Below are 115,343 nucleotides of genomic sequence, written 5' to 3'. Positions count from 1 at the left end.
TGCCAACGTCGCCTGGGTGGGTCTGCAGACCATCGCCAAGGCAGATCTATCCGACGGTCGCAACGCCGTGATTGTGACCACCGCGTTGGGCCTGGCCATGCTCGTCACGTTCAAACCCGAGATCGCAGAGGTGTTCCCGGCCTGGGCCCAGACCTTCGTCTCCTCAGGCATGTCTCTCGGGGCCATCACAGCAATTGCGCTTAATTTGTTGTTCTTCCACGTCGGCAAGCAGAGCGGGGCGCGTGTCTCACGGGCGACGGGCAAGGGAGTAACCCTGGCGGAGCTCAACACAATGGACCGCGACGAGTTCGTCGCAGCCCTTCGTCCCCTCTTCAATAACGAGGTTTTTCCCCTGGAAACCGCGTGGGAGGCCCGCCCCTTTAACGACGTCAACGAGTTGCGCGCGGCGATCCAGGTCGCGGTACTGACTGCCCCCGCAGAAAAGCGCGAGGCCCTCGTCCACGACTACCCGTCCATGGCTGAGCTTTTGCTTGTCGACGACTCGGAGTCGTCGTCTATCTCCGCCGATCGCGGTTCACTTGGGCTTACGGATCTGGACAGCGTTCAGACCGCCAAGTTGAAAGACATCTCCACCGCCTACCACGACAAGTTCAACATGCCGTTTGTCGCCTACCTAGACACCAACGACACCGTCGATCGCGTTATCGATGCGGGTGTGCGTCGCCTCGCCAACTCCCCGGAGCAGGAGCACCGCGCGATCCTTTCGGAAATCGTCGAGATCGCCAACGACCGCTTTGATCTCCTTCTTGCCGATGCTAACCCGGTCCGCTCTGCATGGGATCGTAAGTTCACCGAAGTGGAGTAATACGACCTTCTACCGCGAAACGGTTGGCTCCCGCCCAGCGGAATGCAACAGCGATTCCGACGAGCGGGGGCTTTTTCGATCCCGATGGGGGCGGATTCTAGAGGTTCTTTATTGCTTTACTCGTCGTGGCATCAGGCTACCGGTGCACCCCAGAAAAGCTATCCTTTCCATTCGGGAATGAGGAGGGCGCATGTGGTGAAACGTATCTCCCTTTCGGCTTCCCGCTGTCCACGGAGGTTTCACCAGCACCTAACCGGATCGTCCGGTCGCATGAGGCACTCCCGACAAGAGGATACTGGTTTGCCACCCCACCCCCGTTTTCCAGGCACCTGCACCATTGTTATATGCTTCCCTTTTGTTACCACCCCTATATGAGGGTTATTTAGCGAGTTCGTAGGACTTTTCCCGGCGTAGAGTCGAGGCATGAGTACGGCATTGATTGTAGGGGCGGGCCTCATTGGAATGTCGTTCGCACAGCGCTTTGTCAACTCCGGCTGGAATGTCCACATCGCCGATGTCGCAGCCGAGGTTGAGGAGAAGGTCACAGATACATTCGGCGACAGATTCGGGACGACGGTTACCTTTTCCACAGACATGAAAAAGGCAGCCGAGGGGGTGGACTTCGTCCAGGAGTCGGGGCCGGAAAAGATCGAGATCAAGCGACAGATGTTCGCCGATCTTGCCGCAGCCACAGACGACGGTGTGCCACTTGCATCGTCGAGTAGTGCCCTCCTTCCGTCGAAAATTGCCGAGGGCAACCCGGCAGCAGACCGGATCCTTATCGGTCACCCGTTCACCCCTCCGTCTCTAATGCCTGTGCTTGAGATCGTCCCCGGACCGGGAACCTCGCAGGAGATCGTCGATAAGGCCCTGGCGGTGTACAAAGAGATTGGCCTGGACCCCTCGCAACTGAAGAAAGAGATTCCGGGATTTGTGGGCAACCGCATCCAGAAGATCATCATGTGGGAGCTCATCGGCCTGGTGCAAGAGGGCGTCGTCGATGTCGAGGAAGCCGACCGCATCGTTCGCAACTCCCTTGGTTTGCGGTATGCCACCGTCGGCCCGTTCGAGGCGAACCAGCTCGGTGGGGGTAAACAGGGCATTCGTGGGCTTTTTGAAAATATTGCCTACGACTGGGATACGACCTTGAAGCCGCTCCAACCGGACCTGGGCCACATGGAGGATATTTTCACAGCTGTCGAGGAGGCCTTCGGCGACGACCCAGATGCCCGCATCGCCAAGCGCGACCATGACTTGCAGGGGTTTCTCGAGGTCAGAGGGGACAAAAAGTAAACCATCGTCCACAAAGGAGCGCACCGATATTTCCCAGTGCGCGCTTGTGCCCCTGACTGTCAGCCCACCTCGTTAATGCCCGCCGTGACCGGGGAAATCAGCGTCATGACCGGGAAAGTCGGGGTGGGTGTGCTCGTGGAGCGACATGTCTTGTCCATGCGCATGGGTATGGGAGTGCGCGTGGGCATGGGGGTGGGTGTGTACAAGGTCACCGTGTGAATGCTCGTGCGTGTGCACATGCACGTGCTCGTGGGTGTGCTGGATGCCGATCGTGTCCAGGGCAATGACGACGGTGGCCACGACCATGACCGCTGCCGCCAGGAAGAACTGCCCGGTCATGTGTTCTCTCAGCATGACAAAGCTAAAGAAAACGCCGATGAACGGGCCGACGGAGTAGAAAGCCGATGTCTTTGCAGCACCCAGATGTCTTTGCGCCACGATATACAACTTGATGGACAGGCCGAAGGCGAATGCGCCGATGACAAGTGCTGCGAAGATCCAGGGTATGGCGGGCACAGCGTCGCCAAGTGCGAGAGAGATCGTGAGGGAACCGGTACCTGACCCCAGGCCTTTAATGAGCACGATTTGAGTCGAGTCCTTGTCAGAAATCTTCCTCGTGCAGTTGTTTTCCACACCCCAACACACCGTCGCGGCGAGAGCAAGCAACGCACCACTGTTCAGGGAAAAACCTCCTGCGAGATCCCCAGCATCGGCGGTGAGCAGTATGGATGCGAACAACACGAGCCCAATACCGACCCACAGTCGCCGGGAGACTTTCTCGCCAAAGAACACGAGAGCGATAAGCGCCGTCGCGACGATCTCAAAGTTGTTGAGGAGGGAGACTGTCGCGGCCTGCGTCCGTGCGACACCTGCGAGAAGGAGGATGGGGGCTGCTATGTCTAAAACCACCATGGCGATGGTGTACGGCAGATCTGAGCGAACAAGTCGCGGCGGACGCGTCCATGAGCGGTCCGTTTGGGCGCGTCGTTTTTCTACAACCGCGATGACCACCATTGCGAACCCCGCGCCGAGGTAAAACATAGCGGCAGTCATGGTGGAGCTCATGTGCTCAAACAGAATCTTGGACAGTGGCACGCTGAGCGCGTACAGCGTCGCTGCCAAAAGCGCAATGAGGCTAGCCCACCAGCGAAGAGTCATCGCACTTCCTTCCAGAGCCAACCGTACAGCCAGCACCCCGCTGGCGGTGCGGACTCACCCAATCCATCACCTCGAACATTACGCCTATGGGGCAAGTGAAAACGAGTGTCCACGTAGAGTTGTTATCTCCCTTAGCGCACGGTTCCAGATGCCTGGCCTACCTCTTCCGGCTGCTTGATACGGTCCTGAGCCTTTTCGAGGTCAGTCTTCTTCGACTCTTCGAGCTCACGCATCTTCTCAGCTAAAGGTTCCAGCTCCTTCGCCTTTGTGCGGTACTTTGCTGCTTCGTCGCGCAGCTTCTTAACGTACTCCCGGTCGAAGGTTTCTTTTTCTTTCTCTCCGGAATTGTTCCCCTCGTTGGAGTTGTTCTGACTGTCGTTCTCGGGAGCGTCTGGCTCCTTGACGGCATCGTCTTGGTTGTTTGGACTGCCCCATCGTGATTCGCTTGTAGCCATAGCGCTTCATCGTCCGGGACGACCTCGGCATCCCCGGTCTCGGGCGCTGCGAACCATTCGATCCACAGCAGGGTTGCACGGCATCAAGAGGCTGGTAAACGAAAGAAAACCCCAGGCCGTTACCGGTCTGGGGTTTCCCTACTCGTGGAGCTGCCGGGAATCGAACCATCGGGTACGCCCACCAGCTTCTTTAATGGATTTGTTTCTTTCGTGGCCACATTGTGGCCGCTACGCCGCAGAGATCACCGGCTACAGGTCCTCTCTAATCTCAGGGGGAATCGGAATATCGGTACCGATTGCGCGGAGCTCTCTGATATGTCGCAGTGACACGGGGTATTTCACAATTGCCACCGGCCTCAGCTCCGCCACCTGGACGGCCAAATCTTGGACGGCGGCGCGCAGGCCCGCAACCTCCTCCACAGTCTCCTCAATAGCCACAGCGTGCGGCTTGTCACCATCACCGGTTTTCTTCATTTTGGAGGTCACCACCGAGGCTAAAAGCCCCACAAGGGCCACGGCGATGGTGCCCAATGTTGTGACGAGAACGTTCGGGTCAAGCCCGTTTGCCATAAGATACTGTCCCCCTCATCCTGATCTCCCCTGAACGGCCCTTCCAAATCGAATGCATCACAAGCAGTGCAATGCACGCGTGTGGTGCTCCGAACCGCTCAAAGGTTGGAAACGGCGTCAAGAGTGTGAACACACTCCAGGCAGCGCACCACCCCACAGCGATTGCCAGAGCCCACCTAGACCACCTCGAGGCCTGGGTGACAGCAGCCGCCACAAGCACCATCCCAATAGCCACCCACACAGTGGTGAGCAGCCACGGTGGCATGAGTTGCTCCAGAAGGTGCGTATGCGGAGGCAGTCTAATCTTCGACGCGTGTGCTACTGCACGTGTGAGGAAAAACCCCGCCAAAATCAGCATGATTCCGGCATCGGTGCGCAGCCAGTCCCGCAGTCTGCGGGCCGGTGGCCTCCACGCCGGTGGCAGGTGCTCAATCGGCATCGTGTATCACCTCTGAGAGGAATCAGATTCTGCAGCCTCAAGGCGTGGCGCCATCGACGGTGTCATCGCGTCCCGCGTGAATCGATTGAGGAGTGCGCTAGCTGCTGTGACCACCGCGACAAGCAACGTTCCCACAGTTGTCCCCTGCCAGTCAGGAGAATCGGCCAACTGTGACAGGATTGCCACCACTCCAGTAACGATGATCAGGATCGACCCTTTGTAGCGACGCCATGGCGATTCGCCCGCGATAACCTGCTCTGCAACCGCAGTTACACTGTGCTTTCCCATTATGCCTCACCTCCCTCGTGGGCATGAGCCTCGCCGGCCACACATTCTGCCTGCTGCTTGTCTGCCTCCACCTGGGCAGCCGAGGCTTTACCATGATATTCCCTGTGTAACTCCTCAACCTTCCTATCAGTGAGCTTGACGTAGTCGAGCAGATTGCCACGGTACTCGGACCCCTCCACTAGCGATCCGGTGGCTTGAGCCACAGTCCTATGCAAGTCGACAGTAAGGTCGCGGATTTGAATAACAGCGTCAAAAAGCTGTCGTTGTTCGTCAGAGCTGAGAGCGCTCATAATGGATTCTCCATTCTCATCAGTAGTGCCCTTTAGCAGGGCGAGATATGTGTTTACGGTGTCGGCAAGGACGTCCATTGGGAACCCCTCGCCGGGGTCGACGTGGTCAGTTCCTCCCCACACTTGGGTTGCCTTGTGGGTCGAAATGCCCGTGATTCCCTTGAGAAGCCCGGGGCCGTCGACGATGACCGTGGCAATGTGCATATCGTGACACCAGCGCGCTACCTCCCATGCCCCCCTGTAGAGCATGTCTTTCAGCTCGCCAAGCCATTGCTCACGAGTCTCATTTCCCCACGCCACCCACGAGATGTGCATTCCGTTATCATTGCCTTTATTCCCCGTGGACCAGGTCAGCCAGTCCGGTGTGTTCTCCCTCAGGAGCTTGTCCTTGTCCACAAGAGTGTGATAGCTGCCAGATTGCGAATTTATCTGGTAGGTCGCCACATTTTCAGCGGGGGTTCCCGGCGAGTTGACGGTGACGTGACAGAACACGTAGGCGACCTGGGCGAGTGGGCGGGGTCGGCCGAAGGTGAATCGGTGTGTCCAGTCGACGATGGGTGGCGGGTCGATGACGTCAACGATGTTCTTTGATGGGGTCGGCAGCTCGGGGATTGCGCGCCAGCCCCATTCATCATGGAGGGTGTCATTTTCATCCACTTGCACGCCAGCTGGGCCTGGAACGTTGTGGGTTTTCTGGTACAGGGTGGAGTAGGGAGCAAAGCCACGCGATCCCCAGGAACTTGTCACCCAGCCGAGGACCCGCCCCGGCGCGACTGTGGCCGCCACATTGTCTTCCATGGCCCAGTGGACGACGCGGGAGTGTCCGTAGATGCCGACGCGTTGCCTTCCGAGGACCTCACAGCACGCGCGGAGATATTCGACGGCCGTCGTGTTCCACTGCTCCAGTGTGATGTTGAAGTCGACGGCGAAATACACCGGGTGCCCTGCACAATCGACAGCGTTGAGGTAGTCACGTGCTGCCGACGCGTCAGCCACGCCGCCATCGTAGCCACGGAGGGCATCGGGAGCTGCGGCGCCGCCATATTGCCAGACGAAGCCGAAGCGGATTCCAGCGTTATCAAGTTCGTCGAGGTAAGTGCGTGGCGGTTGTTTTGCTGTCATCCACGGCTCGCGTGGAGGAGAACAGTACAGCATGACCCCGGTGGCATTGTGCTTGAGGAGGTCTGCCGCCGGCGGTAGTCCGGCCGAGAAATCGAGCACTGTCATCTCTAGACCTCCGGGGAGATCTCGGCGCGCCATAGTTCGGGCTGGTCGACGGGTTGGGTTCCGGGTGGGTCCATGATCATGCCGCAGCCTGTGGCGATCCAGGTGTCGCCCTGGTGGGTTACGCGGTCGCCTTTGAGGTAGGCATCAATGGCTGAGGTGGGTTTGGCCCAGGGTTCTGGTTTGTCAGCGCCACGGTGGGCGGGTTTGGACAGTGCCTTACGGATGGTGGTGACGGTTTTCTCATCGGAGTCCCACACCCAGGGTAGGGCGTTACGGCGTTCGCGTTCCTTATCGATGTCCATGGAGCGGTCCCAGCAGGCTTGCTGGTGGGTGCCGAGCTCTTGGTCTGTGAGTGTGGTGAGGTCGGTGTCGAGGGTGATTTTCTTGGAATCTGGCATGGGTTTTTCCTTTCCTGTATTGCCACGTGTTGTGTTGTGTGTTGTGTTGTGTGTTGTGTTGTGTGTTGTGTTGTGTTTACATGGCTCACCTCCGAATAAGAGAGTGTGAGGGATTTTGTGTGTGAGGCTCTGATTTGAAAGGAGCCTCACCGATAATGACTACGGTGTTCCCGAAGAAGAGCTACGACCCGAGCAGGGGCAACGAGATCAGTGAGATGCATGTCATTGTTATGGTTTCCGAGCGACGAGTGCTGTGAGCTCGTCGCTCACTGCTCGGATTTTGTTTTGAGAAGAAAGCAGCTGCTGTCGTAAAGAGATAAGGTTGCTTGGCTCCTCGAGTGAGAAGCGGGGGGAGAGAATGAGTGCCAGCTCATAAAGAGTTTTCCCACGTGGCTCCACTATGTACAGGTGATCCAGGTCGCCGGGGGCGAAGTTGCAGACAGATATAAACGGCGTTCCGCCTGTGAAGGTTCCGACGGCGACGGCAGTGCCTATAAATGTTTTTGAGCGGATACGGATCTGATTAAAATTATTGCCTTCGTATTCGAGCTTTAGGCCGGCGTTAGTAATTACCTTTGTCCAATCACCTGAACTAGGTGAGGCATTTATCAGCCGTGTTCTGGTGGCGTCAATGAGATTATCGCGGTAAATATTAGTCGCATGATCGAAGCTGCGCTGTAGTCGCAGGAACTCGCTAACAGCGGCCTGTAGCTCGATATTCTTCTTGTTAATAGCAATCTGAGCAGATTGGTTTGCGTCGATTTGCGCCTGGTCGATAACATCCAGGTCGAGGGTGAGACCGGCGAGATATTGGACAGTTTTTACACCGTTCGGATGACTCCAATAGAATTTGGCGAGTTTGACCCATTCAACCTCCGGATTAAACGCTATGGTGGATTCTATAAGGGTGGGAGTTGTTGGCACCTCCAAATTTTCCACCAGATATGATCCTCTAGCTGAGCCTGTGTAATCCCAGCGGGGTCCGGCCCATCCGCCCCAATTGCCGGTTTTCTTCTTCGGCGTGACGTAGCTAGAGACGGCACCGGATTTCACAGCATACGCCCCGTTCTTATCCCGCATTTCAATATAAAGGCGGGAGCCAGCGTCGAACGCCCATGTCCAAAAGCGGAGCCGGTATTTCTTGCCGGGCTGCACCTTCACTAAGCGCATAGGAGGGGCAGTGGTGCCGCCCTGCGAGTATTTGTATCGATTGCCTAATGGGGCTGCGTATTTCCCGGTCGCACCATCAACGACGGTGCCAAGGCCTGGCTGCTGCCACCAGATCGGCTCCGGTGCCGCCCACGACCTAGGTGGCTCGGAAACTATAAGCGAGGTGCCAATTGGAACTATTGTGCCAGCTCGAAGCTCCCTAACGGTGATGGAATCCGCTTTTATTTTTGACGCGTCAATAGTCTCGGCACCAATACGGCGCGCGTCGATAATACCGGAGGTGATTTTTCCCGCATCCAGGTTAGCTATCACCTGGTTACCAATGGTTTGTGTGACCCAGCTTGTGCCGGTCCACCGCCACTGGCCCACAATCGTGTTGCCGGAGTATCTAAACCATGTGTCGCCGGGGAGCGCACCACGAGCGGCGGGGTCGCGGGCTGCGTACCAGACTCGGTTTTTCGTGTTCGCAGCCTCTGCAGAAATAGCGGTAGCAGCAGACACGGATGCCTCCTCAGTCACAGGGGACCAGGTGGCGGTTCCATTAGAAAACAGGGTGCGGATTGTCACCCACAGTTTCTGACCCACCTGGTAGGCAGGCTGCGACGTGGACCAGCCCGATGGGTTACCAGTGCCCTGCGGTGTGCCCGGTTTCGACCCAGCCCACCGCCAAAAATGCGTCACCGATGTAGTCGACACACCCCGGGAACCCGTAGCACCACGAGGACCTTGCGGACCCTGGGGGCCTGTGGCGCCGGTATTGCCTTTCGCCCCCTGGGGTCCACGTGGCCCAGTGTCACCGATCTTGCCCACAGAGTACCCAGTCTCGGAGGTTCCATCCGAGTATGTCCACACGAACCGTGTCCACATGAACTGGCCCGGCGCGGCGGCCGGTGGCTGCACCTGCCACCCGGACGACGGGGCCCGGGTTCCGGAGGTGGACACAGCATAGGTCACGGTGGTGGAGGTGAGTTTCGTGCCGTCTTTACCCGGGCGGCCATCACTACCCGTAGCCCCCTTCGGGCCTTGGGCACCGGTTGCACCACGCGGACCCTGGGGGCCGGTTTCGCCGATCTTGCCGACTGTGTAAATGTCTTCGGTGGTGTTGTCGGTGTAGCGGAGGGTAGTTTTGGTCCAAACAAACTGGCCTGCCGGGACACTAGCCGGGGGTTGTATCCCCCACCCAGAGGTGGGGGCTTGGGTGCCAGAGGCAGACGCTGCATACGTGATGGTGGTGTCACGCACCCCCACCCCGTTCTTGCCCGGCACACCATCAGCACCCGGCTCCCCCTTAGGCCCCTGAGGGCCTGGTTGCCCCGGCGCGCCTGTTGTCACAACAGCGGGGCCACGCTCCACACGGCCATCACCAAAATAGGTGACCGACCGCTGCCACACCACACCAGCCTCATCCCCAGGATAGGCCTGCGACCACCCCGACACAGGTGCCTCCACACGAGACGCCCCCGCCGCGAACTCAAACACCTGCTCCGTCACAGCCCGCCCCGCTGCATCCTTCGCCGCCGCAGCATCAGACCTAGCCACCACACCATCCCGCCTAGCAGCAACAGCCTCACCATAAGCAGACTCGGCTTTTGCGTTAGCGTCACCAACGTCTTTGAGCCGTTCTCGACGCTCCTGGGCTATCGCCGCCTCAATCTCCCTGTTTGACCTTTGCCGGGCAGCACTATCCGCCAACAAAGACCCGCCAACATGCACCCGCCAATCAATGACCGCACCCTGCTCAGACACGTCTGTAATCGAGGTAACAGGGGCTGTGACGACCTTCCCCCAGATTTGGACAGGAATAAGGTCATCAACGTCGAAGTCACGGCGCGGGATAAGACCATTAAGCCCGGCGCGGGTTACCTCCCGCTCGAAAAAGACTTCGCCGGAGGTACGTTTTGTAGCGGCATCGAGGGATGTTTCCACGTCACTGGCCCCAGAGTATGGCAGGGGTTTCCCGTCGACGCCGTAGTCTGCGGCAGTGATGGACACGTCGGTGCGGACGAACCGGCGTCCCATACGGCCGGGCGTGGTTTTAAGCTGCGAGACGTATCCGAATTCCTGGTCATCCGGCAGTGTGGGGCGCTGGTCCTCGGGGACGGACTCCGGCCACGTTACTGACCATCGGCCATACGAGCAGGCAGCCAGGGAGCGGAGCACGGTGAGTTCTCCCCCATCAGCGATGAGCGGTTGCATTTTCCTATGCCTCCTTGAGCATGTTGATTCGTACAATCTGCACCGGGTGATCCCACTCCCGCAGTGCGAATTGGGTGGGTTCTCGACTGGTGCGTACACGTATTGGCGTGTCGCCTGGCCACCACAGGCGCACCTCCACACCAAGACCGGCAGCCCGTGCGGGTTCCGAAATGGTGCCCCAGATGGGGTCATCATTGACACGGACCAGTGTTTCCGGCGACGTGTCTTCCGTGGTGTCAAATTCGACGAAGGCGTGCGGGTCGGACCAGCCCATGAGAGTGTTGACGGCGTCGAAGGAATCCTGCACGAGCTCTCTCAATATTTTCCTAGCTGGGCCTTTCTTCGTGTAGCCGTCCGCCCGCGTGCTTAAGGGAACCTGCGCTAACACACGTGGCGTCGAATATGGTTCACCAGACGCGTCCGTCTTCCACGTGGTGAATTTGCCTGCCTGCCACTGGACGGGAATTGATGGGCACGGCCACCACGCCAGCCCGTCAAGAAGGTCGACACCATGAACCGTGACCAAGGTTGGCGCCAACCCGCCAGACACAACCGTGTGTGTCACCGTTGCCACGCGACGCTCACCACCGCGCACCAGGCAGATCAGCCGCGTGGGACCAGCTGCAGGCACCAGCCGGCCCTCACTATCCATCACGCCAAGCCCTTCACCGATGAGGTCATTCACCACCCGGTCACCGGGCGACACTCTCACGGTGATCTCGATGGAGGATGCGGACAGGCGCTGCTCCGGAAACGACACAGACACCAACTGTCCGAGCTCGTAGATGGGCAGACCGTTCTCATCGAGTACACCCACCCATTGGCCTTCATCGGCGACCACAGCATTAATGTGTTTGCGCCACTCACCTAAATCCATGGGTCAAAAACTCCAATCTTCCACTCGAGACGTACCGGCCCCTCGGTGCGGAATGTCCTCGTGGCACCGACGGGGACCATCTCGGCCACTGCATCAACGGGAACCCGTGAACCTGACACCACATTGACGGCGGTTCCAGCTCCACCACGTGACAGGTCGAGAACATGCTCACCCGTCACTGAAGGCAACGGGATAGTGGTGCCGGACGGCAAAGTCACCTTTCCGGCACCCGAGAACACGATTTTTGGCCATACTGGCACATCTCCCCAATTCGTCACTGTGACAGTCCCAGTGCCCTTCCCAGTGGACAGCCACACGCCACCGTCAGCAACAAGCGCCACCTCCAATGCTGTGCCTGCACTCGGCACAGTGGACGGTGCTGGAAGTGACGCCGACAAGCGGACCGGCAACTCAAACCGGCGCTCCCCAATAAGCACAAGGAGCCCCGGCTGCCGGGTGGAGAAATCCCGGCGCGCCTTAGCCCACTGCTCCCGAGTGAACACCACCAACTGAAAACCGCCCTCCATGGGTTTAACTACCCGGTCGCGGAAATCCACTCGGCCGCCGGGCGCTCCAATCACAGACACCGGCGTGTCCTCAAACACACCCACCAGGCCGGTCAAAGACTCCGCCGCAATGAACGGCTCACCATCGGAACCATCCAACAGGCGGTATTCTGCCCCGCTGGGGGCGATATAACGCAACTCCACGTACTAATTCCTTCCTATCGCAACAGTGCTGCCACCTGAGCACCAGACGGGCGAGGATTCTCCAACCGCTCCACACGAACCCCCAACTCTGTCAACGCAGCCTCCAGCTGATCACCAGAGAACCGGTCACCCTGTATCTGGACAACCTTGGCCGGTTCCCGCGCCATCGTCTTCAACTCCGTGGCGGCATCCGCCTGGAACTTCGCCAAATCAGCCAGCGACTTACGAATGTTCTCATCACCTGTGCGCCAATACTCAGCCCACGTCTTATGGGAATCCTGTTCACGCTTCAGGCCCTCAATTTCCGTCTCCAGCGGGTTGAGCTGCTCACGGTGCTTGAGCTCAGCCATAGACTTCTTGATCTTCGCCCGGTATGTGTCATTCTGCGCCTTAATGTCGATAAGGGAGTTCTCGAACTCCATCTCATCCAGGGCGCGTGCCGCGTCCCCAATCGACGAGTTCTTCACCATCGACTCCACCGAGCCACCCATGCCGAAGAAGCCCATCGCACCGGCCTTAGAGACCATGCGCCGGGTTTCGGCCACAAGGTTCGGGTCGAGCTTCTGGAACTCCTTACTAGCCTCCAGCTGCTTAAGCTGCGCGTTAATCTGCTCGATTCGGCGCTGATTCTCCGGCATCGTCGTAAACCACGCCACCGGATTCATCCATGTTTTTGCCGAGGCCTGGTCAGCTGTGAGCTTCGCCTTCTCAGACACAAGCTCCGCATAGCGTTGCCCCACTGTGGCGCCAACCTGATCCACACCAAACGCCTTCCCGGAGGCAACCGCCAGCTTCTTAGACGCAACCTGCAGGTTTGCGGTCACATCCTGTAAATCCAGCGCAGCCATCGTGTGCTTATAGGTGGCCTCCAGCGTCGCTTGCTGCGCTTTCTTCTCTACCAGCTGTTGGCCCACCTGGGCTGCCAACAGGTCAGAGTACAGGGCGTGGGATTTATCGGACCAGGCTGCCATCTGATCCAAAGCGTCCTTGTTCCCCGCCGCCAGGCCCCCTCGGAACCTGTCATAGGCCAGGGACAAATCCGTGTAATTAGCGGCGGCCAGTCGCATGTCTGCCCGGCGCTGCGCATCAAACGCAGCCTGCACCTCAGCTATCGTTTTCGCACCATCAAGATGGGCCTGCACACTGTCGAACTGTGCAATCCGCACACCGCGAACAGCAGCCGCCAACTGCACCTGGGCTAATGCTTGGTCGATAATGAGCCCGGTAACATTCTGCCTAAGTTCTGCAACAGCTTTCGCCACCTCACCCATGGCCTTGTACCCATCGGCAATGACACCCCAGGCCTTGCTCATCGCGCCAATGGTGTCGGTGACCTTGCCGGACACCCATTCGATCGCCTTCATGACAGACTCGGCGATCTGCAGAATCATCTCCACCTGGGCCTGCCCGGTCTTCTGTGCCGCCAGCTTAGCCGCACCGAGAGCCTTTGCCCGGTCGTCCTCAGCCTCAGACACGGCCTTCTGGGCAGCGATGAGATTATCAGAGGACTTCTCGCCACTCTTGCTCATCTCATCGGCGGCATCCTTACGAATTCGCGCCAGTTTCTTTTCAGCCTTAGCAACCTGGTCCGCGTTACCCGACTTGCGGGCCTTCGCCACAGCAGCCTCAGCATCCTCGATACGGCGCATCGTTTTCTTCGATGCCTCCGGTGTCTCGCCCAGCATTTTCGCGTATTCTTCGCGGGTCTCCGCCAGGTTCTTCTCCGCTTGTGTGACAGCATCGGCTGCATCAACTTGACCGATGGCCGCGTCCTCCATGGATTCGAAGCCCTCAGTGATACCGCCGAAGGTCTTGTTGATGCCGTCCACACCAAAGATGGAGCCGACGCGGTCAGCGAGCTTCACAGAGTCGGTTGCGTCGAGACCGGCGAAGTATTCTCGCATGGAGGTTCCGGCTGCCATGTCACGCACCTGGTCGCCGATGAACGCAAGCTTGGTGGTGACCTTTTCCGCCAGCTGCTCGCCGATGAGCGACGCCAACGCGCCGTAGCCATCATCGTCGCCTTGCACGGCGGAAATGAGCTCGTCTTGCAAAGACACGTAGTCCACGGCCACAAGCTTGTTCATCGCCTGTGCTAGACCCGGTGCGGCCGTGGCCAGCATATCCATGGCGCGGGCGAATTGTGGCGAGGTTTTCGCCATCTGCATCATCGCGTTGGTGGCTTCAGCAGGCCAAATGATCTCAGGCTTGCCAAGGTTCATTGCCAGGCCACCGGTCGGCAAGATGCCGCCGGTGTCGTACACGCGTGCCTTTTGCAGGTACTTCCGCAGTGCGGCGTCACGGTGTGCCTTCTTCTCCCACTCCGATGCCAGCGCTGACGCCGTGCCCCAGTCAATGCTCCGCTTCGATTTTGTTGCCCCACCGGAGACGGTCATACCGTCCACACTGGTGGACTCCACCGAATCAAACGAGGAACTGCCAGTCAGTCCGGTCCAGTAGCGGTTCGGGAACTGGGCATGGCGGGCACCCGCAGCACGGCCACCAATCTGACCATTACCACGACTGCCACCCATCTCCACATCGGTGCCCTGCCCATTCTGGTCGTACAGGGTGCCAGCGGTGTGGCCACCGTAGGGGCCACCATTAAAAAATCCGACCTCAAACGCATTCTTGCCGGGGGAGGTGCCACGCTTGAAGCCCATCTGGGACAGGACTGCGCCCTCATTCATGGTGGCGAACTTCCTGCCAGCAAGCGCCATCCCGGTGACGAAGGCAGCAATACCACTCATGGCACCAGAGCAGTCACCCCAGTTCGCAAGCAGCCCACCACCCCACACGTAGGGGGCACCCTCCAGAGAGCGTGGCGCTTTCTTCCCGTTAACAGAACCGCCACGAATAAACTTCATGACGTCATCGAACCCAACAACACCGCCATCGGCGTAGCCGGGCAGACCGAAATCACCCTTCTTGCCGAGGACCACACCGCTGTTGATTGCGGCCAAAAGGGGCAGGTTCTTCCTTGTGGCGTCACGGTTGACGATGAACTCGCCAGGCTCCACCCTGGCTACCGGCTGCTTCTTCTCCGTCGACCAGCCAAGAATCGGATCCCGTTGAGAGCGTGGCACACCTGGTACGGAGGGGAGAACCCCTCCACGAGCAAATGCCGGGATAATCCCGCCGAACTGTAAGCCTGGTACGAAGCGTTCCAGGGAATCCGGCACAACAGCACGGATCGCGTCGGCAATGTGGCCACCCATGGCACGGATACCATCACCCAGACCACGGATAATGGACTTGCCAGCATCCAAAAGCCAGTTTCCAGCATTGGCAAAAGCGGAGCGAATCTTTCCCGGGATCTGTTTGAATCCGTCAACGAGAGTATTCAACCGGCCCTTAATTGCCTCAATCGCGTTGTGAATTGCCACCTTGAACATGGTGAAGGCGACCTTCATGCCCTCTGTGTCACCGGAGAACACTGCACGAACCACACTGAACGCAGCCTTAAACGGTTCGAAAACCACCATATTGATGAAGTCCCACGCATTCTGAAACGCCTGCTTCACCATCTCCCACGCCAAAGACAAGCCGTTAGCCACGTTATCCCACGCGGTCTGCACCGCAGACACACTTGTCTCCCACAAGGAGAAAAACCCAGCCTTGAGCGCTTCCCACCCAGTGGCGAACACGGACTGAATGGAATCCCACGCGCTCGACAACGCGCCAGTCAGCTCACCCCACTTGGTTGAAACACCATCAACAGCAGCGCTCCACCCGGATGAAATCGACTCACCAAGACCTGAGAAAAACTGCTTGACCTCCTCCACCCTTTCCCCAATGGAGAAAAAAGTTTCCTGCATTTTTGCCCATCCATCAGAGAAAAATTGCTTAATCCCCTCCCAACACTGGCCCAAAAACTCAGTGAAGCTAGCCCACATCTGCCGGCCGGTCTCCGTCTTTGTGAAAAAGGCCCACAAAGCAGCACCCACAGCCACAACAGCAGTGGTCACCCACGCAATGGGGCCAAGGCCAACAAACCATGCGGCCGCCATCTTCGCAGCGCCAAGCATTGCCTGAGCGCCAGCCTTAATCCAGCCGGCACCCACAGCCGCGATAGACGCTACAAGAGACAAGCCCGCCTTACCCTTAGCGATAATCCATGCCGCGGCCATCTTCGCAGCGCCAAGCATCGCCTGAGCGCCAGCCTTAATCCAGCCAGCACCCGTCTTCCACAGGTTGAGCACCATGACAGCCCCGGCGCGCACGGCCTGCACCTGGGTTGATACCCATGCTGCGACCTGTTGGGCTGCGGACACGGTGGCTGCGATCCCGGCACGAGTCCACTGTGCTGCCAATGCCATCATGATGGGCACCACGACGGGTGAGATGGCGGCAGCTGCGATAAGGATGCGGTTTTTGTTGTCTTCTACCCAGCCGGCGAGATCGCCCATGATGGTGGGGATGTTTTGGACGAAACCAATGAAGTCCTTCGTGCCGTTGATTGCTGCTTCGAGGGCGTCGGTCATCATAGGGATCGCGGTTTCGGCGGCAGTTGTTAGACCATTAACAAACGTTTCAATATAAGGCTTGAGCTGGTTGAACGCCTCAGCAAGTCCGCCAGAGAGTGCGGCCTGGAGGTTACCAATCATGCCCTCGAATGTGGAGGTTGATTCTGCGGCCTCCACGGCAACCGGTTCCGAGCCGATCTTCATGACGGCATCGTTGAATTCGTCGGCGGTGATCTCGCCCTTTTGCATGGCGTCGCGGAAGTTTCCGGTGTAGGCGCCGGCCTCCTCCAAGGCTTTCTGCAACCGACCAGACGCACCGGGGATGGCGTCGGAAAGCTGGTTCCAGTTTTCGGTGGTGAGCTTGCCTTGGCCTGCGGTCTGGGACATGACCATGCCAACAGACTTGAACGTTTCCGCGTTACCACCGGCGACAGCGTTCAAGTTCCCGGCTGCTTCCGCCAGTCCGGTGTAGTCCTGGATGCCGTTAGCGGCGAGCTGCGCGGTCATGTTTTGAATGTCCGCGAGCTCGTAGACGGTCTGGTCGGCGTAGGTCTGTGCCGCACTTGTTGCCTTGTCAATGGCACCAGTGTCCAGGCCGGCGAAGTTGAGGGTCTGTTTGAACTTATCCGTCGCATCCGACGCGGCCACCGCTTCAGAGACCAGGTTGGACATGCCACCGGTGAGGGTCTGCACGGCCTGCATACCCACACCTGCGAGTGTCCCAAATCCTAGGCCCTTGAGAGCGCCGGTAAACCGCAACCCGAAGTTCTGCCCGGCTTTCTCAGCACCAGCACTGGCAGTCTTATCGAACTCTGTGGACACTTCCTTGCCAGCATTACTCCCGGCCCCCTTGACCGCTGCCTGCAGAGCAGTGTCGATGTCCTTGCCGAGCTCCTTACCCACCGGCTTACCGGAGCCCTTGACCCCACTAGCCAAGGTTTTATCAATGCCCGCCGAAAGATCCTTGCCAGCGGTTTCACCGAGTTTACCCATGTCCTTGAACGCGGCAGTAATGGACTTCTGCATGCCCTCCGTGCGGGGCACAATACGGATAAACGCGGTGGCCAAATCAACAGCCATGAGCACACTCCTTAAAACTATGTGGCGGAAATCGTCCACCCCAACCGGCGGGCCGTCTCCTCAACAGATGTCACCTCGGCCGTATACGCCCCCGAAGTATTGCGCTCTGCCAACTCGGCCAGGTCCTCAACCTGGTCGGCTGGAAGGTCGTGGCCGCCGTTGGCGAACCGTGACAGCAAAGGCGGCGGATCATCACCCTTACGCGCTGTCAACGCGTAGTGAATGATCGCCAACCGATCCGCCACAATGGCGAGCAAATCATCAGTCCGTGTCCACGTCTCGTCCTCGCCGAGGACTTCACGCACGAGGACGGAATCCTTACGGAGGCCTGAGATAAACGCGATCAAATCACCCCACTGATAGTCCGGGTTCCCCACCCCGAACCACCGCAGCCGTAGCCCGGCGCGGAGTAGGTCGGATTCGAGGGCGCGGCGTTTTGACGGATCATCAAGGAGCCTTAAGACTCCGTGGATTCCCCCATCTCAACACCGGAGTCCTTCTGCCACGCGGTCATGAGCTTGAGAACATCGGCCTGGGTCATTGTGTCAAAAAGGTCGAGCTGCTCCGGCTCATCCTTGAATAGGATTTCAAACGGCAGGAATAATTGTTCAAGTTCCGATTCGTTGCGCAGCTTCCGTATGATGCCGATCGGCAGATTGCCGAACTTCGGAAGGACCAGCTTCTTTTTGCCGACGGGCCAGTAGAACTTTTCAGTCATGGGAGACACCTTTCACTAGTGGGGGTAGAAAATTGGGGAGACATTGGGGGTAGGCCCTGCCGCGTCTCCCGGTACGGCAGGGCCATCTTTTAGGCGGCCTCAGACGGGGTGCCACCATGCTCGGCCGGTGCGGTACCGGCCGGGGCATCGTCAAACCAGGCGTAGAACTTCTTGCCTGCCTTATCGGCAAAGCACTCAATCTCCACCTCGTAGCGGACAACGTCATCCTTCTTAAACGTCAGGTCACTAACACTGGTGACCTGACCATCGGGGATGAAGATACGGCCGGCCTTACCTTCACCACAGTTGAGCTCACCATCAAGCGAGAAGTGGGGGAGCTCACCGGCAGAGTCGGTGATCTGGACGGAGCCCCCGGCCGCGGTGACGTTATCTTTGCCGTACACGGCCTTGAGAACGTCAGGGTTCTTGGTCTCAAGGAACGTCAGCTTCACCGTCACGTTGTGGTCGGTTTCCACAACAATGACGGTGTCCTTGTTCCAGTCCTTGATCTTCTCGGTGGAGCGGTCCACCGTCTTGGTGATGCCATCCTCCCCGATGAACCCGGCGGGTTTCAGCCCAAGCGCTGGGTTGAGCGCATCCTTGGCGTTCTTCGGGTAATTCGTGGTGTCCTTGGCCACCTCACCCAAAAGGAGACCACCGGAGGCCTTAGTGTTTGGTGCGCCAACGATCACATTGGCGCGATTACGTGCATCAGCCATAATCAATTTTTCCTTCCATGAAAAAAGCTCCCGCGTCATACGAGAGCGTGATAAACATTTCCGACGATTTGCCAGCGCGTGTGCGTCTCGGCAATGTCGGGGTCTGGGAATTCCACTGGCCCGGAGACCTCGGAATAGCCCACGATTGCTGGTACGTCGTGGTCGAGTTGGAACCGAAGGTAATCTCGACATGTTGCCACGATGTCTAGTACCTGTTCGAGCTGGGGGTGTTGCCCATAGACTTGGGCGATGATCATCACCCGGTCATGCGATGGGGAGAACGCCTGCGGCGCGGCCTGCTCCACACGCACGAACAACGGCGGAGGATGTCTTGGAACCAGCGAAAACACTGGCACCCCAACCACCCCACGAAGAGCGGAAATCACAAGCTCAAGCGCAGTAACCATCACATACTCCCAAGAATCTTCAGCAAAGTGTTGTGCTTCGCATTCGAGTTCTTCGCATGCGGCGTCGCAGGCTCCACAATCGCCGAAATGTTCGCACCCTTGCGCACCCTGTACCGCTTCGTTGATGCCGCCTGCGGATAACTATCCGCCCGGCCGCGAATCACCTCACCGGCTGCCACAGCCAGTTTCTGCCCCTCCTTGCGGAGCGCCGAGAACTGGCTCCAGTCGAACTCGATACTGTCAGTGTCGTTGAGTCGAACAGTTGACTTCATCCTGCCACCTTTCTCGCGTGAACGACGACCAGGCCGGGGTTCCACCACGGCCCGTTGCGGTAGTCTTCCGCGTTGCCTTGGACCTGCCACACACCCCCATCGGGGAGACGGATACTCGCCCCCGGCTCGAACGGGGTAGGCGTATAAACGTCGAGCTGGTCAACGGTGCGCAGCACAGACTCGCCTGTGGTTTCCTCCACCTTGGTGACAGCCCACCCCGCAACCTGCACGGGATGAAACGGCCCCGGGGTTGGACGCTCGTTCCCGAGACGGTCAGTAACGGTTTCCACCTGGGAAACCTCTACTGTGTGCGTCAACGGCACAAACCCCACGGTCACCACCACAAACCTTCACGGATCGTCTCACGACACACCTGGCACGGTGAATTGACCGACCCCACAAGATACGTGCAATCCCCGGCACACCGGTTCCTCGCCGCCGGCAACGTGTCCACTGCCCCCGGCCCACCCTTACGACTGCGGCACAGCCCCTCGAGCTCCTTAATCTCAGAGGGGAAAAACAGCGACCGGCGAGTTTGCCTATTGTCGAAGCTTGTCTGCACCGCAAACGGCCCCGCCGTCTTCGACTCACTGGTCACCCCACCGGGACCAGATTCCGCCCAACGAAGCACCGCACCACGAATGATCGCATTAGCAGCATCAGCGAACGGAAACTCCTCCTCGTCAATACACGGCGCGACCCGGCGCGCCATCGCCAACCCATCCTTAATAAGAATGCCGACGACCTTCTCATCAAGGTCGGGGTTGAACGCGAGAACATCGGAGATGGCAATCTTCACAGTCATGCGTGTCCCCTCCTACCCCTAGCTTGAAGAGCCAGCAGACGTTGTCAACTTCGGCTTGACCTCGTACTTGACGAAGGCACTAAGGTCCATGATTCCCCAACCGAAAATGACCTCGGTCATGTAGGCGATAGCGTTTCGACGCTGCAGGTCACCGTTGCCGAAGGGGTCACCGTACTCGATGCGCTTGAGTCCGATGTCGAGCGCGCGACCGAAGCGCAGGGCGTTCCAGTCACCGCCGAAGCCACGAATGTTGGTGTCCTTGGAAGCGTCGACCTGGCCGGATACCGCGCGGGATACGCGGACAGACTGGCCGGCGTAGGTTGCGACTGTGCCGCCCATCGGAATATCCGGGTTAATGCGGCGGCCTTCCTTGTCGCGGGCGTTGGCCACAAGACCAACCAGGCGTGGATCAAGGGCAAACCCCGTGAAGCCGACAGCCTTATCGCCGTCAACGACCTTGTTGTACCCCTCCCAGAGCTCGGCGTCGACCTTCGCAGCGTCATTGGAGATGGTGACCGTGTTCTTGGTCTGGGCAAGATACTCCGGATCGCCGGAGAGCTCAGCACCATCAGATGCCTGGCGACCGTGGAGTACCGCGAGGTCAATCTGGCGAGACAGCGCAGAGGAAAGCTCCGCCGCCATCAAGTCGAGAACACCCGCAGGATTCTTCTGAATCGTCTCGATCGTGAACTCCAGACCCACGACCGCCTTAATCGGCTTGATGGACTTGGCAGTCACTTCGAGTTCGGAGTCCCGCTTGCTCTTCCCCTCGCCGATGATGGACGCGGCCGGGCGCTTCGTCAGCACAGGAATCAGGTTTTCACCCAGAATCACCGGATGTGCCCTAGCCAGAGACGGCACAATCGCCTCTGCGGTGGCTTCCTTCCAGATTTCGTTAGACACACTCCGGGGAAGGAGTCCCTTGCCTCCATCACCCAGGAGGGTCTGTTCGGTAATAGTTGCCATGAGATATGGCTCCTTTCATGTTAGGGGGTTTAAATCCCGAGGATTTGCCGGGCAATCGCATCACGATCACTCACCTCGGCATTGCGACCCGCAGCATTAGACTCCGGGATTCGCTTCTTTTCGGGGGCCTGCTTTGTTGCCCACAACGTCAAGGCTTCAGCCGCCTTCGTCAAGGATTCCTCATCACCCTTATCTGGCAGGAAATCGACCGGCACCCCTGTGGATGCCGCTACCTGTGACCGCAGGGCCTGCATTTTTGCGGAGGCTTCAGCAGCCTCCAGCTCTGCGATACGTTCACGAGCTTTCTCAAGGTCCGACTTCTTCGACTCCTCAAGCTCACGCATCTTCTTCGCTAAAGGCTCCAGCTCTTTCGCCTGGTTACGGTACTTGGCTGCTTCCTTACGCAGTTTTTCCACATACGACCGGTCAAACGTGTCCTGCTGCTCCTCCGAGTTAGTGGTCTCGTCGGTGTGGTCCTGGGCCTGATCTGCAGACTCAGTGGCCGGGGTGGATTTGGAATCATCCATGGGCTATTTCCTCCTGGGAAAAACAAATGGGCATAGAAAAACCCCAACCCACCCACCAGGGGCAGTTGGGGGTCGTGCGCTCCCCGGCCTCGAACCGGGTGTGGCTACCAACAGCGCTAAAAATCACTCCTTACAAGGAAGGAGGCCAAAAAACGGGACAATACAATCACACGTTCGTACCCGGGTACAGCAAAAAGAAGCGGAACGAACTAGAGTCCACCGGGCGCCTTACACCTAAACATGCGCTTAGCAGCGAGTACTTACTACGCCTTCTAGACAAAATCGAACCACTAGAAGGTAAAGAAGTCTCCACAGAAAGGATCGTCACAATCCTTTTAGAGCAAGCATTCACCACGTACGAGATTCTTTATAACGCCGAGTTGCGACAAACGGGTCATCCCCAGTAGTAACACGATCAAGAATCTCATCAATTCGTCCCATAAGCCCACTGCTTGACGAATTATCGGCGGCGGACTTGTGGGCCGAAGCCAACTCCTCTGGTTGCGAATCATCTTTCACGATCACCATAGGAAATCTCCTCCTTCCATAACAAAGGCCGCCACCGTGGGTGGCGGCCTATAACGACCCCGAAATGCCCTGCTACTGATTCTCAAACATGCGCAACGCATCCAACATTTCAATAACCGGCCCATCAGTGTAAATGCTCTGAACGTAGTCAATGACTTCTTGAGACAAAGCATCGGAAGTGTAGGCCTCATCCAAAAGACCAGAAATAGCTGACTCGGGTTCCCCGGATTCAACAGATAATTCTGCTCCCTCACGATCAACAGAATCAGAAAGCAGCTCCGACACACGCTGATAGACTTCGAAGTCATCAATCATTTCGCATCGCCTTCTTCCTTTCATGAGAAACCGGATGAGCCGTGTTGAACTTAATTTTACCATCTGGCAATACATCGTATTGAACCATGATTAGTATGCCATCCACCTGTTTCCATACTTGACGCCGCACCGTGGTCGAATAAAAGCTATCCGGATCTTCTAGCGTATCTCGCACAGCATCGACAATCTTTTGGTCTGTCCAGTCCTTGGGGAACTTCGACGCACGCGGACGCTCTGAGTCCCACCTGTGACCCTCGGCCAGACTCTCATCATGAGGCCACCCTCGAACAGGTTTCCCCTCAGCTAAACGCTTCTTATCCCCCTCACTAAGATCCTTCCACCCATGCAACACATGGCCCGGCATCTTATCCAATGGCGGTAGCTTCTCACCAGGAAACACCCGGGACATTCCATCACCTCGGTAATGGGGAATGCGGCAGTACTGTAACCTCGGCCATTTAACATTCTGCCCCGCCTGCTGGCGGCGGGCTGTCATCACCTGCCGCCAATCATTAACCGTGACAGAATGGCCAAACTCCTTGTTAAGGGTATCGGACAAGTCCATCAAATCACGGTTAACCCGTGGCAGATCATTCTCAGTTTTTGACTCGATCGCCAAACACCTGCAATTATCGTGATACTGCTCCATCTCCTTAAAAACCGTGTCCTTGCTGTAGACAGCACCACGCGACCCCAGCATTAAACAAAACGCACACGCCCCAGGCTCCGGCACGCGGGCATACATTGTTCCAGCTTTCAGCGTTGCCAACCCAACTGTTTCACGGGCGGGTGCCGCTACTAGCCGGTTCGTAATACCCTGCAGTTTCTGCAATGCCAACGATCGAGCCGCAGTATCCTCAACGTTGTCAACCCACATTGCCGATTGGTAGGCGCCCTTGGCCTGTTCGAAGCCAACAGGGTTAGCAATCTCCGGGTATTCCAGCTCACGCAGTGTATCGTCCAAAGAGCGCTCCAAGAAAAGATAATCCGCTGCAGCGTACGCGGCCTGCTCACCGTACTGGGCAACAATCGAAGCGAACGGCTCCAACAGGAGACGCTTCTGCTCAATGAACCCTAAGCCTTCTGTTTCTTTCCACCACGCAAGCAAGTCACGCTGGGCAAGTGTGCGCAGCCCATCGAGAGACAATGCGTAGTCACTTCGGTAGGTCATTGCTCACCACCTAGGTCACGACTTGCACGTGCTGCAGAACGAGCAGCCTCATCAACCGCCACACCAGGGCTATTTCCGGCGATTCCGGCCATGATGGCTGCACGGTCAGCAGCTTGACGCTCCCGCAACTCCGTGGCCATGATGCGCTGCTCCGCCGGGGTGTACCCTAACCGGTCCCACACCACCTGCGAGTTCTGTGGCGTCACCCCCGCCTGCACCTGCTTAACCATCGCATCAGTCGTAGCCGCCACCGTCGGTGTGGCAGGATTACCCCACCTCGTACCCGACAGTCCAACCTCGCTTGCATCCACGCCTTCACGGCCCGCAACCACCAAACGGCCGACCTGTGACCAGGCACGCCCAAACGACTTCTGGCGCCGCTCAGCACGCTTCACCAAACGGGCCTCCATCGCACGAATCGCATCCGCCGAGGTTGCCTGATCACCACGAAGCCCAAAGTAATGCCCCGGCAGTCCCGCCTCCGCAGCCGCCAACTGCGCCAACCCCTCAATCTGCTGCAAAAACGGGCCAGCCGGTTGAGGTGAAAACTCACCCAACTTAGGTTCCTTCTCCAGCTCATCCACCGGCCCTGTTGTCCACACACGACCCGTGAGAATCTGCCATGGTGACATCGGGGCACCATCCGGACCCACAAAATCACTCGCATCCAACCCAATCGCATACCGTTGTGGCGCCGAGAAAAACTCCCGGTTGACATCCATCGAAATCAAGGTACGCACCGCCGCATCCGTGTAACGCCTCAGCGCCGCCGTAATATCCGACTTCCCACCGCGAGCACCTGTACGGGCACGGTTAACGAACGGCACCAACGGCACCATCCCCAAACTGTGAAACTGACGGTCCAGCACCACCCACGGGGCACCGTAGGCAGCCTCGAGAGTGACAATCTGGTCCGGTAGCCACAACTCAGCCACCGTCCGCTCATCCTTCACCTCAGTTACCGTCAACGCAGCATCCAGGCGACGAGTACGACCATTAAGAATCCCCGTCGTACTCTTCGCATCATGACCACGAATCAACAGCGGCGGCTCCCCAGCGCGACCTGCGGTCACAGACACAAAACCAATTCCGTAAATCATCGCGTCTAGATGGACCTGCGACGATTCCTCGTCGAGGGCGTTCTCATCGAAAATGTCGGTGAGTGTTTCGTCCGTGAATCCGAGGAAGTCGAGACGCTCCTCGAGAACATCCACAGCCGTGCCAGCCCAGCCACACACGGTTTGCAACATGCGCTGGATGTGCTTTGGGGTTGAGATGTTCAAAAGGTTGGCCGCGAAGGAACCGTCGTAGTAGGCTTCATGAACCTGGTTAGGCTTTTCGTGCGTCTTTAGCTGGTTTTCCAGCTTTTCCAGTAGCTTCTTCTCGTCGATAGAAAGCCCGCTTATCACCAAACCACCACCTTTCTACGCTCTCGTTTCAGTTTCACAGGCCGCTTCCGCTTGCTGTAGGTCCGGCCGGTTAAAGCCATTGTTGCCGCCACAAGTGGCGTGATGTCTGTATCTTCGTTCGAGCGGTTCCACGCCCAGGCGTCGCCGAGCTTGCGCTTACGAGCTCCGGCTGCCGCCAGATTCAGCGGAATCTGATCCACATGCCGAATCCTGTGCGTCATGACACCGTCATAAAGCTGCGCTGCTGCCCGGGCCATAATGTTGGAACCGATCTTCGATACTCGAATGCCTGCGGCTTCCAACGGGTCAATGAGCGACCCGGCGGGAGACAACACGTCGATAAGCACCGCACTTGCCTCCTGCGATTCAAGGATGGCTTTCAATCGTGGAATCACCCACTCGGTCGTGCCGCGTCGATTCTCAACGACATCCAGCCATGGAAGCCCATCCGTTGTCATGCCACACGCCGCAATAGATGCGCACGTGCGATCCGGCGAAATATCCACACCGAAGGTAACCGGCTCCCCATCATCGACGAGATTGGCATCGGCGCACGCCTGCCAATCCTCGAGTGGCAGCACGCGGGCTGTTCGCTCCTGTTCCCACAAGCCCAGGCGTTCGCGGCGGAACCCCGCTTCACTGAGTGCTGAACGCTCCGCCTGGACTGCACCCATTGTGATTCGCTTCCCGAGTGCCGGATTCGCTTGTAGCCATAGCGCTTCATCGTCCGGGTCAACCTCGGCATCCCCGGTCTCGGGCGCTGCCGACCATTCGATCCACAGCAGGGTCGGGTCAGAGCCCTCATGAGCCGTGTCATGGAGGCGTCGAAATACCTCGCCATAGGGATCGTTCGGGGCTGGCGGGGTGCCAGTGAAGATTTGCTGTGGTTCAGGCGACGAGGAGATGATCGGCAGAAGCGACTCGACCGTCTCGTCGGTAAGGTGCTGAGCCTCGTCGAATACCAAAGTGTCTCCGGAGAAGCCACGGCCGGAGTTCTTCGACCTCGAGATGAACTCGATGGAGCCACCGTTATCCAGGAAGATTGCTTCTTGGCCATTCGTTTGCCGAATGAGCCGGACGTGCGCCTTAAGCTCCTTCTTGTCGAAGTAAGCCTTGAGACGCCTGAACGCCTTCTGGTTCGTCTTAACCTCGTGGGCTGTATGGATAACCCGCCTGCCCATGAGCACCGCCTGGCCAAGCTCAATAATTTCAAGGATCGCGTTCTTGCCGTTCTGACGAGGAACCGACAACGCAACTTTGGGGGCAGCAAGCGCGCAGATTGCGGTCCTGCCCATGGCCGCCGTTACAACGCCTTCTTGCCACTCGTCTGCCTCCAGGCCGAAAGCAGCCGCTAAGTCGATGAAATCTTCACCGTCATAGTGGTCAGTCACTACCAGTGTCGGCTTCGCGATAAAGCTAGGTGTCTGCGACCCTACGACGCTACCCGGCGCGCTTGCGGCGTCGCTGTCTGAGCTCATCAAGTGCTGACCCCTCCTTTTCGACGTCGGTAAGCAGGTCTATCTTTTCGACGACATCGGCCAGCCGAGCGGAGAGGATAGCTACGTCACGTGGCTGGTCTGACTCGTCGATCTCGAGTGCTAGGCGATCACGAAGTGCCTGGTAGGTTGCGAGTGCTTCGTTCGTGGATGCGGCTTCAAAAACTGAGGCCAGGCCTCGCTTTCGTACCTGTACCCCACCAGTCCCGGGCTGCAATTCAGGGTATCGCTCGGGGTGGCGCTGAACACGTTTTTTGCATCGATCTGAGCACCACTTCGTCTGCCGGCCTCTGAGTGGAGTCCGGCAGGCGATGCAGAATCTCATTTCCGGTTCCTTTCTTGCCCTATCGTCCCTGGTAAAGGTCATTTACTCGGGGGGGTACGATGGCTATGCGGGCCCTCTCGTGACCTGCGGTTTTATAGGGGTTCCCTCCCCACCCACCCTTGTCACCACACCCTCACGTGCCGACGCTTTCGAGGTACTCGGCGGAATCCCTTAGCGCCGGCGGATTTGTTGCACCCAAGGTGCATAGGCTGCAGCGGGCCACGATTTGAACCGCCTGCTGCGACGGGAACAATGTGATCAGCCGAAGGACTCATGGGGTCAGGTGCCTTAATCGACTTGTCTATCGGCAAGCCACACCACGCACAGATGAGACCGTCACCTGCAAGCACCTTCGCCCGACGGCGACGGTAAACCGGATCAGCAGTTCTCCCCATAAAGCCTCCAATCAGGGACCTAAATCAATCCCTTCTTGTTGCTTGCGACCAGCATAGCGCATACTTCACAAAGGCATGTACAAATATACACTCCTGCCTGCAACAACACCTACTTATCTAATGCTCTATTCGATGCTTTTTAAGCAGCTTTTCCACCGGCGTCGCTTCCACCGCGTCGCGCAGCATTCGCACCGGCTCCACAAGCTCGTCGAGTGCTGTCGGTGCCCACTCGCGAGCACACAGCTCACTACGATGCCGAACCATCCACGCAGCACGAAGATCAAGCCGACGCGGAACACGAAGGGGCACGCCGAGATCATCGGCGAGACACGCCGCCCACCCAAACACCGGCGGCTCCAACGCTAGCTTCACATCCAGAGGATGCACAACCAATGGCGGACGTGAACCTGCCACGCGCACACGCGCTCCCGCATTCGACCCAGCCGCTGGAACAGTAGGCACCATCAGATCATCAAGCAAAGGCGCAAGCCTAACAACTGCCTTCAAGCAATCGACCAGAACAAAACAATCTGCCTTATCCACGATCCTTCCCTCCTCGCTTACCTCTTTTACCTCGCTTTCCTCGCCCTTTAGACTCAAACCCTTCCAATCCATGCCCGATCAGATCAGACCATGCCCGACCCGACCCGACCCGACCCGACCCGGGCAACCGACGATTGTCAGTTTGATGACCGGCGGTCGTTATTGGATATGGTTTTGATTTAGGGGTGTCGCTCTCCTCCGTTTGCGGCGCTGCTTGAGCTAGTCGCGCTTCCTCAGTGCCGTCCGGTGCTTCCTGCGTCGCGCTGTCCATCGCTGGCTGCGATGACTGCTGCGGTCGCGGCGCTGCCTGGTCGGCCGGGCCTGCTGCGGTACAAGGCTCAGCTGCTGCCTGCTCCTGGCGAAGTTCTTCTACCGATTTATGCATCCATGCTGGCTCTTCTTCTGACTGTCGTGGACCCGCTGGCTGCGGGGTCGCCTTGTGCGGCGCTGCTTGAGCTAGTCGCGCTTCCTCTGTGCCGTCCGGCGCTTCCTGCGTCGCGCTGTCCATCGCTGGCTGCGATGACTGCTGCGGTCGCGGCGCTGCCTGGTCGGCCGGGCCTGCTGCGGTACAAGGCTCAGCTGCTGCCTGCTTGTCAGATGGTTGAGCCCACGTGGGCATATCCTCTTCGGGACTGGAAAGACCTATAAGCTTCGCTTCCTTTTGCTGCTCGGTTTCAATGGATATTTCTTGTTGGCCGTTGTCAATATGGATTCCGTTGGCCACCGAATACGGGTGCGCGTTGATCCAGCGTATCGTGGAGTCGCGATACCACGGCATCTTCGGCTCCGGCAGAAGTTCGTATTTATCGGGTGACTGTTCGCGACCGGAATTACAGCCACGGCACGCGACAACCATCGTGTCAACGGTCGATCCCTCATGCTTAGTAAGACTGTCGATCGTTCCCTCACGACTGGACTTATGGTCATTGAAATTGACCGCATGGCCACACCAACGGCATTTATCCCCATCGCGTACACGAACAGGAATAGCAAATTCAGGGTTACGGTTTTCGTTCCTTCTCGTTCTTTCACGTTCAACTTCTTCCTTCGTCCTAGCATGGACGAACTCTGGATCGGACAGGTCAAGCACGATATGCCAACGGCCACTAGCGTCCTTCTCGCGCTTCGCCCACTCGGCAGCAACCATCAGATCGAGAATCTCTTTCTCCATGCCAGGCGCGACTTGGGCTAGTGCCCCCATTTCGAGGACTCCATCGAGTAGGTGTGCGGCGGAGATCGTCGCAAGGGAAACGAAGGCTGCCCAGACGGTGAGCTTCTTTTGGTGATCGAAGTCTGTGGCTTCGAGAAGCGACGCCATCTTGGGGTGCGTTGTCACGTTGTCCCCAATTCGCAGCCATGGCATTCCGATTCTCCTTGATCTGTCTATTCATCATTTGTGAGCCGTCTTCCGCAGCGCCTCGTAGCATTTTCTGCAGTACCCTGCTCGCCAGTGTCGTTTCACACCTGCGGGTGGCTTCTGCTTTGCTGTTACGAGCTTTACGCCACATCCACGACAATGCGTTGAGTATTCGAGTGGTATATCTCCTGCGACGACACCATCGATGGCAAACCCTGCCTCGGCAAGTGCGTCTCGGCGTCTTCGGCATTCATCAAGAGCGGGGCAGCGTCGGCACAATGAAGCAGCTTGCTCGAAGCGGGCGAGGCAGTCCTCGCGTTTCATTCGCCCTGGGGTTTCCCACAGGTTTGGTGTCTCCCGAAACGCAGGGCGCCGACATATCGCGCCGGTGAGTTTGAACTGGTCCTCGAATACCCGCCATGATGGCAGCTGCTTCTTGCTCACGCAATGCCACCTGTCGGCCGTGCAATCTCAAGGATGGGCCCCTGCCGTGATTCTTGGTGCGCTAGGGTGGGATTTCCCGCTTCCTTCTTTTCTTTACCTGCCTGTACGGTCAGAAGGAAGTTTTCACCTATGGCACGGGCTTTCGATACGCCAGGGCTTAATTGCTTGTAGCTGAGTCTAGCTGAGCTTTTAAGCGCGGTCAGTACCTTGGACAGAAGCGCCGCTTGTTCCTTGCAAAGAGGAAGAGCGTCCGGGTAGTCCATAGCGAGCGCACGATCTGATGCAAGGACGAGGTCTGCCACACTATCGGTGGTCATCTGCCGTCGTACAGAAATCTTCCGAATCCCCAATCCCAGACCGGTTTCATCCGTGAGTTCGATCTTGTCTTCGTAGAAGGCGATTCCTGCCATCGGGGCCTCGTCGTCAAGAGCTCGAATCGGCAGCGCTTTCACCGCCTTTGCATCTTGCACGGAGATTTCAGCAACGTCTACCTCATACGAAGTTTCCTTCATGAAATCGAGATCGACGAAAGCGACAAAGACACTCTGTGGAGACGCTGCCGCCACACCTAGCCTGCTGAGCTCCAGCTGTGGATATATCCGAATCATGTCGAACGGGTCCGATCCAGAAACAGCTAGGGCCGCGTTCAAAGCCTCTTTGAGCCTTCGGTAGTCACACGTCACCATCATGTGCATCTGTATCCTCCTTTGCTGCTAAAAGCATGAGCTGGCCTGGCGCGGAGACCATTCCTGGCGAGCGGTCGAGCCAGCCCATGATCTGCGTTTTCCTTTCTTCTGGTAGGGAGTCCCACCACTCGTCAGCGCTTGTGGCCACGGCGAGCCTCCTTCAACGCCTCCACCTGCCGGCGCACGCTTTCCGGCATTCGCGACGAGGTCGAGGACCTCTTCGCAGCCGGGCACGTTGCCGCATGCGCCAAGAAGAGGAGACTTCCTCTCTCCCGTTCAAGGGCTGCCTCCTGTGGTCCCAGGGCGACCGCGAAGCGGTCATCGAAAATGATGCTTCCCTTCGGGTCTGACGAATCCGACACCGCCATGCGCGCTCCATAACGTGTTGGCGCCCACCTGATCGGCGCGCCACAGTACTTGCAGCGGGAGAGGTTCTTCCCTCCCCTAGACATGATTGCCCTCGCTCTTGGCGACGAACTCGTTGAATTCTCGTAATTCACCGTCGCAATACCCGCGAACCATCGACTCCACGGCAGGTTCGGCCGCCTGGAGGCGGTACAAATGACGCGAGTAATTTACGCCAGCATCAGTCAGTGCAGCCACTAAGCCGACACACGCTGTGTGGGTGATCCCATGAATTCGCTCAGCGAGCTCTTCAGAGATCAACGTCTTGTCAGTCATAGTCGAATGTCCTTCCATCAATTTTCTGCAGTGTTTTTTCCGCAACGATTAGCTTCTTCAGTGCCGCCTCGTAGTCACCATCGCCGTATTTCTTTAGGCCTTCAGCCAGGCGTTTATGGGCGGTTACCACGCCAGTCGGCACATCATCGGAGATTCCGACCTCATGTCCGGCGCGCTCGAGCTCTTTCTCGAGGCCGCTATTGACCTTCTCGAACTGCGCGATTTGCTTAGCATGTTCCTGATCCAAGCCAGCTAGATCGTCTTCTAGTGCTGTTACTCGAGCCTCTGCTGCTATTGCGCGTTTGGCAGTGTTTCGGCATTGACTCTCGCGCTCTTCTAGCAGATTCGTCGCGTCAGCAAGCGCAGCCTCAAGCTCGCTGATCCGGTCCTGAACTTCGGTATCCCCACCGAGTTCAGCGATAGTGGTGGCCGTCGAGCCTGTGAAAGCGTAGACTTCACGAAGCTTCTCCGAGACGTCTACATCTCCATTTTCCAAGACAGCGAGCAATTCCATCGCAGCGATGGAGTGAGCTTCCAGCATCTTCAGTGCTTCACTCATGGCAGGTCATCCCCCACCATCGCGGTTGCTGCCTCCGAGACAGCCTCAGCGAATTCAAGGAATTCTTCTGGTCCAAGGTCAATTTCGAAAACCTTCGGCGGATGTTTGTATTTCTTCTCCCCCAGCACACGTGTGATTCGCACGCCATCACTGTGCCTGTCAACATGGGTCACAAAATTCGCACTCATAGCCACGCCACCAGAAACGCAATAGAAACCACAGCTATGGCCACACCGATGATTCCAGCAAGTGACAGCCATTCGGCGCGTTCGTCGGCACGCCTATCTTCTTCATGGCGAAAATATCTATCAGTCATTGAAAGTCTCCTTAGACGCGAGCCAGCAGCTCGCAGATGTAATAAACGAAATCGAAAATCGGGTGATCGCCTAGCCGGGTTGCCACGGCTACAAACGGCACGACGGGAACTTTTACAGGCATGAGCCCACCGCCTGCAGCTGGTCCAGCCACACTGGTGGCATTGCGATCCACGCATGGAAGATGAAACCGCCGATAAGGCCAGCGATCCCTGTTGCCCATGCGAGTCGAGTGCGGCCACGCACCTGGGCACGCAAAGCCTCATTCATTTTTCTGTCTCCTTGTTGCCTTGGGGTTCTTTGGAATGCATAGCGTCGTCGACGGTCTCACTGTCGCGATACTCGCGAACAGCATCGCGAAGATCACTGGCTGCCAGACGGAAATTGCTAACGAAACCGCTTGAGAAAGCGTCAATGTTGCTCGCGAAGCCAACAGCCTCGCAGAAGAAGCGAACGAGCTGGCTAAGGATACGAATGCGATCGGCAAGAGGGCGACCATCACAACCTCGGATAATCTGATCTACGCCTGGGGTATCAAGGCCGATGACCGCAACGAGTTGGCCATTGAAATGGATGCCAGCGCCTATGCAGCCCTTTATGTGACCGTCTTCGTCGAGGCACATTCCCGTGCTATAGCCAATAGGCCGGATCAGGGCATGGCCGGTTTCGGCGATATCAAGCTCGACCTTTCTAGCCTTAACCAGCATCACTTCAGCGATCGCCTGGGTTTCACGGCCCGCAGCGTCCTCTGCGACGCCAAAATCGCCTTCGTTCGCTGTCGGGGTAAACCTGCCACTGGCTTGTTTATGCTGATTCTCTGGCGCACGCCAGATGTCGCCAAAACGGCCACAGTAGCTGAGCATGAACTCCGCCACTCCGATGGCAACGGAACTATCCGTAGACGGGGTTAAGGCGTCACTCACTTCTTCTCCCCTGCCAGTACTTTCAGCCCACGGTCTGTTGGATCGATGGGAACCCACTTGGATTTGTCTTTCTTCACTCGAATAAGGCCCTGGCGATGCAACTCAATGACCAGCATTGGGCGAACGGGACTGCCGCAGGCAATCCTCTCCAGTGCGCGGCGCTCAACAAGGCTTAGCTTTGATTTGTTTCGGCTCGCTTCTGTGACAAGGTCGTGATACGTCCCGTAGTCGAGTTTGACGCTTGTTGGTATCTCACGGTTCGTCATGGATTAACCCCTCCTGGCTCTCCTCATAGCGAGCCATCGCCTCCGCCGCCTTACGGGTAATAGTCCACCGCATCCGGCAACGGTCGTAGCGGACGAGCTCTTGAAAGTGCTCCACCACAATCGGTGCCGCCGGGCACCAGCCTGCCTCGCGGCACAGGTATAAATCTCGGTACGCGTCACGGTCCAGTTCAATTCCCTTGGTCATTTTCATGCACCTAGCCTGTACAAATTGGCGTCGATGTAGGCCTTCACGGAACGCTCGGTAAAGCGCACGCGACGCCCATCCTTGAACCGTTCTAGATGCCCCTCGAGGTACAGCTTCCTCACCGTGTTCTTCGAACATGACAGGGTCTCCATCACCTCCGCATAAGTTAAAAGTTTTAATGCCATGGATTTTCCCCTGTTTCCTTTTCCTTCTCAGCGCCCAGAGCCTGCACACCGTTCCGCGTCTTTAGTTCCAAGCCCAGGGATTCATCAACTGGAGGTTTCAACCCGAGCTTTTCCGCGACCGCGATGGTGCGATTCTGTGGGCCACCTGCTGTCTCAAAGGTTTGGATTTCAAATCCGACCCTGCCGAACTCCTCGAAGTCTTCAAGGTTTTCACGCACTAGACGGAGCACGCTGGCATGCTGGTTCTCAGTGCCTTCTGCGATAATCAGGCTTGTGGTAATGGGCTCGTTGCCGTTCATTGCGACTAGCTTCATAGCTGACATTCCTTCTTCCAGCAGTCGACTGAGTTTTTCCGCATTTTCGCCTCGAGTCCCGGGCATTCCTTAACGACCTGCCCAATGATCGGTGCGATGCAGCGGAGCACATAGGCAAGCATGATTCCGGCAACTTCAGCGTTTTCCGTCACCTTTATGATGTTGGCTAGCCATTCGACGGCTTCGTCATCGTTGTGTGCGACTGCGATAAATTCGATTCCGAATTTCGCCGCCAAAACCTGCAGATCATCCGTGTTTGGGAAAGTGAGGAATCCCGCTGGCAAACCGTCACTGTCGAAACCTATGAAGGCATTTCCATGAGGGTCGAACGGGTGCTTTGCTAGGTATTCCTCACGCGCTTGTGCAATATCGTCGGTATGGCTCTCATGCGTACTCATGATGCCTCCTTCCTTCTGCTTCTTCTTGGTATGTGAGGTGAGACAGGTTGTCCTTGCCTATTCGGATAGGGGGCACCCTTGCACGGGGCGAACACGTTTCCCCGCTGCCTCACCAGCGCTTGTGGCCGGACTCGAACCGACGCGCCTAGGCTCTTGCCTCTGAGCTACACAAGCTGGCTTTCTACGAACGGTTCTGGCCCCTGCCCTCACACTCCTGAAGGTGCTTTGCCATTCGCCGGTCCAACTCGTCGCGGTACTCCCGGTAGACCGCCAAGTAGTGGTCGATCATCTGCTTGTTGTCCGGCTCGTCGACCATCACGTCGCAGGCACACATTGCGGTCTCCTTCATCACGACATGCAGTTCCTCGAGAGAGGTGTTTTCAAGACTCATGGCTATTTCCTTTCGCTTTTCGACGGTTGTGGGTTGCGGTTCCGCTACCCTCGACGGAGATTTCATGGGCACGGAGACCCAAGCCTTCAAGGGCTTCGATCAATTCGTCTTTGGTGAAGAAATTCCGTTTCGGAAGCGTGAGTGGCTTCTTTTTTATCCAAGCCATTAGCCGTTCACCCTTTCCTTGCCTTCAGAAGAGACTCACTGGTAGGGGGTTCATTCGCAGCTCTCGGGCGGTTTCTGGAAGCTAACCCCACACCCCTTCTGCGTCGGACACGCTTTCTGATATGAGAGAGAAAACCTTCACGCTTAACATCAACGGTTACAAATACGAGATGGGTTACTGGGCCTACCCCTGGATCTCTACTGCTGTCGGTGACCTCCGCGAGGGCGGTGTAGCGTTGAACCTTCGCGCCGATGACTCGATCGACCTGTGGATCCGCGCAGATGACGATGTGAGGTTCGAGTTCGACGACCCGCGAGACCCCGAGATTCCGCAGTACCTGACGGAATACCAACGTCACCAACTTATGGACATCTTCGACGGGGACACCAACTACGGTTACCGTGTCCTTGACCTTGGCGATGGTTGCGGTGACCCGATCTTCTTCGAATGGGACGACCCCAAATTCAACAAGCGGGGCACCACGCCACCTGAGTCGAAATAACTGCTGCATCGGTTCTTCCTTTCGCTTTTTCGACTGATGGATGCTTTTTAGATCCCGCACCTTCACAGTTCGTGGTTTACGGTCGTACATATGGATTGGAACTTGATTGTCGGTCTGGCCAGTCTCGGCTTCGCGCCGATAACGGTGTGGCTGGCAACGAAACAGCTTCAGCAAGAGCAGCGACTCAACTCCGCTTATTCGATTCAGATCGAGCGCGTTCATGGCCCTTTTCCTGAGCTGAAGATCGCCCATAAGGGCATCACTCCTCTTCACCAATTTGAGGTGTGGGCAACTGTTGGCGGGCAGTGGAATCGTCTTCATTCGACCCCTCGTTTTGAGCCCGGTGACTTGCTGGTAACAAGGATGAACCTGTCTGAGTTGGAGGAAGTGATGGTCGCATGGTTTGATGCAGTACCGTGCTGGCCGGGGCTTCGCGCGGAGGCTCTTCGGGTTCGATACCGCTCTGGCGCTCCCAATCCTGTCGAGATATGGCGTTACGGGTTATTAGCGCGCTTCCGCCTCTATTTTCGTAAGCATCTTTCTGAATCAGCACAGTTTCGACAAAGTAATCGTCCGACCCGGGTTCCCCTTGGCCGGTGGGCACGTCATAAGCGCCTGTTCTCGCGGGAAGGAGATCGACCAGGGTGGCCGACAACCTACACAGAAACCTAAGAATCCAGCTACCAATGATGTAGCACCACAAAACCAGTTCGATGGTCACCAACGCCTGGACCCATGGATCCAAATCCAAGCTATCTATGAACTCAAGCACCGTTGTTTCCTTTCGCTTTTCGACGATCCCGGCGCGCTATGATGCAAGCTTCTCTGCTCGCTGAATGATGGACGTTGCGGAAACATTCAGCGCTTGTGTCACTTTGAATACTTCGTCCACACCAAAGGGCCGACTCCCGTTAATGCTTCGACGTAGCGTCGAGATGGGCATGCCGATACATTCAGCAAGTGCATTAACTGATATTTTTTGGCGAGCCATCTCCGCTCTTATCTCCTCTGCAACCGTGGCAGAGCTGCTCTTTAGTTCGATTGGCATATTTCATACGCTAGTTCATTTGGCATATTGTGTCAAGTTCATTTGAACTATTCCGCCTGACCTGGCATAATCTGAAGCATGAGCCCAGAAAAGAAAGCCACGATCGAAGCCTTCGGGAAAGCTGTTGCAGCGCACTTGATGGCTATAAGGGAAGAAAGTGGCGTAACCCAGATGCAACTCGCAAAAGCAACCGGCATCTCACAATCTCAGCTTTCGAAACAACTTCGCGGACTCCGAGCGATCAACATCGACGAGCTTTCTGCCATTTGCGCCGGGCTCGGCATCTCTATGGTTTCAGTCATTGCATCAGCTGAAAATGATGTACGCCCTGCAGATGATCTCAAATCCCGGCGCGAGCGCGCTCTCCGTTTGGCCAAGGAGGGTAAGGCTGCTGCACAGAAGCGGACCCCCAGGCTTGAGGAACCGGAGTCGCCCTAGATGGTTGACGTTGATGACATTGCCCGGTCGATGGGTGTCACGGTGATTGAGACGCCTGAGTTGAGCGAAGACGTCAACGCCGTCTACATCGACGCGGAGTTCATGATCCTTGTTAGGCCGGGACTCGACCCGTGGACTAGGCGATGGTGCTTGGCCCATGAGCTCGCGCATGCGTGGTTCAGGGACGAGCGGAGCGAGCCGAGGATCGAGAGGAGAGCCAACCAATGGGCCGCACAGCTTTTGATTAGCCCGGCAGAGTATCGCGCGGCTGAAGCACTCGTCGGATCGTCGGTTGGGGCGCTCGCTTACGAGTTGGAGGTCACACCCGAGACGATCGAAGTGTGGCGGGAATGCTTTAAGGCGCGACGGTTTGACCGGCAGGCTACGACTCTAGCCATGTAACAGTTCGAGTGATATTATTACTACCGTGTGAAAATATCACACGGAATGTTACATAAAGGAGTAACGATGCCCCATCCCCGCCGAGACAACGCCTTATTAGTGCGCCGCATCCATAAGCAGCTAACAAAGCAGTACGACGAGCTACGCGAAGCAGTTGGTGTCGCGCTGGACTATCGCCGAAATCTGCCCTACGTCGATTACCTCGATGAGTACCCAGGGTTGGACCGTGAAGCCATGCTCGTGGCACTGCATCGGCAGTTCCGCGAGAGCGGACTCGGAGGCCTTAAGCTCTGCGAAGCATCAGGGTTTCCCACCCGTCTATGGTTCGAAAACGACGACGCCTTCCTGGTGGTGCGCCGCAAGAAAGGATTCCGCAACTCCCCCATAGAGACCCCGGACCAACCTTTAATCGAGAACAAACGCCGTATCGTATTGTTCTGGGAGTTCCCGAAGCCGGAGACAGACTCGATTACCAAGTTTTCGATACAACTCTTCGACGGTGAAGGCACCCTTGAAGAGGCAAGGAAACTATCGCAAGAATTCCAGCTACTTACTCCTAACGAGAAGATCACCGAAGACAAGTTTTACCCAACACGCGCCGACGAACAAGGGTTCAACTTCGGCACTTAGAAAGCACCAGCTACATGTCCACTGCAAGCACAAACCTCAGACACATCAGAATTCTGCTTGGCTACACGCAAGGAGCCTTCGCCGCAGAGCTCGGGGTTTCACAATCAACACTTAGCAGCGTCGAACGCCAACGACGCAACCTGTCACCACGGCTCCTGACCACCGCGCAGTTCGTCACCAAGGTTCCCCGCGAATTCTTCGAAGAACCCATCGACTACTACGACTCACCGGACCTCCTGTTCCGAACAGCACGACTAGGGCAACCAGAATCGGAGAAAATCGCCACCGCGTTCTCTATTACCGAGCACTACCTCAAACGCCGCTTCCCCAACCAAACCAGCAGCCTGCCAAAACTCGACCTGCCTGACCAACCACTAGACCAGCTCGTCATCGAGGAAGCCGCCGCCCGCACCCGCGAGCACCTGCAACTCGCACCCGATACCGCCATCGGCAACCTGACAGCAGCACTCCACCAATGCGGTGTGATCGTCACATCACTTCCCGACTACGTTGTCGACGGCACGAACTTCGACGGCGTTTCCACCCCCACAGCAGCACCTCTTCGCGTCATTGCCCTCAACCGGCAACGTAGCGGTGACCGCTACAGGTTCAGCCTTGCCCACGAACTCGGCCACCTCATCCTGCACACCGCAACAACCCGGCGCGACCTCCCTGTAATTGAGATTGAAGCCAGCCAATTTGCGGGGGCGTTGTTGATGCCCCGGCAGCTTGTCGCTGACAACGTCACGCCAGAGGCGACACTGGCAGAGTATGCACACCTGAAATCGCAGTGGGGCTGTTCTATTCAAGCGATTGTGCGGCGAGCCCATGAACTCGATCTGATTGACTACAAGCGTTACCGGAGCCTGCGCATGCAAATCTCCGGGCGCGGCTGGCAAGTTCACGAGCCTGTCGACGTGCTATTGGAAAACACCTTCGTCGAGCCTGTTGAACTCACCGAGTTGACTCGCCTTAGCGTTGAGGCTGCGTCCGTGGAGTCACAGATTGCGAGTGTGACGCAATTGCCAACCACACACCGCAAATAAGGAGATACCGTTGACGCCTGATTACATTGCACTTGGGCCTAGGCAGTTTAGGTTGCGTCACAGCTACCATACCCACTCTTGATGCTCTTTCTCGTTTCGTTTATCCTGACTTTGGACGCACGATAGTGCTCCACTTCCGAAGCCCATGCATACGCATGGGCTTTCGTGTTTAAAAGTTAGAGACATGCATATAGGGGCTACTTTGACGAGTTCGGACACAACGGGGCCTACATTTCACACAACGACCGCTGCTAGAACTGCCCTCATAGCCATAACTGTTACGCTTGCGATGCCCGGCGCGTTTTCTTCTCTTGTCGTTTCTCGTCGAGGTCTGCGACACCATTTGGGAGCCCGTTTAGACGGGTGTTGACGGCATCGAGGACCTCCCGTTTTCTGGTTTCGGTGGCGCGCATGTAGATCTCAGTGATGGTTTTCAGGTCGCGTTGGCCAAGGATCTCTCCGATAGCGGGGATGGGCATGCCTGCTTCGACAAGGGTGGTGATAAGCCAGACGCGGCCGTAGTGGGGGGTGATTTTCACAGCTTCGTAGCCTGCGCGTTTCTTGGCGCGATTCATGATGGAGCGGAAGGACGTGTCCATGATGATTTTTCCCGTGGGGCCGGTGAAGAGGAAAGACTCTTGGGCGGGGCCGGTGAAGTGGGTGAGGTGGTATTCAACGTCGTCGTTGTAATGGGCGAAAATTGGGACGTCGCGGTTGCCGGCCTCGGTCTTCGCGCGGTGCTGGTAAACCATGCCTACTTTCGGTTCGCGGAAGACGTTGGCGTGGATTCGGAAGAACCACGTGTCGCCCTGTTTGATGAAGTCTTTCCGGCGTGCGGCGAGCGCCTCACCTATCCGGACTCCGTGGGCCAGGGTGAGTATCGCGATGAGCTTGTGTTCGCCCGTCACTCTGGGGACTGTGTGGTCAAGCTGGTTGATGATTCCAGTGATCACTTCGTCTGCGGGAAGTTCTTTACGGGCAGGCTTCGGTTTCTTCGTTGAGGACGGGAGCCTGGCAGGGTTGGTATCAATCATGTCGCGTTCTACTGCGGCTTCGAGGGCAGCGTGGAGACGCTGAAAGGCATTGCGGTTGTAGGGGGCGGAGTCGAACTGAAGATTGATCGCATCCCACCAGTCGGCAATATCACGACGGGTAAGAGATGCCAGTGTGATCCCCCGCAAACGTGCGGCACGTCCCCCCACCTTCAGGACACGGCGGTTTAACGTCCGACGGTAATCCGCGAGTGTGGACTCCTTGAGAGGGTTCGTGCCACGCGTGCGGAGGTCCAGCCACTGATTTAGCCACTGGCCGACCGTTCTCATCTTGTCCTCCACTGCGAGAGTTCGCTCGTTCGGTGGGACCCAGTCACCCCGGTCGATTAGTCTGCGCTCCATAGCAAGCCACGCGTAGGCATCGGTGGCGTCGGCGAAGCTGTGGCCGGCGGTGTGGCGTCGCCCGTCTGGGCCCGTGTAGCGGGCGCGGACCCGGCCTGAGGGGAGCTTTGCCACACTCCCGAACGTGTTCTGTTTCTTCGTGGCCACGGGAACCTCTCTTGTTAGCGAGGAGGAGGAATTTCTAGGCCTCATTGTAGGCCACGCGTGGCCAATTCGTGGCCAATTCGTGGCCAATCAGGCGACTTTAGGCGACCCCTGGCGACCCTTAAAAGCGGTTCGAAATTCACTAAACCCGCTGGTAAACGAAAGAAAACCCCAGGCCGTTACCGGTCTGGGGTTTCCCTACTCGTGGAGCTGCCGGGAATCGAACCCGGGTCCTTCGTCATTTAGCCAGGGCTTCTCCGTGCGCAGTTCGCACTGGCATCTCTACTCGGCTCTCCGGCTCGGGCAAACACGTCCGGATGATGAGCCCAGTCGACGGTAAAATGTCGGTTCCTCCCCCGCCGACGCGGGAGAAACCCAAGCCTCTTAGTCGATGCCGGTAACCAGGTCAGAGGCAAACCTGAGCCGACAGACTAGGCAGTCGCTTTATGCAGCGAGTGCGTAGTCGCGCTGAGTATTCTCGGCGCTTAATAAGTTGCTACGACGCTCACGGTGGTCGTTGCCTGCACCGGCACGCTTCCCCTGGCTTAACAAACGAAGTCGAAACCAAAAGTCAGCCCCGTTTTAACTTGCAGCGGGATTGTGCATCTTCTGCAAGAAGTTCAACGATACCCGTTGACGGTTTATTCCTCAAGCCACTTCTTCAGCACCACCGCGTGGTTGATGTCGCGATCTTTCGCGGCAAACACGAGGGTGACATCACCATCGGAAACGAGTTTTTGAAGCTTGTCGACGTCCTCCTCCTCCGAAGCGTTCAATTCCTTGCGGTAGCGGGTGGAAAACTCCTCAAACTTTTCCTCGTCGTGGTTGAACCACTTCCGCAGCTCCGGGCTTGGGGCAACGTTTTTCAGCCAATAATCCAACCGGACGGAGTCCTTTTTCACCCCGCGCGGCCACAGGCGATCCACGAGCACGGTGGTGCCACGGGCTAGTTCTGGGTCTTTACGTAGGTCATGAATTTTGACGCAGGTGATCATCTGCTATGCCTTGATTCCCTTCACTCGACGGCCGAGTTCACGAACAACTTCGCGCTCTTCCGTACGCCGCTTGATGTCTTCACGCTTGTCGTAGTCCTGCTTGCCCTCTGCCAGGGCGAGTTCGGCCTTGAGCAGGCCGTCTTTGAAGTACAGCTTCAATGGCACGAGCGTCTTGTTGCCGTCGCGAACCTTGCCGGCAAGGGAGTCGATTTCCTTCCGGTGCAGCAACAACTTGCGGTGCCGCATGGGGCGATGGTTTGTCCATGTGCCCAGGCTGTATTCGGGAATGTTGAGGTTACGGAGCCACACTTCGCCGTGCTCAATGATGGCGAAGGCATCCGCGAGGTTAACGTGCCCCTCGCGGATCGCCTTGATCTCAGTGCCCACAAGCGAAATTCCACACTCGTAGGTCTCCAGGATGTTGTAATCGTGGCGGGCACGACGGTTGGTGGCGACGACGTTACCGCCAGCGTTCTTTTTCTTCTTCTTGCCCATAGTGGTTACCCATCTTACGCGTCGCTCAATGCCACTAGCCGTAGCCGTGTGCTGCTAACTGTTACTTCCTTACGTACAGCCGGAGTGCGACGTAGGCAGTCACGCCGGACGCAATGAGTCCGAGGAGGGTGACCAGTGGCCAGACGGTCCACAGGTCGGATGCGGTGATGGGCGCGATAAGGCGCGAATCGTACAGCGGCTGCAGTGCCGGGTCGACAACAAAGTTCTTCCCCAGGAACAGGCCACCGATGGCAACCACTGCGCCGATCAGCGTGGATAGGACAGCCTCGAGGACGAATGGTGCCTGCGTGTACCAGCGAGATGCACCCACCATGCGCATGATGGAGACCTCCTCACGGCGGTGGAAGGCGGCGATCTGCACCATGTTGCCGATGAGGAACAGTGCAGCAAGTGCTTGGACAGCAGCCACAACGAAGGTTGCGTTGCGCACCGCATCCAGGTTCTTCGTTGCTGCCTGCAGGTCATCTGCCTGGTCGACGACATCGGTGACCTGTTTCATATCGCGCACCGCATCGAGCGGCGCGGGGTTCAGCGGATCCGTCAGCCGCACATAGATCGTGGCCGGCAGCGCGTCAGGGGATGTCTCCTCCACCAGCACCGGGTCCGTCTTCTCAAACATCTCCTTGAAGCGCTCGAAGCTCTGGGCACGGTTGCGGAACGTCACCGAATCCACGCCGTCCTTGCTGTCCAGGGCGGAAAGTACCTCACGGCAGGCCGGGGTGGAACAGTTCTCATCGTTGGCAGATATCTCCTCGTCGAGAAGCACCATCACCTCAACGCGCTCCAGGTAAATGTCTTTCGTGTCACTGGTCACGTTGGTCACCAGGAAACCAGTGGCCAGAAGCGCCAGCGAGATGGCGGTGGTAATGATGAGGGCGAGGGTCATAGTGATGTTACGACCCAGGCCCTTGAGGCCCTCTTTAAGTACGTATCCCATTCCTATCGCCCCTGTCCGTACACGCCATGTGCATCGTCTCTGACCAAAACGCCGTTGTGCAGCTCGATGACGCGCCGCCGCATTGAATCCACAGCCTGCGCGTTGTGCGTACTCATGACCACTGTCGTACCCAGCTGGTTAATCCGATTCAACACCACCATGATGTCGTTGGCGGTGTCAGGATCGAGGTTGCCGGTCGGCTCGTCGGCGAGGAGGACAAGCGGACGATTCACAAAGGCACGGGCCACGGCCACGCGCTGCTGCTCGCCACCGGACAATTCTTGCGGGTAACGGTTGTCCTTGCCGGCAAGTCCCACGAGTTCCAGAGTCTCCTCCACCTTGTCTGGGATCGTAGATTTGCGCTTACCAATCACTTCGAGGGCGAACGCCACGTTCTCGAAAACGGTCTTGCCGGGTAGCAGACGGAAATCCTGGAACACGTAGCCCAGATGCTGGCGCAGCTGGTTAACGGCCTTTCCGCGCAGTGTATTGACGTGGTAGTCCCCCACATACACGTCACCTGAGGTGGGGTCTACTTCTTTCAGCATGAGCTCTAAGAAGGTCGACTTGCCCGATCCCGATGGGCCGATGAGGAAGACAAATTCCCCCTTGCCAATCTCCACGCTTACATTGTCCAGCGCAGGCCGAGTCGACGTCTTGTACGTTTTAGTAACAGCGTCAAATGTGATCACAGAAGTCACTCTAGTCCATGTTCGTCACGTCTTCCCCACCTATAGCTGTGGATTTGGTGGGAATCCCCGAACCGAGAGCTGCGCAACCGCCAACCGCAAGAGACGGAGCGTCGAAAAGCGTACTAGAAACAGGCGAGCTTGCAGCGCGGGCCATCGATGACCGTGATCGGCGTACCAAAGAGCTCGGACAACGTCGAATCCACCATGACCTCGTCCACACTACCCTGTGCAAAAACCTGGCCGTTCTTCACCGCGCAGATGCAATCGGCGTACTGGGCAGCAAAGTTGAGATCATGGAGAACGACGACGATCGTGCGGCCGAATTCATCAGCGGCGCGCCGCAGCATCCGCATCATCTGCACCGAATGGGCGATGTCCAAATTGTTCAGGGGCTCATCCAAGAGGACATACTCGGTTTCCTGGGTGAGAACCATCGCCACGTAGGCGCGCTGCCGCTGCCCACCAGAGAGCTCATCGAGGTAGCGATCCTCCAACTCCTCCAGCTCGAAGAAACGAATGTACCGGTCAATGATCTCTTCATCGGCCACGGTTGTGCGCCCCTTGTTATAGGGGAAGCGACCAAAGGCCACAAGCTGACGGACGGTGAGACGCGTGATGAAATGGTTTTCCTGCCGGAGAATGCTCAGAACCGTGGCCAAATCCGCAGACTTCGCGGAGGACACGTCCATGCCACCGACGGTGATCGTACCCTCATCCATTTTGAGAAGGCGACCGATCATGGTCAACAACGTGGACTTCCCCGCCCCATTCGGACCAACCAGTGCAGTCACGCCGTGGGCGGGAATATCGAGGGTAACGGGGCCGACCGAGGTGTCGGAGCCGTAGATCTTGTGTACATTTTCGAGGGTGATCATAGGCGTCCTTTCTTCATAATGACCCACAGGAATGCGAGCCCACCGACGAGCTCAATAACAACCGACACCACGCCCTGCGCATGGAAAACGTGATTCATAAAGAAGTACGCGCCAGTGAGGATCGCGTAACACATGAATACCGACAGCGGCAGAAGACGCCGGTGATCGTAGGTGTCGCAGGACTGGTAGGTGAGCGTAGCGACGAGGAACCCAAGGAACGTCATCGGCCCCACAAGGGACGTGGACACGGCCATAAGCACGGAAACGAGAGCTAGGACGGCGATTACCACTCGCTTGTGATTCACGCCGAGGTTAATGGCAATGTCCTCCCCCAGGCTGATGAGGTTCAGCTTCCCAGACAGGGCGAATAGGCCCGCAGCCGCCAGCACGACGAGGGGGATTGCGACAGGGAAGAGCGCCGCGTCGGCGTTATTGACGGAACCGAAAAGACGCGCCGCGAGGACATCGAACTCCGATGGATACAACATCCGCTGCATAAAGGTGGCCACAGAGCCCAGTCCTCCGCCGATGACGATGCCAACGAGCAGCATCAGGTGAAGGTTTTTCACCCCGCCGATAAACAGCCAGCCGTACAGCGCGAGCGAAAGCCCCACCATGAGCGCAACTTGGAGAAGGAATAGTCCAATCCCCTCAAAGTGCACGAGGGCCGCCGAGCCCAGGAAGAACACCGTCGCCGTCGCGATGAGCCGGTACAAAGACTCAAAACCCATGATCGACGGCGTGAGGATCCGGTTGGATGTGACCGTGTGGAAGCAGACCGTGGCGAGCGACTGGCACACGGCGACAATCGCCATCGCGACAAGAGACACCGCGCGGCGCTTCGCAATCAGCCAAAAACCTGGCGTCCCAAGTTCCATCGGATTCTTATACATGAGAAGACCCGAGGTAAACAACACGCAGCACGCAAGGACGACCACGAATGTAACGGCGTACACGCGCCTGCCGTGGGCTGTTCCGAACGGTCCCCGTCTCCTGTTTTTCCTTGTCGACGCTCCTTCGGTTGCGGTCGTCGACGCATCAACTGGTTTTGTCTTCACAATCTGAGTCATCTCTTCCTACCCTGCCTTCTTCGTCGTCCGTACAAGCAGTGCGATGAACACAGCAGCGCCGACGACACCGAGCACCACCGACACGGGAATCTCGAACGGCATGATGATCGTTCGACCGATGAGGTCACACGCAGTGACGGTGCCGATGCCGAGAAGTGCCACCCACGGCAGGTTCTTGCGCAAGTTGTCGCCCAACATGAGAGAAACAATGTTAGGCACGATCAGCCCGATGAATGGAAGGTTACCCACAACGACGGTAACCACCCCGGTGGCAACCGCGATCAGGAGCGTGCCTGTGAGCATCACGTGCTTGTAGTTAATCCCCAGGTTGGTGGCGACGTCCTCACCCAATCCGGCAGCCGTCAGCCGATCCGCAATGAACCACACAACGACAAGGACAATGGTGACGATCCACAAGACCTCGTATTGCCCCTTAATCACCGAGGTAAACGAGCCTGCGAACCAAACACCTAGGGCCTGGAGCATATCGAATTGCAGGGCAACAAACGTCGACAAGGCTCCAACAACCGCCCCGAGCATGATCCCCACGATGGGAACCACAAGAGAGCTGCGCAGCGACACCCGACGCAGGAAGAGAAAGAAGATTGTCGTGCCGATCGTCGCGGCCACAACCGCGGCGATCATGCGGACGATGATCGGCGCCGTCGGCCAGACAATCATGATCCCAATGAGACCGAGGCCCGCCCACTCCGTCGTGCCCGTCGTTGTCGGCTCAACGAAGCGGTTCTGTGTGATGAGCTGCATCACGAGACCGCTCATGGCCATAACTGCCCCCGCCAAAATAAGAGCCACGGTGCGCGGGACGCGCGTGGTGAAGAACATCTCCACACCGTCTTCGCCTGTAAGGTCGTAGACCCCCGTAAACAGCGAAGCAACGAGAAGCGCCACAACCACAACAACCGCCACCACGAGTTTCCAGGTCCTTTCCATTCTCGGTCTCCTGGTAGCTAGCGGTGTGCTCATCGAGTTGGCCTCCTCGTTACTTTGGTGAAGCCCCTTCCGCAGGCGCGAAAGGGTCAATTCTCAAATCGCGTAATTTACAACTTGCTGGCGAGCTCGTTCAGGAATTCGATGTAGGTCTGGATGGACTCGTTGGTGTACGTGTCAGCAGGCATGTACACGACGTGGCCGTTCTTGACAGCATCGACGTTCTTGAGAGCATCGTTATTTTCCAGGACCTCCTTGGCAGGAGTTGCGTTGTCATCGATTGCGGCGTCGCGGTCGAGCACGAGGATCCACTGCGGGTTGGCCGCGACGATCGCCTCGACGGAGATCTCGTCACCCTTGTGGTTATCGGAGGAGTTCTCCACCTGCAGAGCAGGCGTGAGCCCCAGAATCGGGTACAGCGGGCCGATCGCGCGTCCCTTCTCCGGCGCGATGAAACCAATCTTGCCACCGGAAACGTTGACGGCGAGAACCTTCTCCTCCGGCTTGTACGCCGCCTTCACCTTCTCGACGGCATCATCAAGCTGCGTGTTGAGGGCTTCTGCCTCCTTGCTCTTATCAAAGATTTTGCCCAGCTCCGTCGTCTGGCGCTTCAGCTCGGAATCAAGCGGCTGCCCTTCGCGCACGTTGAGGTCAACGAAGGCGGCATCGCCGGCCAGCTCCTTCAGATCATCGGCGTACTTGCTGAAGCGCTGCCCCTGAATAATAAGGTCCGGGTTGGCTGCCACGATGGCCTCGAGGTTCGGCTCTCGGTGGTTTCCGATGTCCACGATCGACTCATCATCCTTGTAAGAGATGGTGTGCGGCATGAGCTCCCGCGGCGCGGCCTTGAGCTTTACACCCCAATCGGACAGCGTCTCAAAGGTGCGGTTATCGAGGCTAACCACCGACTCCGGGTTGACCGGGACCTCCACGGGCCCGTTATCCGTGTCGACTGTGACGGTAGCAGCCTCAGCCGCCTGCGTCGTTGTCTCAGACGTGGTCGTGTTAGAGCAACCGGAAAGAACCAGACCAGTTGCCAGGAAGCCAGCGATCAGCCCGGCAATTTTCTTGTGAGCCATGAAGTCACCTTTCTACGCCGCGTGCCGCGGCAACGTGTGGTTTCCGTCCCGCCGAAAATCCACGTTTTCATCTTTTCGACCGACGGGGCATGGCGCAGCATTCACGCCCTCGAACGCGTCTTTTACGCAACATTTCCATTGCGTAATTAAGAACACCATAGCGATTTAACAAAAAGTAAGTCAACCCTAACATAGGGCGAGCTAACTCAAAACCAGCGTCTATCCCCACTCACAGGCATTTCACAGTGCGATCGCAAAATTCTGGTAACATTTTTGCAGATCAATATTCTCGTTGAAAGGACCCCATCGTGAGCCACTACCGCTTCACCGCCGCGCTTACCGCATCCATGCTCGCCACTGGCCTGGTCACGGCCTCCCCTGCACTTGCCGATCCAGACCCCACCACCGGTGTCGAACTTAACGTCCCCACCTCCCAATTCACGGCCACCCGCGTCACTGTCGACCTCTCCGACTCCCGCAACGAGGGCATCCCCGCGCTGAAGGAATACCGCGCCCGCGCCTGGGATATCAACCTCCCCTTCGATGGCTCATCGATCCGCCAGCAGGCTGCCAAGCACGGCCTGCGCACAAAGGAAGCCTACGTCAATGCCGTGCAGTCCGACGGTGGCCTCACACGTATTGCCGTCCAGCGCGCCGCCGAGAACTCCTACACCGGCAAGATTAAGCACGAGCGTCCCACAAGTTCTGAATGCCAAATTGGTGCCCCCGCCGCCTGCGCCTCCATCTGGTCCGCAAAATACAAGGGACAGCAAGGATGGTCTGAAAACCTTGCCAAGCACCCCAACAACGTCGGAATCAGATCCATGATCATTGACCAGTGGGGCAAGAGCGAGGAAGCCGGCCTCATCGCCGCGAACGGCGCCTACAGCGGCGGCGGACACCTGCACACCCTCATCAATCCTGCACACCGCTACTACGGTTTCGGCTACGTCAAGGGAACAGACGGGTGGTACACCGGAGCAAGCACGTCTTCTTCCTCCCCCATCGAGACGGACAACCTCCCCAGCGGCACGAAGACAATCAACCTCTATCGCGCCGCCACAGACAAGGAAAAGTCAACCGGCATCATCACCGACATCCCGACTAAGCCGAAGCCGCAGGACCCCAAGCCTCAGGATCCCAAGCCGACTGAGCCGAAGCCGCAGGATCCCAAGCCGGGCCAGCAGGGAACTGCGACCAGCGTGGACATCAACAACATCAGCTCGAACTCGGATGTCCTGTCCTCGGAGACTGCTACCGATGGGGAGAAAGCCATCGCGGGAATCTTCCTCGCCCTCGGTATCCTCGGGATTATTAGCGCGGTCGTCAGCGCTGCGCAGCAGGCCGGAATCCTCAACTTCTAGCCGCTCACCGCTTTTGCCGGCAGGTTCACGCCTGCCGGCTTTCTTCTGCCTAGTGGGGAAAAGTGACGGCGACGATATGGTCGTCGTGGTGGTGGGAACCGGTGCCATGGGTGACGTGGCGGGAGCGGGTTTCATTGATGAGCACACGCGCGTCGGAAAGCTCCGCAACCATCGCGGGGGTAAGACAATCAAAGCTTCCATGATGATGGACGAACAAGAGAACACCACCGGGGGCAAGGAGACGCCGCAGCTGGTCGCACGCCTCCTGCGTAGGCGGGAGCACAGGATACATGGCGGTGACGAGATCGTACGTGGGACTGTCCGGAAAATCTTCGATCCCACACACTCGCCACTCAACAGCGCCATCCGCATCGGCTGAGCGAGCGCGGGAAACTGCCACCGCCGAGGGGTCAAAGGCAGTCACCTGCCACCCCGCGTCGGATAGCCACAACGCATCGGCCCCCTCACCGCAGCCCACGTCCGCAGCCTTACCCGGCGAGAGCGCCAGCGCCTGGACGGCGTAGATGAGCGACTCGTTGGGGTTGCCGCTCCACATGCGGTCAACCTGACGGTAGCGCTCGTCCCACTCTTCCGCTGTTGACACCATCGCGTTATTTGTCGCTTTCAGCCATCCGCCAACGAATTCCCGCCTCAAGGAACCCGTCGATGTCGCCGTCGAGTACCTTCGACGGGTCGCCCACTTCGTAGTTGGTCCGCAAATCCTTCACCATCTGGTACGGGTGCAGCACGTAGGAGCGCATCTGATTGCCCCAGCTCGCCTCCCCACCGGCGCCGAGCGCGTCCATCTCCGCCTGCTCCTCCTGGCGCTTGCGCTCCAACAGGCGGGACTGGAGAACAGCCATCGCCGACGCGCGGTTCTGGATCTGCGACTTCTCGTTCTGACACGTCACCACGATGCCCGTCGGAATGTGCGTGATACGGACCGCTGAATCCGTCGTGTTCACCGACTGGCCGCCAGGTCCGGAGGAACGGTACACGTCCACGCGGACATCGGAATCGGGAATGTCGATGTGGTCCGTTTTCTCCACCACGGGAAGGACCTCGACCTCCGCAAAGGACGTTTGCCGGCGCGCTTGGTTGTCGAACGGGCTGATGCGCACGAGGCGGTGGGTGCCCTGCTCCACCGAGAGCGTTCCGTACATGTAGGGATCAGAAACCTGGAAGGTAGCGGACTTGATGCCCGCTTCCTCGGCGTAGGAGGTGTCAAAGACCTGCACCTTGTGGCCTTCCTTTTCCGCCCACCGGATGTACATGCGCATGAGCATTTCCGCCCAGTCCGCAGCATCCACACCGCCGGCCCCGGAACGGATGGTGACCACGGCATCGCGCTCGTCGTATTCGCCGGAGAGCATCGTCTGCACCTCCATCGATTCGATGGCCTGGCGAAGGTCGGCGCGCTCGTCGTCGGCAAGCTCTGTCCCCTCGCCCTCTTCCTCGGCGAGCTCGTACATGACGGGAAGGTCATCGACGCGCTGGCGCAGCGCACGCACTTTCTTCAGCGTCGACTGCGTGTGGCTCAGGTCCGAGGTAACCTTCTGTGCGTTCGTCGGATCGTCCCACAGCGTAGGGTCGGCAGCGGTGAGCTCGAGCTCGCGCGCGCGCTCAGCCAGAGCATCAAGGTCAAGCACCTTTTCAATGGTGGTTAACGTGTCGGACAGGGACTCAATATCAGAAGCTACATCGGGTTGCACAATGGATAAGCCTACCTATCTAGGGCACAATAGGGTGGTATGAGCACCTCTAATGAGAAGATCACCAAGAAAATGTTGCAGAGCATCGCCAAGACGTTCTGCGTAGCCCACCAGCATGACGACGACGCGCGGATCGCACAGTCGCTTGTCTATAACGCCGGACGCCTCGCCTGGAGGATGCGAGAAAACGGGGTGTCTACCCGCCAGAAAACGTCGGTGTCCGATGTTGTTACCGAGGCCGACGAAGCGGCGGAGTTCTTCGTCTCCCACGTGCTTAGAACCCTTCGCCCCGACGACGGCATCCTGGGAGAAGAGGGTGCCTCCCAGGCGTCGAAAAGCGGAAAGACGTGGGTAATCGACCCGGTGGACGGAACCTACAACTTCGCCTCCGGCTCCGACTACTGGTGCTCCGCCCTCGCGCTCGTCACCGGCGACCCATCTGCGCCCGAGACCGTGCACCTCGGCGCCGTTCACCGCCCCGCAATGGGCTACACGTGGTTCGGTGGCCCGGAAATTCCCACGACAAGAGACGGCCAGGAAGTCGCAGACATTGAGGATGCCGATGCCGCACATGTTTGCCTCGGCACGTACATCCACCCCACATGGATTAATGACGACACGCTCCTCGGCTGCTGGCGGCGCGTTGCCAGTACGTTCGCTACCGTCCGCATGCTCGGCGCCGGCTCCGTCGACCTAGCCAGCGTGGCCGACGGCACGCTCGGCTGCTGGATGCAACACTCCGTCAAAGACTGGGACTGGCTGCCCGGCAAAGCCCTGGTAGAGGCCGCAGGTGGTGTGACCGCAGAGGTTCCCGCCGGGGGCGTTGTGTGGAAGATCGCCGGCCCGAAAACCGCAGTCGCACAGATGACGGAGGCACTGACATGCTAAAACAAGACCTCGCCCTGGCCATCTCCCTCGCGGAGGCCGCCGATGCCATCACCCTCGACCGCTTCCAAGCCCAGGACCTCAACGTCGCCACCAAGCCCGACCTCACCCCCGTCTCCGACGCGGACCTCGCCGTGGAGAAAACACTGCGCGGCATCATCGAGCGAGAGCGCCCAGACGACGACATCCTCGGCGAAGAATACGGCGGCACGCCCGCCACCACCGGCCGCCAGTGGGTCATCGACCCCATCGACGGCACGAAGAGCTTCGTCCGCGGAGTGCCGATCTGGGCCACCCTTATTGCCCTCTGCGACGGCCACACCCCCGTCCTCGGCGTGGTCTCCGCCCCTGCACTCTCCCGCCGGTGGTGGGCGACGGACGGTGGTGGCGCATTCCTCAACGGATCGCCCCTCCACGTGTCCAAGGTCTCCACACTTGCCGACGCCTCCCTCGGCTTTTCCTCCCTCTCTGGATGGGCGGACCGCGGGCTCAGAGAAAAATTTGTCGACCTCACCGACGCCGTCTGGCGAATCCGCGGCTACGGCGACTTCTGGTCCTACTGCCTTGTCGCCGAGGGTGCCATCGACATCGCCACCGAACCTGAGGTAAACCTCTGGGACCTCGCGGCCCTCGACATCCTCGTCCGCGAAGCAGGCGGCACGTTTACCTCCCTCGACGGGGAGCCCGGTCCCTACGGCGGCAGCGCTGTTGCCACCAATGGGCTGCTACACGCCGACGTGCTACGCGCACTGCGTTAACACCCAAAAAGGCCGTGGCCCCTTCTATGGAACCACGGCCTTTTTCTGTTTTACGGCAAGCGGAGCCCGTAGCCGGGGTAATCCTCATGTTCGTTGAGATCAGCAAGGACCTGCTCGCTGGTTGTCACGATCGACGGGGAGTGAAGGAAACCCTGCAGTGGTGTACGACACGACGTGTCAATGCCAGGTGCAATATCCATGCCACCGGACATGAAGCCGACGAGCTGGTCGCCACGCAGGATTGGCGCGCCCGAATCGCCACGAGTAGCGCACACCTGGGAGAAGCTCACCGACTCTGACGTTATGAGGTTCAAACCACACGTCATGCCGGTGCCCACGCCTTTCTTGCAGATCCGCTCGCCATCATTGGCCCTGCCGGACAGGCTGTTTACGGTAACGCCGTCGTAAGTGCGGGACAGCTCCGCCTTCTTCGTGTCAAACACAATGACGGAGTAATCACGGGCTTTATTCCCACCGACAATGGTGCCCATGGGCGCGATGGACTGTGCATCCGCCGACGACACCTTCTGACCGAACTGGCCACAGTGAGCGGCTGTGATTCCTATACCGCGCCCCTTGGCATCGAAACCTACGATGCCAAGCGTGCACAAATTCTGCGGCGTGCCATCAAAAGCGTGCACGAAGATTGGGGTTCCGGGGCCGAACAGGGCCCTCCCACGTGCCTCCGCGTCCCTGGCTTCCTGCGGAATATCGGGGGCGTTGAAGAAAGAGTTGGGCGCGCGATGCAAGACGCCACCTTGCTTAAGGGCCATGATCTGAGAGCCAATATCGTATTTCCACTCGTAGTTAAGCAGGTTTTCTTCCTGCAGTGGCTCCGCAGTGGCGGTGGGGACGACGGCAAAAGCCGATGTGGCAATTAGGGAAACGGCTGCGAGACTCACTCGCGCCAGAGTGGAAACAAGGCGCATTCTTCCAACATAACAGCTTTCACATGAACCTCATGCGATAACACCAGGTGACGGTTTCCCGGAACCCAATTGTTACCAACATGTTGTAATTCCGTAACGGATATGGGCATGCCGAATGGCCCGAGTGTGTGCTCGGGCTTTTTGGTGTGGGGGGTTATCCGGGCGGTGAGGGGTCGATGGGCATGCCGAGTTGCATCCGGGCAAGACGCACGGCCCCGCCTTGGGCACACGGGTGCATGTTGAGTTGCAAGGGTCCGCCGAAGGCAGGCTTCCGATACTCCAACCCGTCTATTCGCACCATCCGGCCGTACATGGGTGTATCCGGATCATCATCATTGCGGCCGTTGAAGAACTTACACAACAACATCAGGTTGGAGGAGATTGTTTTCCCGCCCATTTTCACCGCTTTAATATGGTGCACCTGGCACTCACTCGCCGGAGTTGAACACCCCGGATGCGGACACACCGGATTACGAATCGACTGGTTAATAAACTCCAACACATCCGCAAACCGGGACTCCTCCGTCATCTCAAACGAATACAAACCAAAATTCTCCGGAGCCAGGGGGCTGACAAGAGCAATAATCCCCTCTTTTTCAAGCTCAGCCTCCACAATCTCCTTACCCGTAATAGTCGCACCATTGGTAAGCGAAAACACGAACTTGTTTCGTTCCTCCTCCGTGTACCCCATAAAGTCCATAGTGAACGGGAGCACAAACAAAGGCTTGCCAACAGTGGGAAGCGACCCATCGGATTCAGACAAAGCCAGCTTGACCAACCCATCAGCAGGACACGTCTTGTCCGTGGCTTTCGCACGATCATAAATCTGCTTCAACCGAGAGGATTCTGCTGTCAGCGTCAAGGTGGCGAACGTGGAATTCTTTATTGCCCGATAGGTGAGCTTCTTATCCGGGTTATCCGCCTGGTGGGTCGAAAGCTCCTGGATAAGGCGCGCGCCCTCGGCGTTAATGGTGGTGATATCCCGCCCGTAGGGAACAAGAGCCTCCCTAATCGTCCAGGCGTGCTTCTTCGGAAGCTTCACCACAAACCGCTCAATAGCCTTCAATGAAGCAAAACTACACCCGGCCACGGTGGCTTTCTCACGGGCTAGCTCCTGCTTACGTGGGGCGCTGGCGCGCCCGAAGTAGATACCAGCAAGATTCTTAATATCGTGGGCGGTTGTGGGGTCATACCCCAGGCGGACCAAAGCTTTTTTGGACATGCCAAACGCCTCCCCGGCGATCACCATCGCCTGCGACAGGAGGGAAGCACAATCCGTTAAAGCGGTCATGCCACACACAATAAAGCGGCGCAACGCACCGTTAAAGGGGAAGCAACAAAACTGTGGATAACCCGACCAGACCCACAAAAGTTATCCACAAGCGCAAAAATCCCCGTGGAAATTCCACGGGGATTGGTGCGTGTACTAGGCGAGTTCGACCAGCGTCTGACCACCCTGAACCGCGTCGCCTTGGGCAACGAGGATCTTGCCCACGGTGCCGTCGGCGGGAGCGGTGATTTCCGTCTCCATCTTCATGGCTTCGAGGACGATGACGACCTGGCCGGCCTTCACTTCGTCACCCTCGGCCACGAGAATCTTGAACACGGAGCCGGCCAGTGGTGCGGTGATACCGTCACCGGAGGCAGCCGGTGCTGCATCGGCGCTTGCGGCACCGGCACCTGCTGTGCTGGAGCCACCAATGTTGATGGAACCGAGCGTGCGGCGCTCCTCCTCTACTTCGACGTCGACATCGTAGGCGATGCCGTTGACTGTTACCTTCAGTTTCATGGGTTTCTTCTCTACCTTCTACGATGCTTAGACGTTGAGTGCGTGTCGTTGTTGGAACCTGCGCCCCTGGGAAGCCCAGGTGTCGGTGCGCGCGAAGCGAACAGCCTTGACTGTGCCCCTGTTGCCTAGGTAGGCAGACACAGCGGCGGCAATCGCCATGAGCGTGTCCTCCGGAATGTCGGCATTGAGGCGCTTTTCCATCTGCTCGAGGCGGCGCTCCGTCTGGCCGAGGCGGTGCTGGAGGTCACGCACCATCTCAAAAAGTTCAGCTTGTGTGGGCTCATTCATGTGTATTCACAGCCTTCTTACATCGGGGTAAGGCCGTGCTTCTTGAACGGCCTGGTTTCGCGCTTGTTTGCAAGGACCTCAAGAGCCATTGCAATTTCAGCGCGCGTATCGGCAGGATCAATGATGTCGTCCACAAGGCCACGGGAGGCGGCCATGAACGGCGTGGAGAAGGTGTCCTTGTACATCTGCGTCAGCTCCTCGCGACGAGTCGCAGGATCCTCGGCAGCGGCGATCTCCTTGCGGAAGACCACGTTGACGGCACCTTCTGCACCCATGACGGCGACCTCAGCGGTCGGCCATGCAAGCACACGATCAGCACCCAAGTCCTTCGAGCACATCGCGAGGTGGGAACCACCGTAGGACTTGCGCAGCTCAATGGTCACCAGCGGGACGGTGGCGTGGGAGTAGGCGTAAAGCATCTTCGCGCCGTGGCGAATGATGCCGCCGTGCTCCTGTGCGACACCGGGCAGGAAGCCGGGGACGTCGACAAGCGTCACGATCGGGATGTTGAAGGCGTTGCAGAAGCGAACGAACTCTGCGCCCTTATCGGAGGAATCGATGTCCAGTACACCGGACATGACCGAGGGGTTGTTCGCCACAAAACCAACGGTGCGGCCGGTGATGCGACCGAAGCCAACAACAAGGTTGCGGGCAAAGCCGGCCTTGACCTCAAGGAAGTCTCCCCAGTCGGCGATCTTCCTGATGATGTCGCGCACGTCGTAGCCCTTCTTGCCTTCCACCGGGACGATGTCGCGGAGCTCCGGGTCGGGCTCGACGTTGTAGTCCGGGTCAACGATCGGGGGCTCTTCGGTGTTGTTTTGCGGCAGGAAGCTCAGGAGCTTCTGCGCGATGAGGATCGCTTGCTCGTCGTCGTCGGCAACGAAGTGGATATTGCCGGACTTCGTCATGTGAGCGTCAGCGCCACCCAGTTCGTCCTGGGTAACTTCCTCACCGGTGACCTGCTTGATCACGCCCGGGCCCGTGATGAACATGTGAGCCTTGCGGGTCTGAATAATGAAGTCGGTCAGTGCCGGGGAGTACGCAGCACCACCGGCGCACGGGCCGGCGATGATGGAGATCTGCGGCACGAGGCCACTGAGCATGACGTTCTGGTAGAAAACCTTGCCGTAGCCGGACAGGGAGTCGATGCCCTCCTGCACGCGGGCTCCGCCGGAATCGTTGAAGAAGATGAACGGCGTGCCGGTGGTAGCCGAACTCTTCATGGTGTTAGCCACCTTGTTGGACTGCATCTCACCAGCGGAGCCACCCATGACGGTGAAGTCCTGGGAGGCGATGTGGACGGGGCGGCCGAGGACAGCTGCCGAGCCGGTGACCACGCCGTCGGCGGGTGCATCGGCCTTATCCATACCGAAGTGCGTCGTGCGGTGCTTGGCAAACATGCCGACTTCCGAGAAGGTGCCTTCGTCGACAAACTTTTCGATCCGCTCGCGGGCGGTCAGCTTGCCACGGTCATGCTGCTTCTGAATGCGCTTTTCGCCGCCGCCAAGGCGGACGCGCTCTTTTTCCTTTTCGAGGTGTTCGAGTCGCTCCTGCATTGAGCGTTCTTCAGCCATGTGTTTTCTTCCCCTCCTTTACGCCGGCTCGACCTTGACGGACTCTTCGCGGCCACCGACCGACACACGGTAGGTAATCGGCTCGCGGATCGCGTTGGCAGCACCGGAAGCGGCTTCTGCCTCGCGCTTGAGCTGCTCCTCGGTCTTGCCCACGTTCTTCGGGCCCTCGGGGCGCTCCTGGAAGAACTTGGGTGCGACGCCCGGGAACATAGCGTTGGTGAGGACATCCTCGTCAGTGCCGTCGAAGCCCTCGAGCTTCTTGGTCTCCTCGACGAGCTGATCCCACTCGGGTTCGAGCAGATCTGCCGGACGGCAGGTAATGGGCTCCTTCTTGGTCTGTTCCTGAGCCTGCTTGACAAGCTCGGGGTTACGCTCACCGGGGCACTCGCCGTAGTAGCCGAGCATGAGGTCGGCGAACTCGGCGGTGAGAACCTTGTAGCGACCCATGAGGACGTTGAACACGGCCTGCGTACCAACGATCTGGGAGGACGGGGTAACCAGCGGCGGGTAGCCTGCGTCCTTGCGGACGAGCGGAACTTCCTTCATCACTTCATCGATGCGGTCGCCCGCGCCCTGGGCCTTGAGCTGGCTTTCCATGTTGGAGAGCATGCCACCCGGGATCTGGGACTGGAAGATGTTGGTGTTGACCAGGGTCTTGGACTCAAATTCTGCGTACTTCGGGCGGACGGCCTTGAAGTGATCGCGGATCTTCAGCAGCTTGTCCATGTCCAGGCCGGTCTCGTAGCCGGTTCCTTCAAGCATTTCGACGAGAGATTCCGTCGGGTTGTGGCCAGGTCCGAGAGACATCGAGGAGATGGCGGTATCGACAACATCGGCACCAGCTTCGATGGCCTTCATGAGGGTAACCATGGTGACACCCGTGGTCGAGTGGCAGTGGACGTTGATCTGCGTATCCTCGCCGTACTTTTCCTTAATACCCTTGACTATGTCGTAGGCGGGCTGCGGCTTGAGCAGTGCTGCCATGTCCTTGAGGGCGATGGAATCAGCACCCATGTCGAGCAGGCGGCCGGCCAGGTCAATGTAGCCCTGGACATCGTGGAGCGGGGAGACCGTGTAGCAGATGGTGCCCTGTGCGTGGCCGCCGACCTTCTTCACGGCGTTCATTGCGTGCTCGAGGTTACGGGGATCGTTGAGGGCATCAAAGACGCGGAATACGTCCATGCCGTTTTCGCGGGACTTCTCCACGAACTTGTCCACCACCATATCTTCATAGTGGCGGTAGCCGAGGAGGTTTTGACCGCGAAGCAGCATCTGAAGACGGGAGTTGGGCATCAGTTTGCGGAAGGTCCGCAGCCTCTCCCAGGGATCTTCATTGAGGAAGCGGATGCAGGAGTCGTAGGTTGCCCCGCCCCAGCATTCCACGGACCAGTATCCCGCCTGGTCCATTTCCTCACAGATACCCACCATGTCTTCCATGGCCATTCGCGTTGCCATGAGAGACTGGTGCGCATCGCGCATTGCCAATTCTGTGACACCGATTTTCCTTGTGGCGTTAGAACTCATACTTACTAACCTAGGCGAGTGACTTCATTCCTGCATATCAGAATGGTGTGACGTAAGGCGCTTTTTGGGTTTGTTCCCACAAACGATTGATCAACAATGCCCGAATTGGATAAAACCCCAGTTCGTCAGACCAATTTCAAACAGCGTTTGCCATTTGTGAAGTTTATCACACACCCCTTTTATTGTGACTTAGCGAGACCCCTCTTTTCCCCCACCATCAAGACATCCGCCAGACGTAAAGCTACAGTTACAAGAAAACCGCCCGATAGTATTCAGAGGAGCATCTCCCCCGCCATGAAGAAAACGCTCTGCGCCGTCTTGACCATCTCCGCCATCATGTTCACGGGGTGTACGTCCCCAAACAAGAGCGCAGAAGTCACCGAGACAGCGATCACGACCCGAACCGCACAGGTTACAGCCTCGCCAGAGGCCTCTGAATCAGCAAGCTCGTCTGCTGCAGAAACGAAAAAAGAAAAGAAAGGACGGAAAAAGACCCCGCGCACACTCGTCGAAAGTGGATCTACTGTTGTCGTTACCGCCGACGAGGACGAGCCCGCTGACAGCGACCGCAAGGAGCCAACCGCACGCCGAAGCGCACAGCGTGAGCACGCAGCCCGACCAGAGAACGGTGCGCCCGTGGCGCCGGTCATTACCGACGACGATTTCAGCCAGCCGTCGAATAGCGAGAACGAAGCCCGCGCGGACAAAGAAAAGACAAGCAACGGCGTGACGTGCTACGCCGAGAACGGCTATGTTTTCATTTCCCGGAACAACGGGAAAAACGGTTTCTCCGCGCAGGTCACCGAAGGCGACTCCCCGGAGCTGGAAAGCCTCGGTGCGACCACCGACGGCGGATCTCTTGCCTACGATGCCTCCGTGGGCAACGGTGACGTGAAAGTAATAAAGGACGGATCCACCTATCGCTTCGTAGGGAACGCCTACCTCGACAGCGATAACGACGGAGATTCCTCTTTCGACTTCTCAGCCACGTGCCCGCAGTAACGAATGCCAGCGTACTGAGTACACGTTTCGGTGAGATTACGGTAGTCACCCAGGGCAACCGCGTGGTGAGGGTGGTTCTGCCCGGCCACGACGCACCACTGGCTGCCCCCAGCGACGCGAGCGAGCGCGCGGCAACGCACATCGCACAGTACCTCTCGCACTCTAGGACACAGTGGAACCTAGATATCGCTGTCCCCGCAGGAACTCCGTTCCAACTCGCCGTGTGGCGTGCATTGACCGCAATCCCCTTCGGGGAAACGCGCACGTACGGTCAGATTGCGGAAGCTATCGGGCATCCGCGCGCAGCGCGCGCCGTTGGCACAGCCTGTGCCCTCAACCCCGTGCCACTTCTCGTCCCATGCCACCGCGTCGTGCCTGCCGGCGGTGGCGTCGGCAACTACGCGGGAGGAACTGCGATGAAAGCAGCGCTTCTTGGCATGGAACGCGAGGTTATCGCACATGCAAGCTAGACCAAGGACACCGCGTTAGCGGACGTGCCCGCCCTGAGCGGCGATTTCTTCCAGTGCTTTGGCACCGTTATCCTCATTGACCGCGGCAACGAGCTCCTTGAGTACGCTCACATCGAAGCCTTCCTTCAGCCCGTCACGTGCGGTTGCGCGAACGCAGAAATCCGTGGCAATACCGCACACGTGCAGGTGAGTGATACCGCGGGCGTGAAGCCAATCCCCTAGGGATTCGCCGTCGCACGCTCCCTCGAATCCTGAGTATGCGGCGGAGTACTCGCCTTTAGTAAATGTGGCCTCGATGTACTTTTCCGCCGGCGCGAGGGCCGGGTGCAGGGCGGCACCTTCCGTCCCCTTCACACAGTGGACGGGCCAGGTATCCACATAATCGGGATGATCTGAAAAGTGTGTGCCCGGATCGATATGCCAGTCTTTTGTTGCCACAATCGCTCCGTAGTAGCTGCGGTGTCCAGCGACAAAAGAGGCGATGGCGGCAGCTACATCTGCGCCTCCTTCGGTAGCGAGGGAGCCACCGGGGCAGAAATCATTCTGCACGTCGACGATAATGAGGGCAGTATTTTCCCCAGCGGGCGCGTTGCCGGTGTGCGTGGCTGTTGTAGAGGCCTCAGCGGAACTCATCCTTTTTCTCCTTGTCCAGTAGTGAACGCTCGAAAGTGAACGCTGTAGAGTGTAGGTTTTGGACTCAACAGTAGTCTTTCATGTGTAACAATGGCATCGCGCATGCGCTAGCGAAATGACGAGTAATGACGAGTAATAACGCTGCTGAAACCGCCAACGCTGAAGCGACCATCACAGAAGCACCTAGCGCCCGAACAACAAACACCGACAAAAATATGAAAGGTACGCCAACCGTGCGACACTCTCTGACGTCATTCGCTGTGCTTGTAGCCCTCTGTTTTCCTGGAATTGGAGTGGCTCAGCAACTCCCGGGTGGAGTGAGCGTCCAAGAGGTGCAGGCAGCCATCTCTCAGCCCATTTCGGTTCCTGCCGGGCAAACGATCACGGTAGACCTGGGTGTTCCTGTTCAGGCACAGTACTCGGGCGACGGGTGGCAGGTGTCTACATCGGGGACACAGGTGACGGTTACCGCACCTGCAGGAGGCGGTTCCACGATCTCCGTTCCTGCACAGGCCGCAGGTTATTCGGCGACCATCACACTGGTATCCGACCCAGTTGTCGCAGCGCCAGTCCCGAACACCAACGATGAGAGTGGCAACGACTCGGGGACGAACGATGCGGAACAGCCAGACACCACATCCGACGTGGGCAACGGGACAGCCGACTCCACCCACCCTGCGCGCGAGCAGGCATCCCCCGTGAGCGATACGGACGCCCGGCGCATTGACCTCACTGCCACGGTGTCCGGCAATACCATTACCTCACAGCTCGGGCTCCTGGAGGCGGCACGCTTGTACAACGAATTCTCCGGCGTCGACCAGGAGGGACTCTCCATCCGCTACGTCGATTCGACGGGACAGATCATCAAGGGTGTCAAGAGAGCAATCGACAAGGAGTCCCGGACGCTGACGCTCACCTATCCGGAGGGCGAAACTCCGGATAATCCCTTCATCATCCAGGTCATCCGAGACAAGGACACAGCAATTGCCGTCGTGACACTGACGGACCCGGATGCCCCTTCCGGCGCGACAGTAGGCAACAACGAGGAGGATCCCACGGCGCCGAACAAAGATGCAGCGCCGGGAAAGGACAAGGAGAAGAACGGCGGCTCCTCCGTGACCTCTTTCATCGGCATCGCCGCACTCGCCGGCGTCGGTGTACTCGTTCTCCTCGCTATCATCCTGACTGTCGGGAGGAAGAGGAAGTAGGATGGCTTCGCTGTATTCACGGCTAACAGCCCTCGACGGCAAAGGCTACGGCGCCTACAAGTCGCTCGTTGGTCGTTATGACCTGGGGCGGATGACGCTTGCCATAGACCGCGTCCAGTCGGATCCGTACGCACCGCCGTCGAAAATGCATGTGGAGCTTCCCAACCCGGCACCTGATTTCCACCCGGTTCCGGTGTGTGACCAGGTGGCCCGCGCTGTGGCGCGCGCTTTCCGAGGTCACCGCGATATAAGCATCGACAGCCCGGGGCAGGAGGTTCTTCCGACGGCTAGCTGCGTCGACCGCAACGGGACGCTCCACATCCGGTTTTTTGTGCAGCTTCCGGCGCGTGGGCGTCGGATCCTCGGCCGTGCCGCAGCTCACCTCATCTGCGATGATCTTCCTGACGCTCTGGAGGACGCTTTCGAGGGCTTCGACCCAACCGCCGCAGTTCAGCTCTACAACCAGCAGGAGAGGATGCGCGCAGCGCTCGGCGAAAATGTCGCTTTTATCGCCGACGGGGCGATCCTCCCCCGCGCCACCGGCACTTCTCCCCTGCCACTTACCGGTGCCGTCCCGTTCCGCTCTCCGGAGTCTTTGCGTACGAACATTGCCGGCGTGACAGGGATGGGCATTCCACGAGGTGTCACCGTCATCGTTGGTGGAGGTTTTCACGGAAAATCAACGCTGCTCAACGCTCTTTCGCTGGGAGTGTACAACCACACGCTTGCCGACGGCCGCGAGTACGCAGTCACGAATCCAACCGCCGTGCACGTGCGCGCCGAGGACGGCCGTGCGGTGGCCGGGGTGGATATCTCCGAGTTCATCTCTTCGCTCCCCACCGGCGCAGATACGACTCACTTCACCACTGCAAACGCCTCCGGTTCAACCTCGCAGGCGGCCTCAGTCATGGAGGCGCTGGAGGCCTGCGCTGAGGTTTTGCTTATCGACGAGGACACGTCGGCCACCAATTTCATGATCCGCGATGCGCGGATGAAGAAGCTCGTCACCGCTGAGCCCATCACACCGCTGGTTGATCGTGTCCGGGCACTGTGGCGCGATCACGGCGTGTCCACTGTCATCGTCGCCGGTGGCTCCTCCGCATTTATCGATGTCGCGGACACCGTCATCGCGATGGAAAATTACGAGCCTCGTGATGCAACTGCTGCTGCGAAGGAGCTAGCCGAACCAGTCGACGAACAGGCCCCGTTTGTTCTGCCCAAGCCACGTATAGTCGCAGTGTTGAAAACACAGCACGGTAAGCGGAAAAAGCAACCACAAGCCAAGGATGCGGGGACGATCCGCCACGGCAAGGAAAACGTCGATATTTCCGCGGTGGAGCAGGTCGTGTCCCGCTCGCAGACAGCGGGTATCGCCCGCGCCCTCGGCTGGGTGGAGGATCACGTCGATGGGCGCACCCCCCTTACCCAGCTTGCCGAGGACGCCACCGCAGCCACCAGTGCCCTCATCCACGGCGATGATCACCCCGGAGCGCTTGTTATGCCCCGCCCTCTCGAGGTCGCGTTCGCCCTAAGCCGGCACCGAGGGCTCAAGGTCTAGCATCGTTCGAGGCCACAGACGTGTTCCCCTCCTGTGTTACGGTATGAGAAAAGCACTTCAACTCTGGGGGTTTTGACATGACAAACGCAAAGAAGCCATTCACTTCCGTCGAGATATGCGCCGGCGGTGGTGGCCAAGCGCTTGGCCTTGAACGTGCTGGATTCGAGCACCTCGCCGTTGTCGAGATTGATTCAAACGCATGCGAAACGTTGCGTCTTAATCGAGGCGAAGAGTGGAACATCGTCGAGCAGGATGTCCACACGTTCGACGGTGCACCATACAAGGGAGTTGACCTTTTCGCAGGCGGGGTACCATGTCCCCCTTTTTCGATTGCTGGAAAGCAGCGTGGTCCCGAAGATGAACGGGATCTTTTCCCGCGTGCGTTGGATCTAATCGATCAAATTAAGCCACGCGCCGTCCTCCTGGAAAACGTTAAAGGTCTTGGGCAGAAGCGATTTGATGACTATCGCGCCAAGATAATTGAACGGCTGAATCAAATGGGTTACGACGTCTTTTGGGAGCTCATTCAGTCTGCTGACTACGGCGTGCCCCAGTTGCGGCCCCGATTCATACTTGTAGCGCTGCGTAAAGAGTACTCGCCCTACTTCGAATTCCCAGAACCTATGCCACACCGTATCACGGTTGGAGAGGCTCTTCACGGCCTCATGGAGGAAAAAGGCTGGCCTGGCGCTGATCTGTGGGCTAAACGCGCCAATAATGTCGCACCAACGCTAGTAGGCGGTTCAAAGAAACACGGTGGACCCGATGTCGGACCGACACGTGCTCGAGCAGCATGGGCCAAATTAGGTGTAAGAGGTACCTCGATTGCAGAAGAAGCTCCCGGCGTGGACTTCACCACAGACGCTGATATCGACATGCCTCGACTTACGGTGCGTATGGGAGCTGTTATCCAGGGTTTTCCAGAAGATTGGAAATGGGCTGGTGGTAAGACGGCTCAGTGGCGCCAGGTTGGTAATGCCTTTCCCCCACCAGTAGCAGAGGCCATCGGCACTGCGATCAGCAAAGCTTTAAGACAAGTTGAGGTCTTCCCTTGCCAGGAGTCAATCGCGTTTTAATACTGGTTTTGATAGAAAGCTACGAGAATGAACACAAGCATCATTTCCCGAGCCCGCAAGCAGTTTCATGCCGATCTAACGTCAAGCGATGGTCCATTATGCTTGCTTAAAGATGGCGATCAATTTTGCATGGCGAGCAATGCGGATAGGTCGCAGACCACTTCTAAAGCCGTCTCTTTATCTATCGCAAAACAATTAGGGGCAGCTCCGCGGTTATCAAAACCACAAGGGCAAACGATGGGCAAACTATTTGAGCAGGCGGTAAGGGACTTTTTGCAAACGTGTCTACCGCATCTATATCACGTGCGTCCCGGCCCCTGGCGTGTTGCTAACGTGGGAGAAAATCGCAGAGAGGATCAACTAGCGAAGTACTACCCGTATCGACATCTCGATGATCTCGCACATGCTGTGGATGAAAATCCTGGCCTATTGGCTGTCCTTGGGAACCTGTACATGGTTAGTCCCGATGTCCTAGTAATTAGGGACGCACTCTCAGACGATGCCATCAACAAGACTGAAAATGTTGTTGACGGATTTTCAGCAACCTATTCTCCTGTGAGAGCAACAAACGTTCCTGCTTCGTCAAACTCCGAACCTGCTTTTATCCATGCAGTCATTTCATGTAAATGGACGATGCGGTCCGACCGAGCTCAAAATACTCGCTCTGAAGCCCTGAACCTTATCCGTAACAGGAAAGGACGGACACCCCATATTGTGGCGGTGACTGCGGAGCCCTCCATTTCCAGGATCGCCTCTATCGCGCTGGGAACTGGAGACATCGACACCACATACCACTTTGCTCTTCCTGAGCTCATCACTGCGGTCAAAGAGACCTGTAACGATGAGGCGCTACTCATGCTCGACACTCTCGTCACAGGCGACCGTTTGCGAGACATTTCCGATCTACCGATTGACCTCGCTATCTAAAGCCAATCTCAAGGGGCTACTGCAGCGGGCCCATACTCATAATCTGCTTCCACAGGTTCCACTGATCCTGCAACTGATGGGCAGTGTCCGGCGAATCTTCGTCGGCTGTCAGCGTGCCGTCTTTCAGGTGTGCATCGACGGTAATGACTTCCTGGTTGTCGTAGAAGAGCGCACGATGGCCCGCCGCGCCGTAGCGAATAACAGGCGTGAGGTTCATACCATCGACGGACAGGGGCGCGTTGGGCCGAGTATCCACGCCGGTAATCGCGGCAATGGTGGGCACAATGTCCAAGGTGGAGACGAGCTCGGTGCACACTGTGCCGGGTTTAGTCACCCCAGGCCAACGGACGACGAACGGGGTGGAGTAGTCATCGTCGACAGGGTTGGGACTGACAGCGACAATGACGGCTTCCGGATTGAGGTCCGAGACATCCATGTCGAACCGCCGGCACTCAATGAGCTGTAGTCCTCCTTCACCAAGATATTCGGTAGCTGTAAGCGGGATAATCTCTTCAATTCTTGTTTGTGGCTTGCGCTGTTGGTATTGGCCGGTCAGAAGTGCCAGCCTACTTTCCGCGAAGTCCGCTGAGGTGGTGTGCGCGTTGGTAAAACGGAGCCCACAATCAAGGGGCAGACCATCGTGTTCAGCGGCTGAAATCAAGATGACGTCCATACCCGTTACTTAACCACACTCACCATTCGACACCCGCACACTCCGGCCACATGCGCACCTACAATGGCGAAAAGAGACAACGCCGGACATTCCGTTATCAAGGTTCGTCCACCGAAGCACCGTTGACCATCAGTGCATCGACTACCTGTTTCGCCTACTAACCGTTGTGTTGATAACTAACCATTGTGTTAACCGACCGTTGTGTAGTTAACCGACCGTCGTGCTGACTGACCGTTGGGCTAGCTGGCCGTTGTATTGACCACCGTCGTCCTCTTAGGAAAGGAAGGAAAAGTCACGTGGCTGCGCTGAACTCCTCTCCCACTACAGACAGAGTCAAAGCACCTAAGGAATACCCGGATGCTGCGAAGACGAGGTCAACGGCTGCGAATCCACACGTCGAGGACTACGACGTCATCATTATCGGTGGCGGACAAGCAGGCCTTGCGACCGCCTACTACGTACGGAAAAAGACGAACAATTTCCTGATCCTCGACAACCAACAGAAACCCGGTGGTGCGTGGCTCCACGTGTGGGAGTCCATGACGCTGTTCTCTGCGGCAAGCTTCTCCAACCTCCCGGGTCTCCCCATGCCCCCAACACCGGGCTACCCCACCAAACACCATGTCATCTCATACCTCGAGGAATACGAGCGACGCTACCAGCTTCCCGTACTACGCCCCGTGGAAGTGACTGACATTTCCTACGACGGAGAACACTTCTCTATAAACGGCGCGTGGACGGCGAAGGAACTTATCGGCGCGACCGGCACGTGGTCCGCGCCCTTTATCCCCAGCTACCCTGGGTCCTTTAGCGGTCAGCAATGGCACTCCGCAAACTACCCGGGGCCCGAGCCGTTTGCAGGGCACTCTGTAGCCGTAGTCGGGGGTGGAAACTCTGCTGCACAGATCGCCGCAGAGCTATCGGATGTTTCCACGGTCACCTGGTATACCCGTCGGCCTCCTCGCTTCATGCCCGACGATGTTGATGGGGTCGCGCTGTTTCGCCGAAACAGACAACGGATGCTGGCTATTCTCCGTGGCGAAGACGACCCGGGGCCGGATTCAGATCTCGGCGATATCGTCGTGCTTCCCCGAGTTAAGGAGGCGCGAGATTCCGGCCTACTCACTGCGACACCGATGTTTTCCCACCTTGATGAGTTACACCACGATGACGTGATTTGGTGCACCGGTTTTCGCCCGGCGCTGGGACCGCTGCGTCAGCATCGGGATAATCCGCACCTTCACCTCGTGGGCTACGGCGACGTGGTCGGGCCCGGCGCGGCAACAATTACAGGTGTCGGCCCGTATGCAAAGCAGGCTGCGCGTGCCGCCACCCACGAGCTGTAACAGTCGTTTCGCATAAACAACGTTTTCACGGAAACGGTACGAAAACCGTACGAAAACGGTAAGGAAACGGTTGGGCAACTGGAAAACACACGAATCTGTATCAGGTTCCGCAGTTCGGCATGCCCACTTTCGGGTGTATGCACGGTGTGTCCAATGCCACTCATTCTGTAAGAGATTCTTATATACCTACGTTAATCAATATCCGCGCTGGCAGGTATCTACATTCCTTTTTATGAGCCCTGTACTGGCGTTTTATGAATCCAACAAACCCCTTCCCGCATGCTAGTGTTAGTTAAGTGATTTCTAAGAAAACTCTCGCCGCCGCCACCATCGTGGTGGGGCTCATCACCGGGGCTACCCCTGCGTTCGCACAGCCGTATTACTCCGTCAGCCAGGGAGACAAGGCCATCCTCCTGCCGCCCGGCTCAAATAACGGAAGTAAGTGCACCGTGGGCTATAACGGCAACGGGTTCAGCTACGTCTCCGCACACTGCGGCAAAGACGGTTACGCCGTCCACCTGCAACTCCCGAGCGGCTACACCAGCCCTCGAGTCGGCACTTTTCATCGCTCCCCCGCCGCATCCGTAGACAACGGCGCGGCCAACTTCAACGACTGGGGCGTCATCGAGTGGGATCGGTCTGTCACCATCGGACCAAACCGCTACTCCGGTGATGCGCTTATCGATCCAGATACTGTCACCTCCGGCGACACCGCCTGTGTCTATGGGGACACGACGAGGAAGATCTCCTGTGGCCCGTTTGTCGGAAACCTCGGCAAGACCTTCTTCGTCGATAACGTAACCACGAATCCGGGTGACTCCGGTGGCCCGATGTGGATTCCCGGACGCGGGCTCGTCGGTCTCATCTCGGGTCCAGATATGGCAAGTATGCAGAGCTGGAACGATTCTTGGTCTGTCAACGTCACTCGTGGCGCGCACCCGGGTATCAACGATTCCGGCCACACCGCTGACCAGCGCATACAAATGTTCTCCACATGGGTACACAATGGTTTTGTCCCCAAGGCCACTCCGGTCGTCTCCACCACCACGCCGGAGCCGACGCTGGCCCCCACTAGCGTAAGCCAGCCTGCCCCAGTGGAACCGACACGTGAGTGGCTGCAGCCAGCAACGACAACCGCTATACAGCCGCAGCCACAGCCGACGACAGTAGAGCCGACCCCGCAGCCGACGACGGAGTGGCCTACTCCGTCCGCGACCACGCGCCCGAGCGATCCGTGGACGCCCGAGCCACTCATGACTTTCCACCCAGGTGAGGATGCCCACTTCCGTCTCACGATTGGCCCTGACTACGACACCCTGGGCGTCACGCGCTTGGACCCCATCATGGACGAGTACGTGGACAACTCCCTCCTCAAGAAGAAGAAGGCGAAGGCCGTTTCCGAGGTTGAACCTGCGGATATCAGTGCCCCATCCAACTCCGTAACACCGGCGGAACCACCGCGCACGACTCTGCCTAGTACCCCGGGCAGGGGCTACGTTTCACGCATGCCAGACGACGGTCGTGGCCTGACCACCCCGGAGATTATTGGCATCGCCCTGGGTAACGGCGACTTCTTCGGTTCCATCTGGTCGTATATCCGCCACATTTTCTGGCGGTAGTTTCGATCAGGGGAGCAGAATATGCTCGCCTACGTAAGCGTGTGAGCGCTTCACGTGGGGGCATCCCATATTCCGGGTGCCCCCACACGCACACGCCCACACACAGGTTTTTTGCAGTGTTATGCTAGCTTCCGTGAAGCCATCACTCATCTCCCTTTCAAATGCGGTCGTCGTCGCGACGATCAAGGGAGGCGTGACCGCTTCCTCTGCGCCGGTCTTCACCGTAATACAAGGCGATCAAATCCTCACCGGGGCACCTGGTTCCTACCCGTCCGGCTCGTGCACTCTTGGCTTCAACGCCGAGGGTTTTAGCTAAACTTCAGCACACTGCGGAAACTCCGGGGACTATGTGTACATCCAGGATACCCAAGGCAGGGTGCAGGGACCTCTGGGGGTTCTCACGAATTCTCCTCGCTACAACGGCTCTAACAAGAACGTTGCAGTCGTCAACGACTGGGCCACGATCTCCTGGGCTGACTCGGTGCGGCTCGAACCAAACCGCTACTCCGGGGATACGATAGTGCCGATTTCCGACGTGCAGCTGGGCGAGACGGTGTGCGTATACGGAAACACCACGAAACGCGAAAGCTGCGGGAATTTCGCTGGTAGGAACGGCACCACCTTCTACGTCGAGCACGCTACGTCGGATCCCGGCGATTCAGGAGGACCGCTATGGATCCCCGGCAGGGGACTGATCGGAGTGCTTGCCGGGGCAGATGAGATCGAATATCTATCAACCTTCCTGTTCATCAGGTATCACCTTCAGCTGGATCTCATCCGGGCCACTGCACCGGGAGTCAACGGCGGAGCGGTTTCTGACGACGATATCTTTCACGTTGCACAGCGTTGGAATCGGCTGGGACGACCCGACCCGTCACAGTCTCGGAGAACTCGAATCTCAGCAGCGGAGATTCCCCGGCCGCAGGCTCTTCTGACCCGACAGAGGACGAAATCTGGGGTGTGGTCAGTGGAGTGATCGCGCTCATTAGCGTCCTCGTAGGGCTGGCTCACCAATTCGGATTCGTACGTTAAGCACCTATCCGCACGCCTTCGCGCGGGACGTTTGTCGCTCGATGCACTCTTACAGTGAGCACACCATACGCGCGCTACGCGCCGAGGGACTGTGCCAAAACTCGCCCTGTTGGCGTGTCCATCGCGGCAAGTCCCGCTGGCGTTGTATCAGCAATCACCGTGCCGCCATCGGTGCCAGCGCCGGGTCCCATCTCGATGACGCGATCGGTGGCTGCAATGGCGTGCAGGTTGTGCTCTGCCATGACGACGGTATCGCCACGCTCCACAATGCGCCGAAGCTCGGTGACAAGCAGCGTAGCGTCAGCGGGGTGGAGGCCGGTGGTGGGCTCGTCGAGAAGGTAAATCGTCGTTCCGCGTGGTGCTTTCTGCAGGTGTGTCGCCAGCTTGATGCGCTGCGCCTCCCCGCCGGATAGTTCTGGCGCACCCTGGCCGAGGCGCAGGTAGCCAAGCCCCACCGCCTGCAGGGCAGTGATGGATTTCATGACTGTCTTGTCACCGGTAAAGACTTCCGCCGCCGCGTCGACGGTGAGGTCCAGAACCTCGGCGATGGTGAGGCCGTTCCATGTCACCTCGAGGGTCTCGTCGTTGAAGCGCCCGCCGTGGCAGGTCGGGCATTGCGTATACGAACCGGGCAGGAATACGAGTTCCACCTCGATCTTCCCCTCCCCCTTGCATGTTGGGCACTGCCCCTTGGTCACGTTGAACGAGAAGTGAGAGACGTTCCATTTCCGTTTCTTCGCCGCATCGGTCTGCGCGAAAAGCTTCCGCACCCTGTCGAACAGCCCGGTGTAGGTGGCCAGGCACGACCGGGGTGTCCGGCCGATGGGTTTCTGTGTGATCTGGACGAGCTTGTCCACATCCTCGCTTTCCTCTGCCACGCGGGCGATCTCAGAAATGAGGGTGGATTTGCCCGAACCGGACACGCCGACGATGGAGGTGAACTGCCCGAGGCCGAGGTCGATGGTGACATGGTCAAGGTTGTGGGCGGTCAGATCGGTAAGCGGTACGGTTCCGGTCGCCTCTGTTTGTTGCTTGTCGACGAGCGTGACCTCCCTGTGCGCGAGTGCATCATGGGTAGGACTGTCCACAGCAAAGCCTGCGGTCGGCCCCGAGTATAGGACCTCACCGCCGCCCTCCCCGGCGCGCGGGCCGACATCGACGATCCAGTCGGCTTGGGCCACAAGGTCCATGTCGTGCTCGACGATGATGACGGAGTTCCCAGCGTCGATAAGCCTTCTGAGCAGCGGAACCAGAGCCTGGCGCTCCGATGCGTGCAAACCTGCCGACGGCTCGTCGAGAACGTAGAGCACACCGAAGAGTCCCGAGCGGAGCTGAGCGGACAGCCGTAGGCGCTGGAGCTCACCAGCAGACAGGGTCGTTGTTTGCCGGTCGAGAGACAGGTGTCCGAGGCCGAGCTCGAGGCAGGAGCGGAGGATGGGCAAGAGGGCACCGATGAGGATCCGTTCTGCCTCCTGCGTCGCCGGTTGCGCCTCGATGAGCGTTGTCAACTCTGCCAGAGGCAGGGCGTTGAACTCGTCGATACGCAGGCCCGCATAGGTCACACGCAACGCCTCCTGCTTCAACCGGCGCCCACCACATGTGGTGCACGGGTGGGACTCCATGAAGGACAAGGTGCGAGCGCGCAGCGTGTCCGACTGCGTGGTGGCCAATGTCTTGGTGAGGTAGGACTGTACCGAGTGCCACGTGCCCTCGTACGTGCGCTGTACCTGGTCAGCACCGCGAATGGGGTGGATTTCCACGACGGGCTCCTCGTCGGTGAACAGGATCCAATCCCGATCCTCCCGCGAGAGGTCACGCCACGGCGTGTCCATATCGAAGCCCAACGCTTCGAGGATGTCGTGGAAGTTTTTGCCTGCCCACGCACCCGGCCACGCGGTGATCGCACCCTCGTCGATGGTGAGGTTCGGGTCCTTCACCATCGATTCTTCCGTGGCCACGTGACGCACGCCGGTGCCTTGACAGTCCGGGCACATGCCCTCGGGGGTGTTCGGAGAAAAAGAATCAGAGTATAAAATACCCATTCCCTCTGGGTACGTACCCACGCGGGAAAACAGCAGCCGAACCGTGTTGCTCATCGTGGAGACAGTCCCCACCGTGGAGCGCGCCGAGCCTCCCGAGGTGGACTGCTGCAGTGCCACCGACGGCGGTAGTCCCTCAATGGAGGCCACCTGCGGATCGACGGCGGAGGCAATGAGCCGTCGGGCGAAGGGTGCTACGGATTCCAGGTAGCGGCTCTGCGCCTGCCCGTGAATCGTCCCGAATGCCAGCGAGGATTTCCCCGATCCACTCACTCCCGTGAAGGCGACGAGCTTCCCCCGCGGAACGTCGACATCCACATGGCGGAGGTTGTGGAGGTGTGCGTCGCGAACCCGGATCATTGAATCTGCTGCAGTACCCATATGCACCCGATTGTAGGGCACTGTGGTTTTTAATGCTGAGGAGTCAAGAAGGAAGCGAACCAGTGGCGAGGAAATACGGACTCATGGGCGTGTCCAGCCATAAGGAGGAAAAATAACCACTGGAGTGGAGGGCCTTCGGTCCCTGCCTCTCAAATTCACCCCAAGGGGGACGAGTCTCCGGCCTCAGCCCAGTTCACTATGATCACGCAGAGAGACCAGATCCCTATGATCACGCCGAGAGAATAGTGGTCGCGCTTCCTACACAGTGACACGCCAGAAGTGGCCCGTTCCCGGCCAGCCGATGAGCGGTTTGTCACCCACGATGTGCGGGGTGTGCACGTGCCCGAGCAACCAGGCAACGTAGTTTTTGGAGCGAAGTTCCGAGGGTGTGGTGGGCAGGCAGGGATTCTTGGAAAGCTCTCCTGTGAGGCTTGTATGCAAAATACCCACGTGTGCGACATCGGGCGAAGACTGCCGGTGTGCAATGGGGTACGCATCAATGACATGTCTGTAGTCATTGCGCTCCCCCACGTTTAGTGCATGAAAGATAACGGGAATCGAAGGGAAACGTACCGACTCAGCCTGGGAGGTGCTCCCCGGGCAGAAAATGTTTCGATGATCGTGGACCCATGCAAGTTCCAGGTCAAGGTTAAGCGCAGCATCATGGTTTCCCCACACTAAGACAAGGGGAAGGCCTAAACCATCGCTGATCGTCTTGAGAAGCGAAGACGCGCGAGCGACATCTTCCGCGGTTCCGCTCTTGCGATCTACGAGGTCACCGCCGAAAACAACGACATCAACGTCGACGGAATCAAGTACGCTTTCGATCCACGCTGATCCCGGTGACCATGCGGCCCCCAGGTGCAAGTCAGAGAAATATCCCATCGTTACTCCCAGCGCACAATCCGTGACGTGGGTAGAAATACTATCGGTAATCGTCACTACGCAGCCTCGCTGGCAATCCGGTTCTCACGTCGGCGTTGCAGAACCGTGACGACGATGAGCACCACAGTGGAACTCACCACACCAATCAACGTCATCGCCATGGCCTCAGGCCTATTGCCCTGGTCAAATTGGTTCATAATCCACGGAGACAACAAGTTGAGATCCGCGGGGCGGATGAGTGAAGACATAACCAACTCACGGATGCCGACGAGGAAAGAAAGAAGCCAGCCGGCAATTATTCCCGGCAAAAGCAGCGGAAGTATGATCCGGAAGAGTGTGACGGCACGGGTTGCTCCTGCAACATGTGCCGCATCGATGAGTGTCGGAGACACCGAAGCCATCGAAGCTTTCACGTTTTGGACTGCCATGGGCAGGAACATCACCGTATAACCAAGCACGAGAATCCATCGGGTCCCGTACGGCGTTACCGGAAGCCAGGGGGCGTTCCACAACAAGATGAAGCCCACCGCCATAACTATTCCAGGGACTGTGTCCGGCGCGACGGATAGAAAATCATTCACCCTTGCCAGCACGTATGCGCAGACTCGGTGAGCTGACAGTGCCACGGCGGTAGCGAGGACGATCGCTGCTGTCGCACCGATCAAACCGAGTCCCGCCGAATTAACCAGCGCTTCCTGTGCACTGCTCTTTTTCAGCACAATCTCAAAGTAATCAAAGGTGAGGTTCGTGGGAGTTGGTGGCTGCGAACGGAGAATAGTCATCGCTCCGAGCACGATGGAGATGTACGGGATGATGACACTCACCAAGAATACGGCGGTCGTATGCAGCCAGATCCCAGCCATGCTGAGCGTTGACGGCGCTAGTCGCACAGGCCGAGCGACGCGTCCTCCACTAGTCCCATCATTCCTTGACACGTACTGTTGGATGGCCCAAACGGTCACGCCGAGTGCGAACAGCACGCTGGAAGAAGCGGCCGCGCGGGAGAAACTGATGGGGTCCACCGTGATGTTCTGATGGATGGAGGATACAAGGACAGGGAACCCGATGGCGTTGCCAAGGGTGACAGGAGTACCAAACTCACCCGCAGCCCTGATGAAAACGATGAGAACACCCAGTGAGTACGGGCCGATCATGTTTGGCGCGATAATCCGGCAGACGATCTCCCACCACGTCGCGCCCTCGACCCGTGCAGCCTCGATGAGAGACGCCGGAACGGTGGAAAACGAGTTCCGCAAAAGGAGGTACAGGAAAGGAAACAGCTCGCAGGCCATGATGAGAGCCATCCCCCAGACCGAGTAGATGACATCATGAGCCACGGATCCTGCTATCTTTCCGAACAATTGCTCGGCTACTCCGCCCAACCTAGTGAAATCCATCCAGGCCATCGCAGCAGCAAACGGTGGTGTCATGAAGGGAACCATGACCACGACATCGATCCAGGAGTGACGTGACAGGGGTGTCCACGCCATGGAAACCGCCAATGGTGCCGCCATGACTGTGGCAAATAGGACAACAAGCACGGAGAGGAAAACGGTGTTTCCCATGACGGTGAGCATCTCACTATGGGCGAGAACCCCAAGAGCTGATGGCTCGTCGCGATAGCCTGTGAAAGCTGTGACCAATACCGATAGCAAAGGCGCAGCAATGAGGACCAACAGTATCGCAAGGATGATGTACGTCGCCGTTCGTTGCTGTACCGCTGGCCTTCCGGCCTCAGTTCCAGCATTCGTCCTGCGACGAGCAGTGTCAGAGTTAGCGTCTGAGGAGACGGGCGCTCTGCCTTCTCGATCTTCCACGGCAACAGCTCCAGTGCGCAATGCTGAACCTGTGCCTACCGTTTTCTCCGTGCTCCTTGCCATTACTTCAGGTAGCGCTCGACAAATTTATCGCGGATATCTGCAGAACTATCGACGATAGTGTCCCAATCATCGCTGAACTGCGTGATCTCACTGTAGTTCGGGCCCGCCTTGGCTTCTACGTCTTCACGCCCGGGAATCATGTTCTTGGATGCTGAGATTTCTTGTGCTTCCTTGGAGAACATGAAATCAGCGAAGGCCTCGGCGGCCTCCTTGTTATCAGAAGACTTCATGATCATGACCGGGCGCGGGGTAATCGTGGTACCGGACGCCGGGATAATGACTTCCAGCGGCTCGCCCTTCTGCTGGCCGGAGTAGGCAGAGTAGTCAACGCCACCAAAAACAACAGCCTTAGAGCCCGATTTAACTGCATCTAGGGCAGGACCGTTTGCGCCCTGTACGACCATGCCGTTAGCAAACAGGGAATCAAACAGCTCCCAGGTCTTGTCCTCGCCCCACTTGGAGACCATCGCAGCGATGAGGTCTGCTGCCGTACCGGATTCGCGTGGATCAGGCATGATGACCTGATCCTTGTACTGCTCATCGGCAAGATCCTTCCAGTCGGTCGGCTTCCCATCGGTTGCCTCGGTGTTAACCACGAGAGCAAGTGCGGAGCCATCACGCCCGATGAACTGGCCAGTAGGTGACACCCATTTGTCATGCACTGCGTCAGAGCCTTCCGGCGTGTACTCCTCCAGCGCACCGGATTCAGCCTGCTTGGAGGCTGCGGACCAGCTGGCGAGGTAGATGATATCTGCCTGTGGGTTGGCCTCCTCGGCCTTGATGCGGGCGGTGATCTTGCCGGTTGTGTCGGCGTAGACGTTGACCTTCACGCCGGTCTTCTGCTCGAATTCCTCGACGAGCGCATCGGTCAGTCCCTGCGGGTTTGCCGAGTAGTAGGAGATTTCTCCGGTAAGGCCCTCAGGTGCCTGCCATTCTGAGGAAGACGTCCCGGCTCCGCCTTCGCTTGCTGAGCTTGTTTCAGACGTTTCCACGGATCCACAGCCCGTGAGCACGAGCGCAGAGCTAGCGATACCTGCGATGAGGCCAACAATTTTATTCTTTTTCATAATCCTAATTCCTTTTTTCGGTTTTCTGGTCTCTGTTTCATTTCCTGCCCGAGGCGAATTTTCATTTTTCACCTGTGCAGACAGCTGCGCTGCACGAACAGTGGTGATAGCAACACCGCACGAATGGTTGCCAAAACATGCCCTTTCGGCGCCGTTCGATGATTAACCTGACGGCGTCGTGGTCACGAGGGTGAGGTTCTCAGAACGGCCAACCTCGCGATTGCTGTACACCAGCCACGGCTCATCAGCGCCCTGCACGTTAACGGTCACCTCGTAACGCCCGCCAACGTAGTGGCACTCCCGCACTCGGGCCGAGTACATTCGCTTCCCTGCCGGGGACTCCGCGTTTCGAGGTTCGGACATCTGCAGTGCATCGGTGCTGATAGAAATGTGTTCTGGCCGCCAGGTTCGTCCGGCCGAGTCTCTGTTCATATGTCCGACGAACGTGGCAACGAAGTCATTGGCTGGATGCGTGTAGATCTCCACGGGGCTCGTGAACTGTACGATTTCGCCCTGTTCCATGACTATGACGCGGTCGCTCATCGCCAGTGCCTCTGACTGGTCATGCGTGACGTAGAGAACCGTCACCCCAAGCTTCTTTGCTAAGGACGTGATCTCTCCACGAATTTGCTGCCTCAGCGCCGCATCTAGGGCTGATAACGGTTCGTCCATGAGGATGACGCGTGGTTGGGAGACGATTGCGCGAGCGATAGCCACGCGTTGCTGCTGACCACCGGAAAGTTGCTGCGGGCGTTGCTGGGCTTTGCTAGCGATCCCCACTTTCTCCAATGCTTCCTGCACGCGTCGCTGTCGCTCCCCCGCCGGCACTTTTCGCTTTCCGACGGTTAGTGGGAACTCAACATTCTTTTCCACCGTCATGTGAGGCCACAGCGCCAAATCTTGGAACACCATGGACAAGCCGCGGCGATTCGGAGGCACATTAATGCCCAGCTCCGCGTCAAAGACGTTGGTGGATCCGAAGGCGATTCGTCCCGCATCAGGCGTTTCCAGCCCTGCAATGCAGCGCAACATGGTTGACTTGCCACAACCGGATGGACCGAGAATCGACGCGAACTCCCCTGCATCGATACGAACTGAGGAGGGATGCAGTCCTGTGCCGTCAGAGAATTCTCGCGCCACCCCGTCTAGCTCTATGGATGTGCCTTGCGACGAACTCGAAACGTGACTCTTATCGGCTGCTGCTAGCTCATTCGCCTCTTTGTTTCGATTCGATGCAGCCAACTTCTCGTATGGATGACTCATTAATCCCACTTTCCGTCGAGGACCATAGACGTTTTGAACGCATCTTGTTCTCTAAGCAGCTCAAGCTGTTGCAGCCGATTTATGATTTTTTCTCGTTTTTCAACTGCGTCTTTTCTACTTGAGTCTTTCTCCGATAACTCAACAAAGTAAGAATTGTTCATCTCAGTTACTTCAAGATCTGACGTGTAACCAGCCACCTCTATGGGCCACGTACGTTGAATGACAACATTCGACATCGCTAGGTTACGAAGAATGTGAGAAGCTGCTTCTTCCCCACCGAGCTCTTTCTCGAGCTTGCCTGGCAGCAATTCGTTAACTTTTTGGAGCGCTTCTTTTTCCGTTGGAAAGGGAAGCGAACAACTGGTCTCTTTCTTATTCGAGAAATCCACAGTGGACGTGTAAAAGCTTGTGTTGATCTGAGCATCGTAATTTTTGTCGGAAGAATCAAAATTACGTTCCCGGGCTAGTCGCAGCACTTGGTTAACGCTCTCTTTGGCTAGCGCTTGCTCTCCGGATGCCGATAAAGGAAATCTCTTTTTGAAGGTCAGCTCGCAGGAATTCTCCTCTTGAGATCGCTTGACCCGAACTGTCCACCCATGGGCAGCCAAAGCTCGGTCCGGCGTATCCACATATGCCACGGCCTCGACCTTCTGTAGTGTTCCGGCTTGCAGTTGTTCCCTAGCAGACTCGGTCACACCACCGTCAGAATCAACGACAGATGAATCGAGTCGCAACTTGATCTGATAATCAGGGTCTGCGACCTCGGCTGCCATTGCCTGCGGAAGCATCCCTAGAGAAAACTCACCATCGCTACCAGTGGATTGCACGGGAATCAGGTGCATGCAGGCCACCAACGCAGTAGCTATGAACACACTCCCAGTCCTCTTAAAGCGCCCAACCGTAGTTCGAGAAAAACTCACCTAGGTGAATCTAGACTTACCACCATTTCAGTTCAAGGGTTTTAAGAAAGAATTAATAACCTATTCACCTTTGCGAAACTTCTCATGTCTGTTTCACTCATCGATGAAAACCAAGTCAGCACTGTGCGCTACCCCTCACAGGTTCTGAACCAGGTCTCGCTGCGCTTGTTCCGCCCAAAAGAAAAGCCAGGCTACTAATCTTGAGGGTTCACTACCCCTGGTAAGCCACCACAAGACACACGTGAATACCGTGGCGAAGGTGTACTAACCACCTAACAGACAAAGCCACAGGTTGCGTTTTCTGCCTACTTCCCTGGCGCGACGAGACAAACCTCAGCTCAATCCAGCCAATACTGTCGCCTTTGCAGTCGCAACGGCAGGCTATTAGAAGTGAGTTACCTGAGTGGTGGCAGTCTCGGCCACCGTGTTAGCCATCACCATCCCCCCCACACACACTTTTATCCGCTTGACCCCGACACGCTGTAAAGACACACGTTTTGGCGCTTAACCCCCGCTTCCCCTTAGCCCCTAAAGTCCACTCCAAAGTCCGGTCGATGAAAGTAGAACTAAAAATAACCCCTTACCTGCATCTTTGCGGGTAAGGGGTTTTATTAGTAGCGGGGGCTGGATTCGAACCAACGACCTCTGGGTTATGGACTCATTACTGGTTCATTAGGAATTATTTTTTTCGCCTAAAAGCTAGCTTTCTATTGTCATGTCTAAGGGCTTTTTGGACAAGGAGTCCAATGACTTTTTGGACAGGATGTCTGATGGCTTTTTGGACGCCTACGGCGGTGGAATAGCCGGATGGCTATTCCATTGCACAAGCGCAGAAAAGTCGCAGATTTCGATCCCGTTCGTGACGGCAAAACGATCACACAGTTTTGCAAAGAACTGGGCATCTCGCGGCAGACGTATCACAACATCAAAAACCGGATCGCACAGAAGGGACGATCTGGCATCATGCCGGATTCGACTGCCCCGAAGCACCCGGCAGGAAAATTCGAGGACTCCGCCAAGATCGCAGTCGTCCACGCCAGACAAACGTTAATGGAGCAGGGCTTGGATTATGGGCCTTGGTCGATCTACTACTTCTTGTTCGACTCCGTCGGTGCCGATCGCACCCCAGCACGCTCCACAATCGCCTTGTGGCTAAATGAACTGGGGTTTGTCGACGCTAATGCCCGCAAACGACCGCGAAGCTCCTATAAGCGCTTCGCCCGTGATCTCGTTGGCGAACTCTGGCAGATCGATGGACTGGTCTATCGCCTCTTCGACCATGCGCACACACTCGTGACGATCTACCAGGTCATCGACGACGCCAGCAGATTCGATGTCGGAACCAAAGCATTCGCTTCACCGGAAAACGGCACTGACGCCCGCTCCGTGCTGGCCGAAGCGTTCGCCACCTACGGCAAACCCCAAGAAATCCTTTCTGACAACGGCGATGCATTTGCCGCCTACCACCGTGGATACCTCTCGGCGACTGAAACCTGGCTCGCCAGCGAAGGCATCCTCGCCATTGCCGGGTTCGCTCCGACAACCCGGGGAAAGACGAGCGCTCCCACCGCACGCTGACCCAGTTCCTCGACGCACGCCACCCCGCAAGCCTTGCCGAGGTCAACACCTATCTCGCTGAGTACCGGCAGGTATACAACGAGCGACGACGGCACCAATCACTGCTGGTCGGCAAGATGCACATCACCCCACGCCAGGCCTTCGAGATCTTCCCCAAAGCACCCTCGCCCACGCAACCGCTTGATCCTGACGAGGTCTGGGCCCGTGTACTTGCCTACAACCGGGCACACAACCCGCAGGCAGCATCCGAAGTGAAAAACGGTCCCGGGGAAGCGGCAACTTCACCCGAGACCAGCACCGATGACATGGCAGCTCAACACGGCATACCTCCCACCGATACTCCCACACTAACGGTGCCGACGACACAACCAACAAACGATTGGGGCATCCCAGACCAACTCAGTGTGAGCAAAAACGGCGTCGTCCGCGTGTGTAGCTACGGACTCTACATCGGCTTGAGATTCAAAAACCGCAAGCTCTACGCCACGGTCACAGACGACGAAGTCGCAGAGTTCTTCACAGCCCACGACGGTGAGTTCCTCTTCAGCGTGCCACTGCCGGTCACACTTCATCACAGGCCACCAGGCGGGCAAATCAACATCAACCTCGTCGAAGGGATGAAGCACCGCCAACCGCCCCGGATGAACCCGAAACTGGCCAAGCCCCGACCGAAGCGCAGGCCGCAAAAATGATCCGCTAGAAAATGTCCAAGAACTCCATGGACTCCGTGTCCAATAAGTCATTAGACTCCGTGTCCAAAAACTCTATAGACATAACAAAGCTAGCTTTCTATCCTCCTATATCGCTAGCTTTATAGTTTGCTACCATGCCTGCTTGCTAGCTAGGAAAGCCGGTATCTCAAAACCAAGCTAGAGCTACCCCTAGATCCACCCCGGCGCCACCGCAGAACCGCCGTTGGTGGGATTGCACCACTGAGTGCCCGCCCGCGTGGCGACTATAAATTCGCTTGCACCTTTTGACTTTGCACCACAAGCGAACCAGACATGCAAGCACCGCCATCTTCCACACTCTTGCCTCACATGGCCTAGCTCGCGCTGCATCGTCTCGCCACAAAACACGCAGAGGGGCGTGCCAAAAAGCGAAAAGTCTCTCCCCCTAACCCAAGGAAATAATTTTCCGTACCTAAGGACACACTAGCGCCGAGGCGTACTTACACCTCCTGCCTTTTTCTGTGGCACACAGGTGACATTTAAATGGCCGAACTTCACAATACTTTCCATCCAGAAAATACACAGATGAAAAAAAGGAATTTGCTTATTGTTCCCTCACTGAATTCCCAGATAGGCGTGTTACAAATTGAAAGTCATTTTCACCACTCCACGTGTACTGCCACTTTTTATTGGGAGTGACTTCTATGGAGTAAGAGTAAAGGAGATTTCTGGGTGTCCGCACCTTCACGTATCGTGGGGCTCGACATAGCCCGTTCGCTGGCCATTATCGGCATGATCGTGGTCCACATGGCCTCCCTTCTTTGGAGTACCAAAGTTCTACTCTCGGGGATCCCTTCGTCCCTGTTCGCTATCATTGCCGGCGTCACGATGATGATCATCGGAAAAAATTTCACCACCACAACCTTTTTGCGGTTGCTTACCCGTGGCGGACTCGTCATGCTCATTGGCTTGGCGCTCCTGCCTGTCGGCGGCGAGATCCACATTGTGCTTGTAGCCATGGGGCTCACAATGATGCTTGTTTCTTGGGTGCCGCCGCTGGGAATATGGTGGAAATTGGCCCTATTTGGTTTAGCGACAATAGCGGCCACCGTACGATATGCTCCGCTAGCACTGATCCAGATCTACCCCCTATTGGCCTGGATCGCCTTTTTCCTAGGCGGGATGCTGCTCTTTGAGGTCTACCTCCGCCGGTACTTTGATGGCGCAGCGGAAGCCCCAGGGGCGTATGGAGTCAAGACGCGCTTGTCCGTAACTGCCCTCAGTGCTGTCATCACTGCCGTTGGCATGTATTACCGTTTTACTCCGAATATTCCTGGTTGGCTCCGCTTCACTGGCCACACCGGCGTCGCCGGAGAAATCCTTCTATCGGTGGCCTGTGCTGCGGTGGCTTTGCACGCGTGCCTCATCATTGGAGAGCGTCTCCCCCGGCTTTCTTACCCTTTCGCTGCGATGGGATCAATGTCTTTGACCATCTACATTCTGCATGTGCTCACGGCGAACTACTGGCAGCACCATATCGCGTTGCACTCCACCGCATCCGCCGCCGGATTCATCATCTTCTTCCTTATATTTGCCACAGCGTGGAAAAAAATTATCGGTCAAGGACCAGCAGAAAAGCTCGTGGCAACAGCCGTAAGAGCACTCATTCCAGCTAAGAAAGGGAAATAACAGTGGGAAATTTACGTCGTACAGCCGCAGCCATTACTGCCGGATCACTCATTTTCTTTACCGCCCCAGCACACGGGCTAGAAAATGGCGAACCAGCCCCGGCCAACTCAGAAAGTGGATCGGTGGCCTCATTGAAGATTGGCAAAGTGGGCAATTTCGGTGATTGCACCGGAACGCTTGTGGCGGACCAGTGGATCCTTACCGCCCGTCACTGTCTGGAGTCAGTAAATAACGAGGGCACTCAGGCACGCCTCGGCGACCAAATTTATGATGCCGACTCATGGGCGCTCTCACCCACCTCTGATGCGGGGCTCCTCCACCTCACGCGGAAAGTAACCACCGCCACTCCTGCTACCGTTTCCTCACAGGTTCCTACGAAAGGCCAGGTGGGAACTCTGTACGGCTGGAGCAGCAGCTCCTCCATGGCACGCAGAGGTCAACTCCCCATGACACGCATGGAGGTCAAGGAGCTCCTCGGTGGCGCACCGGAAGCCCCCGATATGGCAACACCCGATGCCACCCCTCAAGTCGATTCCACCGAATCTATCCCCGGCGACCTCGCTGTGCCTGCAAACCAGGTTCCTACTACAGCTGGTACGGGCAACTCCATGCCTGCAAACGGCGCAGTTTCGCCAGTATTGACCAGCCCGATATTGAACGCCTTCTCTACGTCAGGGGCGGGAATGCAAGGTGGCGATTCCGGCGGGCCATTCTTTATCGATGGTGAGCTCACCGGCCTAGCTACAGCCGGTACCGCCGATGGGGACCCGAATCTCCCCTCGCCTAGCGCAGCCATCACCACACTGGCAGGTACCGCAGACTGGATCGAAGGCGTGACCAGCGGCAAAGACACCGCCAGCGTCCTCACTGCTGATACAACTCCCGCCCCACCCAAGACTGTGCAAGCAGCAAGCGACCACACGTGGGTCTACCTGGGAATTGCACTAACAGGAATTGTTCTAGCCGCAGCGTGGTCTCGCATCCGCCGATAACCACGAAGGCTCCAGCGTGCGGGACGATGTTCCCGCCCCGTCTCATACGGCACTAATGTGGACCAGTTGGAACGTGGGGCCCGGGGCATACGCCCAGCCCCACGCGGAGTCTCTGACTCCCTGGTATTAGTCACTTTCGCGGTACCCGCGCCCCGACGAGAATCGGTGAAACCTGACCAGATATACCAAGCCGATGAGTCCAATGAGGGATCCCAGGTGTGTCATTGAACCGCACCTGTGTACAACATTCCTCGACCGATACCACGATTGACACCACCTGGCCACCATTCGATTCCAGAAAATTCTCGATTTTTTAAAGATCACCCACGAGTTCGTCCTTAGCTCTGCTTTCAACGGATCATCCAAGACTGGCTCATGATCCACCTTCGCATTACGCCCTGCAGGACATCCTCCACAGCGACACAATCACCCGGTCCAATCCAAGTGCAACCCATGTTGCACGTCATAATCTTCCATACTTGCTATTAGCCAAATCCCCAGCGCTTTCACTTCAGAGTGAGTCACAGGAAGAATTCCTTTAGTCACTCCAGCTGTGTGCCGGTTTTTTCAGGGAATTCCGCACAGACTAGATTCAGCTCAAGGGGTGTCTGGGGATCGACAACGTGCCTTTGGAGAGCGTCAGGGATTTTGTGTGTGAGGCTCTGATTTGAAAGGAGCTTCACCGATAATGACTATGGTGTCCTCGAAGAAGAACTTCGACCCGAGCAGGGTCAACGAGATCAGTGAGAAGCTGATGGAAAACCCGCAGCTTGCCAGTCTCATCGGCGAGTTGTCGACTTCGACTGACGATGCCAGCGAGCTTCCCGCGTGGCTTGCTGCAGGCCTCAGTCAACGCCGGGCTGCAAGCCGAAATAGATGCCCATTTAGGCTACGAGTACTCTGACCGCACGGCGAAAGCCAAGGTTGAAGGCGACCAAGGAAACAACTTTCGCAATGGGTCCTATACCAAAACCGTTGACTCCGGCTACGGTCCGCTTCAAGTAGTCATGCCCACAGACCGTGCCGGCACGTTTGTCCTGCGGATGGTGCCGAAAGGCGCACGCCGGTTGACCGGGCTCGACGACATGATCATCTCGCTGTACGCCGGTGGTATGACGGTGCGTGACATCCAGCATCACCTTGCATCCACCATCGGGGTGGATATGAGCCCAGATACGATCAGTACCGTCACCGACGCCGTATTAGACGAGGTGATGGTCTGGCAAAACCGCCAACTCGATGAGTTCTACCCGGTGATCTTCCTCGATGCGCTACGAGTGAAAATTAGTGATGGTCACCGCGTGGTCAACAAAGCCTGCTACATGGCCGTCGGCGTCGATATGGACGGCATTAAGCACATTCTTGGCCTGTGGATCGCTGACACTGAAAAAGCGAGCTTCTGGGCTGCTGTATGCGCAGATCTCGCTAACCGTGGTGTGCAGGACGTGTTCATTGTCTGCTGCGATGGGCTTAGAGGCTTGCCAGAAGCTGTCGAGGCGACCTGTCCGGATTCGATGGTGCAAACCTGCATCGTCCATGTGATCAGAGCAGCCAACAGGTGGGTGTCGTACCAAGACCGCAAACCAGTCTCGAGTGCGCTTCGCAAGGTCTACACCGCATCACATGCGGATACTGCCCGTGCTGCACTCGATGCGTTTGAGGCGTCAGAACTCGGGCGTAAATACCCGCAGTCGGTCAAGGTGTGGCGCGACGCGTGGGAAAGGTTCGTACCGTTTCTGCAGTTCCCGCCCGCTGCCAGAAAGGTGCTCTACACCACCAACTCGATCGAAAAACATGCGCCGTTTTGTTGATGTGCCATACTCCTGCGCGCTGCAGGATATAACACCTAAAGCGACTTCTGCACTTTTCGCCATAGCATAAAGAAGCCCCCTACCAGCATTCGCGCTGGTAGGGGGCTTAAATTAGTAGCGGGGGCTGGATTCGAACCAACGACCTCTGGGTTATGAGCCCAGCGAGCTACCGAGCTGCTCCACCCCGCGCCGTATATCCTTTTCGGATATCGTGCCTTGCGGCAACGTGTTATTACTATAACGACAGTCACCCCACTTGCCAAATCCCCTGGGCAACTACGGTAAAGTTAATTCTTTATGGCCCCTGTTCCACAGCAGTCTTCCATCCCCGCTGACTCTGTTGGTTCCTCTCTACTCATTCAGGGGTCTCTCCGCTCCTTCAGGGGGCCTCTCCGCTCCTCCACTCTCATTGCCACTATTCTGCGCATATTCCGCGCACATGCTCCGCCTATGAATCACCGCTGTAACGAGTGTTGCCTCTTAGTCAGTGGAGGTGGAACAGTTGCTTACCGCGAAGCTCCAAGCCCCATAAATGTAGCCTGGTGCCTGTGAAGGCTCAATCGCGAGCGCGGGTTACCGTGCGTAGTCAGGTTGGCTCGTAAAATTGTTGTGCATGAATGATGTAGTATCGCGACTCCAACCGTTCGGGGAAACCATTTTTGCCACCATGTCCGCCAAGGCTGCAGCCGCCGGGGCGATTAATCTTGGGCAGGGCTTCCCCGACGAGGACGGGCCAAAGGCCATGTTGGAGCGCGCGGTGGCGGAAATCCGCAGCGGAAATAATCAGTACGCACCGGGGCCAGGGTTCCCTGTTCTCCGCGAAGCCGTGGCGAGGGAGCGTCAACTCCGGTACGGCCAGCACGTTGATCCCAAAACAGAAGTGTTCATTACCGTTGGCGCGACGGAAGCCATCGCTGCCACGGTACTGGGGCTTGTTGAGCCGGGATCGGACGTTATTGTTTTAGAGCCCTACTACGATTCCTACGCTGCAGCGATTGCGCTTGCAGGCGCCAGCCGCGTCGCTGTTCCCCTCGTTTCTCGCGGTGGTTCGTGGGATATCGATGAGGTAGCCCTCGATGCGGCGGTTACTGAGCGCACGCGGATGATCATCGTCAACAGCCCGCACAACCCCACCGGTTCGTTCCTCGATGTTGCGGCGGTTGCTCGCGTCGCCGTTCGCCATGATCTGCTTGTGCTTGCCGACGATGTATATGAGCACCTTATTTTCGACGGTGGTGACCACACCCCGATTGCCACCCTCCCCGGAATGTGGGAGCGCACAGTCACAGTTTCTAGCGCCGCCAAGACGTTCAACGCCACTGGCTGGAAAACGGGGTGGGCTGTGGCTCCTGCCAACCTCATCGAGGCGGTTGCCCGCGCCAAGCAGTTCATGACCTTCGTTGGGGCATCCCCATTCCAGCCGGCCGTCGCCTACGCTCTGGATAACGAGCAGGAGTGGGTAGCATCCATGGTCGGAGAACTCCAGCGCAAGCGGGACTTCCTCGCCGCACGCTTGGCTGATGCTGGCTTCACTGTCCACGACACGGCTGGCACCTATTACATCGTCGCGGAGGTTGATCGCCCGGGCGTGGAGTTTTCCAACTGGCTTATCGACGCTGCTGGTGTCGCCTGCATCCCCGTCGAGGTCTTCACCGATCACCCCGAGCAGTGGAGAAATCTCGTGCGCTTTGCGTTTTGCAAGAAATGGGACGTGCTGGAGGAGGCAGGTACGCGTCTCACCCGCCTGGCGTAGGCGAGTACGAGCACGAACGACCACCCAGCACATGGCTCGGTGGTTGTTTTTCCGGGCATTTTTCTGGCCCCTGCCCAGCGACACGCTCGACACCGGGTGTGACTAAAGGCCCCTACGTGCGTAGGTAAATGGAAAACAAGCCGACGCCCCACCCACGGTGAGTGAAAAGAGAACCGTGGGAGGGGCGTCGACAAGCAAAGAAGAGACTGAATCTACAGACGTAAACAGCGCTCTAGTTCATGATGTCCTAGATCTCCGTCATATCCATATCGCGGGACTCACGCATGAGCGCGATGGCAACGAGGGAAACGATGGACACACCGACAAGGTAGTACCCCACCGAGGAAACACCGTAGGTGACGTTCAGCCATGTGGCGATGAACGGGGCGATCGCAGCACCAAGGATGGAAGAAACGTTGTAGCTCAGTCCAGATCCCGTGTAGCGCACGTTCGTAGGGAACAATTCAGGCAGCACTGCGGACATGGGGCCGAAGATGAGGCCCATGAGGAACATTCCCAGGGTGAGGAACACGAGGGAGCTGAACAGCGTCGCCGATTCCGGAGCCAGGAACAGCTTGAAGGTCAGGCCGAAGACGATGATGGCAACCGTCGTCCAGAACAGCGAGGGCTTGCGGCCGAAGCGGTCCGCCCAGTAGCCGGACAGCGGGATGGACACCATGAAGGCGAAGATCGAGATCAGCTGGATGACCAGGAACTGCTGGTATTCGAAGCCGAGGCCGAGCCCCTTCTCCCGGTTCGCGATTCCGTAGGAGAGGATCCACGTGGTGACAAGGTAGAACAGGGCGTACGTGCCGACCATGATGAACGTACCTGCGAACAGCGGGCCGAGGGCTACCTTGAACACCTCACTGAACGGCGCCTTGGCTTTCTTCCCCTGCTTGACGGCGGTGGTGAACACCGGCGTCTCATCGAGGTGGATGCGGACCCACAGACCTACAGCGACCATGACGGCGCTGAGGATGAAGGGGATGCGCCAGCCCCAGACCATAAACGGGGAATCCAGGTGCGCGGTGTCATGCCCCAGGACCTTCACGATGACCAGGAACAGTCCGTTGGCGAGGAAGAACCCAAACGGCGCACCCAGCTGCGGCCACATCGCCGCGCGGGCGCGCTTGCCCTCCTCGGCGCTTTCCGTGGCGAGCAGCGCCGCGCCCGACCACTCACCGCCAAGGCCCAGGCCCTGGCAGAAGCGCATGAGCGCGAGGAGCGCCGGTGCGAGGAGGCCCACCTGTGCATAGGTGGGCAGCAGGCCGATGATGAAGGTTGCGATCCCCATTGTCAGCAGCGCGCCAACGAGCGTTGCTTTACGGCCGACACGATCGCCGAAGTGGCCGAACACGACTGAGCCCAGCGGGCGGGCGATAAAGGCCAAGCCGAAGGTAGCAAATGACTGCAGCAGCGCCACAGTGGGATTATCAGTTTCCGCAAAGAAGAGGTGCGGGAACACTGCCACAGCTGCGGTGGCATAGACGTAGAAATCGTAGAACTCGATTGTCGTTCCGATTGTGGAGCCAATAATGACGCGACGTCGATTCTGTTTCGCGTGCTTCTCGGCTTCCTGTTTTACTTGGACGGCAGTACTCACGTGGCACCTCATTTCAAAAGTGTTGAAGGTTTTCTCAAGGCTTGTGCCTTGGGTTTTGTTGGCCTCCCAAGAAACTCTTCTTAGGGGGTTGAAAAAATATTAAATCCCACCTAACAAAACTTCAATTCCACATTGTGAGACACATCATATTTACGACTGCCCTCTCCCCCGTTGCCGAACATCTGCTACCAGCACCGCACCCCTCCCCACCCTCCAACCACCCCCCGCACACACAGTTAGCCAAACAAAACAAAATCAACCAATCAGAAATGTTGCAAAATTTTTCGCCCGAAAGCGGATTCACCTGCGTGGCGTGCCCTGGCACTCCCCTCCCAAAGGACTCCCCTCCCGCCGACACAACGTTCACGGCCGGGAGCCCGGTGAAGGATCAGCGCGTGCAGATACAACAACGCCGCCACCCGAGTGGGTAGCGGCGTTGTTGGTGTTGTGTTGTTGCTGCAACGCTGCGGGTGCCATGAGCAGAAGCAGCGCGGCAGAAGCCGCGCTGTTAGTGTGGAACTGTTGCCACCTGCGAATTCCGGCTGTTACTGGAAATTCTTCTGGTAATCGGCGACAGCGCGGTCGAGCTCGTCGAGGGCACGGCCGTACTCCTCGTGCGAGCCGTCGCGAGCCGCGCGGACCCCGTTGAGTGCTTTGTTGATGCGCTCAATAGCAGCCGTCGGATCACCCGCCGGAGCAGGGGTGGACGTGCCGTCATTCTTGTCTTCAACCGGCTTCTTCTCGTCCTTCGTCGGCTGATCGGCGCTCACATCCGACTCTTCCAAGTCGCTGGCCTCACGCGGGTTGATGCCCACCTGAGAAAGTGCCTCGGCGACAGTCGGGGCATACCCGATCTTGCCGTCGTAGCTGACAAGCACACGCAGGAGCTTGGGGAACGCGGACTGCTGCCCTTTCCTCTTGGTGTACATGGGCTCAACGTAAAGGATCTTGCCACCCCCGACAGGGAGGGTAAGCAGGTTACCGTTCATCACCTCGTTGGTGTTTTGCCACAGCGAGCGGTCACGCGCCACCTGGTCAGAGGAGTCCATCGTGTCCTGTGCCTGCTTCGGTCCCAACGTCTGGGAGTTCGTGGGCAGGACACGGACGGTGATCTTGCCGTAATTGTCCGGATCAGATGTCACCGTCATGTGGGCGGAGAGGAACTCGCGTTCCAGGCCACGGAACGGGGTGATGAGCTGGAAGGTCGGTTTGTCTGTCTCCGGATCTGCGGCCACAACGTAGTACGGCGGCTGGCGGAGGTTCTTGCGATCCTCGGATGCCGACGGATCGTTCGGGACGGACCAGAAGGCCTCGTTCTTGAAGAACGTGCCCGGATCGTCCACGTGGTAGCGGGCGATCAGTTCGCGCTGTACCTTGAACAGATCCTCCGGGTAGCGGAGGTGAACATTGAGTTCTTCGGGGATCTCGGACTTCGGCTTCACCGTGCCGGGGAAGGTTTCCTCCCAGGCCTTCAGCACCGGGTCTTGATCGTCGAACTCGTAGAGGGTGACAGAACCATCGTAGGCGTCGACCACTGCCTTGACGGAGTTGCGGATGTAGGAAACCTGATCGTAGAGCAGGCGCTGGTCCGTGCCCGTCGGGTTAAGGGCATCCTGGGTGGTCTGTGTCAGCGAAGTGCGCTGAGCGTACGGAAGATTCGTCAGCGTGGTGTAGCCGTCGACAATCCACTTGATGGAGCCATCAATGACAGCCGGGTAGGCCTTGGAATCGGTGGTCAGCCACGGGGCAACCTTTTCCACGCGCTCGCGCGGATCACGGTTGTAGAGAATCCTCGATTCGCTATTTACGCGGTCGGAGAGGAGGAAATTGAGCTCCTGGAACTGCAGGGTGTAAGCAATGCGGTTGAAGAAGTTACCGATCGGCACGCCACCCTTGCCGTCGTAGGTGGACATGGTGGAGTCCGTGTCGTACTCCCACGACTGGCCATCACCGCTACCGACGATAGCGTAGTCCACAATGTCCGGCACCTTGGAAATAACCGTGCCGTAGTAGATGCGCGGTTGCTTGAGATCGAGGTTCAGCTTGTCCCGGTGCCCACCCGCAGTGTCCTTTTCCACGGTAGACAGGTCTGCCACGGTGAACACCGGGTAGCCACCACGGGTGGAGGACGCGTCGCGCGCGACCTCATCAACCCTGTTGGCGGGGGCGGCAACGAAGCCGTTGCCGTGGGTGTACACGGTATGGCGGTTGAGCCAGTCGTTCTGGTTATCGGCCAGCGAGTTGGGGTTCATCTCACGGGCAGCGACAACATAGTCGCGCACCTGCCCATCCTGTTCATAGCGGTCGATGGACAGCGGATCCTGGAACCCGTAGAAGTTCTTCAGCTGCTGCATCTGCGTGAACGTATCCGGCAGAACCTCGGGATCGAGGATGCGGATGTTGGACACGGTGGAGCTGTCGGAGGCTACCTCCTCGTCGCTCGTGGAATCTGCGCCCCAGTTGTCGAGGTAGGTGACCTTGTCATCACCGATGCCGTAGGCGTAGCGCGTCGCCTCGATATTGCGGGCGATGTACGGGGACTCCGCCTCCTGGCCGTTCGGCTTCACCTTGAACTGCTGCACGACTGCGGGCCATGCGGTGCCCACCACGAGGGAGGACAGCACCATGAGCACGGTGGCGATGGCGGGGATCCGCAGATCCTTGAGGAAGACGGCGGAGAAGAATGCCACGGCCACGACGAGGCCGATGACCATGAGGATGATCTTGGCTGGCAGCTGCGCGTTGATATCGGTGTAATTACCGCCGGTGAAGGTCGGGTACTGGTTGTCCAGCAGCGTGTAGCGCTGCAGCCAGTAGTTCACCACCATGAGGAGCATCCACAGCCCGGCCGTGACGGCGAGCTGGATGCGGGCGGGCCGGGAAACGAACGCCGTCTGACCAGTGGCTCGGTTACCCGGGCGCAACCCGCCAAGGAGGTAGTGCCCGACCAGCGCGATGAAGAACGCGACGGCCAGCAGAACGAGGAGAGAGCCCACAATGAGCTGGATGACCGGCAGGCTGAAGGCGTAGAAGCCCAGATCCTTGTTGAACTGTGGGTCGGTCACGCCGAATTCCTGGCGATTGAGGAAGAACAGCACGGTGCGCCAGGAAGCCTGGCCCATGAGACCGCCGAGAATGCCGATGATCAGTGGCAGGCCGATGAGGAGGCGGTTGAGCGATTTCTCAATGACCTTGCGGTATTCATGGATCGTGGGTGACATATCCGCGCCGTCGAGTTCGCCCGGCCTGTATTTGAAGGCCAGGAACCCGGCGATCCAGGTCACTCCGGCGGCGACGACGCCGAAAACGAGGAACAGAATGAGCCTCGTCACCAGCGTCTTCACAAAGACGGAGTCGTAATTGATGTGTCTAAACCACAGCCAGTCTGTGTAGTACCCCACCACCCACGGAACGAGAACGGCGAGGGCAACCACAACGGTAATCGCAGTGAGGAGCCCCCGGTTCGGTTTCCGGGCAGGTGGTCTCAGTCCGGTAGCCACGTGCTACTCCTTTTCATTGATAGATCAAGTTAACGCTAGTCTAATAAATGTTTCGTAGACCCTACGATGGAGGTTCGTCTCAACCATGGAATTTAGTCAACAACACCTGAACAGGGCTGTTTTGGAGGCCATAGATTTCGTCCACGCTGAGGGCTGGGGTGCGCCCCCGACGCTTTTCGCTCTGGTTCCTAGTCGGTTGCTTATCGACGCCCTCCCGGACCCCGATTTGGAAGAGGCACTGTCTCTTGTGGTTCAGGAGCTTCCCGAGAACCTTCCCGCCGGTTCCCCCGAGCTTGGCGAGTACCTCACCCGGATCGTCTGGCCTGAGCAGGTGGCGGGCGCTGTCCTTGCGCAGGAGATCACGTTCCGCGATACGTCCTCGGAGGACCCCACCCCGCGCCCGGCGCGCTTGTTCTCCGCCGCGATGCGCGACGAGGAGCTGACTCAGACAATTTTGCAGATGAAGAGCGCCGAAGACGGGCCCTTCTCTGACGACGACTACGAGCTGCGTGGCGGGCCGGACATCGCCCCGGAGCTCATCGCTGCGCTGCAGTACAGCTTCACACTCACCCTGGACGATTAAACAGACACTGGACGATTCATTTTGCCCGCTACACTGGAAACCATGAAACGCGCGCTAGCAGCACTCGTACTCGCCAGCTGCGCCGGGCTCAGTGCCGGGTGTGGTTCCCAACTGGGCGAGGATCCGTTATCTACTGCCGTCACACCACCGGCCGTCACATCGTCGGCTGCACCCGCTGATGATGCCTCTCCGTCGGCCACGGCGGCGGGAACGGCAGATGCATCGACCGCAGACACGTCGGCGACTGGTTCATCCACCGCAGCGACGCGGACGACAGAGTCACCATCTTCTTCGACGACAAAGCGTTCGACGAGTTCGTCCACCGAGGCCGAGGATGCAGTGGAAACGGTAGCTACCACGTTCGCCTCGCTTGCCCCCGCGTCGTTTTTTGCCGATCTGGAGAACTGCCACCCCAATGGAATCCCTGATTCGTATTCCTGCGATGGCCCGAAGGTTGGCCAGTTCCAGTTCTTCGCCTCCGATGTGAAGGCCACGTCTACCGCCCAGGTGCTGCGTGAGCTGTCGAGTTCCCGCGTTGTGGAAGAGCAGGCTCCGCGGATCGTCGGCTGGTCCGTACTCGGCTCCACGGCGATCATCACCGTCGTCGACGAGAAAAAGGGACTGACCATGCAGCAGATGATCTCTTCCGACAAGGTGGATCCCTCCACCCGCATCAAGGAACTGGGACTCGTCGAGTCCGACTAAGTCCGCTCGCAGGGGCTCCCTGCCCGCACGGAGCCACACAAGACTGCACTGCGCTACCGGCACCCCTAGGTCACTTGTGCCCGAAATAGGAGGCCAACTGGCGCTTCCACTGAGCCGGCGATGCCCCCAGAGATGGCCTCAGGCGGTGCCCCAAAGATAGGCACAAGTGGTGCCCCCAAAGATGGGGCCAGGAAGACTTTCCGGGTAAGCGCTTGAGCTTTGAAAAGCCCCTGGCTAGAAGACTATCTAGTCCGCTGAGCAGCTTGCCACCGGTTGTCCGGCCGCATAGGCATCGATGGCCGCGATCGCCTCATCGAGGGTTGCCACCTTTGCCACCGTCATTTGCCCGGGATCCTTTTCCACGACCTCATCGCAGTTATCAGCCGGGGCCAAGAAAAGCTGCGCGCCAGCTTCTTCGGCTGCGGTCATCTTGTGTTTGATGCCACCGATCGGGCCAACCTCACCATCCGGGTCAATCGTTCCGGTCCCGGCGATGTTGATGCCTTTCGTGGTGTCGCCCGGATCCAACTTGTCGATGACACCAAGCGCGAACATCATGCCGGCCGAGGAACCGCCGATATCCGAGAGCCTGTAGTCCACGGACAGATTCCCCGACGGATCAGCCTTCATGAGCAAACCAACGTAGGGCTTCCCATCCTTTTCCCCTACCGTGACGGGGATCTTCTTTTCCTCACTGCCGCGACGAACCGTGAAGGTTACCGTGTCTCCCACCGCCTTCGTGGCAATGTAATCCGAGACTGTCGAGGGGACGGTGACCGACTGGTCGTCGACAAGCGTGAGAACATCCTCAACCTCAAACAGACCGTCGGCAGGCGCACCCTCCATCACCTCGGCGACGATCGTTTCCAGCGGAATGCCCAAATGGTTCAGCGCGGCGAGGGTAGCTGCAGACTCACTGTTGTTAAAGGCCTGCTTGTTGGCCTCCTCCATATCTTCCTGGCTTACATCCGGCGGAATGACAGAGCTCAGCGGGACCAGCTCACGATCCTTGCTAAACCACATCGCGATGGCATCGCCAAGACCCAGGTCCGTGTACACACTCACCGTAAGCATCCGCAGCTGACCATCCGTCTCATCCACCGGCGCACCGTCGATCTGGACGACATCCTCGCCACCGTCAGTCTTTCCCAGCACGTCGAAACTCGGACCAGGCCCCATCGCGGCGAACGGGACACCGACACGCAGACCCGTGGCGCTAGTCACGCCGGGGACGCTCGTGGCAACAACGAGGACAAGCAGGACGAGAACCGTCACGGTTCCCCACATCACATGGGAGGGCAACTTTTTCACGAACATAACCCTACATGTTCGCTTACAGCACACTGCAAGAATATGGCATCCGTGCGGTCTGCCACGGTAGGTTAGAACTATGAGCAATAGATTCGGATTTACCTCTGGCAACGACGATGACGACCCTGACAAGGACCGCGACAATAACCAGAACAACGGCTCCGGTGACGGCGCTAGCGGTAACGGCAACGAAGGGAACACCCCTTTCGGTGGCATGCCCGGATTCTTTAGCTGGAGCTCCGACGGGGGCTTCCAACAAGGCAATTTAAACGACCTGTTCCAGCAATTTAGCTCCATGTTCGGCGGCGAGGACGCACAATCGGGTGCAACCCCCGGCTTCGGTATGTTCGGTGGGCAAACTCCTCCCCCGGAAGCAGGAGCCGATGATGATAGCCCAACCCTCGACCGCTCCATTGTGTCCAAGGCGGGAATCGAGGAAATCGGTTCGGAGCGCCGGCCCTCCGACGCTGAGACGAAGGCTGTGACCGAGGCAGCGCGGTTAAGTGATCTCTGGCTCGACGGTGTCACCGATATCCCGGCAGCAGGCGGCCCCGTCGAGGCATGGAACGCTGCCGCATGGCTTGACGCAACCATAGACACGTGGATTCGTCTCACTACCCCCGTGGTGGAAAACAAAGATGCAGCTAGCGAAGCCGGCCTCCCCGAGGAGGCGAAGCAGATCATCGGCCCCATTAAGCACATGATGAATCACTTCGGGCACATGCAGGCTGCCACACAACTCGGCGGCGACCTCGGTGAACTAGCCACGCAGGTACTCACCGGCTGCGACTTCGGCATGCCCGTAGCACCGCGAGGCACCATCGCCGTGCTGGCATCCCATGTCAGTGCAGCAGTCAAGAGCCTCGATATCCCCGAGGAAGAGGCACTCATGTACATCACCGCGCGCGAAGCTGCACGCCAGCGCCTGTTCATGCACGCCTCCTGGCTGCCTGAATCTATTGTCGGCGCGGTTGAGGAATTTGCTCTCGGCCTGGAGATTGACAATAGCGAGATGGAGGAGACAATCCGGGATCTCCAATCCGGTGGGATCGATCCACAGCAGTTGCTCGAGCACATCACTAACTCTGACATCGAGCCACGCCTATTCACCCGCAACGAGAAGTCGGCGGAACTGCTTGAGACCCAGCTCGCGCTCGTCGAAGGCTGGGTGGAGCTCGTAGTTCACGAGGCACTTGCCGATCGCATCCCCTCTGCACTCAAGATGGAGGAGGCCTGGTCGCGTCGCTTCGCCTCCGGCGGGTCTGCCGACACCGTCCTCGAAGAGATCGTCGGCATCACGATCAAAACCCCCAAGGTCGCCGCAGCCTACGACCTGTGGCGCCGTGTGGGAGAGGCCGTAGGCCAGGAGCGCCGCGACAGCCTGTGGAACCACCAGGACTTCCTTCCCCGCGCCGAGCACCTGGACAACTCCGCCGCCTTCATCGATGAGCTGCTCACCGACGACTTCGACCCGATCGCCGAGATCACCAAGCTGGAAGAAAGCGGTAACTTTGGCAAGGGCCACGAAGCCCACGACGGCGACGAGGGCAGCGACGGCGGTGACGGCAACGACTCTGCCGGTGACTCCACCAACGGCGACACCGACATCTAGGAGAAAACGTCACCGGCTGAGGCCGGTGGCGGGTGTCAGGTGCCGGGTACAACCCTATGCTCATCAGCGACAACAGATGGTGCACCCCGCAGGGGTTCACTTTCGGCGCGGGGGCTTAGCTCGCGTTGCAACGCGTCTGTTTAGTCTTCATCAGAACCGTCGTTGTCTTCTTCTTCGCCGGCACCACCACCGTTGCCACCCCACCGGCCATAAGCCTCCAGGTAGCCCTGCGCCCGCTCGGCGTGGGGCACTTTATTTGCCCATGCATAAAAATCCGGCCCATGATTGGGCACGAACGTGTGCACCAGCTCATGCACGATCACGGAGTCAAGAACGTATTGGGGCACCTTCTGCAGGCGGTGGGAGATGCGGATCGTACCTCGCGCAGGTGTACAGGAACCCCACCGCGAGTTTTGGTTTGTTACCCAGCTGATACTCGTCCACTCGGCCTTCCCCTGCAGCACTGTCCGGTTAAGACGGCGAGCAGCCTCCTCGAGGTCCACAACCGGTGCCGATTTTGCTTGCACCTTTTCCAACAGCTCCTGAGCGATCGCCTGGGCTGCCTTTTCCGTCATCCGGGCAGGAACACGGACCTCGAACACGTCCCCCTTGAGTCTCCCCTGGACGCTCTTCTTACGACGAGGAGAGCGGATAATCCTGATTTTTGGCACGGTTACCCAGTCTACGGCGTAAGGATTGCCCCGGCCTACTGAAGGGGCTACGCGCTTCACGGGGAGTAGCTGCTCCGCAGGTCCCCTAATCTCCAGCGCAATGAGTTGTTTTCGTCGTGCAGAGGTAAGCGGTGTCCGGTAACCTGACACCCGTGGGGGGCACGACTCGATGACATTGGGGGTTCAATGGATAATCAACCAGCACACACGCTCACGCAAGCACAATCGCCAGCACCGGTACACGCTCTCTCACAAGCGCATGCACCATCATGGGAAGCGTCCCTGCGACGTACAGAGACGGCACCTATCGCACGAAATGCTCGTGCTCTCTCCGCTCGTAAATCTGCACAGGCCTCGTCCGAACCGCTCCTACGCCTCAATCCGTCTGCCTCTCTTGTCTTCCGCTCGCGCCGCAACGTGCAATTCGGTCTCGAGACTTTCCGCACGGCGGTAGTGACATTTCCGACCCACCTGTGCGCCACACGAACCGTGACCTTTCTTAACTCCACACACGATCCGCTCTCCAGAGAGGACACCATTGCAGGCCTGGTGAAGTGCGGAAACCAACCCGGAAATGCACGCGCGCTAGTGGAGGATCTCATTGCTTTTCGCGTTCTCGTCCCCGCACACCCGCCTGTCGAGATGGCAATTGTGGGCACCGGTGCCCTTGCCACGGCGGTAAGGGAACTCATGCCCGCAGATTGCATAAATGTGCGCTACTCAGCGCCCTCCGAAACAGAATCTCGTTTCCTTGCCCGCATGCCCGCTGGAACACCGATTATTTTGGTCGATTCCCTCATTGAGGCCCCTTCTTACAGCACAGCTTTGAGAGGGAAAACCGACACAATCGTCCAGGGATATATCCTCGACGGTCGGGGGTACGCCGGCCCCACGATGGTTGCAGGGGACGGCCCGTGTCCCCTGTGCCTGGAACTGTATCGCCTCGATCTCGACCCGCGGTGGCGGATGCTTGTATCGCAGTCGCTTGTGCGTAAGGGGGCAAGGGACCCCCTGCTCGTTAGCGCCACGGCCGCACATATTGTGGCGCTTTGCCTGCGGACTGCTGGCTTTCACTGCGTCCAGCCCGGCGTAGGCAACTATTTCCATGACCCGGTCTCCCCTGCCATCCCAGGTGAACTCGTCGTCGTCGACCCGTATACGCTATCCCTCACCCACAAGGTGATGAAGCCACACCCGCATTGCCCGGAGTGCTTCGAACGGCTTAACGGTACTCGTCCAGGACTTCCCGCAGTTCCCCGCCAAACTTTTCCAGCTTGACAGGCCCAACACCGGCGACGGAAAGGAACTCGGCATCGGTCTCCGGCATCGCCTCTGCAATCGCCATGAGCGTGGCGTCGGTAAAGATCATGTACGGAGGCTTACCTCGCTCCTTCGCCTCAGCGGTCCGCCACGCGCGAAGTGCAGCGAAGAGAGCCTGATCAGCTTCCTCCGGGCAGGTAACACAACGCCCAAGAACCTTTTCCTCCGGCGAGCGCAGTGGTTTACCGCAGACACGACAGCGGGTACTCCGCTGCATCTTTTTCACCGGTTTGTTGTCCTCTTCCTTGGGCACAATTCCGTCGAGGAAACGGGTGCGCTCACGGGTCGCACGTCCGCCCTCCGACCGCGCCTTAGACCACGACATGTGGAGGAAGGTACGGGCGCGGGTGATTCCCACGTAGAAGAGGCGACGTTCCTCCTCAATCTGTCGCTCCCCTTCCTTCAAAGCCTGTTTGATCGGCAGCGATCCCTCTTGCAGGCCAGTTAGGAATACAGCGTCCCACTCCAGTCCTTTGGCAGAGTGGAGAGAGGCCAGCGTCACCCCGTTTACATTCGGGGGCTGCTTTGCGTCCTTTCTCCTGTCCAGTTCCTGCAGCACACCGTGCAAGGTAAGTGTGGAATCAGTACGCACCAAGTCCGCGACGAGCGCAAGGAACGCGTTTTGCATCTGCCACCGCTCCCGGGCTCCCTGCCCCTCCGGTTCCTCGGGGGTCATCCCTTGGCGGCGTAGTACAGCCGTGACAGCCTCTACAGGATCTATGTCCCCTGATCGCTGATTGTTCGCCAGCCGGGTCACGCCGGACATCGCCTGCCTAATTTCTGGGCGAAGGAAAAACCCTTCACCGCCACGCACCTGGTAGACAATTCCTGCATCAGACAACGCCTCTTCGAACACCGCCGACTGGGCGTTGATTCGATAGAGCACCGCAATCTCAGCCGGTGGTGTCCCGGTTTCGATGAGCCGCTGGATCTTCTTCGCGATCGCGTGCGCCTCGTCGGGTTCACTCTCGTACGTGGCGAATTGCGGTGGCTGCCCCGGAGGCTTCATACCCTGCAGCTGAAGCCTCGTTCCGGCAATGCGTCCCCGAGCCTTGCTAATAACGGCGTTGGCGACATCGGTGATCTGAGGGGTGGAGCGGTAGTCCCGCTGCAGGCGAACAGTTACCGCTTCCGGGTAATCCCGGGTGAAGTCCAGCAGGAAACTAGGCGAAGCCCCCGTAAAGGAATAAATGGTCTGATTCGCATCGCCCACCACTGTGAGATCATCGCGATCTCCGAGCCAGGCGCGGACGAGACGCTGCTGCGCAGGGGTCACGTCCTGGTACTCGTCGATCACGAAAGTGCGATACTGCTGCCGGAATTCGTCGGCAACGCCCTGCACCTTCTCTATCCCCGTGGCCAGTTGGTTGATGACATCATCAAAATCCAGAAGCACCATTCCATGCCGGTATTTCAACTCCTCATACGCGGCATAGACCTGGCCTACCTCTTTTCCGCTCACCGGCGGGGTGCGGTGGAAGGTCTCTACCTGCTCCGGATAGTTATCCGGGGAGATAAGCGTTGCTTTCGCCCACTCGATTTCCCCTGTGAGATCCCGCAGAGTTTCCGTGTCCGTGGAAACGCCACAGGACCTCGCGGCCTGCGCAACAAGGGGAAGCCGCTTATCTAGAAGCGAGTACGAGAGGTCACCTGCGAAACGAGGCCAAAAATAAGCCAATTGACGCATTGCTGCGGAATGGAAGGTGCGCGCTTGGACCCGGGGGATCCCCATATTCGCGAGACGATCCCGCATCTCCCCTGCTGCTCGCTTTGTGAAGGTCACAGCGAGAACCCGCTGCGGACTCACTGCACCTGTGTTGATAAGGTGCGCGATGCGGTAGGTGATTGTCCTTGTTTTACCAGTACCGGCGCCGGCGAGAATGCAGACGGGCCCACGAGGCGCGGTAGCAGCGACCCGCTGATCTGGATCAAGATCTTCGAGGCTAAAGCTTTCCACGGGCACACCACCGATCAATGAGTGTGCGGGCGAGGGAGCCACGACCAGTAAGAGGAATATCTCCAGAAAGAATCTCTTCTCTCGAAGCCCAGCGCGTTTCTTCAAGCTCACCATCGGTGGGTGCGTGGGCTTCTCTGTCAGTGGTCTCCGCCCGCATGCCGAGCATGAGGCTCCCGGTTGCCGCCCACGGCGCGGACATCACGTACCTGGAATGCGTCACCCTACGCCCTGTTTCTTCCAGGACTTCGCGGGAGAACGCATCCTCGATCGTCTCTCCCGGTTCCACGTATCCTGCGACGAGCGAAAAGTACCTGCGCTGTGGCTTGCGTGTCAGAAGCAGCTCGTCCCCCAATGTCACCAAACCGATGACTGCAGGATCGAGACGCGGAAACACCTCGCGCCCACCGTCGTCGTAGCCGAAGCGTCCATCTGCCACATAGCGGATCTGGTCACCGTTCACGGGGCTGAAGCGGAACATCGCCTGGTTTCGCAACCGCATGAACGTCTGGGCAAGGTCGCTTACAGCCGGTTGATCTTGGATATGAACAATTGCCAACGATTCCGGATCGCCAGCGATCATTGCCTCTAGCTGCTCGTGACTTACAAGAACGCCAAAGCCATGCCCCTCCGGAAGTTCGATTTGAATATCCGCGTTCTCGCCGAGAACCGGGTCTGCAAAACCTGCGATGGGTTGCACCCCGAGGGGTGTGGAAGAACCGGATAGTGTGGCGTACTCGCCCTGCAGGGTGAACGGATAGTAGCACCCGCGATTCGGCTCCGTGTTGGCCAAAAAAATTCCCCCTAGCACGCTCTATCTTCCCCTTCCTTGTCTTTTCTAAAGCTTCGGCGGCATCTCATCCACAATGACCAGGCTTGTACGATAACCGGGCTCACATACGCACGTGCTCGCACATGGACGGGCTCGCACGATGTTGGACTCGCACGATGTCGGACTCGCACGATGTCGGACTCGCTACCTATTCTCACGGTAATCGACGGATCTGAGTCGCGCTTATCCACGTGATCTCACCCAGGTCACGTCGTTTCTCTGGCTACTTTCCGGAGTCCACGATACGGCGCACGTACAGGAGACGGTCTCCTGGTTCACAGGTCTCAGCCTCGGGAGAATCGATGCGGTACAGCTCACCGGAGCGAACCACGCCGAGGACGATGTCTGCCAAGTGGCGGGGGTTGGCGCCTACTTCGTCTTCGCCAATCTGCCGCTCGGCGATAGAGAAGCCCTCATCTGGGCTGAGAAGGTCTTCCATCATCTCCACCACGGACGGTGTCACTGTGGCAAGGCCCAACATGCGGCCGGCTGTTTCGGAAGAAATAACCACCGAATCTGCACCGGACTGCTCCACCAGGTGCTGGTTTTCGGCCTCACGAACGCTGGAGACGATCATCGCGCTAGGGGCTAGTTCGCGTACGGACAGGGTGACAAGAACTGCGGTGTCATCCATGCTCGGGGCGACCACGACGGCGCGTGCCCGCTGCACGCCAGCCAGTTTCAGGACATCGGCCTTTGTCGCACTTCCGTGAACGGTGACGAGGCCTTGGGAGGAGGCCATCTCCAGCGCCTGGCGATCTGTATCGACTATGACAATCTCACTGGGTGGAGTGCCATCGGCAAGCAGTGCTGATACTGCAGAGCGTCCCTTTGTGCCGTATCCGACAACGACCGTGTGATTGCGCATAGTCCTTCTCCATCGTTGGATTTGCAGGGTTTTCCGCGATTCCTCCGTCAACACGCTCAGCGTGGTACCGACCAAAAGGATAAGGAAGAGGACGCGAAGTGGTGTGATCAGGAGGATATTAATAAGCCTGGAATGCTGTGTCACCGGGGCGATGTCACCATAGCCAGTGGTGGAGAGTGAAACAGCAGAGTAGTACAAAGAGTCTACGAAGGTCAGAGGCTCTGAGTAGCCGTTCTTGTCAAAGTACACAACGAGCGAGGTGGCAATCATGATGACGGTGGCATAGGCCACACGCCGTGCAATGAGAACCCACGGGCTGGATTTTGCTTCTCCAGGAATGTTGATGATTTTGAGCAGGGCGTGCTCTGGAAGCTCGTCGAGCTCCGCTTGCGCACCAATCCGAAAGTTCAGGTTGGGGCGAAGCCTCTTTCCAAAAGGCATTGTCACTCTCCTGCCATCATCTGCATGTACATCACCCCGGCTCTCCTCAGCCGTGGCATCTACTTGAGTCTAGCCATAGTGGAGTCATTTTGAGCTTTCACTCACCTCACCGGCGTTGAATCGTACTCCCCTTTTCCGGGGATGTACGCACTGCGCAGTGAACACCACCGCAAAAGCACAGCTAAAACCACATTGAAACGCCCGTTTCACTCCGCCCCTTCGCAGCCACACACAACCTTCCGTCTGCCTTATGTAGGCCTGCGGGCACAAGGCCTCGCCAGCGCGCGCAAACCGCCGTCGGTGTGGACGATCTGGTGCCAGCTCCTGTACACAGCGAAAACGTACGCGTTCATCGTCGTAGAGGCGCTATGGTCAGGTGGCGGAACCGGTTCGAACGCCTCCCCCAGAGTCTGTCATCGAACGTCCATATTCGCTGAGCCCCAAGTTCGCCTGCGCTAGACCTCGGGTTTTCCTACCCGAGGTCGCTTTCTTCACTACTCATTCCCATTTTCTTCCAGTTCAATGAGCCGACGCAGGTCATCCTTATCCATGAGCGCTTCCGGCTTTAGCGTGTAGCCCTCACGGACGTAGAAAAACACGGCTTCTACCTCCGAGGGGTCAACGTGGCGACCTTCCCGCTTTGACTGGATTTCCGCCCACGCAAGGCGGTACTCGGCTAACTGCAGGGAAAGTGTCGGCAGATCCCGTTGGGAGGGCACCTTCCCGGTCTTCCAATCAACCACGGTCCACGTTCCGTCGATATTCCTGAACACCGCATCGATCTTGCCCGTCACGCGCTTGCTGCCGATTTGGTATTCGATTGCCTGCTCGACTGCCACTGGCGTGCGGTCAGCCCATGGGCTGGCCAAGAAGTTCTCCTTGAGTTGTGCCAGCTCTTCCGCTGTGACATCCTCCTCGCCGATACCGGGAAGCTGGTCATCGTCGAGAAGCGTGGGCAGTGTGTAATGTTCCTCGATCCACTGGTGGAACTTCGTGCCCCGTTTCGCTTGCGAGTTCGGCTTAAACGGCACCGGACGAAGACGTCGTTTAGCAAGCTCCTCTGGGTTTTTCTTGAGCTGAACGATCTCGGTTGCGTTGATCCGGCTGCCCAGCTCAACCTCGATCTCCTTGCGCTCTGCCAGGCATTTTTCTTCCACAAGTTTGTGCGCGGTCAGTCTCCACCGGGATATCCGCTGCTTCTCCGGAGTGTTTTCTTTTTCTGGCTCGTCAGCAGGGCTTCCTGACGCGTCCGCATCGGTATCACCGTTCTTTGCAGCTTCTGCAGCAGACAAGACACGTTCGCAAATAGACCCCACGCCTTGGCTTTCGCGCTCGCGCATTTTCTCTTTCACAAGCGCTGCGGCGTGTTCAATGGCACCTCGCTTGTCACCGAGGAAGTCCACGGGGAAACGCGCTTCGTCTGAGTCACGCTCGACATAGATTTCCTCTAACTCCTCCCCCGGCTCCCACCAGGTCACCACGTTGCCAGAAAACTCGTCTGACTGAGCAATAGACGCAAACAGTTCTGTTGGGGTGATCACCGTGGGGGTGTGAGGTTTCTGCTTCTTGGGGGCTTTTCCCCCCTCGGCTGCATTGGACGGTTGGAAGGTCATCGTCTGGAAATCGTTGCGCTCGCGGGCATGCGAGGTAATGAAGAGGCGGTTGGAGGACCGAGTAACCGCCACGTAGAACAGTCGCGTTGATTCGCGGACCTCTTTCATCCGCAGGAAGTACTTGTAGCGCTCAAGGGATTCCTTGAAATGCGACCCCTTGGTGATCTCTAGATCCGGTGACACCGCGTAGCGGGGCGTGGAATCCAAGAAGCCATACTCGTAGGCGTTAAAACCGCTGTCCTTCCACTCCTTAGCCGGTTTTTCCAGAAGGGGCTCTGGAATATCCACGGCGTCGCCAATGACAGATGAAGGCAGGGTTTCTGGCCGGGAGGCAGCAGTCTCAGTGGTGATGGTTTGTTGCCCATCCTTGTACATCTTGCTGTTGGCACCAATAACGGCGACGGTGGCGAACTCCAATCCCTTGGCTGCATGGACCGTCATGATATCCACGCGATTCGGGGAAACCGTTTGCTCGCCTTGATCCATTGCACGGTCCTCTGCCTCTGCGTCGAGATACTCGAGGAATCCACGCAGCGTCGCTCCGTCTATGGATGCGAAATCGGCGACGTATCCGTGGAACGTGTCCAGGTGCGACGTTCCGGGCACACCAAGCTGCCTTGGGTTCTCCCGTGCCAAAACCTCCGTACGAATGCCGAAGGTGTTCTCGATATCTTGGAAGATATCCTGCAGGCCACTGGCCAGACTATGGCCACGCAGCCACCGAAAACGGGAGGCGAGAGACGTAAGGCGGGCGTAGCCTTCCTCCGTGTACTGGCTAGCATCCCCCAGGTCAGCAAGTGCATCGCCGAGAAACACAGTATCCTCAGCCAGCGCATCTTCGATTTCCTTTTTGAGCCGGACGAGCGCTGGGTTATCGGCATCGCTTTCGGTGGCTCCGCTCTCGTCAGCCGCATTGACTGCGTCTTCCGTCGTTGTCTCTGCTGTGGCCTTGTCACGCTGGTAAGAGTTGAGGGTGCGCGCCCGATTAGTCAATGCTTTTACGTCGGCGAAACCCAGTTTCACAAGCGGTCCGGTGAGGATTCGCAGAAGGGCCGAGCTATCTTCTGGGCGCGCGAGTGCCTTGGCGATGGATACGAGGTCTACAATCTCCGGCATCATGAGAAGTCCGGCCAACGAGTGCACGTGGTAAGGAACCTTGTATTTCTCGAGCGCTTTCACGGCCTCCGGAACCTGGCTGTGCTGGCGAACAAGGATTGCGGCTTCGAATGGCTGGGCATTAGTGGCCCGTGTGGGTTGAGCAGAATCAGCCAGCGTTGCGACATATTCGTCCAACTGGTCGTCGGAGACCCCGTGGTACTCAGCGGCCAGTTGACGCGCCACGAAGTCCGCCTCCTCTTCCTCCAGCTCGAAGTTCGCCAGGAGAACCTCACCGTCGCCGGCTCCCGCGCGAGGTTCGAGTTCCGCCACGCTTCGTTCTTCTGGCGCATATTCGCCTGTGGCTTCGAGGATCGCGCCTGAGATGTGGTTAGCTACACCGAGGACAGCTCCGGGGTTTCGGAAACTAGTGGTCATTTCTAGTTTCTTGGCAGGTTGGACGGGCGTTCCGTCTGGGTTCTTTTCTACTGTGTGGGGAAAATCAGTAACGAAGTTGGCCAAGTTCGACGAGTTCGCGCCGCGCCACCCGTAGATGGCCTGCATGGGATCGCCCACCGCTGTCACAGCCAGTCCGGGTTCTCCCGTGCCGTATAGCGACCGCAAGAAGATGCGTTGCGAGTGGGACGTGTCCTGGTACTCGTCAAGCATGACCACGCGGTATCGATGGCGCTCGCTGCTGCCCACAGATGGCTCACCGGAGGCAAGACGTGCCGCCGCCGCCATCGTGTGCGAAAAGGTGGTGAGTCGATTGTCCTTGAGATACTGGTTGAAAGTATCGACAAGCTTCAACAGGACAACGCGGGTGTCCTGCGTCGCGATGAATTTTGTCGTGTCCTTCGTCGCTCGCTCTACGTTGTCGATGACGCGGAGCGCTTCGGCAGTCGCCCCGCGTACATCTTCTGCCGTCCGCATGTTGCTTTCGATGGCGTTGACGAGGGAGACGATCTTTGTTGCGACATTCGATGTCGATTTTGTGGCCGTTTCGTCCGGGAATGTGCCGTGGAAGTCCTCCACGATCGCCGTCGCTATCTGTACCATCTCCGCCTGGGAAATAATCCTTGAGCCGGGCTCCGTAGGCAGGAGAAGCCCGTACTCACGGACGAGATTTTGGGCGTAGGCATCGTAGGTAAAGACGGAGGCATCAAGGTTCTCCTCAGCCCGAACGCTCTGCCCCTGTACTTTCTGGTGAAGATCAAAAAGAGAGCTACGGATTTTCTGTTTCAAGTTCTGCGCGGCCTTGCGGGTGAATGTGAGACCAAGCACTTGTTCAGGGCGTACCAGACCGTTGGCCACCAACCACACCACGCGGTCGGCCATCGTTTTCGTTTTACCGGCTCCCGCACCTGCTACAACAAGGAGGTTATGCATCGGGTATTCGATAACCGCCTGCTGCTGCGGCGTGGGAGGGAATCCGCCGACCTGATGGGCGAGCTCGTTAGCTGTGTACTTCATTGATGGAGCGTCCTTCCTCAGTGATCGGGCAGATGATGCGGTAGGCGCACGAGCCACAATGCTTGTTTGGCAGCGCAGGAACCGTCGAGCCGGAAGTGTGGTGAACCAACTGGCGCAGGTTATCCATGAGGATCCTGGCGTTGTCCTCCGTCAACGGCTTTTGGCTCGGTTTCTTCGTGCTTCGCGGATAAACAAGTTCCGCACCACCGCTTTGTAGCGCACCGCCAGACCCGTCGTCGGTGACAAACTCCAAGGGGTTTTCTTGGATCCGGGAATGATTAATTCCGAGCTGGTAAACGGCCATCTGCGGGTGTGATTCCGCTTCTTGGTAGGTAGGTGCCGAGCGCCCGGTTTTGAGGTCGTACACCTTCATCCGTCCCTCCGAATCTCGGTGCACCCGGTCGAGACGGCCTTTGATGCGGATAGGTGAGCCATCGTCTAACTGTCCAACTGTCACATCCATGGGAATTTCCACGCCAACGAGGTCACCGGCAAGGTTCGTCATCTTACTCACCGTGGCGTTCATCACCTCGACGAACTCCTCTTCATCGGCTTTTTCCTTCCACGGAGGAACGGTTCGCGAGGACAGGTACGCGTCGAGCACGAGCTGCTCAGCTTCTTTCCACGTTTCCTCGTCTTGCTGGAGTGTCACCGAAGCCTCCGCGAGGGCGTGGAGGAGATTTCCCTCGCGCAGGGCGGAGCTGGACTCGGTGGGGGTGACGGAGTTGAGAACCATCTTCAGTGGGCACTGGAGCCCGGATTCTACCTGGCTGGGGCTGAGCGTCGCCGGTTGTCCAGGCTCCCGCAAGGGCTGCGCGTCGGTGGGGCCAGCAAGCCCCCACCAGTTGGTGGGTTCGGCCTCGGAAAAACCTGCGTCGGCAAGCATCGCGAGCAGATCGGCAGCCTCTTCTTTTTCCTCGTCGCTTGAGTCGGCGCTTGTCAGCGCTCTGCGCAACTCGGCAATGAACGGCCGCGAAGACTTAACCGCAAGTTCGTCTGTCTCCACTACAGTGCTGACGCTGAAAGTTTCGTCTTCTTCCAATTTCCTCACAAAACGAGATGGCTGTGGCAGAGGCGAGTCTTCCTCTGCCGGATTGATGGCTGTGATCACAAGCGTGTCCGTTGCTCGAGAGGTGACGAGTGAAAACAGGCGTTGCTCTTCATGGAGGCGTTCGCGGAGGCGGTCGATGTACGCGTCGGGGTCGACGTTTTCATCAATAAGGTCGACAAGCTCCTCCTGATCGAAAATTGTCCCGGTCAGCCCAAGAGAAGGCCAGGAGTCATCGTCGGCACCTGCGAGGATGACGGTATTCCATTCATCATCGATCGCACCATGCGCAGTGAGGAGAGCGACGGCCTTCGGCGCAACCACCTGACGTTCCCGGACACCGGTGGGCAGATCCTGCGAGGTAAGGTGCTCGATAAATCCCTCGAGTGACGGTTGCTTGACGCGCTCAACATAGTCGCCCGCAACGTCAAAAAGCTCCATCATCGCGTTTAAATCCCGGTTCGCCTGCGCGGCGGCGGGACCACCACGCAACGCGGTGTACATCTTGGAGGTGCTGAGACCCGTCGCCTCCCAGATTGACCAGAGAATCAGCTCCAGGCTGTCCCCGCGTTCGACGGCTTCCCGGCCGGTTTGGATGACTGCACTGAGGTGTGTAAGGACGGACTCTGCTTGTTCGCCTAACCGGGCATCCTCAGCGACCCCGGCAGCACCCCGAACAACGGGGCCAAGCTCGCCGATTTCTCGCTGGATTCGCCTCAGGGTGATGGGATCGGCTCCTCCAATGGGGCCAGTGGCGAGCTCGATGATGTCTTCTTCTGTACCGTTGCCCATGACGATGTCCACGGCCTGCAGCATGGCCTGGACAATCGACTGCTCGACGAGCACAACATCTGTGGAATCGATATGGACGGGGACATCGGCGGTAGCAAGAGCTCGCTGGAGCGCGGGAATCTGGCTGAGGGAGCGGGTGATGACGACCATGTCCTCCCATGGGATGTCGCGAATGAGGTGCACCTCGCGCAGCTCGCGTGCTATCACCGAAAAGTTATCGCCCGCCGTGTGCGTGTAGATGATGCGCTTGTCGGATGGTCGCCGGAAACTTTGCTCCAGCGTGATGACTGTCTTACCGGATTTGTCCTCTACGAGGTCGGTGTTGGCACCGCGGAAGGAGTACACCAGCCCGTTCGTGTTTCCGCCGACCACAAAGATGGGCGTGTGCTCACCAATCATCTCCACCAGCTTCTGGGAGAGCGGGTCGAGGTGTTGGGCGTTGTCAACTGCCAGGAAGTCGTACCGGTTTCGCATTTTTTCTAGCAGCGCTGGGTTGTCCTCCAACGCACGCACAGCAGTGATGAGCAGCTCCGACGCGTTGAGGTGATGCATTTGCTGCAGGTTCATCACCGCCGTGTATTCCTCTAGGAAAGCTCCGGCTGCAACCCACAGTGGCTTATTCTCTTGCTCCCCCAGCTTCTTCACGTCTGCCGCTGATTTCCCGCGCTCACCTGCGCGGAGGAGGAAATCCCTGAGGCCACGCGCAAAGCCCACGTAGTCCAACGCTTCTACCCGCTCCGCAGGCCAGTACTCTCCCCCTGCTTCTTGGTTGCCTTTCAGCAGCTCCCGGATCACGGCATCCTGCTCGGCTCCTGTCATCAGGCGTGGGGCGGGAACGTTGTTGGCAATAGCTGCGTAATGAACGATGGAAAAAGCAAGCGAGTGAACACTCTGGGCGAGTTTGGATTCGGCAACGTAGGGCGCAGCATTTTCCTCCTCACTCCTCGACGCGACGAGGTCATCCCATAACGCCTCCTCGAAAGCAAGGGCGCTGCGCTTGGAATGCGTGACAATGAGGAGTCGATCGGGATCAGTGCCCGCGAGCAAACGTGCGCGGGCAGCATCACGAATGAGGCTTGTTACTCCGGCACCGGATTCCTCAGCGGTGATGAGGTAGGAACCGTGCTGACCGTCGAGCAGGGGGCCAGCTGACTCCGGCCACTGCCTGTCTGGGAGATCCTTTTTCTTCGGTGGTACGAGTCTGAGCTGTGGTGCTGCCATGAGTCCAATTATTTCACAGCAGTTCTCTGGCCACCCGAACGATACTCGAACGGCTATTCGAGCGCGATTGTGGATGCAGCGCGTGGATGTAGAGGCGATAGAGCAACGCCCGGTATACAAGCTGATGGAGGTTCTCCACGTGGGCGAATCGGCTGATGATTCGCGACGTCGCCGCGCCGGCAATGAGTGAATCGACGATGGCAAGAGCGGCCGTGTATCCACCGGGGTGTGCGACGGGCACAATATCCGTCACCGTGGGGGCTGCGCCGTCGGCGAAGATCGTCGTTGCCAACATGTCCGCGTGTGTGACCTGGTTAGGGGCATCAATCGGTTCGAGGCGCTCGATGGCATCAGCAGCCAGGCTGAGGGCGACGAGTTGGCTCTCGTCTGCTTGCGCGCGCGAGTTCAACCCCGCGTCGAGCACGCTTCCTGGGTCATCTGCCCACGCTGCCAGGTCGGCGAGATCGAAGAAGTCGGATTCCACCCGGCACGATTCCATCTGGGTGGGAAAGATGTCGGGCAGTGGGACGTCTGCGAGTGCGGAATCGAGGCGGAGAGCTGCCAGCACGACCTCGTCGGCACGATCGGCAAGGCAGCCGGGGTGATATTCCGTCGCCTTCCAGCCGGCCACAACGAGGCGTCCGTCGGAAGAGCGAACCGACCGGGCGAGGGTGACATTGTCCACGCGAAGCGTTTCTCGCGCGGCAGCAGACCAGTTCGCTCGCTCGACGTTGACCACCGGCGCGACAACGATGTCGCCTACATGGATGCCGTGGTCCCAGGCTGCGCCTGCGTATGTTGCCTCCGCACGTTGCGCTTCGGTCCCCATGTGTGCGGAGAAGGCGCGTTGTACCACGGTGGGCACATAGGAGATGGCTGAAGCCTTAGTCGGCATAGGTCCACCACCGGTTGATCCCACCCGCCAGGCTGACCACGTTGTTAAAGCCCGCTCCCTGCAGGATTGAGGCCGCCTCGAGTGACCGCACACCGCCGGCACAGTACAGGGCGAGGTCTGTATCCGGGGAAACATCGGTGAGCTCTCCCAGGTTCCCGGCGCGCAGGTTGCTGAGCGGCACGCCGAGGGCATCCGGGAGTTGACCGCCAACCCATTCGTGGGGCTCGCGAACGTCGACAAGCAGAGCTCCCTTATCCGTTAGTTCCTTGTATGTGAGGATGTCGTGCTCAGTGACCACGGTCTGCTCCTTCTTCGTTGTCGTGCACCTGGCAGAAGATTCTTCCTGCCTGCGTGCCTGCACCTTTTGCTTCGTTTCCGGGCGTGGGGCGATGCTGTAGTGCGACAGTGTAGCGCTTTTACCGTCCCACACGGCGAGCTTTCCGTAAAGCGGCTCGCCGATGCCGGTGATAAGTTTGATCGCCTCGTTGGCCATCATCGTGCCGATTACGCCGGGGAGGACACCGAGGACACCACCTTCTGCGCAGTTTTGTACGGTGCCCGGTGCGGGTGGCTCGGGGAAAATGTCGCGCAAGGTGATGGCTCCGTCGAAGACGGAGAGCTGCCCCGAAAAGCGGTTGATGGATCCCCAGACGAGCGGGATGTCTGCCCGCGCGCATGCATCGGCGACGGTGTAGCGGGTGTCGAAGTTGTCGCAGCCATCGCAGACGAGGTCGTAGCCTGCGACAATTTCGTCTACGTTTGCTTCGGTGAGCGGATAGTCATAGGTGATGACGTCGACGTGGGGGTTGAGCTTGTCGACGTACTCCCGTGCCGAGTCTGTCTTCTTTCGGTCGATGGTCTCACTGTTGTGGAGGACCTGGCGTTGCAGGTTCGTCTCATCGACGGTGTCGAAGTCGATGATGCCGATGGCTCCTACCCCTGCGGCAGCCAGGTACTGAATCACGGGGGAGCCGAGACCGCCGGCACCGATACTGAGCACTTTCGCGCCGTAGAGTCGCTGCTGTCCAGTGAGCCCAAAGCCGGGGAGGGTGAAGTGCCGGGCGTAGCGGGTTCCCGCGCCACTGGGCAGTTCTTTCGGGGACACGGGCACCCGCGACGAATGTAGTTTGCGTGCGGTCATTTGTGTGATTCCTCCTCCACGTGTACGAATGTTCTCCTTGTGCGGACTCATCTGCCAGCCCCGGCGCCACCTCCGTGGCAAGGCTAGCGGGAAGCCACGGCTGTATTGGCTCTTCTGCGTGCCACCCTGCTGCAGCGATTGCCAAGCCACCACACGCAACGAGCTACCCCAGGAAACGAACCGTCACAGACAGCGAGCCACCACAGGCGACTACTGCAAAGTCTGCGTGACAATCGTTGCACAGTGTTCACGCGCCCGTTGTTCACTCGCCCGTTACGTAACCTCTGCTGCAGCAGCTGCGGGGGATTCTTGGCCCGTCAGCGCTACGGTACCTTGTGGCATGAGCTACCGCACCTCCTTGCATGGTATGCATTGCACGACGAGCACTAGGCGTGCGGGAAAGGCCATGGGTTGTAACGGCATGTCTTATTGTCGTCTGGGTATGGGCCGTCCGGGGAGATACTAAACATCTCCGAGTTATTGAGACTGAGTGTCTGTTGCATCATGATCGGCGCGAGTTCACTGTCGATGCCACACGGCATGTGTTCGGCGAATCCAATCGCGTGACCGATCTCATGGTTCACCACGTACTGGCGGTACGAGCCAATGTCGCCTGCGAACACACTCGTACCCCGTACCCAGCGGGATTCATTGATGAGAACCCGGTTACCAATGCTGGTGTAGCAGCTGGTTTCCTTACCGATCTCCGCACCACAGCCCTCATGCGTCGTGTTTACGCTCGTGAGCTGGACGGTAAAGTCTGGCTCTTCCCCTTCACCGACATGTTGGAAAGCGAATTTCTCATCGTGGATCCAGCTCTTGGGGTTTTTGAGGGTGGCATCAATCATGGCGGCAAAGGCCTCATCGCCACCGTAGCCGTCGGTATTCACCCCGTTTTCTACCTGGACGATGTATGAAAAGGTTTTTTCTGCTCCTGTTCCTACCTTCGGCTGTGGCGATCCAACCGTTCGGAACGTCTTCTCACCCTGCATGGTGTAGGCACCACCTGCAGGTAGCGTGCCACCGGGGAGCTTTGCAATATCTTCCTTGGCGGGGTCAGGCGCTGCCATCGTTGGGCCTTCTTCGACGGTGACGACACCAGACGTGGAGGTTGTTGTTGTGGGCTCCGAGGGGTCGCTGGCAATGATGTCGACAACCACCCATAGTGTTAGCACGATGAGCACGGGGATGGCATATGCACGCCAGCCAAATTGTCGTGCGAACCGCACAAGAAGCGATTCGTCTCGGCTATGCCTGTCTGCCATCGATTATCCCTTTACCTCTCACCGCACGGGCTGGTGCCCTACCATCTTCTTGCCAGCAACATCTGTCACCGGCTCAGCAGGGAGCCGGTTGTCATAGGTTACATAGTACAAACGGCACACCTCTAAGCAGGGCAGGCACCGCCGGGGTAGCTGCTCGTTCTCCTCCACCGAACCGCACAACCAAAAAGTGGGGCTCTGCACAGCAGATACCCCATGTGGCACCAGAAGAGGAGCAGAAGCACTGTTCACCTGACAAGCCTGCCCCCTATTCTGAGGCCCGAAACCTCATAAACGAACTAGCCGATTGGTTTTAGTTTGCAAATCCTACCGGACGGTTTGTTTCAGCACCGATTTCTACGTAGGCGACAGAAGACTGTCGAACGATGAATTGCCGCCCCTTAGCATCGGTAAATTCTACGGTTGCCTCATCGTTTTTGAGCGCGTTGCGAAGCCGCTCCTCTACGGAGGCCTTCTCCTCGTCGGTGTTAAAGGCGAGCTCGCGAGCCGAATCCTTAAAACCAATCTTGATGTTCATCTGTCTGCGTCATCCTTTCTTTTACAGGGCCTCACTGCATATGACACCCACGCTTTTTATCTAGGCCCAGGAGCTATCCGGTGTGACAGCGAGAGGAGCTGATCAGCCGGTGCCGACAGTACATACCACCGGGTGTACTCACATACCACCGGGTGTACTCACATACCACCGGGTGTACTTCCGGGTACTTACCCCACCATAGTTGAATCTGTCACGACAGCTCGGCGCCGAAGCGCCCTGTTCGCTGCCGGCGGACGGAGACCCCACCACCCCTCACCGATGATGGGCAGATAGTTTCTCCTACTGGGAAACGATAGAATACCGTTTTGTGTCCACTTCAAACCAAAAACCCACGTTTACCGAGCTCGGCGTTGCACAGGAGATTACCGATGCACTCGCCACGCAATCCATCGTCGATACGTTTGCAATTCAGGCACTGACCTTACCTATTGCACTCGAAGGGCGGGATCTCATCGGGCAGGCCCGCACCGGCATGGGGAAGACGCTTGGGTTCGGCGTTCCAGTACTGGACCGCATATTTGATGACGCAGACATCGAAGAGCTCGACGGAACGCCACGCGCCCTCATCGTTGTTCCTACCCGCGAGCTCTGTGTTCAGGTTGGGGAAGATCTCACCCGCGCCGCCGTCAACCTCCCTGTGCGCGTGACCACCATCTACGGCGGTACTCCCTACGAGGAGCAGGAAAAGGCGCTAAAAGATGGCACAGACCTAGTCGTCGGCACCCCAGGCCGACTCATCGACCTATACAACCGTGGCGAGCTGCGACTGGACACCGTACGTATCCTTGTCCTCGACGAGGCTGACGAGATGCTGGACCTCGGCTTCCTTCCCGCAATTGAAAAGATCATCGCTGGTATCACCGCTGAGCACCAGACGATGCTGTTTTCAGCGACGATGCCCGATGCCATCCTCGGACTTGCCCGTGGCTTTATGAACAAGCCTGTCCACATCAGGGCAGAGATGTCCGGGGAGGCGGAGACCAATGCCACCACGAAGCAGGTGGTATTCAAGTCCCACCGGATGGACAAGGTCGCCGTTATTTCTCGCGTACTCCAGGCCCGCGGTCGCGGACGCACCATCATCTTCGTCCGCACTAAACGCTCTGCAGCGGAAGTGGCCCGCGACCTCGCTGGTGCGGGGTTTCAGGTGGCGAGCGTCCACGGCGACATGAGCCAGTCCGCCCGCGAGCGTTCTCTTCAAGGTTTCAGGGACGGGGTGGTGGACATCCTCGTCGCTACTGATGTCGCGGCCCGCGGTATCGACATCGACGATGTCACCCATGTGATCAACTACCAGACCCCGGATGACGAACTAACCTACGTCCACCGAATCGGGCGCACTGGGCGCGCGGGGCACACCGGTACCGCCGTAACCTTGGTCGGCTACGACGAGCTGCCCAAGTGGAAGCTGATCAACGATGAACTTGGCCTTGGAAAAGACGAGCTTCCCGAGTGGTTCTCCACCTCGCCCGAGCTATACGAGGAACTGGACATCCCTGAGGATGCCGATGGCACCGTCGGCGAGTCACGGCCTGTCTTTGGTATGGATCACTCCGCCCGGCGCGGGCGTGGTGGCCGGAGTGGTCGAGGTGGCCGTGGCGATGCGCGTGGCAGTCGCGGCGGCGGTCGTTCGCGTGGCAGCCGCCGTGGTGGCCGAGGCGGGCGGCGCCACTAGGAATAACAGCGCTCAAGCCACCTGAAGCTCAAACCACCTGGAGCTCAGACCACCTGGACTTTCGGCAATAGTCACGCCCTGGACGCGAAAAGGATACCGACGCTTTGAACAACAACGCACGTGCTGTCACCGCACTACTCGTCGCCTCCGTTATCGGTGTGGGTTCGGTATACGCAACTGCGCCGGCGCGTCATTCGCATCTGGAGACAACCGGAACCGCAGTGAG

111 protein-coding genes, 2 tRNA genes, 1 other RNA gene and 2 pseudogenes (2 of these 116 running past the window's edge) are annotated in these 115,343 nt (G+C 58.1%); 33 read left to right on the top strand and 83 right to left on the bottom strand.

The genetic code is table 11. From position 1 onward, the window contains the following. A protein-coding gene (locus tag CGLUCO_RS03845) for a solute carrier family 23 protein (protein ID WP_084036564.1) crosses the window boundary here: on the top strand, positions 1 to 826 show its end. 1,097 nt of this gene lie to the left of the window's left edge; only the last 826 of its 1,923 coding nucleotides appear in the window; the start codon falls outside the window, past its left edge; the stop codon is at positions 824 to 826. A 423-nt stretch (positions 827 to 1,249) separates the two neighbouring features. Further along, the gene (locus CGLUCO_RS03840) at positions 1,250 to 2,119 is read left to right on the top strand and encodes a 3-hydroxyacyl-CoA dehydrogenase NAD-binding domain-containing protein (protein ID WP_084036565.1); all 870 of its coding nucleotides are present in this window, start codon (positions 1,250 to 1,252) and stop codon (positions 2,117 to 2,119) included. 72 nt (positions 2,120 to 2,191) lie between these two features. Here the strand turns inward: CGLUCO_RS03840 and CGLUCO_RS03835 are convergent, their stop codons facing one another. The 42 genes from CGLUCO_RS03835 to CGLUCO_RS03630 form a co-directional block, all read right to left on the bottom strand. Then, entirely contained in the window at positions 2,192 to 3,277 is a 1,086-nt protein-coding gene (locus CGLUCO_RS03835) for a DMT family transporter (protein WP_084036566.1), read from the bottom strand. A 131-nt stretch (positions 3,278 to 3,408) separates the two neighbouring features. Then, complete coding sequence (locus tag CGLUCO_RS03830) at positions 3,409 to 3,732, bottom strand: hypothetical protein (RefSeq protein ID WP_005390221.1); 324 nt, start codon at positions 3,730 to 3,732, stop codon at positions 3,409 to 3,411. Positions 3,733 to 3,981: 249 nt separating this feature from the next. Continuing rightward, complete coding sequence (locus CGLUCO_RS03825; protein ID WP_084036567.1) at positions 3,982 to 4,302, bottom strand: hypothetical protein; 321 nt, start codon at positions 4,300 to 4,302, stop codon at positions 3,982 to 3,984. A gap of 445 nt (positions 4,303 to 4,747) precedes the next feature. Then, complete coding sequence (locus CGLUCO_RS03820) at positions 4,748 to 5,029, bottom strand: hypothetical protein (protein WP_084036569.1); 282 nt, start codon at positions 5,027 to 5,029, stop codon at positions 4,748 to 4,750. Further along, positions 5,029 to 6,546, bottom strand: a complete 1,518-nt coding sequence (locus tag CGLUCO_RS03815; RefSeq protein WP_159447593.1) for a DUF1906 domain-containing protein — start codon at positions 6,544 to 6,546, stop codon at positions 5,029 to 5,031. The genes CGLUCO_RS03820 and CGLUCO_RS03815 overlap by 1 nt, the downstream gene beginning before the upstream one ends. Positions 6,547 to 6,548: 2 nt before the next feature. Next, positions 6,549 to 6,944 (bottom strand): hypothetical protein, encoded by a 396-nt coding sequence (locus CGLUCO_RS03810; RefSeq protein ID WP_084036571.1) that lies wholly within the window; start codon positions 6,942 to 6,944, stop codon positions 6,549 to 6,551. Positions 6,945 to 7,172: 228 nt separating this feature from the next. Further along, positions 7,173 to 10,310, bottom strand: coding sequence for a collagen-like domain-containing protein (locus CGLUCO_RS03805; protein ID WP_084036407.1), 3,138 nt, complete (start codon positions 10,308 to 10,310; stop codon positions 7,173 to 7,175). A 4-nt stretch (positions 10,311 to 10,314) separates the two neighbouring features. Next, on the bottom strand, positions 10,315 to 11,187 hold the full coding sequence (locus tag CGLUCO_RS03800; protein ID WP_084036408.1) for a hypothetical protein: 873 nt from the start codon (positions 11,185 to 11,187) through the stop codon (positions 10,315 to 10,317). After that, positions 11,178 to 11,897, bottom strand: coding sequence for a hypothetical protein (locus CGLUCO_RS03795; protein WP_084036409.1), 720 nt, complete (start codon positions 11,895 to 11,897; stop codon positions 11,178 to 11,180). Before CGLUCO_RS03795 ends, CGLUCO_RS03800 begins: the two co-directional genes overlap by 10 nt. A 14-nt stretch (positions 11,898 to 11,911) precedes the next feature. Beyond that, a complete protein-coding gene (locus tag CGLUCO_RS03790; protein ID WP_084036410.1) occupies positions 11,912 to 17,443 on the bottom strand; it encodes a tape measure protein in 5,532 nt (1,843 codons plus the stop codon). A 17-nt stretch (positions 17,444 to 17,460) separates the two neighbouring features. Beyond that, on the bottom strand, positions 17,461 to 17,748 hold the full coding sequence (locus tag CGLUCO_RS03785) for a hypothetical protein (RefSeq protein WP_143336889.1): 288 nt from the start codon (positions 17,746 to 17,748) through the stop codon (positions 17,461 to 17,463). Between the two features lie 152 nt (positions 17,749 to 17,900). Further along, positions 17,901 to 18,161, bottom strand: coding sequence for a hypothetical protein (locus tag CGLUCO_RS03780; RefSeq protein ID WP_084036412.1), 261 nt, complete (start codon positions 18,159 to 18,161; stop codon positions 17,901 to 17,903). Positions 18,162 to 18,250: 89 nt separating this feature from the next. Continuing rightward, a complete protein-coding gene (locus tag CGLUCO_RS03775) occupies positions 18,251 to 18,880 on the bottom strand; it encodes a phage tail tube protein (RefSeq protein ID WP_084036413.1) in 630 nt (209 codons plus the stop codon). A gap of 35 nt (positions 18,881 to 18,915) precedes the next feature. Beyond that, on the bottom strand, positions 18,916 to 19,197 hold the full coding sequence (locus tag CGLUCO_RS03770) for a hypothetical protein (protein ID WP_143336890.1): 282 nt from the start codon (positions 19,195 to 19,197) through the stop codon (positions 18,916 to 18,918). 89 nt (positions 19,198 to 19,286) lie between these two features. Further along, the gene (locus tag CGLUCO_RS03765) at positions 19,287 to 19,559 is read right to left on the bottom strand and encodes a hypothetical protein (RefSeq protein WP_084036415.1); all 273 of its coding nucleotides are present in this window, start codon (positions 19,557 to 19,559) and stop codon (positions 19,287 to 19,289) included. Next, entirely contained in the window at positions 19,556 to 19,897 is a 342-nt protein-coding gene (locus CGLUCO_RS03760) for a hypothetical protein (protein ID WP_084036416.1), read from the bottom strand. The genes CGLUCO_RS03765 and CGLUCO_RS03760 overlap by 4 nt, the downstream gene beginning before the upstream one ends. Continuing rightward, positions 19,894 to 20,364, bottom strand: a complete 471-nt coding sequence (locus CGLUCO_RS03755) for a hypothetical protein (RefSeq protein ID WP_084036417.1) — start codon at positions 20,362 to 20,364, stop codon at positions 19,894 to 19,896. The genes CGLUCO_RS03760 and CGLUCO_RS03755 overlap by 4 nt, the downstream gene beginning before the upstream one ends. Before the next feature lie 18 nt (positions 20,365 to 20,382). Continuing rightward, positions 20,383 to 21,330: a phage major capsid protein gene (locus CGLUCO_RS03750; protein WP_084036418.1), complete on the bottom strand. Its 948-nt coding sequence runs from the start codon at positions 21,328 to 21,330 to the stop codon at positions 20,383 to 20,385. 29 nt (positions 21,331 to 21,359) lie between these two features. Next, entirely contained in the window at positions 21,360 to 21,857 is a 498-nt protein-coding gene (locus CGLUCO_RS03745) for a hypothetical protein (RefSeq protein WP_084036419.1), read from the bottom strand. Positions 21,858 to 22,457: 600 nt separating this feature from the next. Beyond that, the gene (locus CGLUCO_RS03740; protein WP_084036421.1) at positions 22,458 to 22,700 is read right to left on the bottom strand and encodes a hypothetical protein; all 243 of its coding nucleotides are present in this window, start codon (positions 22,698 to 22,700) and stop codon (positions 22,458 to 22,460) included. Next, positions 22,693 to 23,871, bottom strand: a complete 1,179-nt coding sequence (locus CGLUCO_RS03735) for a VG15 protein (protein ID WP_084036422.1) — start codon at positions 23,869 to 23,871, stop codon at positions 22,693 to 22,695. The genes CGLUCO_RS03740 and CGLUCO_RS03735 overlap by 8 nt, the downstream gene beginning before the upstream one ends. After that, positions 23,868 to 25,280, bottom strand: coding sequence for a phage portal protein (locus CGLUCO_RS03730; RefSeq protein WP_232621877.1), 1,413 nt, complete (start codon positions 25,278 to 25,280; stop codon positions 23,868 to 23,870). Before CGLUCO_RS03730 ends, CGLUCO_RS03735 begins: the two co-directional genes overlap by 4 nt. Continuing rightward, on the bottom strand, positions 25,277 to 26,671 hold the full coding sequence (locus tag CGLUCO_RS03725; RefSeq protein ID WP_232621878.1) for a terminase TerL endonuclease subunit: 1,395 nt from the start codon (positions 26,669 to 26,671) through the stop codon (positions 25,277 to 25,279). Before CGLUCO_RS03725 ends, CGLUCO_RS03730 begins: the two co-directional genes overlap by 4 nt. Before the next feature lie 49 nt (positions 26,672 to 26,720). Next, on the bottom strand, positions 26,721 to 26,993 hold the full coding sequence (locus tag CGLUCO_RS03720) for a hypothetical protein (protein WP_143336892.1): 273 nt from the start codon (positions 26,991 to 26,993) through the stop codon (positions 26,721 to 26,723). A 620-nt stretch (positions 26,994 to 27,613) separates the two neighbouring features. Beyond that, positions 27,614 to 27,868: a hypothetical protein gene (locus CGLUCO_RS03715; RefSeq protein ID WP_143336894.1), complete on the bottom strand. Its 255-nt coding sequence runs from the start codon at positions 27,866 to 27,868 to the stop codon at positions 27,614 to 27,616. A gap of 163 nt (positions 27,869 to 28,031) precedes the next feature. Then, entirely contained in the window at positions 28,032 to 29,402 is a 1,371-nt protein-coding gene (locus CGLUCO_RS03710) for a hypothetical protein (protein WP_198481435.1), read from the bottom strand. A gap of 434 nt (positions 29,403 to 29,836) precedes the next feature. After that, positions 29,837 to 30,529 (bottom strand): hypothetical protein, encoded by a 693-nt coding sequence (locus tag CGLUCO_RS03705; protein WP_084036978.1) that lies wholly within the window; start codon positions 30,527 to 30,529, stop codon positions 29,837 to 29,839. Next, a complete protein-coding gene (locus CGLUCO_RS03700) occupies positions 30,513 to 30,674 on the bottom strand; it encodes a hypothetical protein (RefSeq protein ID WP_159447606.1) in 162 nt (53 codons plus the stop codon). Before CGLUCO_RS03700 ends, CGLUCO_RS03705 begins: the two co-directional genes overlap by 17 nt. After that, complete coding sequence (locus CGLUCO_RS03695; protein WP_301387086.1) at positions 30,658 to 30,978, bottom strand: hypothetical protein; 321 nt, start codon at positions 30,976 to 30,978, stop codon at positions 30,658 to 30,660. The genes CGLUCO_RS03700 and CGLUCO_RS03695 overlap by 17 nt, the downstream gene beginning before the upstream one ends. Beyond that, positions 30,971 to 31,207, bottom strand: coding sequence for a hypothetical protein (locus CGLUCO_RS03690; protein ID WP_084036976.1), 237 nt, complete (start codon positions 31,205 to 31,207; stop codon positions 30,971 to 30,973). Before CGLUCO_RS03690 ends, CGLUCO_RS03695 begins: the two co-directional genes overlap by 8 nt. Further along, on the bottom strand, positions 31,200 to 31,766 hold the full coding sequence (locus tag CGLUCO_RS03685; protein ID WP_084036974.1) for a hypothetical protein: 567 nt from the start codon (positions 31,764 to 31,766) through the stop codon (positions 31,200 to 31,202). The genes CGLUCO_RS03690 and CGLUCO_RS03685 overlap by 8 nt, the downstream gene beginning before the upstream one ends. Then, positions 31,763 to 31,909: a hypothetical protein gene (locus CGLUCO_RS03680; RefSeq protein WP_159447605.1), complete on the bottom strand. Its 147-nt coding sequence runs from the start codon at positions 31,907 to 31,909 to the stop codon at positions 31,763 to 31,765. Before CGLUCO_RS03680 ends, CGLUCO_RS03685 begins: the two co-directional genes overlap by 4 nt. Before the next feature lie 41 nt (positions 31,910 to 31,950). Beyond that, complete coding sequence (locus CGLUCO_RS03675) at positions 31,951 to 32,082, bottom strand: hypothetical protein (RefSeq protein ID WP_260322432.1); 132 nt, start codon at positions 32,080 to 32,082, stop codon at positions 31,951 to 31,953. Between the two features lie 112 nt (positions 32,083 to 32,194). Next, complete coding sequence (locus tag CGLUCO_RS03670; RefSeq protein ID WP_159447604.1) at positions 32,195 to 32,350, bottom strand: hypothetical protein; 156 nt, start codon at positions 32,348 to 32,350, stop codon at positions 32,195 to 32,197. Continuing rightward, positions 32,347 to 33,003: a hypothetical protein gene (locus CGLUCO_RS03665; RefSeq protein WP_084036972.1), complete on the bottom strand. Its 657-nt coding sequence runs from the start codon at positions 33,001 to 33,003 to the stop codon at positions 32,347 to 32,349. Before CGLUCO_RS03665 ends, CGLUCO_RS03670 begins: the two co-directional genes overlap by 4 nt. Then, positions 33,000 to 33,269, bottom strand: coding sequence for a hypothetical protein (locus CGLUCO_RS03660; protein ID WP_084036970.1), 270 nt, complete (start codon positions 33,267 to 33,269; stop codon positions 33,000 to 33,002). The genes CGLUCO_RS03665 and CGLUCO_RS03660 overlap by 4 nt, the downstream gene beginning before the upstream one ends. Further along, positions 33,256 to 33,474: a hypothetical protein gene (locus tag CGLUCO_RS03655; RefSeq protein ID WP_143336958.1), complete on the bottom strand. Its 219-nt coding sequence runs from the start codon at positions 33,472 to 33,474 to the stop codon at positions 33,256 to 33,258. The genes CGLUCO_RS03660 and CGLUCO_RS03655 overlap by 14 nt, the downstream gene beginning before the upstream one ends. A 2-nt stretch (positions 33,475 to 33,476) precedes the next feature. Continuing rightward, the gene (locus CGLUCO_RS03650) at positions 33,477 to 33,659 is read right to left on the bottom strand and encodes a helix-turn-helix domain-containing protein (RefSeq protein WP_084036966.1); all 183 of its coding nucleotides are present in this window, start codon (positions 33,657 to 33,659) and stop codon (positions 33,477 to 33,479) included. Continuing rightward, the gene (locus tag CGLUCO_RS03645; protein ID WP_084036964.1) at positions 33,650 to 33,973 is read right to left on the bottom strand and encodes a Rha family transcriptional regulator; all 324 of its coding nucleotides are present in this window, start codon (positions 33,971 to 33,973) and stop codon (positions 33,650 to 33,652) included. The genes CGLUCO_RS03650 and CGLUCO_RS03645 overlap by 10 nt, the downstream gene beginning before the upstream one ends. Further along, positions 33,970 to 34,371, bottom strand: coding sequence for a hypothetical protein (locus CGLUCO_RS03640; RefSeq protein WP_084036962.1), 402 nt, complete (start codon positions 34,369 to 34,371; stop codon positions 33,970 to 33,972). Before CGLUCO_RS03640 ends, CGLUCO_RS03645 begins: the two co-directional genes overlap by 4 nt. Positions 34,372 to 34,487: 116 nt before the next feature. Further along, positions 34,488 to 34,545: transfer RNA gene (locus CGLUCO_RS03635), tRNA-OTHER, on the bottom strand. A 7-nt stretch (positions 34,546 to 34,552) separates the two neighbouring features. Beyond that, positions 34,553 to 34,762, bottom strand: a complete 210-nt coding sequence (locus CGLUCO_RS03630) for a hypothetical protein (RefSeq protein ID WP_084036960.1) — start codon at positions 34,760 to 34,762, stop codon at positions 34,553 to 34,555. On the opposite strand from CGLUCO_RS03630, the gene CGLUCO_RS03625 reads away from it, so the two are divergent. The 3 genes from CGLUCO_RS03625 (at position 34,761) to CGLUCO_RS03615 (ending at position 36,102) form a co-directional block, all read left to right on the top strand. After that, a complete protein-coding gene (locus CGLUCO_RS03625) occupies positions 34,761 to 34,931 on the top strand; it encodes a hypothetical protein (RefSeq protein ID WP_159447603.1) in 171 nt (56 codons plus the stop codon). The two genes, CGLUCO_RS03630 and CGLUCO_RS03625, sit on opposite strands and share 2 nt — an antisense overlap. Before the next feature lie 118 nt (positions 34,932 to 35,049). Then, on the top strand, positions 35,050 to 35,430 hold the full coding sequence (locus CGLUCO_RS03620) for a hypothetical protein (protein WP_084036958.1): 381 nt from the start codon (positions 35,050 to 35,052) through the stop codon (positions 35,428 to 35,430). Between the two features lie 90 nt (positions 35,431 to 35,520). Next, positions 35,521 to 36,102 (top strand): hypothetical protein, encoded by a 582-nt coding sequence (locus CGLUCO_RS03615; RefSeq protein WP_143336954.1) that lies wholly within the window; start codon positions 35,521 to 35,523, stop codon positions 36,100 to 36,102. A gap of 136 nt (positions 36,103 to 36,238) precedes the next feature. On the opposite strand, the gene CGLUCO_RS03610 is transcribed toward CGLUCO_RS03615, so the two are convergent. Then, entirely contained in the window at positions 36,239 to 36,478 is a 240-nt protein-coding gene (locus CGLUCO_RS03610) for a helix-turn-helix domain-containing protein (protein WP_084036954.1), read from the bottom strand. A gap of 78 nt (positions 36,479 to 36,556) precedes the next feature. Here CGLUCO_RS03610 and CGLUCO_RS03605 point away from each other — a divergent pair, with 78 nt between their 5' ends. The 4 genes from CGLUCO_RS03605 to CGLUCO_RS03590 all read left to right on the top strand — a co-directional run bounded on the left by CGLUCO_RS03605 (position 36,557) and on the right by CGLUCO_RS03590 (position 38,994). Continuing rightward, the gene (locus tag CGLUCO_RS03605) at positions 36,557 to 36,916 is read left to right on the top strand and encodes a helix-turn-helix domain-containing protein (RefSeq protein WP_084036952.1); all 360 of its coding nucleotides are present in this window, start codon (positions 36,557 to 36,559) and stop codon (positions 36,914 to 36,916) included. Beyond that, positions 36,917 to 37,318 (top strand): ImmA/IrrE family metallo-endopeptidase, encoded by a 402-nt coding sequence (locus CGLUCO_RS03600; RefSeq protein ID WP_084036950.1) that lies wholly within the window; start codon positions 36,917 to 36,919, stop codon positions 37,316 to 37,318. Between the two features lie 66 nt (positions 37,319 to 37,384). After that, a complete protein-coding gene (locus tag CGLUCO_RS03595; protein ID WP_084036948.1) occupies positions 37,385 to 37,948 on the top strand; it encodes a hypothetical protein in 564 nt (187 codons plus the stop codon). A gap of 14 nt (positions 37,949 to 37,962) precedes the next feature. After that, entirely contained in the window at positions 37,963 to 38,994 is a 1,032-nt protein-coding gene (locus CGLUCO_RS03590; RefSeq protein WP_084036946.1) for an XRE family transcriptional regulator, read from the top strand. A 278-nt stretch (positions 38,995 to 39,272) separates the two neighbouring features. On the opposite strand, the gene CGLUCO_RS03585 is transcribed toward CGLUCO_RS03590, so the two are convergent. The 10 genes from CGLUCO_RS03585 to CGLUCO_RS03540 all read right to left on the bottom strand — a co-directional run bounded on the left by CGLUCO_RS03585 (position 39,273) and on the right by CGLUCO_RS03540 (position 47,644). Further along, complete coding sequence (locus tag CGLUCO_RS03585) at positions 39,273 to 40,535, bottom strand: tyrosine-type recombinase/integrase (RefSeq protein ID WP_232621879.1); 1,263 nt, start codon at positions 40,533 to 40,535, stop codon at positions 39,273 to 39,275. Between the two features lie 199 nt (positions 40,536 to 40,734). Continuing rightward, positions 40,735 to 41,111, bottom strand: a transfer-messenger RNA (tmRNA) gene (ssrA, locus tag CGLUCO_RS03580). Between the two features lie 62 nt (positions 41,112 to 41,173). Beyond that, the gene (locus tag CGLUCO_RS03575) at positions 41,174 to 41,527 is read right to left on the bottom strand and encodes a DUF488 domain-containing protein (RefSeq protein WP_005390222.1); all 354 of its coding nucleotides are present in this window, start codon (positions 41,525 to 41,527) and stop codon (positions 41,174 to 41,176) included. A gap of 3 nt (positions 41,528 to 41,530) precedes the next feature. Continuing rightward, positions 41,531 to 42,022 (bottom strand): SsrA-binding protein SmpB, encoded by a 492-nt coding sequence (smpB, locus tag CGLUCO_RS03570; RefSeq protein ID WP_005390223.1) that lies wholly within the window; start codon positions 42,020 to 42,022, stop codon positions 41,531 to 41,533. Positions 42,023 to 42,083: 61 nt separating this feature from the next. Next, entirely contained in the window at positions 42,084 to 42,986 is a 903-nt protein-coding gene (gene ftsX / locus CGLUCO_RS03565; protein WP_196793959.1) for a permease-like cell division protein FtsX, read from the bottom strand. After that, positions 42,983 to 43,672, bottom strand: a complete 690-nt coding sequence (gene ftsE / locus CGLUCO_RS03560) for a cell division ATP-binding protein FtsE (protein WP_005390225.1) — start codon at positions 43,670 to 43,672, stop codon at positions 42,983 to 42,985. Before ftsE ends, ftsX begins: the two co-directional genes overlap by 4 nt. A 122-nt stretch (positions 43,673 to 43,794) precedes the next feature. Then, positions 43,795 to 44,547: an iron ABC transporter ATP-binding protein gene (locus CGLUCO_RS03555; protein WP_005390228.1), complete on the bottom strand. Its 753-nt coding sequence runs from the start codon at positions 44,545 to 44,547 to the stop codon at positions 43,795 to 43,797. Continuing rightward, on the bottom strand, positions 44,544 to 45,617 hold the full coding sequence (locus CGLUCO_RS03550; protein WP_005390229.1) for an iron chelate uptake ABC transporter family permease subunit: 1,074 nt from the start codon (positions 45,615 to 45,617) through the stop codon (positions 44,544 to 44,546). Before CGLUCO_RS03550 ends, CGLUCO_RS03555 begins: the two co-directional genes overlap by 4 nt. 6 nt (positions 45,618 to 45,623) lie before the next feature. Beyond that, positions 45,624 to 46,568 carry an ABC transporter permease gene (locus tag CGLUCO_RS03545; protein ID WP_198481436.1) on the bottom strand — a complete coding sequence of 315 codons (945 nt, stop codon included), beginning with the start codon at positions 46,566 to 46,568 and terminating at the stop codon, positions 45,624 to 45,626. A gap of 107 nt (positions 46,569 to 46,675) precedes the next feature. After that, a complete protein-coding gene (locus CGLUCO_RS03540; protein ID WP_084036942.1) occupies positions 46,676 to 47,644 on the bottom strand; it encodes a siderophore ABC transporter substrate-binding protein in 969 nt (322 codons plus the stop codon). Positions 47,645 to 47,952: 308 nt separating this feature from the next. Between CGLUCO_RS03540 and CGLUCO_RS03535 the strand changes: the two genes are divergently transcribed. Beyond that, positions 47,953 to 49,008, top strand: coding sequence for a CAP domain-containing protein (locus CGLUCO_RS03535; protein WP_231286080.1), 1,056 nt, complete (start codon positions 47,953 to 47,955; stop codon positions 49,006 to 49,008). A gap of 49 nt (positions 49,009 to 49,057) precedes the next feature. On the opposite strand, the gene CGLUCO_RS03530 is transcribed toward CGLUCO_RS03535, so the two are convergent. Both CGLUCO_RS03530 and prfB read right to left on the bottom strand, forming a co-directional pair. After that, complete coding sequence (locus tag CGLUCO_RS03530) at positions 49,058 to 49,615, bottom strand: class I SAM-dependent methyltransferase (protein ID WP_005390235.1); 558 nt, start codon at positions 49,613 to 49,615, stop codon at positions 49,058 to 49,060. 4 nt (positions 49,616 to 49,619) lie between these two features. Next, on the bottom strand, positions 49,620 to 50,720 hold the full coding sequence (prfB, locus tag CGLUCO_RS03525; protein ID WP_005390236.1) for a peptide chain release factor 2: 1,101 nt from the start codon (positions 50,718 to 50,720) through the stop codon (positions 49,620 to 49,622). Between the two features lie 39 nt (positions 50,721 to 50,759). Between prfB and CGLUCO_RS03520 the strand changes: the two genes are divergently transcribed. Beyond that, positions 50,760 to 51,608 carry an inositol monophosphatase family protein gene (locus tag CGLUCO_RS03520; protein WP_005390237.1) on the top strand — a complete coding sequence of 283 codons (849 nt, stop codon included), beginning with the start codon at positions 50,760 to 50,762 and terminating at the stop codon, positions 51,606 to 51,608. Continuing rightward, positions 51,602 to 52,363 carry a histidinol-phosphatase gene (gene hisN / locus CGLUCO_RS03515; protein ID WP_005395159.1) on the top strand — a complete coding sequence of 254 codons (762 nt, stop codon included), beginning with the start codon at positions 51,602 to 51,604 and terminating at the stop codon, positions 52,361 to 52,363. The genes CGLUCO_RS03520 and hisN overlap by 7 nt, the downstream gene beginning before the upstream one ends. Before the next feature lie 50 nt (positions 52,364 to 52,413). Here hisN and CGLUCO_RS03510 read toward each other — a convergent pair whose 3' ends face one another. From CGLUCO_RS03510 to CGLUCO_RS03485, 6 genes are all read right to left on the bottom strand, one after another. Further along, complete coding sequence (locus CGLUCO_RS03510) at positions 52,414 to 53,292, bottom strand: S1 family peptidase (protein WP_005390239.1); 879 nt, start codon at positions 53,290 to 53,292, stop codon at positions 52,414 to 52,416. A 154-nt stretch (positions 53,293 to 53,446) separates the two neighbouring features. Then, a complete protein-coding gene (locus CGLUCO_RS03505; RefSeq protein WP_198481437.1) occupies positions 53,447 to 54,583 on the bottom strand; it encodes an HNH endonuclease signature motif containing protein in 1,137 nt (378 codons plus the stop codon). A gap of 135 nt (positions 54,584 to 54,718) precedes the next feature. Further along, positions 54,719 to 55,081: a biotin/lipoyl-containing protein gene (locus CGLUCO_RS03500; protein ID WP_005390241.1), complete on the bottom strand. Its 363-nt coding sequence runs from the start codon at positions 55,079 to 55,081 to the stop codon at positions 54,719 to 54,721. Between the two features lie 27 nt (positions 55,082 to 55,108). Then, positions 55,109 to 55,369 carry a hypothetical protein gene (locus CGLUCO_RS03495; protein ID WP_005390242.1) on the bottom strand — a complete coding sequence of 87 codons (261 nt, stop codon included), beginning with the start codon at positions 55,367 to 55,369 and terminating at the stop codon, positions 55,109 to 55,111. Positions 55,370 to 55,386: 17 nt separating this feature from the next. After that, entirely contained in the window at positions 55,387 to 56,943 is a 1,557-nt protein-coding gene (locus CGLUCO_RS03490; protein ID WP_005390243.1) for an acyl-CoA carboxylase subunit beta, read from the bottom strand. Positions 56,944 to 56,961: 18 nt separating this feature from the next. Continuing rightward, entirely contained in the window at positions 56,962 to 58,467 is a 1,506-nt protein-coding gene (locus tag CGLUCO_RS03485; RefSeq protein ID WP_005390244.1) for a methylmalonyl-CoA carboxytransferase subunit 5S, read from the bottom strand. Between the two features lie 294 nt (positions 58,468 to 58,761). Between CGLUCO_RS03485 and CGLUCO_RS03480 the strand changes: the two genes are divergently transcribed. Together CGLUCO_RS03480 and CGLUCO_RS03475 are read left to right on the top strand one after the other, a co-directional pair. After that, a complete protein-coding gene (locus tag CGLUCO_RS03480) occupies positions 58,762 to 59,469 on the top strand; it encodes a lipoprotein LpqH (protein WP_005390245.1) in 708 nt (235 codons plus the stop codon). Beyond that, a complete protein-coding gene (locus tag CGLUCO_RS03475) occupies positions 59,457 to 59,939 on the top strand; it encodes a methylated-DNA--[protein]-cysteine S-methyltransferase (RefSeq protein WP_005390246.1) in 483 nt (160 codons plus the stop codon). The genes CGLUCO_RS03480 and CGLUCO_RS03475 overlap by 13 nt, the downstream gene beginning before the upstream one ends. A 15-nt stretch (positions 59,940 to 59,954) precedes the next feature. On the opposite strand, the gene CGLUCO_RS03470 is transcribed toward CGLUCO_RS03475, so the two are convergent. Beyond that, the gene (locus CGLUCO_RS03470) at positions 59,955 to 60,572 is read right to left on the bottom strand and encodes an isochorismatase family protein (protein ID WP_084036938.1); all 618 of its coding nucleotides are present in this window, start codon (positions 60,570 to 60,572) and stop codon (positions 59,955 to 59,957) included. Positions 60,573 to 60,889: 317 nt separating this feature from the next. On the opposite strand from CGLUCO_RS03470, the gene CGLUCO_RS03465 reads away from it, so the two are divergent. The 4 genes from CGLUCO_RS03465 to CGLUCO_RS03450 all read left to right on the top strand — a co-directional run bounded on the left by CGLUCO_RS03465 (position 60,890) and on the right by CGLUCO_RS03450 (position 65,341). Then, positions 60,890 to 61,780 carry a hypothetical protein gene (locus CGLUCO_RS03465; RefSeq protein WP_301387075.1) on the top strand — a complete coding sequence of 297 codons (891 nt, stop codon included), beginning with the start codon at positions 60,890 to 60,892 and terminating at the stop codon, positions 61,778 to 61,780. A gap of 1 nt (position 61,781) precedes the next feature. After that, on the top strand, positions 61,782 to 63,338 hold the full coding sequence (locus tag CGLUCO_RS03460; RefSeq protein WP_084036936.1) for an ABC-ATPase domain-containing protein: 1,557 nt from the start codon (positions 61,782 to 61,784) through the stop codon (positions 63,336 to 63,338). A 77-nt stretch (positions 63,339 to 63,415) separates the two neighbouring features. Then, entirely contained in the window at positions 63,416 to 64,414 is a 999-nt protein-coding gene (locus CGLUCO_RS03455) for a DNA cytosine methyltransferase (protein ID WP_005390251.1), read from the top strand. A 27-nt stretch (positions 64,415 to 64,441) separates the two neighbouring features. Then, positions 64,442 to 65,341, top strand: a complete 900-nt coding sequence (locus CGLUCO_RS03450; protein ID WP_070741091.1) for an NgoMIV family type II restriction endonuclease — start codon at positions 64,442 to 64,444, stop codon at positions 65,339 to 65,341. Between the two features lie 16 nt (positions 65,342 to 65,357). Here the strand turns inward: CGLUCO_RS03450 and CGLUCO_RS03445 are convergent, their stop codons facing one another. After that, positions 65,358 to 66,014, bottom strand: coding sequence for a sulfatase/phosphatase domain-containing protein (locus CGLUCO_RS03445; protein WP_005395146.1), 657 nt, complete (start codon positions 66,012 to 66,014; stop codon positions 65,358 to 65,360). A 296-nt stretch (positions 66,015 to 66,310) separates the two neighbouring features. On the opposite strand from CGLUCO_RS03445, the gene CGLUCO_RS03440 reads away from it, so the two are divergent. From CGLUCO_RS03440 to CGLUCO_RS03425, 4 genes are all read left to right on the top strand, one after another. Beyond that, complete coding sequence (locus CGLUCO_RS03440) at positions 66,311 to 67,360, top strand: NAD(P)-binding domain-containing protein (RefSeq protein WP_005395145.1); 1,050 nt, start codon at positions 66,311 to 66,313, stop codon at positions 67,358 to 67,360. Between the two features lie 296 nt (positions 67,361 to 67,656). After that, entirely contained in the window at positions 67,657 to 68,979 is a 1,323-nt protein-coding gene (locus CGLUCO_RS03435) for a chymotrypsin family serine protease (protein WP_005395143.1), read from the top strand. Positions 68,980 to 69,112: 133 nt separating this feature from the next. Beyond that, entirely contained in the window at positions 69,113 to 69,295 is a 183-nt protein-coding gene (locus tag CGLUCO_RS03430) for a hypothetical protein (protein ID WP_143336952.1), read from the top strand. Between the two features lie 60 nt (positions 69,296 to 69,355). Beyond that, entirely contained in the window at positions 69,356 to 69,955 is a 600-nt protein-coding gene (locus CGLUCO_RS03425; RefSeq protein WP_143336950.1) for a S1 family peptidase, read from the top strand. 130 nt (positions 69,956 to 70,085) lie between these two features. Here the strand turns inward: CGLUCO_RS03425 and CGLUCO_RS03420 are convergent, their stop codons facing one another. The 6 genes from CGLUCO_RS03420 to CGLUCO_RS03395 form a co-directional block, all read right to left on the bottom strand. After that, the gene (locus CGLUCO_RS03420) at positions 70,086 to 72,431 is read right to left on the bottom strand and encodes an ATP-binding cassette domain-containing protein (protein ID WP_232621881.1); all 2,346 of its coding nucleotides are present in this window, start codon (positions 72,429 to 72,431) and stop codon (positions 70,086 to 70,088) included. Positions 72,432 to 72,689: 258 nt separating this feature from the next. Then, positions 72,690 to 73,373, bottom strand: a complete 684-nt coding sequence (locus tag CGLUCO_RS03415) for a metallophosphoesterase family protein (protein WP_232621882.1) — start codon at positions 73,371 to 73,373, stop codon at positions 72,690 to 72,692. Beyond that, positions 73,373 to 75,196, bottom strand: a complete 1,824-nt coding sequence (locus CGLUCO_RS03410) for an ABC transporter permease (protein WP_234985041.1) — start codon at positions 75,194 to 75,196, stop codon at positions 73,373 to 73,375. The genes CGLUCO_RS03415 and CGLUCO_RS03410 overlap by 1 nt, the downstream gene beginning before the upstream one ends. Then, positions 75,196 to 76,263, bottom strand: a complete 1,068-nt coding sequence (locus CGLUCO_RS03405; protein ID WP_070741106.1) for an ABC transporter substrate-binding protein — start codon at positions 76,261 to 76,263, stop codon at positions 75,196 to 75,198. The genes CGLUCO_RS03410 and CGLUCO_RS03405 overlap by 1 nt, the downstream gene beginning before the upstream one ends. A gap of 162 nt (positions 76,264 to 76,425) precedes the next feature. Further along, entirely contained in the window at positions 76,426 to 77,526 is a 1,101-nt protein-coding gene (locus CGLUCO_RS03400) for an ABC transporter ATP-binding protein (protein ID WP_084036930.1), read from the bottom strand. Continuing rightward, positions 77,526 to 78,398: a hypothetical protein gene (locus tag CGLUCO_RS03395; protein ID WP_232621884.1), complete on the bottom strand. Its 873-nt coding sequence runs from the start codon at positions 78,396 to 78,398 to the stop codon at positions 77,526 to 77,528. Before CGLUCO_RS03395 ends, CGLUCO_RS03400 begins: the two co-directional genes overlap by 1 nt. A gap of 855 nt (positions 78,399 to 79,253) precedes the next feature. Here CGLUCO_RS03395 and CGLUCO_RS13110 point away from each other — a divergent pair. The 4 genes and pseudogenes from CGLUCO_RS13110 to CGLUCO_RS03365 form a co-directional block, all read left to right on the top strand. Then, positions 79,254 to 80,716: pseudogene (locus tag CGLUCO_RS13110) on the top strand (integrase core domain-containing protein). A 711-nt stretch (positions 80,717 to 81,427) separates the two neighbouring features. Then, the gene (locus tag CGLUCO_RS03375; protein ID WP_040428896.1) at positions 81,428 to 82,384 is read left to right on the top strand and encodes a DUF418 domain-containing protein; all 957 of its coding nucleotides are present in this window, start codon (positions 81,428 to 81,430) and stop codon (positions 82,382 to 82,384) included. A gap of 2 nt (positions 82,385 to 82,386) precedes the next feature. Further along, positions 82,387 to 83,376, top strand: a complete 990-nt coding sequence (locus tag CGLUCO_RS03370; protein WP_040428898.1) for a trypsin-like serine protease — start codon at positions 82,387 to 82,389, stop codon at positions 83,374 to 83,376. Between the two features lie 688 nt (positions 83,377 to 84,064). Then, positions 84,065 to 85,166, top strand: a pseudogene (locus CGLUCO_RS03365) (IS256 family transposase); the annotation flags it as partial. A 136-nt stretch (positions 85,167 to 85,302) separates the two neighbouring features. Here the strand turns inward: CGLUCO_RS03365 and CGLUCO_RS03360 are convergent. Continuing rightward, a tRNA-Met gene (locus CGLUCO_RS03360) sits at positions 85,303 to 85,376 on the bottom strand. Positions 85,377 to 85,800: 424 nt separating this feature from the next. On the opposite strand from CGLUCO_RS03360, the gene CGLUCO_RS03355 reads away from it, so the two are divergent. Continuing rightward, complete coding sequence (locus CGLUCO_RS03355) at positions 85,801 to 86,940, top strand: pyridoxal phosphate-dependent aminotransferase (RefSeq protein WP_084036928.1); 1,140 nt, start codon at positions 85,801 to 85,803, stop codon at positions 86,938 to 86,940. A 247-nt stretch (positions 86,941 to 87,187) separates the two neighbouring features. Here the strand turns inward: CGLUCO_RS03355 and CGLUCO_RS03350 are convergent, their stop codons facing one another. Then, positions 87,188 to 88,558 carry an MFS transporter gene (locus CGLUCO_RS03350; RefSeq protein WP_084036926.1) on the bottom strand — a complete coding sequence of 457 codons (1,371 nt, stop codon included), beginning with the start codon at positions 88,556 to 88,558 and terminating at the stop codon, positions 87,188 to 87,190. A gap of 533 nt (positions 88,559 to 89,091) precedes the next feature. Then, positions 89,092 to 92,046, bottom strand: coding sequence for a UPF0182 family protein (locus CGLUCO_RS03345; RefSeq protein WP_084036924.1), 2,955 nt, complete (start codon positions 92,044 to 92,046; stop codon positions 89,092 to 89,094). An 85-nt stretch (positions 92,047 to 92,131) separates the two neighbouring features. Here CGLUCO_RS03345 and CGLUCO_RS03340 point away from each other — a divergent pair, with 85 nt between their 5' ends. Together CGLUCO_RS03340 and CGLUCO_RS03335 are read left to right on the top strand one after the other, a co-directional pair. After that, positions 92,132 to 92,629 carry a PPA1309 family protein gene (locus CGLUCO_RS03340; RefSeq protein WP_084036922.1) on the top strand — a complete coding sequence of 166 codons (498 nt, stop codon included), beginning with the start codon at positions 92,132 to 92,134 and terminating at the stop codon, positions 92,627 to 92,629. Positions 92,630 to 92,671: 42 nt separating this feature from the next. Next, the gene (locus CGLUCO_RS03335) at positions 92,672 to 93,334 is read left to right on the top strand and encodes a hypothetical protein (RefSeq protein ID WP_232621887.1); all 663 of its coding nucleotides are present in this window, start codon (positions 92,672 to 92,674) and stop codon (positions 93,332 to 93,334) included. Positions 93,335 to 93,580: 246 nt separating this feature from the next. Here CGLUCO_RS03335 and CGLUCO_RS03330 read toward each other — a convergent pair whose 3' ends face one another. Beyond that, positions 93,581 to 94,651: a YlbL family protein gene (locus CGLUCO_RS03330; protein ID WP_005390277.1), complete on the bottom strand. Its 1,071-nt coding sequence runs from the start codon at positions 94,649 to 94,651 to the stop codon at positions 93,581 to 93,583. A gap of 73 nt (positions 94,652 to 94,724) precedes the next feature. Here CGLUCO_RS03330 and CGLUCO_RS03325 point away from each other — a divergent pair, with 73 nt between their 5' ends. Then, complete coding sequence (locus CGLUCO_RS03325) at positions 94,725 to 96,257, top strand: zinc-dependent metalloprotease (RefSeq protein WP_005395103.1); 1,533 nt, start codon at positions 94,725 to 94,727, stop codon at positions 96,255 to 96,257. 140 nt (positions 96,258 to 96,397) lie between these two features. On the opposite strand, the gene CGLUCO_RS03320 is transcribed toward CGLUCO_RS03325, so the two are convergent. Beyond that, positions 96,398 to 96,928: a M48 metallopeptidase family protein gene (locus CGLUCO_RS03320; RefSeq protein ID WP_005390279.1), complete on the bottom strand. Its 531-nt coding sequence runs from the start codon at positions 96,926 to 96,928 to the stop codon at positions 96,398 to 96,400. 489 nt (positions 96,929 to 97,417) lie between these two features. On the opposite strand from CGLUCO_RS03320, the gene CGLUCO_RS03315 reads away from it, so the two are divergent. Next, positions 97,418 to 98,206, top strand: coding sequence for a TOMM precursor leader peptide-binding protein (locus CGLUCO_RS03315; protein WP_234985040.1), 789 nt, complete (start codon positions 97,418 to 97,420; stop codon positions 98,204 to 98,206). Here the strand turns inward: CGLUCO_RS03315 and CGLUCO_RS03310 are convergent. From CGLUCO_RS03310 to CGLUCO_RS03270, 9 genes are all read right to left on the bottom strand, one after another. Further along, entirely contained in the window at positions 98,151 to 100,211 is a 2,061-nt protein-coding gene (locus CGLUCO_RS03310) for an ATP-dependent DNA helicase UvrD2 (protein WP_084036918.1), read from the bottom strand. The two genes, CGLUCO_RS03315 and CGLUCO_RS03310, sit on opposite strands and share 56 nt — an antisense overlap. Beyond that, positions 100,192 to 101,013, bottom strand: a complete 822-nt coding sequence (locus tag CGLUCO_RS03305) for an NAD(+) diphosphatase (protein ID WP_005390282.1) — start codon at positions 101,011 to 101,013, stop codon at positions 100,192 to 100,194. Before CGLUCO_RS03305 ends, CGLUCO_RS03310 begins: the two co-directional genes overlap by 20 nt. A gap of 244 nt (positions 101,014 to 101,257) precedes the next feature. After that, positions 101,258 to 102,343 (bottom strand): potassium channel family protein, encoded by a 1,086-nt coding sequence (locus CGLUCO_RS03300; RefSeq protein ID WP_005390283.1) that lies wholly within the window; start codon positions 102,341 to 102,343, stop codon positions 101,258 to 101,260. A gap of 494 nt (positions 102,344 to 102,837) precedes the next feature. After that, positions 102,838 to 106,524, bottom strand: coding sequence for an ATP-dependent helicase (locus CGLUCO_RS03295; protein ID WP_084036916.1), 3,687 nt, complete (start codon positions 106,522 to 106,524; stop codon positions 102,838 to 102,840). Further along, positions 106,508 to 109,585, bottom strand: coding sequence for an ATP-dependent DNA helicase (locus tag CGLUCO_RS03290; protein ID WP_084036914.1), 3,078 nt, complete (start codon positions 109,583 to 109,585; stop codon positions 106,508 to 106,510). The genes CGLUCO_RS03295 and CGLUCO_RS03290 overlap by 17 nt, the downstream gene beginning before the upstream one ends. Before the next feature lie 13 nt (positions 109,586 to 109,598). Then, the gene (locus tag CGLUCO_RS03285; RefSeq protein ID WP_005390287.1) at positions 109,599 to 110,480 is read right to left on the bottom strand and encodes a TIGR02569 family protein; all 882 of its coding nucleotides are present in this window, start codon (positions 110,478 to 110,480) and stop codon (positions 109,599 to 109,601) included. Next, positions 110,470 to 111,621, bottom strand: coding sequence for a ThiF family adenylyltransferase (locus tag CGLUCO_RS03280; RefSeq protein WP_005390288.1), 1,152 nt, complete (start codon positions 111,619 to 111,621; stop codon positions 110,470 to 110,472). Before CGLUCO_RS03280 ends, CGLUCO_RS03285 begins: the two co-directional genes overlap by 11 nt. Before the next feature lie 386 nt (positions 111,622 to 112,007). Continuing rightward, entirely contained in the window at positions 112,008 to 112,886 is an 879-nt protein-coding gene (locus CGLUCO_RS03275) for a DUF3152 domain-containing protein (protein WP_084036912.1), read from the bottom strand. A gap of 310 nt (positions 112,887 to 113,196) precedes the next feature. Then, positions 113,197 to 113,421 (bottom strand): DUF3107 domain-containing protein, encoded by a 225-nt coding sequence (locus tag CGLUCO_RS03270; protein ID WP_005390290.1) that lies wholly within the window; start codon positions 113,419 to 113,421, stop codon positions 113,197 to 113,199. Positions 113,422 to 113,749: 328 nt separating this feature from the next. On the opposite strand from CGLUCO_RS03270, the gene CGLUCO_RS03265 reads away from it, so the two are divergent. Both CGLUCO_RS03265 and CGLUCO_RS03260 read left to right on the top strand, forming a co-directional pair. Then, positions 113,750 to 115,117, top strand: a complete 1,368-nt coding sequence (locus CGLUCO_RS03265; protein ID WP_005395096.1) for a DEAD/DEAH box helicase — start codon at positions 113,750 to 113,752, stop codon at positions 115,115 to 115,117. Positions 115,118 to 115,221: 104 nt separating this feature from the next. After that, a protein-coding gene (locus CGLUCO_RS03260; protein WP_005395094.1) for an Rv3212 family protein crosses the window boundary here: on the top strand, positions 115,222 to 115,343 show its 5' end (the start). The gene runs 1,087 nt beyond the window's last position; the window shows 122 of its 1,209 coding nt (coding positions 1–122); its start codon is at positions 115,222 to 115,224; the stop codon falls past the right edge of the window.

The sequence above is a fragment of the Corynebacterium glucuronolyticum DSM 44120 genome (genome assembly GCF_030440595.1).
Taxonomy (GTDB): Bacteria; Actinomycetota; Actinomycetes; order Mycobacteriales; family Mycobacteriaceae; genus Corynebacterium; species Corynebacterium glucuronolyticum.
The sequence above is the reverse complement of the archived record's forward strand: the minus strand, read 5'-3'. Positions and strand labels throughout refer to the sequence as shown.

Coding starts and splice junctions, on each gene's coding strand:
- smpB (WP_005390223.1), bottom strand. CDS start 42,022: ATGGGCAAGAAGAAGAAAAAGAACGCTGGCGGTAACGTCGTCGCCACC.
- CGLUCO_RS03500 (WP_005390241.1), bottom strand. CDS start 55,081: ATGAAACTGAAGGTAACAGTCAACGGCATCGCCTACGATGTCGACGTC.
- CGLUCO_RS03285 (WP_005390287.1), bottom strand. CDS start 110,480: ATGCCGACTAAGGCTTCAGCCATCTCCTATGTGCCCACCGTGGTACAA.
- CGLUCO_RS03295 (WP_084036916.1), bottom strand. CDS start 106,524: ATGAAGTACACAGCTAACGAGCTCGCCCATCAGGTCGGCGGATTCCCT.
- CGLUCO_RS03350 (WP_084036926.1), bottom strand. CDS start 88,558: ATGAGGTGCCACGTGAGTACTGCCGTCCAAGTAAAACAGGAAGCCGAG.
- CGLUCO_RS03645 (WP_084036964.1), bottom strand. CDS start 33,973: ATGAAGCTAGTCGCAATGAACGGCAACGAGCCCATTACCACAAGCCTG.
- CGLUCO_RS03590 (WP_084036946.1), top strand. CDS start 37,963: ATGTCCACTGCAAGCACAAACCTCAGACACATCAGAATTCTGCTTGGC.
- CGLUCO_RS03270 (WP_005390290.1), bottom strand. CDS start 113,421: ATGAACATCAAGATTGGTTTTAAGGATTCGGCTCGCGAGCTCGCCTTT.
- CGLUCO_RS03655 (WP_143336958.1), bottom strand. CDS start 33,474: ATGACCAAGGGAATTGAACTGGACCGTGACGCGTACCGAGATTTATAC.
- CGLUCO_RS03605 (WP_084036952.1), top strand. CDS start 36,557: ATGAGCCCAGAAAAGAAAGCCACGATCGAAGCCTTCGGGAAAGCTGTT.
- hisN (WP_005395159.1), top strand. CDS start 51,602: ATGCTAAAACAAGACCTCGCCCTGGCCATCTCCCTCGCGGAGGCCGCC.
- CGLUCO_RS03780 (WP_084036412.1), bottom strand. CDS start 18,161: ATGACTGAAAAGTTCTACTGGCCCGTCGGCAAAAAGAAGCTGGTCCTT.
- CGLUCO_RS03550 (WP_005390229.1), bottom strand. CDS start 45,617: ATGACTCAGATTGTGAAGACAAAACCAGTTGATGCGTCGACGACCGCA.
- CGLUCO_RS03330 (WP_005390277.1), bottom strand. CDS start 94,651: ATGTTCGTGAAAAAGTTGCCCTCCCATGTGATGTGGGGAACCGTGACG.
- CGLUCO_RS03810 (WP_084036571.1), bottom strand. CDS start 6,944: ATGCCAGATTCCAAGAAAATCACCCTCGACACCGACCTCACCACACTC.
- CGLUCO_RS03790 (WP_084036410.1), bottom strand. CDS start 17,443: ATGGCTGTTGATTTGGCCACCGCGTTTATCCGTATTGTGCCCCGCACG.
- CGLUCO_RS03340 (WP_084036922.1), top strand. CDS start 92,132: ATGGAATTTAGTCAACAACACCTGAACAGGGCTGTTTTGGAGGCCATA.
- CGLUCO_RS03650 (WP_084036966.1), bottom strand. CDS start 33,659: ATGGCATTAAAACTTTTAACTTATGCGGAGGTGATGGAGACCCTGTCA.
- CGLUCO_RS03690 (WP_084036976.1), bottom strand. CDS start 31,207: ATGACTGACAAGACGTTGATCTCTGAAGAGCTCGCTGAGCGAATTCAT.
- CGLUCO_RS03630 (WP_084036960.1), bottom strand. CDS start 34,762: ATGAGTCTTGAAAACACCTCTCTCGAGGAACTGCATGTCGTGATGAAG.
- CGLUCO_RS03555 (WP_005390228.1), bottom strand. CDS start 44,547: ATGATCACCCTCGAAAATGTACACAAGATCTACGGCTCCGACACCTCG.
- CGLUCO_RS03450 (WP_070741091.1), top strand. CDS start 64,442: ATGAACACAAGCATCATTTCCCGAGCCCGCAAGCAGTTTCATGCCGAT.
- CGLUCO_RS03625 (WP_159447603.1), top strand. CDS start 34,761: ATGGCTATTTCCTTTCGCTTTTCGACGGTTGTGGGTTGCGGTTCCGCT.
- CGLUCO_RS03825 (WP_084036567.1), bottom strand. CDS start 4,302: ATGGCAAACGGGCTTGACCCGAACGTTCTCGTCACAACATTGGGCACC.
- CGLUCO_RS03820 (WP_084036569.1), bottom strand. CDS start 5,029: ATGGGAAAGCACAGTGTAACTGCGGTTGCAGAGCAGGTTATCGCGGGC.
- CGLUCO_RS03490 (WP_005390243.1), bottom strand. CDS start 56,943: ATGGCTGAAGAACGCTCAATGCAGGAGCGACTCGAACACCTCGAAAAG.
- CGLUCO_RS03640 (WP_084036962.1), bottom strand. CDS start 34,371: ATGAGTACGCATGAGAGCCATACCGACGATATTGCACAAGCGCGTGAG.
- CGLUCO_RS03325 (WP_005395103.1), top strand. CDS start 94,725: ATGAGCAATAGATTCGGATTTACCTCTGGCAACGACGATGACGACCCT.
- CGLUCO_RS03455 (WP_005390251.1), top strand. CDS start 63,416: ATGACAAACGCAAAGAAGCCATTCACTTCCGTCGAGATATGCGCCGGC.
- CGLUCO_RS03695 (WP_301387086.1), bottom strand. CDS start 30,978: ATGTCTAGGGGAGGGAAGAACCTCTCCCGCTGCAAGTACTGTGGCGCG.
- CGLUCO_RS03540 (WP_084036942.1), bottom strand. CDS start 47,644: ATGGCTCACAAGAAAATTGCCGGGCTGATCGCTGGCTTCCTGGCAACT.
- CGLUCO_RS03480 (WP_005390245.1), top strand. CDS start 58,762: ATGAAGAAAACGCTCTGCGCCGTCTTGACCATCTCCGCCATCATGTTC.
- CGLUCO_RS03595 (WP_084036948.1), top strand. CDS start 37,385: ATGCCCCATCCCCGCCGAGACAACGCCTTATTAGTGCGCCGCATCCAT.
- CGLUCO_RS03735 (WP_084036422.1), bottom strand. CDS start 23,871: ATGACCTACCGAAGTGACTACGCATTGTCTCTCGATGGGCTGCGCACA.
- CGLUCO_RS03275 (WP_084036912.1), bottom strand. CDS start 112,886: ATGGCAGACAGGCATAGCCGAGACGAATCGCTTCTTGTGCGGTTCGCA.
- CGLUCO_RS03410 (WP_234985041.1), bottom strand. CDS start 75,196: ATGGCAAGGAGCACGGAGAAAACGGTAGGCACAGGTTCAGCATTGCGC.
- CGLUCO_RS03685 (WP_084036974.1), bottom strand. CDS start 31,766: ATGAGTGAAGCACTGAAGATGCTGGAAGCTCACTCCATCGCTGCGATG.
- CGLUCO_RS03610 (WP_084036954.1), bottom strand. CDS start 36,478: ATGCCAATCGAACTAAAGAGCAGCTCTGCCACGGTTGCAGAGGAGATA.
- CGLUCO_RS03745 (WP_084036419.1), bottom strand. CDS start 21,857: ATGGATGATTCCAAATCCACCCCGGCCACTGAGTCTGCAGATCAGGCC.
- CGLUCO_RS03600 (WP_084036950.1), top strand. CDS start 36,917: ATGGTTGACGTTGATGACATTGCCCGGTCGATGGGTGTCACGGTGATT.
- CGLUCO_RS03740 (WP_084036421.1), bottom strand. CDS start 22,700: ATGATTGATGACTTCGAAGTCTATCAGCGTGTGTCGGAGCTGCTTTCT.
- CGLUCO_RS03520 (WP_005390237.1), top strand. CDS start 50,760: ATGAGCACCTCTAATGAGAAGATCACCAAGAAAATGTTGCAGAGCATC.
- CGLUCO_RS03510 (WP_005390239.1), bottom strand. CDS start 53,292: ATGCGCCTTGTTTCCACTCTGGCGCGAGTGAGTCTCGCAGCCGTTTCC.
- CGLUCO_RS03840 (WP_084036565.1), top strand. CDS start 1,250: ATGAGTACGGCATTGATTGTAGGGGCGGGCCTCATTGGAATGTCGTTC.
- CGLUCO_RS03800 (WP_084036408.1), bottom strand. CDS start 11,187: ATGGATTTAGGTGAGTGGCGCAAACACATTAATGCTGTGGTCGCCGAT.
- CGLUCO_RS03620 (WP_084036958.1), top strand. CDS start 35,050: ATGAGAGAGAAAACCTTCACGCTTAACATCAACGGTTACAAATACGAG.
- CGLUCO_RS03705 (WP_084036978.1), bottom strand. CDS start 30,529: ATGATGGTGACGTGTGACTACCGAAGGCTCAAAGAGGCTTTGAACGCG.
- CGLUCO_RS03615 (WP_143336954.1), top strand. CDS start 35,521: ATGGATTGGAACTTGATTGTCGGTCTGGCCAGTCTCGGCTTCGCGCCG.
- CGLUCO_RS03765 (WP_084036415.1), bottom strand. CDS start 19,559: ATGAAGTCAACTGTTCGACTCAACGACACTGACAGTATCGAGTTCGAC.
- CGLUCO_RS03530 (WP_005390235.1), bottom strand. CDS start 49,615: ATGGTGTCAACAGCGGAAGAGTGGGACGAGCGCTACCGTCAGGTTGAC.
- CGLUCO_RS03830 (WP_005390221.1), bottom strand. CDS start 3,732: ATGGCTACAAGCGAATCACGATGGGGCAGTCCAAACAACCAAGACGAT.
- CGLUCO_RS03420 (WP_232621881.1), bottom strand. CDS start 72,431: ATGGGTACTGCAGCAGATTCAATGATCCGGGTTCGCGACGCACACCTC.
- CGLUCO_RS03835 (WP_084036566.1), bottom strand. CDS start 3,277: ATGACTCTTCGCTGGTGGGCTAGCCTCATTGCGCTTTTGGCAGCGACG.
- CGLUCO_RS03660 (WP_084036970.1), bottom strand. CDS start 33,269: ATGACGAACCGTGAGATACCAACAAGCGTCAAACTCGACTACGGGACG.
- CGLUCO_RS03675 (WP_260322432.1), bottom strand. CDS start 32,082: ATGACTGATAGATATTTTCGCCATGAAGAAGATAGGCGTGCCGACGAA.
- CGLUCO_RS03495 (WP_005390242.1), bottom strand. CDS start 55,369: ATGAATGAGCCCACACAAGCTGAACTTTTTGAGATGGTGCGTGACCTC.
- CGLUCO_RS03755 (WP_084036417.1), bottom strand. CDS start 20,364: ATGACTGTGAAGATTGCCATCTCCGATGTTCTCGCGTTCAACCCCGAC.
- CGLUCO_RS03335 (WP_232621887.1), top strand. CDS start 92,672: ATGAAACGCGCGCTAGCAGCACTCGTACTCGCCAGCTGCGCCGGGCTC.
- CGLUCO_RS03575 (WP_005390222.1), bottom strand. CDS start 41,527: ATGATCACCTGCGTCAAAATTCATGACCTACGTAAAGACCCAGAACTA.
- CGLUCO_RS03400 (WP_084036930.1), bottom strand. CDS start 77,526: ATGAGTCATCCATACGAGAAGTTGGCTGCATCGAATCGAAACAAAGAG.
- CGLUCO_RS03815 (WP_159447593.1), bottom strand. CDS start 6,546: ATGACAGTGCTCGATTTCTCGGCCGGACTACCGCCGGCGGCAGACCTC.
- CGLUCO_RS03505 (WP_198481437.1), bottom strand. CDS start 54,583: ATGACCGCTTTAACGGATTGTGCTTCCCTCCTGTCGCAGGCGATGGTG.
- CGLUCO_RS03300 (WP_005390283.1), bottom strand. CDS start 102,343: ATGCCTTTTGGAAAGAGGCTTCGCCCCAACCTGAACTTTCGGATTGGT.
- CGLUCO_RS03805 (WP_084036407.1), bottom strand. CDS start 10,310: ATGCAACCGCTCATCGCTGATGGGGGAGAACTCACCGTGCTCCGCTCC.
- CGLUCO_RS03405 (WP_070741106.1), bottom strand. CDS start 76,263: ATGAAAAAGAATAAAATTGTTGGCCTCATCGCAGGTATCGCTAGCTCT.
- CGLUCO_RS03355 (WP_084036928.1), top strand. CDS start 85,801: ATGAATGATGTAGTATCGCGACTCCAACCGTTCGGGGAAACCATTTTT.
- CGLUCO_RS03545 (WP_198481436.1), bottom strand. CDS start 46,568: ATGGAAAGGACCTGGAAACTCGTGGTGGCGGTTGTTGTGGTTGTGGCG.
- CGLUCO_RS03485 (WP_005390244.1), bottom strand. CDS start 58,467: ATGAGTTCTAACGCCACAAGGAAAATCGGTGTCACAGAATTGGCAATG.
- CGLUCO_RS03470 (WP_084036938.1), bottom strand. CDS start 60,572: ATGAGTTCCGCTGAGGCCTCTACAACAGCCACGCACACCGGCAACGCG.
- CGLUCO_RS03290 (WP_084036914.1), bottom strand. CDS start 109,585: ATGGCAGCACCACAGCTCAGACTCGTACCACCGAAGAAAAAGGATCTC.
- CGLUCO_RS03710 (WP_198481435.1), bottom strand. CDS start 29,402: ATGCCATGGCTGCGAATTGGGGACAACGTGACAACGCACCCCAAGATG.
- CGLUCO_RS03460 (WP_084036936.1), top strand. CDS start 61,782: ATGGCTTCGCTGTATTCACGGCTAACAGCCCTCGACGGCAAAGGCTAC.
- CGLUCO_RS03280 (WP_005390288.1), bottom strand. CDS start 111,621: ATGACCGCACGCAAACTACATTCGTCGCGGGTGCCCGTGTCCCCGAAA.
- CGLUCO_RS03445 (WP_005395146.1), bottom strand. CDS start 66,014: ATGGACGTCATCTTGATTTCAGCCGCTGAACACGATGGTCTGCCCCTT.
- CGLUCO_RS03750 (WP_084036418.1), bottom strand. CDS start 21,330: ATGGCAACTATTACCGAACAGACCCTCCTGGGTGATGGAGGCAAGGGA.
- CGLUCO_RS03775 (WP_084036413.1), bottom strand. CDS start 18,880: ATGGCTGATGCACGTAATCGCGCCAATGTGATCGTTGGCGCACCAAAC.
- CGLUCO_RS03670 (WP_159447604.1), bottom strand. CDS start 32,350: ATGAATGAGGCTTTGCGTGCCCAGGTGCGTGGCCGCACTCGACTCGCA.